General features: G+C 69.5%; 97 protein-coding genes, 2 tRNA genes and 1 riboswitch (1 of these 100 cut by a window edge). Of the genes, 62 read left to right on the top strand and 37 right to left on the bottom strand.

Going from position 1 to position 115,343, the window contains the following annotated elements; all coding sequences use genetic code 11:
- Window positions 1–937, bottom strand: partial view of a lysylphosphatidylglycerol synthase domain-containing protein gene (locus tag RV986_RS18045; RefSeq protein WP_475918385.1) — the 5' end (the start) only. 1,862 nt of this gene lie to the left of the window's left edge; the window shows 937 of its 2,799 coding nt (coding positions 1–937); its start codon is at window positions 935–937; its stop codon lies off the left edge, out of view.
- 186 nt (window positions 938–1,123) lie between these two features.
- On the opposite strand from RV986_RS18045, the gene RV986_RS18040 reads away from it, so the two are divergent.
- The 7 genes from RV986_RS18040 (at window position 1,124) to RV986_RS18010 (ending at window position 12,909) form a co-directional block, all read left to right on the top strand.
- The gene (locus RV986_RS18040) at window positions 1,124–1,489 is read left to right on the top strand and encodes an MGMT family protein (protein ID WP_475918384.1); all 366 of its coding nucleotides are present in this window, start codon (window positions 1,124–1,126) and stop codon (window positions 1,487–1,489) included.
- A 302-nt stretch (window positions 1,490–1,791) separates the two neighbouring features.
- Window positions 1,792–5,268, top strand: a complete 3,477-nt coding sequence (locus RV986_RS18035; RefSeq protein WP_475918383.1) for an ATP-dependent helicase — start codon at window positions 1,792–1,794, stop codon at window positions 5,266–5,268.
- A 136-nt stretch (window positions 5,269–5,404) separates the two neighbouring features.
- On the top strand, window positions 5,405–9,070 hold the full coding sequence (locus RV986_RS18030) for an ATP-dependent helicase (RefSeq protein WP_475918382.1): 3,666 nt from the start codon (window positions 5,405–5,407) through the stop codon (window positions 9,068–9,070).
- A 2-nt stretch (window positions 9,071–9,072) separates the two neighbouring features.
- Window positions 9,073–10,485, top strand: coding sequence for a dipeptidase (locus RV986_RS18025; protein WP_475918381.1), 1,413 nt, complete (start codon window positions 9,073–9,075; stop codon window positions 10,483–10,485).
- A 167-nt stretch (window positions 10,486–10,652) separates the two neighbouring features.
- On the top strand, window positions 10,653–11,603 hold the full coding sequence (gene nudC, locus RV986_RS18020; RefSeq protein ID WP_475918380.1) for an NAD(+) diphosphatase: 951 nt from the start codon (window positions 10,653–10,655) through the stop codon (window positions 11,601–11,603).
- Window positions 11,604–11,860: 257 nt separating this feature from the next.
- A complete protein-coding gene (locus RV986_RS18015; protein ID WP_475918379.1) occupies window positions 11,861–12,199 on the top strand; it encodes an ArsR/SmtB family transcription factor in 339 nt (112 codons plus the stop codon).
- Complete coding sequence (locus RV986_RS18010; protein ID WP_475918378.1) at window positions 12,196–12,909, top strand: cation efflux transmembrane domain-containing protein; 714 nt, start codon at window positions 12,196–12,198, stop codon at window positions 12,907–12,909. Before RV986_RS18015 ends, RV986_RS18010 begins: the two co-directional genes overlap by 4 nt.
- A 359-nt stretch (window positions 12,910–13,268) precedes the next feature.
- Here the strand turns inward: RV986_RS18010 and RV986_RS18005 are convergent, their stop codons facing one another.
- A complete protein-coding gene (locus RV986_RS18005) occupies window positions 13,269–13,526 on the bottom strand; it encodes a mycoredoxin (protein WP_475918377.1) in 258 nt (85 codons plus the stop codon).
- Between the two features lie 287 nt (window positions 13,527–13,813).
- Between RV986_RS18005 and RV986_RS18000 the strand changes: the two genes are divergently transcribed.
- From RV986_RS18000 to RV986_RS17980, 5 genes are all read left to right on the top strand, one after another.
- Window positions 13,814–16,009 (top strand): ATP-dependent DNA helicase UvrD2, encoded by a 2,196-nt coding sequence (locus RV986_RS18000; protein WP_475918376.1) that lies wholly within the window; start codon window positions 13,814–13,816, stop codon window positions 16,007–16,009.
- 164 nt (window positions 16,010–16,173) lie between these two features.
- Window positions 16,174–16,503 carry a hypothetical protein gene (locus tag RV986_RS17995; RefSeq protein WP_475918375.1) on the top strand — a complete coding sequence of 110 codons (330 nt, stop codon included), beginning with the start codon at window positions 16,174–16,176 and terminating at the stop codon, window positions 16,501–16,503.
- A gap of 175 nt (window positions 16,504–16,678) precedes the next feature.
- Window positions 16,679–17,047: a WhiB family transcriptional regulator gene (locus RV986_RS17990; protein ID WP_054228178.1), complete on the top strand. Its 369-nt coding sequence runs from the start codon at window positions 16,679–16,681 to the stop codon at window positions 17,045–17,047.
- Window positions 17,044–17,367 (top strand): hypothetical protein, encoded by a 324-nt coding sequence (locus tag RV986_RS17985; RefSeq protein ID WP_475918374.1) that lies wholly within the window; start codon window positions 17,044–17,046, stop codon window positions 17,365–17,367. Before RV986_RS17990 ends, RV986_RS17985 begins: the two co-directional genes overlap by 4 nt.
- A gap of 109 nt (window positions 17,368–17,476) precedes the next feature.
- Window positions 17,477–17,701, top strand: coding sequence for a hypothetical protein (locus tag RV986_RS17980; RefSeq protein ID WP_475918373.1), 225 nt, complete (start codon window positions 17,477–17,479; stop codon window positions 17,699–17,701).
- An 86-nt stretch (window positions 17,702–17,787) separates the two neighbouring features.
- Here the strand turns inward: RV986_RS17980 and RV986_RS17975 are convergent, their stop codons facing one another.
- Window positions 17,788–19,164: an ABC1 kinase family protein gene (locus tag RV986_RS17975; RefSeq protein ID WP_475918372.1), complete on the bottom strand. Its 1,377-nt coding sequence runs from the start codon at window positions 19,162–19,164 to the stop codon at window positions 17,788–17,790.
- On the bottom strand, window positions 19,157–20,338 hold the full coding sequence (locus RV986_RS17970; protein ID WP_475918371.1) for a TOMM precursor leader peptide-binding protein: 1,182 nt from the start codon (window positions 20,336–20,338) through the stop codon (window positions 19,157–19,159). Before RV986_RS17970 ends, RV986_RS17975 begins: the two co-directional genes overlap by 8 nt.
- A 227-nt stretch (window positions 20,339–20,565) precedes the next feature.
- Between RV986_RS17970 and RV986_RS17965 the strand changes: the two genes are divergently transcribed.
- From RV986_RS17965 to RV986_RS17950, 4 genes are all read left to right on the top strand, one after another.
- Entirely contained in the window at window positions 20,566–21,162 is a 597-nt protein-coding gene (locus RV986_RS17965) for a M48 metallopeptidase family protein (RefSeq protein WP_475918370.1), read from the top strand.
- Between the two features lie 135 nt (window positions 21,163–21,297).
- Complete coding sequence (locus RV986_RS17960; RefSeq protein WP_475918369.1) at window positions 21,298–22,983, top strand: TerD family protein; 1,686 nt, start codon at window positions 21,298–21,300, stop codon at window positions 22,981–22,983.
- Window positions 22,984–22,994: 11 nt separating this feature from the next.
- Window positions 22,995–23,675 carry an AIM24 family protein gene (locus RV986_RS17955; protein WP_475918368.1) on the top strand — a complete coding sequence of 227 codons (681 nt, stop codon included), beginning with the start codon at window positions 22,995–22,997 and terminating at the stop codon, window positions 23,673–23,675.
- Between the two features lie 16 nt (window positions 23,676–23,691).
- Window positions 23,692–24,447 (top strand): AIM24 family protein, encoded by a 756-nt coding sequence (locus RV986_RS17950; RefSeq protein ID WP_475918367.1) that lies wholly within the window; start codon window positions 23,692–23,694, stop codon window positions 24,445–24,447.
- 108 nt (window positions 24,448–24,555) lie between these two features.
- Here RV986_RS17950 and RV986_RS17945 read toward each other — a convergent pair whose 3' ends face one another.
- Both RV986_RS17945 and RV986_RS17940 read right to left on the bottom strand, forming a co-directional pair.
- Complete coding sequence (locus RV986_RS17945; RefSeq protein WP_475918366.1) at window positions 24,556–25,083, bottom strand: NUDIX hydrolase; 528 nt, start codon at window positions 25,081–25,083, stop codon at window positions 24,556–24,558.
- Entirely contained in the window at window positions 25,080–26,549 is a 1,470-nt protein-coding gene (locus RV986_RS17940) for a zinc-dependent metalloprotease (RefSeq protein ID WP_475918365.1), read from the bottom strand. The genes RV986_RS17945 and RV986_RS17940 overlap by 4 nt, the downstream gene beginning before the upstream one ends.
- 190 nt (window positions 26,550–26,739) lie before the next feature.
- Between RV986_RS17940 and RV986_RS17935 the strand changes: the two genes are divergently transcribed.
- The 4 genes from RV986_RS17935 to RV986_RS17920 all read left to right on the top strand — a co-directional run bounded on the left by RV986_RS17935 (window position 26,740) and on the right by RV986_RS17920 (window position 30,307).
- Window positions 26,740–27,855 carry an SDR family oxidoreductase gene (locus RV986_RS17935; protein ID WP_475918364.1) on the top strand — a complete coding sequence of 372 codons (1,116 nt, stop codon included), beginning with the start codon at window positions 26,740–26,742 and terminating at the stop codon, window positions 27,853–27,855.
- Window positions 27,856–28,309: 454 nt separating this feature from the next.
- Window positions 28,310–28,771, top strand: a complete 462-nt coding sequence (locus tag RV986_RS17930) for a molybdenum cofactor biosynthesis protein MoaE (protein ID WP_475918363.1) — start codon at window positions 28,310–28,312, stop codon at window positions 28,769–28,771.
- A gap of 145 nt (window positions 28,772–28,916) precedes the next feature.
- Complete coding sequence (locus RV986_RS17925) at window positions 28,917–29,123, top strand: hypothetical protein (protein ID WP_475918362.1); 207 nt, start codon at window positions 28,917–28,919, stop codon at window positions 29,121–29,123.
- Between the two features lie 86 nt (window positions 29,124–29,209).
- Window positions 29,210–30,307 carry a YlbL family protein gene (locus RV986_RS17920; protein ID WP_475918361.1) on the top strand — a complete coding sequence of 366 codons (1,098 nt, stop codon included), beginning with the start codon at window positions 29,210–29,212 and terminating at the stop codon, window positions 30,305–30,307.
- A 92-nt stretch (window positions 30,308–30,399) separates the two neighbouring features.
- Here RV986_RS17920 and RV986_RS17915 read toward each other — a convergent pair whose 3' ends face one another.
- Entirely contained in the window at window positions 30,400–30,942 is a 543-nt protein-coding gene (locus RV986_RS17915; protein WP_475918360.1) for a PPA1309 family protein, read from the bottom strand.
- Window positions 30,943–31,085: 143 nt separating this feature from the next.
- Between RV986_RS17915 and RV986_RS17910 the strand changes: the two genes are divergently transcribed.
- The 4 genes from RV986_RS17910 (at window position 31,086) to RV986_RS17895 (ending at window position 36,494) form a co-directional block, all read left to right on the top strand.
- Entirely contained in the window at window positions 31,086–34,100 is a 3,015-nt protein-coding gene (locus RV986_RS17910) for a UPF0182 family membrane protein (protein WP_475918359.1), read from the top strand.
- Window positions 34,101–34,167: 67 nt separating this feature from the next.
- Window positions 34,168–34,241 (top strand) — tRNA-Met (locus RV986_RS17905).
- 265 nt (window positions 34,242–34,506) lie between these two features.
- Complete coding sequence (locus RV986_RS17900; protein ID WP_475918358.1) at window positions 34,507–36,330, top strand: tetratricopeptide repeat protein; 1,824 nt, start codon at window positions 34,507–34,509, stop codon at window positions 36,328–36,330.
- A 90-nt stretch (window positions 36,331–36,420) separates the two neighbouring features.
- Window positions 36,421–36,494, top strand: a tRNA-Met gene (locus RV986_RS17895).
- A 161-nt stretch (window positions 36,495–36,655) separates the two neighbouring features.
- Here RV986_RS17895 and RV986_RS17890 read toward each other — a convergent pair.
- Window positions 36,656–37,072, bottom strand: coding sequence for a Fur family transcriptional regulator (locus tag RV986_RS17890; RefSeq protein ID WP_475918357.1), 417 nt, complete (start codon window positions 37,070–37,072; stop codon window positions 36,656–36,658).
- A gap of 146 nt (window positions 37,073–37,218) precedes the next feature.
- Between RV986_RS17890 and RV986_RS17885 the strand changes: the two genes are divergently transcribed.
- Window positions 37,219–38,688, top strand: coding sequence for a catalase (locus RV986_RS17885; RefSeq protein WP_475924319.1), 1,470 nt, complete (start codon window positions 37,219–37,221; stop codon window positions 38,686–38,688).
- A 138-nt stretch (window positions 38,689–38,826) separates the two neighbouring features.
- Here the strand turns inward: RV986_RS17885 and RV986_RS17880 are convergent, their stop codons facing one another.
- Complete coding sequence (locus tag RV986_RS17880) at window positions 38,827–39,219, bottom strand: CBS domain-containing protein (RefSeq protein WP_475918356.1); 393 nt, start codon at window positions 39,217–39,219, stop codon at window positions 38,827–38,829.
- 366 nt (window positions 39,220–39,585) lie between these two features.
- Between RV986_RS17880 and RV986_RS17875 the strand changes: the two genes are divergently transcribed.
- The 3 genes from RV986_RS17875 (at window position 39,586) to RV986_RS17865 (ending at window position 43,102) form a co-directional block, all read left to right on the top strand.
- Window positions 39,586–39,819 carry a hypothetical protein gene (locus RV986_RS17875; protein ID WP_475918355.1) on the top strand — a complete coding sequence of 78 codons (234 nt, stop codon included), beginning with the start codon at window positions 39,586–39,588 and terminating at the stop codon, window positions 39,817–39,819.
- A 905-nt stretch (window positions 39,820–40,724) separates the two neighbouring features.
- Window positions 40,725–42,374, top strand: coding sequence for an N-6 DNA methylase family protein (locus tag RV986_RS17870; RefSeq protein WP_475918354.1), 1,650 nt, complete (start codon window positions 40,725–40,727; stop codon window positions 42,372–42,374).
- A complete protein-coding gene (locus RV986_RS17865) occupies window positions 42,374–43,102 on the top strand; it encodes a PaeR7I family type II restriction endonuclease (protein WP_475918353.1) in 729 nt (242 codons plus the stop codon). Before RV986_RS17870 ends, RV986_RS17865 begins: the two co-directional genes overlap by 1 nt.
- 212 nt (window positions 43,103–43,314) lie before the next feature.
- Here the strand turns inward: RV986_RS17865 and RV986_RS17860 are convergent, their stop codons facing one another.
- Together RV986_RS17860 and RV986_RS17855 are read right to left on the bottom strand one after the other, a co-directional pair.
- Complete coding sequence (locus tag RV986_RS17860) at window positions 43,315–43,884, bottom strand: GNAT family N-acetyltransferase (RefSeq protein ID WP_475918352.1); 570 nt, start codon at window positions 43,882–43,884, stop codon at window positions 43,315–43,317.
- Window positions 43,881–44,648: a GntR family transcriptional regulator gene (locus RV986_RS17855; RefSeq protein ID WP_475918351.1), complete on the bottom strand. Its 768-nt coding sequence runs from the start codon at window positions 44,646–44,648 to the stop codon at window positions 43,881–43,883. The genes RV986_RS17860 and RV986_RS17855 overlap by 4 nt, the downstream gene beginning before the upstream one ends.
- A 531-nt stretch (window positions 44,649–45,179) precedes the next feature.
- Here RV986_RS17855 and RV986_RS17850 point away from each other — a divergent pair.
- The 7 genes from RV986_RS17850 (at window position 45,180) to RV986_RS17820 (ending at window position 50,102) form a co-directional block, all read left to right on the top strand.
- Entirely contained in the window at window positions 45,180–45,365 is a 186-nt protein-coding gene (locus tag RV986_RS17850) for a hypothetical protein (protein ID WP_475918350.1), read from the top strand.
- Between the two features lie 94 nt (window positions 45,366–45,459).
- Complete coding sequence (locus RV986_RS17845; RefSeq protein WP_475918349.1) at window positions 45,460–45,726, top strand: DUF6284 family protein; 267 nt, start codon at window positions 45,460–45,462, stop codon at window positions 45,724–45,726.
- A complete protein-coding gene (locus tag RV986_RS17840; RefSeq protein ID WP_475918348.1) occupies window positions 45,723–46,574 on the top strand; it encodes a protein spdB in 852 nt (283 codons plus the stop codon). Before RV986_RS17845 ends, RV986_RS17840 begins: the two co-directional genes overlap by 4 nt.
- Entirely contained in the window at window positions 46,574–46,924 is a 351-nt protein-coding gene (locus RV986_RS17835) for an RRQRL motif-containing zinc-binding protein (RefSeq protein WP_475918347.1), read from the top strand. The genes RV986_RS17840 and RV986_RS17835 overlap by 1 nt, the downstream gene beginning before the upstream one ends.
- A 2-nt stretch (window positions 46,925–46,926) precedes the next feature.
- A complete protein-coding gene (locus RV986_RS17830) occupies window positions 46,927–47,244 on the top strand; it encodes a hypothetical protein (RefSeq protein ID WP_475918346.1) in 318 nt (105 codons plus the stop codon).
- An 83-nt stretch (window positions 47,245–47,327) separates the two neighbouring features.
- A complete protein-coding gene (locus RV986_RS17825) occupies window positions 47,328–49,433 on the top strand; it encodes an ATP-binding protein (RefSeq protein WP_475918345.1) in 2,106 nt (701 codons plus the stop codon).
- Window positions 49,434–49,637: 204 nt separating this feature from the next.
- Entirely contained in the window at window positions 49,638–50,102 is a 465-nt protein-coding gene (locus RV986_RS17820; RefSeq protein ID WP_475918344.1) for a hypothetical protein, read from the top strand.
- Window positions 50,103–50,153: 51 nt separating this feature from the next.
- On the opposite strand, the gene RV986_RS17815 is transcribed toward RV986_RS17820, so the two are convergent.
- A complete protein-coding gene (locus RV986_RS17815; protein WP_475918343.1) occupies window positions 50,154–50,345 on the bottom strand; it encodes a hypothetical protein in 192 nt (63 codons plus the stop codon).
- Window positions 50,346–50,494: 149 nt separating this feature from the next.
- Here RV986_RS17815 and RV986_RS17810 point away from each other — a divergent pair, with 149 nt between their 5' ends.
- From RV986_RS17810 to RV986_RS17780, 7 genes are all read left to right on the top strand, one after another.
- Window positions 50,495–51,250 (top strand): DNA methylase, encoded by a 756-nt coding sequence (locus RV986_RS17810; RefSeq protein ID WP_475918342.1) that lies wholly within the window; start codon window positions 50,495–50,497, stop codon window positions 51,248–51,250.
- The gene (locus tag RV986_RS17805; protein WP_475918341.1) at window positions 51,247–52,092 is read left to right on the top strand and encodes a bifunctional DNA primase/polymerase; all 846 of its coding nucleotides are present in this window, start codon (window positions 51,247–51,249) and stop codon (window positions 52,090–52,092) included. The genes RV986_RS17810 and RV986_RS17805 overlap by 4 nt, the downstream gene beginning before the upstream one ends.
- Before the next feature lie 2 nt (window positions 52,093–52,094).
- Window positions 52,095–53,570, top strand: a complete 1,476-nt coding sequence (locus RV986_RS17800; protein WP_475918340.1) for an ATP-binding protein — start codon at window positions 52,095–52,097, stop codon at window positions 53,568–53,570.
- Between the two features lie 653 nt (window positions 53,571–54,223).
- Window positions 54,224–54,670, top strand: a complete 447-nt coding sequence (locus tag RV986_RS17795) for a hypothetical protein (protein ID WP_475924197.1) — start codon at window positions 54,224–54,226, stop codon at window positions 54,668–54,670.
- A gap of 52 nt (window positions 54,671–54,722) precedes the next feature.
- Window positions 54,723–55,562: a transposase family protein gene (locus RV986_RS17790; RefSeq protein WP_475916468.1), complete on the top strand. Its 840-nt coding sequence runs from the start codon at window positions 54,723–54,725 to the stop codon at window positions 55,560–55,562.
- A gap of 103 nt (window positions 55,563–55,665) precedes the next feature.
- The gene (locus RV986_RS17785; RefSeq protein ID WP_475918339.1) at window positions 55,666–55,911 is read left to right on the top strand and encodes a helix-turn-helix transcriptional regulator; all 246 of its coding nucleotides are present in this window, start codon (window positions 55,666–55,668) and stop codon (window positions 55,909–55,911) included.
- A gap of 82 nt (window positions 55,912–55,993) precedes the next feature.
- Entirely contained in the window at window positions 55,994–57,229 is a 1,236-nt protein-coding gene (locus RV986_RS17780) for a tyrosine-type recombinase/integrase (RefSeq protein WP_475918338.1), read from the top strand.
- 37 nt (window positions 57,230–57,266) lie between these two features.
- On the opposite strand, the gene hisN is transcribed toward RV986_RS17780, so the two are convergent.
- Window positions 57,267–58,067 carry a histidinol-phosphatase gene (hisN, locus tag RV986_RS17775; protein WP_475918337.1) on the bottom strand — a complete coding sequence of 267 codons (801 nt, stop codon included), beginning with the start codon at window positions 58,065–58,067 and terminating at the stop codon, window positions 57,267–57,269.
- Window positions 58,068–58,302: 235 nt separating this feature from the next.
- Between hisN and RV986_RS17770 the strand changes: the two genes are divergently transcribed.
- Window positions 58,303–58,908 (top strand): TetR/AcrR family transcriptional regulator, encoded by a 606-nt coding sequence (locus RV986_RS17770; RefSeq protein WP_475918336.1) that lies wholly within the window; start codon window positions 58,303–58,305, stop codon window positions 58,906–58,908.
- A 16-nt stretch (window positions 58,909–58,924) separates the two neighbouring features.
- Here the strand turns inward: RV986_RS17770 and RV986_RS17765 are convergent, their stop codons facing one another.
- From RV986_RS17765 to RV986_RS17735, 7 genes are all read right to left on the bottom strand, one after another.
- Window positions 58,925–59,248 carry a DMT family transporter gene (locus RV986_RS17765; protein ID WP_475918335.1) on the bottom strand — a complete coding sequence of 108 codons (324 nt, stop codon included), beginning with the start codon at window positions 59,246–59,248 and terminating at the stop codon, window positions 58,925–58,927.
- A 202-nt stretch (window positions 59,249–59,450) separates the two neighbouring features.
- Complete coding sequence (gene rsgA, locus RV986_RS17760; RefSeq protein ID WP_475918334.1) at window positions 59,451–60,461, bottom strand: ribosome small subunit-dependent GTPase A; 1,011 nt, start codon at window positions 60,459–60,461, stop codon at window positions 59,451–59,453.
- 16 nt (window positions 60,462–60,477) lie between these two features.
- On the bottom strand, window positions 60,478–61,818 hold the full coding sequence (gene aroA, locus RV986_RS17755) for a 3-phosphoshikimate 1-carboxyvinyltransferase (RefSeq protein WP_475918333.1): 1,341 nt from the start codon (window positions 61,816–61,818) through the stop codon (window positions 60,478–60,480).
- Between the two features lie 104 nt (window positions 61,819–61,922).
- A complete protein-coding gene (locus tag RV986_RS17750) occupies window positions 61,923–62,645 on the bottom strand; it encodes a M50 family metallopeptidase (RefSeq protein WP_475918332.1) in 723 nt (240 codons plus the stop codon).
- Window positions 62,646–62,926: 281 nt separating this feature from the next.
- Window positions 62,927–63,289, bottom strand: a complete 363-nt coding sequence (locus RV986_RS17745) for a hypothetical protein (RefSeq protein ID WP_475918331.1) — start codon at window positions 63,287–63,289, stop codon at window positions 62,927–62,929.
- A gap of 144 nt (window positions 63,290–63,433) precedes the next feature.
- Window positions 63,434–69,790: an RHS repeat-associated core domain-containing protein gene (locus RV986_RS17740; RefSeq protein ID WP_475924318.1), complete on the bottom strand. Its 6,357-nt coding sequence runs from the start codon at window positions 69,788–69,790 to the stop codon at window positions 63,434–63,436.
- Between the two features lie 350 nt (window positions 69,791–70,140).
- Entirely contained in the window at window positions 70,141–73,800 is a 3,660-nt protein-coding gene (locus RV986_RS17735) for a LamG domain-containing protein (protein ID WP_475918330.1), read from the bottom strand.
- Between the two features lie 335 nt (window positions 73,801–74,135).
- Here RV986_RS17735 and RV986_RS17730 point away from each other — a divergent pair, with 335 nt between their 5' ends.
- The 10 genes from RV986_RS17730 to RV986_RS17685 all read left to right on the top strand — a co-directional run bounded on the left by RV986_RS17730 (window position 74,136) and on the right by RV986_RS17685 (window position 84,587).
- Window positions 74,136–74,951, top strand: coding sequence for an SOS response-associated peptidase (locus tag RV986_RS17730; protein ID WP_475918329.1), 816 nt, complete (start codon window positions 74,136–74,138; stop codon window positions 74,949–74,951).
- A 38-nt stretch (window positions 74,952–74,989) separates the two neighbouring features.
- Window positions 74,990–75,622, top strand: a complete 633-nt coding sequence (locus tag RV986_RS17725) for an alpha/beta hydrolase family protein (protein ID WP_475924317.1) — start codon at window positions 74,990–74,992, stop codon at window positions 75,620–75,622.
- A 255-nt stretch (window positions 75,623–75,877) separates the two neighbouring features.
- A complete protein-coding gene (sigR, locus tag RV986_RS17720; RefSeq protein ID WP_475918328.1) occupies window positions 75,878–76,570 on the top strand; it encodes an RNA polymerase sigma factor SigR in 693 nt (230 codons plus the stop codon).
- Window positions 76,567–76,869 carry a mycothiol system anti-sigma-R factor gene (rsrA, locus tag RV986_RS17715; protein ID WP_475918327.1) on the top strand — a complete coding sequence of 101 codons (303 nt, stop codon included), beginning with the start codon at window positions 76,567–76,569 and terminating at the stop codon, window positions 76,867–76,869. The genes sigR and rsrA overlap by 4 nt, the downstream gene beginning before the upstream one ends.
- Before the next feature lie 171 nt (window positions 76,870–77,040).
- Window positions 77,041–78,597, top strand: coding sequence for an HD-GYP domain-containing protein (locus tag RV986_RS17710; RefSeq protein WP_475918326.1), 1,557 nt, complete (start codon window positions 77,041–77,043; stop codon window positions 78,595–78,597).
- Complete coding sequence (locus RV986_RS17705) at window positions 78,594–79,880, top strand: HD-GYP domain-containing protein (RefSeq protein ID WP_475918325.1); 1,287 nt, start codon at window positions 78,594–78,596, stop codon at window positions 79,878–79,880. The genes RV986_RS17710 and RV986_RS17705 overlap by 4 nt, the downstream gene beginning before the upstream one ends.
- A 153-nt stretch (window positions 79,881–80,033) precedes the next feature.
- Window positions 80,034–81,014 (top strand): tetratricopeptide repeat protein, encoded by a 981-nt coding sequence (locus RV986_RS17700; protein WP_475918324.1) that lies wholly within the window; start codon window positions 80,034–80,036, stop codon window positions 81,012–81,014.
- Between the two features lie 154 nt (window positions 81,015–81,168).
- Window positions 81,169–81,819 carry a peptide deformylase gene (def, locus tag RV986_RS17695; RefSeq protein ID WP_475918323.1) on the top strand — a complete coding sequence of 217 codons (651 nt, stop codon included), beginning with the start codon at window positions 81,169–81,171 and terminating at the stop codon, window positions 81,817–81,819.
- A gap of 309 nt (window positions 81,820–82,128) precedes the next feature.
- Window positions 82,129–83,220, top strand: a complete 1,092-nt coding sequence (gene cyc1, locus RV986_RS17690) for an epi-isozizaene synthase (protein WP_475924316.1) — start codon at window positions 82,129–82,131, stop codon at window positions 83,218–83,220.
- Entirely contained in the window at window positions 83,217–84,587 is a 1,371-nt protein-coding gene (locus RV986_RS17685) for a bifunctional albaflavenone monooxygenase/terpene synthase (RefSeq protein WP_475918322.1), read from the top strand. The genes cyc1 and RV986_RS17685 overlap by 4 nt, the downstream gene beginning before the upstream one ends.
- 47 nt (window positions 84,588–84,634) lie before the next feature.
- On the opposite strand, the gene RV986_RS17680 is transcribed toward RV986_RS17685, so the two are convergent.
- The 7 genes from RV986_RS17680 to RV986_RS17650 all read right to left on the bottom strand — a co-directional run bounded on the left by RV986_RS17680 (window position 84,635) and on the right by RV986_RS17650 (window position 91,849).
- A complete protein-coding gene (locus RV986_RS17680) occupies window positions 84,635–85,597 on the bottom strand; it encodes a GlxA family transcriptional regulator (RefSeq protein WP_475924315.1) in 963 nt (320 codons plus the stop codon).
- 217 nt (window positions 85,598–85,814) lie between these two features.
- Entirely contained in the window at window positions 85,815–86,273 is a 459-nt protein-coding gene (locus RV986_RS17675; RefSeq protein ID WP_475918321.1) for a hypothetical protein, read from the bottom strand.
- A 91-nt stretch (window positions 86,274–86,364) separates the two neighbouring features.
- Entirely contained in the window at window positions 86,365–88,446 is a 2,082-nt protein-coding gene (locus tag RV986_RS17670) for a putative Ig domain-containing protein (RefSeq protein ID WP_475918320.1), read from the bottom strand.
- A 451-nt stretch (window positions 88,447–88,897) separates the two neighbouring features.
- Window positions 88,898–89,335, bottom strand: coding sequence for a cytidine/deoxycytidylate deaminase family protein (locus tag RV986_RS17665; RefSeq protein WP_475918319.1), 438 nt, complete (start codon window positions 89,333–89,335; stop codon window positions 88,898–88,900).
- Between the two features lie 21 nt (window positions 89,336–89,356).
- Complete coding sequence (locus RV986_RS17660; RefSeq protein ID WP_475918318.1) at window positions 89,357–90,490, bottom strand: IS630 family transposase; 1,134 nt, start codon at window positions 90,488–90,490, stop codon at window positions 89,357–89,359.
- A 273-nt stretch (window positions 90,491–90,763) separates the two neighbouring features.
- Entirely contained in the window at window positions 90,764–90,973 is a 210-nt protein-coding gene (locus RV986_RS17655) for a DUF397 domain-containing protein (protein ID WP_475918317.1), read from the bottom strand.
- A gap of 9 nt (window positions 90,974–90,982) precedes the next feature.
- A complete protein-coding gene (locus RV986_RS17650) occupies window positions 90,983–91,849 on the bottom strand; it encodes a helix-turn-helix domain-containing protein (protein WP_475918316.1) in 867 nt (288 codons plus the stop codon).
- A gap of 228 nt (window positions 91,850–92,077) precedes the next feature.
- Here RV986_RS17650 and RV986_RS17645 point away from each other — a divergent pair, with 228 nt between their 5' ends.
- Window positions 92,078–92,509 carry an ATP-binding protein gene (locus RV986_RS17645; protein ID WP_475918315.1) on the top strand — a complete coding sequence of 144 codons (432 nt, stop codon included), beginning with the start codon at window positions 92,078–92,080 and terminating at the stop codon, window positions 92,507–92,509.
- Complete coding sequence (locus RV986_RS17640; RefSeq protein ID WP_475918314.1) at window positions 92,506–94,098, top strand: recombinase family protein; 1,593 nt, start codon at window positions 92,506–92,508, stop codon at window positions 94,096–94,098. The genes RV986_RS17645 and RV986_RS17640 overlap by 4 nt, the downstream gene beginning before the upstream one ends.
- A 57-nt stretch (window positions 94,099–94,155) precedes the next feature.
- On the opposite strand, the gene RV986_RS17635 is transcribed toward RV986_RS17640, so the two are convergent.
- From RV986_RS17635 to RV986_RS17615, 5 genes are all read right to left on the bottom strand, one after another.
- Entirely contained in the window at window positions 94,156–95,169 is a 1,014-nt protein-coding gene (locus RV986_RS17635) for a ribonucleotide-diphosphate reductase subunit beta (RefSeq protein WP_475918313.1), read from the bottom strand.
- Window positions 95,169–97,580 (bottom strand): ribonucleoside-diphosphate reductase subunit alpha, encoded by a 2,412-nt coding sequence (locus tag RV986_RS17630; protein WP_475918312.1) that lies wholly within the window; start codon window positions 97,578–97,580, stop codon window positions 95,169–95,171. Before RV986_RS17630 ends, RV986_RS17635 begins: the two co-directional genes overlap by 1 nt.
- Before the next feature lie 119 nt (window positions 97,581–97,699).
- A riboswitch (cobalamin riboswitch) is annotated at window positions 97,700–97,838 on the bottom strand.
- 225 nt (window positions 97,839–98,063) lie between these two features.
- Entirely contained in the window at window positions 98,064–99,671 is a 1,608-nt protein-coding gene (gene mctP / locus RV986_RS17625) for a monocarboxylate uptake permease MctP (protein WP_475918311.1), read from the bottom strand.
- Entirely contained in the window at window positions 99,668–99,964 is a 297-nt protein-coding gene (locus tag RV986_RS17620) for a DUF3311 domain-containing protein (RefSeq protein ID WP_475918310.1), read from the bottom strand. Before RV986_RS17620 ends, mctP begins: the two co-directional genes overlap by 4 nt.
- Window positions 99,965–100,314: 350 nt before the next feature.
- Window positions 100,315–101,079: a GntR family transcriptional regulator gene (locus RV986_RS17615; RefSeq protein WP_382260691.1), complete on the bottom strand. Its 765-nt coding sequence runs from the start codon at window positions 101,077–101,079 to the stop codon at window positions 100,315–100,317.
- Between the two features lie 460 nt (window positions 101,080–101,539).
- Between RV986_RS17615 and RV986_RS17610 the strand changes: the two genes are divergently transcribed.
- From RV986_RS17610 to RV986_RS17595, 4 genes are all read left to right on the top strand, one after another.
- Window positions 101,540–102,826 (top strand): extracellular solute-binding protein, encoded by a 1,287-nt coding sequence (locus RV986_RS17610; RefSeq protein ID WP_475918309.1) that lies wholly within the window; start codon window positions 101,540–101,542, stop codon window positions 102,824–102,826.
- Window positions 102,827–103,579: 753 nt separating this feature from the next.
- Complete coding sequence (locus RV986_RS17605) at window positions 103,580–104,569, top strand: carbohydrate ABC transporter permease (protein ID WP_475918308.1); 990 nt, start codon at window positions 103,580–103,582, stop codon at window positions 104,567–104,569.
- On the top strand, window positions 104,566–105,414 hold the full coding sequence (locus RV986_RS17600) for a carbohydrate ABC transporter permease (RefSeq protein WP_475918307.1): 849 nt from the start codon (window positions 104,566–104,568) through the stop codon (window positions 105,412–105,414). Before RV986_RS17605 ends, RV986_RS17600 begins: the two co-directional genes overlap by 4 nt.
- Window positions 105,415–105,423: 9 nt before the next feature.
- Entirely contained in the window at window positions 105,424–107,031 is a 1,608-nt protein-coding gene (locus RV986_RS17595; RefSeq protein ID WP_475918306.1) for a glycoside hydrolase family 3 protein, read from the top strand.
- A gap of 156 nt (window positions 107,032–107,187) precedes the next feature.
- Here the strand turns inward: RV986_RS17595 and nagB are convergent, their stop codons facing one another.
- A complete protein-coding gene (nagB, locus tag RV986_RS17590) occupies window positions 107,188–107,973 on the bottom strand; it encodes a glucosamine-6-phosphate deaminase (protein WP_475924314.1) in 786 nt (261 codons plus the stop codon).
- Window positions 107,974–108,403: 430 nt separating this feature from the next.
- Between nagB and RV986_RS17585 the strand changes: the two genes are divergently transcribed.
- Both RV986_RS17585 and RV986_RS17580 read left to right on the top strand, forming a co-directional pair.
- Entirely contained in the window at window positions 108,404–109,477 is a 1,074-nt protein-coding gene (locus RV986_RS17585; RefSeq protein ID WP_475918305.1) for an SIS domain-containing protein, read from the top strand.
- A 448-nt stretch (window positions 109,478–109,925) separates the two neighbouring features.
- Window positions 109,926–111,392, top strand: coding sequence for a sensor histidine kinase (locus RV986_RS17580; RefSeq protein WP_475924313.1), 1,467 nt, complete (start codon window positions 109,926–109,928; stop codon window positions 111,390–111,392).
- A gap of 161 nt (window positions 111,393–111,553) precedes the next feature.
- On the opposite strand, the gene RV986_RS17575 is transcribed toward RV986_RS17580, so the two are convergent.
- A complete protein-coding gene (locus RV986_RS17575) occupies window positions 111,554–111,811 on the bottom strand; it encodes a WhiB family transcriptional regulator (protein ID WP_006380970.1) in 258 nt (85 codons plus the stop codon).
- A gap of 319 nt (window positions 111,812–112,130) precedes the next feature.
- Window positions 112,131–113,099: a diacylglycerol/lipid kinase family protein gene (locus tag RV986_RS17570; protein WP_475918304.1), complete on the bottom strand. Its 969-nt coding sequence runs from the start codon at window positions 113,097–113,099 to the stop codon at window positions 112,131–112,133.
- A 166-nt stretch (window positions 113,100–113,265) separates the two neighbouring features.
- Here RV986_RS17570 and RV986_RS17565 point away from each other — a divergent pair, with 166 nt between their 5' ends.
- Complete coding sequence (locus RV986_RS17565; RefSeq protein ID WP_475918303.1) at window positions 113,266–113,715, top strand: hypothetical protein; 450 nt, start codon at window positions 113,266–113,268, stop codon at window positions 113,713–113,715.
- Window positions 113,716–113,717: 2 nt separating this feature from the next.
- Here RV986_RS17565 and RV986_RS17560 read toward each other — a convergent pair whose 3' ends face one another.
- Window positions 113,718–114,890, bottom strand: coding sequence for an RNA polymerase sigma factor SigF (locus RV986_RS17560; RefSeq protein WP_475918302.1), 1,173 nt, complete (start codon window positions 114,888–114,890; stop codon window positions 113,718–113,720).
- The gene (locus RV986_RS17555; protein ID WP_054228129.1) at window positions 114,887–115,300 is read right to left on the bottom strand and encodes an ATP-binding protein; all 414 of its coding nucleotides are present in this window, start codon (window positions 115,298–115,300) and stop codon (window positions 114,887–114,889) included. The genes RV986_RS17560 and RV986_RS17555 overlap by 4 nt, the downstream gene beginning before the upstream one ends.
- Window positions 115,301–115,343: the final 43 nt, after the last annotated feature.

Genomic DNA, 115,343 nt, shown 5'->3' with positions numbered 1-115,343 from the left:
TCGTGTCCGGGGTCTCCTCGCGGGCCGCGCTGACGGGATGGAAACCGACGTGTCGCAGGCCCGCCATCAGCGTCCGCCCGGTCGGGCGCACATTCGGCGAGCCGACCGCGTACAGCGTCCCGTAGGCGACGGTCCACCCGATCAGCACGGTCAGGATGATCGAGAACGGCGTGGTGTAGCCGGTGACCAGCATCGAGAAGGCGTCGAGGAGCAGCACCACCCACAGCACCGCGCGCCAGCGCGGTCTGCGGGACATGCCGACGGCCGTCATGTACGCGATGACCGGCGCCAGATAGCCGTGCACCGGGTCGGTGAGGGCGTGGATGTCACCCGGTGAGGGCTGGGTGAGCGCCTCCTGGATGGAGTTCGGCGCGGCCTTGGCGACCCACAGGTCGGTGGCGAGTGTCACTCCGTGCGCGAGGACGGCGGCGAGGACGCCGTCGGCGATGCGCAGTCCGTCCCGTTTGATCAGCCGCTCGATTGCGAAGGCGACCGGCACCAGGAGGATCGCGATGCTCGACGCCAGACCCGCGATCTTGATCAGCAGATCGGGTGCCTGGCCGGTGCCCTTGTTGATGTCCTGTTCGAGCCCGGAGGTGGTGCCGTGCGCGAACGCGGCGATGGCGAGCAGCACCACGATCGCGAGGAAGCCGACCATGAGCCGCATCAGGTCCGACGGGCGGTGCACGCGCGCGGGAAGCAGCGGCTCATCGCCCTCGACCTCGTCGTTGTGCACCTCGTCGCCGCAGTCGTCGTCCGGACCTGCCTGCAGCTTCTCGTTCTCGGACGACTCAGGAGCGGGCGTTTCGCCCCCCTTGGGGGTGGGCTTCGTCGACGCCTCGCCCGCGTCCTGCTGGGCGGAGTCGCCGGTGTCCGGGCGCGACGAGGCGGCGGAGGTGCTCTCCGCGTCTTCGGGGTGCACGCCCTGCTGCCTCATCGTCTCTTCTTGATCTCGTATCACCAGTCACCGCCCGCACGATGGTGGCATGCCCGACCGACACACGGGGGCATCAGGGTGCAAATGCGGGGGCGCACAGTCTGCCCGAAGCGCGCCTGCGGGGCGAGGGCCACCCACAGTCGCCACCGCGTCACACTGTCGGTGGAGTGGGGCAGGATGGTACGGATGAGCGAGGAGAGCCTTCAGGCGGACGCCCTGCCGGAGTACGCGGAACGGGTCCTTGAGGTCGCCGAACTGATCCCGCCCGGGCGCGTGATGACCTACGGGGATGTCGCCGAGTGGCTGGAGCAGGGCGGGCCCCGCCAGGTGGGCCGGGCGATGGCCCTCTACGGAGGAGGGGTCCCGTGGTGGCGGGTCGTCCGCGCGGACGGCGCGCTGCTCCCGGGCCACGAACTCGAGGCGCTGGGCCACTACCGCGACGAGGGCACACCCCTGAAGGAGGCGAGCAGGGCCTCCGAGGGGCATCTGCCGCGCATCGACATGAGACGAGCACGATGGGACGGCGACGAACGCGCGCAGGATCACACCTGACAGCTTCCGGCATCGCAGGGGCGCAGGGGGAACCTGTGGCCCGTACGGGGGAAACGAGGCACGTCCGTGACATGCCGTACGTTCGAGGACCGGGGGACGCACGTGGTGTGAGAGAAGAAGGGGAACCCCTCCTTCCACTGCACTCACCGGCGTAGCGTCGACGGCGCGCATCCCCCTCACCCCGCGGCCACCGGCCCGAACGCGCGGCGCTCCTCCCACCCGTCGCCCGACCACCACCCCTCAACGACGGCGCTCCGCGCCGGCAGTGATATCCCGCACAACCTCCAGGACCGGCGAACCACGTGAGCTCCTCTTCTTCCACCAGGCGCCTGCCGCACCCCCGGGTGCGGCAGGGGACCCGCGGCGCGTACCGACTGGTGCGTACCGCGCCGGTCCGGGTGGGTCCCCCTCGTCTGGACGCAGGGCAGCGCTCGGTGGTTGACCATGCCCAGGGCCCGCTCCTCGTCCTGGCGGGCCCCGGCACCGGCAAGACGACCACGCTCGTCGAGTCCGTGGCCGCCCGGATCGCCCGCGGCGGCGACCCCGAGCGGATCCTCGTCCTGACATTCAGCCGGAAGGCAGCCGTCGAACTGCGCGACCGCATGGCGCTGCGCATAGGAGCCGCCCGCGCCCCCCGGGCCACCACCTTCCACTCGTTCTGCTACGCCCTGGTCCGCGCCCACCAGGACAGCGACCTGTTCGTGGAACCCCTGCGACTGCTGTCCGGACCCGAACAGGACGTCGCGGTGCGCGAGCTGCTCGCGGGCCAGCCCGACCTGGAGCGGCTCGGCCTCGCCCACGTCCGCTGGCCGGACGAACTGCGCGCCTGCCTGACCACGCGCGGCTTCGCCGACGAGGTCCGCGCCGTACTCGCGCGCAGCCGCGAACTGGGGCTCGGCCCGGACGCCCTGACCGCCTTCGCCCGGCGCATCGGCCGCCCCGACTGGGGCGCCGCCGCGACCTTCCTCGCCGAGTACCTCGACGTTCTCGACCTGCAAGGAGTGCTCGACTACGCGGAGCTCGTCCACCGGGCGGTCCTCCTCGCCGGGCGTGCGGGCGTCGCCGAACGCCTCGCCGCGCAGTACGACGCCGTCTACGTGGACGAATACCAGGACACCGACCCCGCCCAGGTACGGCTGCTGCACGCCCTCGCCGGCCACGGCCGCACCCTCGTCGCCTTCGGAGACCCCGACCAGTCGATCTACGCCTTCAGAGGCGCGGATGTGAACGGCATCCTGGACTTCCCCGACGCCTTCCCGCGCACGGACGGCCGACCGGCACCGGTCGAGGTGCTGCGCACCTCCCGCCGATCGGGCGCCACCCTGCTCACCGCCACCCGTCGGCTCACCCAGCGCATGCCACTGACCCGCCTTCCGGCGGAGAAGGTACGCGCCCACCGCGAACTGTCCCCGGTACGCGACGGCGGCGGCGTCGAGGTCTACACGTACCCGACGGCCGGCACGGAACTCGACAACATCGCGGACATCCTGCGCCGCGCCCACCTGGAGGACGGCGTCCCCTGGGGCGACATGGCCGTCCTGGTGCGCGCCGGCTCCCGCACGATCCCGACGATCAGGCGGGCGCTCACCGCAGCGGGCGTACCGCTCGACATCGACGGCGACGACCTGCCGCTGCGGCACGAACCGGCGGTGACGCCGTTGCTGACGGCACTGCGGGCGGTGGCACGGGCGGAGTCGGGCGCGGACTCCGCCCCCGGCGGCGACAGCGACGTACCTGTCGACGCCCTTGAAGACACCGAGGCGACCGAGGTACCTGAAGACACCCCCGGCACAACCGAAGACGCCGACGCGCCCGAAGACGCCGGCAGGCCCGAAGGCGCCGACGTAACCGGGCAGGCCGACGACGCACCCGAAGACGCCGACACACAAGACGCGCCCTGGCTCGACACCGAGACCGCGCTCACCCTGCTCGCCTCGCCCCTCGCGAGCATGGACGCCGCCGACCTGCGGCGCCTGGGGCGTGCGCTGCGCGAGGAGGAGCGCACCGCCGGAAATCACCTACCGCCCCCGTCCGACGACCTGCTCGCCCGCGCACTGGCCGAGCCGGAGCGGCTCGTCGCACACGACCCGGCGTACGCCCGAGGAGCCCAGCGCCTCGGCGCACTGCTGCGCAAGGCACGGGAGCGCCTGGCGGGCGGCGGCACGGCCGAGGAGGCGCTCTGGGACCTCTGGGAGGGCACACCCTGGCCCCAGCGCCTGGAGCGGGCCGCCCGGCGCGGCGGCGCGGCCGGGCGCAACGCCGACCGCGACCTCGACGCCGTCTGCGCGCTCTTCGCGACCGCGGCCCGTGCCGAGGAGCGCACCGGCGGGCGCGGCGCCCTCAACTTCCTGGAGGAGATCGAGGCCCAGGACATCGCCGCCGACACACTCACCCGCAGAGCCGTACGCCCCGACGCCGTACGCCTCATGACCGCGCACCGCTCCAAGGGCCTGGAATGGCGCCTCGTCGTCGTCGCCGGCGTCCAGGAGGGCCTGTGGCCCGACCTGCGCCGCCGCGGCTCCCTGCTGGAGGCCGACCGCATCGGCCGCGACGGCCTCGCCGAACCCCTCACCCCAGGAGCGCTCCTCTCCGAAGAACGCCGCCTGTTCTACGTGGCCGCCACGCGCGCGCGTGAACGCCTCGTCGTCACCGCCGTGAAGGCACCCGCCGACGACGGCGACCAGCCCTCCCGCTTCCTCACCGAACTCGGCGTCGAACCCAAGGACGTCACCGGCCGCCCCCGCCGCCCGCTGTCCGTCGCCGCCCTCGTCGCCGAACTGCGCGCCACCACGGTCGACCCGCGGGTCTCGGACACCCTCAGACAGGCCGCCGCCCACCGCCTCGCCGTCCTCGCCGCCCTCGGCGACGAGGACGGCCGCCCCCTCGTGCCGTCCGCACACCCCTACCGCTGGTGGGGCATGTACGAGCCGACCGAGAGCAAGGTGCCGCTACGCGACCGCGACCAGCCCGTCGTGCTCTCCGGAAGCGCCCTCGACCAGCTCGCCAACACCTGCGCCCTGCAGTGGTTCCTGGGCCGCGAGGTGAAGGCCGACGCGCCCGCGACCGCCGCCCAGGGCTTCGGCAACGTGGTCCACGTCCTCGCCGACGAGGTCGCCTCCGGACGCACCCCCGCCGACCTCGCCGTCCTCATGGAACGCCTGGACTCCGTGTGGAACGCGCTCGCCTTCGACGCACCCTGGAAGTCCGCGCAGGAGAAGGAGCACGCGCGCGTGGCGCTCGAACGCTTCCTGAAGTGGCACGTCGACTCCAACGGCGTCCGCGCGGGACGCACACCGGTGGCCAGCGAGCACGACTTCGACGTGACCCTGGAAGCGGGCGACTACGAAGTGCGCATCCGCGGCTCCATGGACCGCGTCGAGACGGACACCGAGGGCCGCGCCTACGTGGTCGACTTCAAGACCGGCAAACACGCGCCCAGCGCCGCCGACGTGGCCCACCACCCACAGCTCGCCGTCTACCAGCTCGCCGTCCGCGAGGGCGCCGTAGACGACGCCTTCGACGGCACGCACCCCGAACCGGGCGGCGCCGAACTCGTCCAGCTGCGCCAGGGCGCCGCCAAGAAGAACGGCGGCGAGACCCTCCCCAAGGTGCAGGCCCAGGAACCCCTGCAAGGCGAGTGGGTCGGCGACCTGCTGGCCACCGCCGCGGGCAAGGTCCTCGACGAACGGTTCTCGCCGACCACCGGGCAGCACTGCGCACACTGCGCGTTCCGGGCATCGTGCAGCGCGCGACCGGAAGGACGCCACGTGGTCGAGTAGGGCCGGCACGTCAAGGCGTACGTCGTCGCCGACGACCCGAGTGACGTACGGCACCACACCTGCTGACCAGCGATTCTTCCGTCCCGACGGCCGATGTGGGCCCCCGCTGTCAGTGGGCGCCGTTAGCCTCTGCGACATGCCCGCCCGCATCACCGACCCCGAGCAGCTCAAGGAGCTCCTCGGCATCCCCTTCACCCCGGAGCAGACGGCCTGCATCACCGCACCGCCCGCCCCGCAGGTGATCGTGGCCGGAGCCGGCTCCGGCAAGACCACGGTGATGGCGGCACGCGTGGTCTGGCTGGTCGGCACCGGACAGGTAGCCCCCGAGCAGGTCCTCGGCCTGACGTTCACCAACAAGGCGGCGGGCGAACTCGCCGAACGCGTCCGCAAGGCACTGATCAAGGCCGGCGTCACCGACCCGGACGTGATCGACCCCGACAACCCGCCGGGCGAACCGGTCATCTCCACGTACCACGCCTTCGCGGGCCGCCTGCTGACCGACCACGGACTGCGCATCGGACTCGAACCGACCTCCCGCCTGCTCGCCGACGCCACCCGCTACCAGCTCGCCGCCCGCGTACTGCGCGAGGCCCCCGGACCGTACCCGGCGCTCACCCGCTCCTTCCCGGACCTCGTCGGCGACCTCCTCACACTCGACTCCGAGCTCGCCGAACACCTCGTACGGCCCGAGGACCTCCGCGCCTACGACGCCGCACTGCTGCGCTCCCTGGAAGCCGCCAAACTCACCAACGCCGACCTGCGCAAAGTCCCCGAGGCGGCCGCGGCCCGGCGTGAACTCGCCGAACTGGTGGGCCGCTACAGGACGGCCAAACGCGAGCGCGACCTCCTCGACTTCGGCGACCAGATCGCCCTCTCGGCCACCCTGGCCCGCACCCGCCCCGAAGTCGGAGAGATCCTCCGCGACGAGTTCCGGGTGGTCCTCCTCGACGAGTACCAGGACACCTCGGTGGCCCAGCGCATCCTGCTCGCCGGACTCTTCGGCAGCGGCACGGGCCACCCCGTGACCGCGGTGGGCGACCCCTGCCAGGCGATCTACGGCTGGCGCGGCGCCTCCGTCGCCAACCTCGACGACTTCCCCGAACACTTCGCGCAGGCCGACGGACGCCCCGCGGCCCGCCAGGCGCTCAGCGAGAACCGCCGCAGCGGCGGCCGCCTCCTGGACCTCGCCAACGACCTCGCGGAGCCCCTGCGCGCCATGCACGCCGGCGTGGAGGCCCTCCGCCCGGCCCCCGGAGCCGAACGCGACGGCCAGGTCCGCTGCGCACTGTTGCCCACCCACGCCGAGGAGATCGACTGGCTCGCCGACTCCCTCGCCCACCTCGTACGCACCGGAAAGGCACCCGGCGAGATCGCCGTCCTGTGCCGCACGGCGAGCGACTTCGCCGAGATCCAGGGCGCGCTCGTCGCCCGTGACATCCCCGTCGAGGTGGTCGGCCTCTCCGGGCTGCTGCACCTGCCCGAGGTCGCTGACCTCGTCGCCGTCTGCGAAGTCCTCCAGGACCCCGGGGCGAACGCCTCCCTGGTCCGTCTGCTCACCGGACCGCGCTGGCGCATCGGCCCCCGCGACCTCGCCCTCCTGGGCCGGCGCGCCCGCCTTCTCGTGTCCCACACGCGCGTGGGAGCCGACGGCGACCCGGACCGCCGGCTCGCCGCGGCCGTCGAGGGGGTCGACCCGGCCGAGGTGATATCGCTCGCCGACGCCCTGGACACCTTCCTGGAGATGCCCATCGAGGCCCGGGGGGACGACGACGGGCTGCCCTTCTCGCCGGACGCACGGGTACGGTTCGCGCGGCTCGCCGCCGAGCTGCGCGATCTGCGCCGTTCACTCGCCGACCCGCTGATGGACGTCCTGCACCGGGTGCTCGCCGTCACCGGACTGGAGGTCGAGCTCTCCGCGTCCCCGCACGCGCTGGCCGCCCGCCGCCGCGAGACCCTGTCGAACTTCCTCGACGTCGCCGCGTCCTTCGCCGCGGGCGACGGCGAGGCCGGCGTGCTGGCCTTCCTCGGCTTCCTGCGCACCGCCGCGCAGTACGAGAAGGGCCTCGACAACGCCCTCCCCGGCGGCGAGAACACCGTCAAGGTCCTCACCGCACACAAATCCAAGGGCCTGGAGTGGGACGTCGTCGCGGTCCCCGGCCTCGTCAACGGCACCTTCCCCAGCAGCCAGGGCCGCGAGAAATGGACCGCCCAGGGCAAGGTCCTGCCGCACGAACTGCGCGGCGACGCCGACACCCTCCCCGACATCGAAACCTGGGACGCGAAGGGCATCAAGGCCTTCCACGAGGCCATGAAGGACCACCAGCACACCGAAGAGCTCCGCCTCGGCTACGTCACCTTCACCCGCCCCCGCTCACTCCTGCTCGGCTCCGGCCACTGGTGGGGGCCCTCCCAGAAGCGGCCCCGCGGCCCCTCGGCCTTCCTGAACGCCCTCTACGAACACTGCGCAGCCGGACACGGCGAGATCGAGGTCTGGGCCGACGAGCCCGGAGAGGACGACGAGAACCCCGCCCTGCACGAGGCGGCCGCGGACCACGCATGGCCGCTCCCGCTCGACGACGCGGCACTGGGGCGCCGCCGCGCCGCCGCCGAGACCGTACTCGCCCACCTGGAGCGAGTGGCATCCCACCAGGAGGCCCACCCAGCGGCCCACGGAGGCAGGCCCGCCGCCGACCACGACCCGACCGCGCACGACGATCCGGACTGGCCGCCCCCACCGCAGGACGGCGCATCCACGTACGACGAGACCCTCTACGAAGAGCCTTCTTACGAAGAGCCTTCTTACGAAGAGCCCTCCTACGAAGAGGACGACTTCCCCTACGTTCCCGACGCCTCCGGCTTTCCCGACGCCTCCGGCTTCCCCGACGAGGACGCCTCCGACTGGGACTCCTGGGCGCCCGACCGACCGACGGCCCGTCCGCCCGCCCGCCCGACGAGCCACTCGGACGACCGCCCGACGGTTCCCCACCAGGCACCGGCACCCGAGGCCCGTCCCCATCCCCAGGACCCGGCACACCTCACCCCGGAAGAGGTCCGCACCCTCGCCTCCTGGGACCGCGACCTCGACGCACTGACCGGAGAGCTCCTGCGCGCCCGCGCGAGCGTCACCGACGTACCCCTGCCGGCCTCGCTCACCGCCTCACAGCTGCTGCACCTGGCCGCCGACCCGGACGGCTTCGCACAGGAACTCGCGCGCCCCATGCCGCGCCCCCCACAGCCCGCCGCGCGCCGCGGAACGCGCTTCCACGCCTGGGTGGAGTCCCGCTTCGAAGAGCTGCGGCTGCCGATGCTGGAACCGGAGGAGCTGCCCGGCAGCGACGCCGAGATCGCCGACGAGCGCGACCTGGAGGCCCTCAAGGAAGCCTTCGAACACACTCCGTACGCACACCGCACCCCCCACCGCGTCGAGGCCCCCTTCCAGCTCGACCTCGCCGGACGCGTCATCCGGGGCCGTATCGACGCCGTCTACAGAGCTGACGACGGCGCCGGCACGACGTACGAGATCGTCGACTGGAAGACCAGCCACACCCGCACCGCCGACCCCCTCCAGCTCGCGGTCTACCGCCTCGCCTGGGCCGAGCAGCAGGGCGTGCCCCTGGAGTCCGTCAAGGCCGCGTTCGTCTACGTCCGCAGCGGTGAGGTGGCCCGCCTGGACGACCTGCCGGACCGTGCCGCACTGGAACGGCTGCTCACACAGGACCCGACGGACTCGGCAGACCCACAAGAAGCGTCTCCCGGGGAACCGCCCGGACGAACACGCCCCCGCGGGCGGATAGGCTCGTGAGCATGAGCAAGCCCGTTGACAACGCCGTCAGCACAGTCCGTGCATACATCCAGAACCACCGCACGGCCTTCCTCGACGACCTCGCCGAGTGGCTGCGCATCCCCTCCGTGTCGGCCCAGCCCGACCACGCGGCGGACGTGAGGCGCAGCGCCGACTGGCTTGCCGCCAAGCTCCAGGAGACCGGCTTCCCCACCACGGAGGTCTGGGCGACCGAGGGCGCCCCCACCGTCTTCGCCGAGTGGCCCTCCGAGGACCCCGAGGCCCCCACGGTCCTCGTCTACGGACACCACGACGTACAGCCCGCCGCCCGCGAGGACGGCTGGGACACCGACCCCTTCGAGCCGGTGATCCGCGGAAACCGCCTCCACGCGCGCGGTGCCGCCGACGACAAGGGCCAGGTGTTCTTCCACACACTCGGCGTCCGCGCCCACCTCGCCGCCACCGGACGCCCCGCACCGGCCGTGAACCTCAAGCTCCTGATCGAGGGCGAGGAGGAATCCGGCTCCCCGCACTTCCGCGATCTCGTCGAAACCCACGCCGACCGGCTCGCCGCCGACGCGGTCATCGTCACCGACACCGGCATGTGGTCCGAGGACACCCCCACCGTGTGCACCGGCATGCGCGGTCTCGCCGAGTGCGAGATCGAGCTGTACGGGCCGCAGCAGGACATCCACTCCGGCTCCTTCGGCGGCGCCGTGCCCAACCCCGCCACCGCCGCCGCCCGCCTGGTCGCCGCCCTGCACGACGAGCACGCACGCGTGACCGTCCCCGGCTTCTACGAAGGCATCACCGAACTCACCGAACGTGAACGCGAACTCTTCGCCGAGCTGCCCTTCGACGAAGAGAGCTGGCTGCGCACAGCCAAGTCGACGGCCCCCCACGGAGAGGCCGGACACACCACCCTGGAGCGCATCTGGGCCCGCCCCACCGCCGAGGTCAACGGCATCGGCGGCGGCTACCAAGGCCCCGGCAGCAAGACGATCATCCCGTCCTCGGCCACGGTCAAGCTCTCCTTCCGGTTGGTCTCCGGCCAGGACCCCGACCACATCGAGAAGGCCGTCCGCGCCTGGGCCGCCGACCAACTGCCCGCGGGCATCCGCCACGAGATCACGTTCGGCGCGGCCACCCGCCCCTGCCTCACACCGCTCGACCACCCCGCCCTGCAGTCCGTCGTACGCGCCATGGGCCGCGCCTTCGAACAGCCGATCCGCTACACCCGCGAAGGCGGCTCCGGACCCGCGGCGGACCTCCAGGAAGTCCTCGGCGCCCCCGTGCTCTTCCTGGGCATCTCCGTCCCCTCCGACGGCTGGCACGCCCCCAACGAGAAGGTCGAACTCGACCTCCTCCTGAAAGGCGTCGAAACCAGCGCCCACCTGTGGGGCGACCTGGCCGAGAACTGGCGAGAGGCACACTGAAAGAGCCCGGCACCGCCCCGCCCGAACCACTCGTCCCCGCCCCGCCCGAATCGCCCGTCACCATCCCGACCGAACCACCCGCCACCACCCCGAACAGCGCCCTCCGCACCCGCCCAGCCGAACAGTCCGCCGAAATAACCGTTCCACCGGGGGAGTTGGAAGCACCCGTGACCACCTGGACCGACCGCACCGCCGACCGTCCCATCTCGCTCACCGCGCCGAGCGGCATCGACCGGGCCGCCCACCACCGGCTCGACGAGGCCTGGCTCGCGGCGGCCTGGAGTCACCCCACGACCCGCGCCTTCGTGGTCTCCGGCGGTCAGGTACTCATCGACGAGAACGCGGACGGCACCACCGAACTCGTCATGACCCCCTCCTTCGAGGCCCCGCTCACCGAGGCACACCGCTACTTCCTGGGCACCGACGACGACGGTGTGAGCTATTTCGCACTCCAGAAGGACGCGCTGCCCGGCCGCATCGACCAGTCGGCCCGCTCGGCGGGCCTGCGCGAGGCGGGACTCCTGCTGTCACCCCGGGACGCCGGCCTGATGGTGCACGCCGTCGCCCTGGAGAACTGGCAACGACTGCACCGCTTCTGCTCACGCTGCGGCGAGCGCACGGTGATCGCGGCGGCCGGACACATCCGCCGCTGCCCCGCCTGCGGCGCCGAGCACTACCCGCGCACCGACCCGGCCGTGATCATGGCCGTGACGGACGACGAGGACCGCATCCTGCTCGGCCGCCAGGTGCACTGGCCCGAAGGCCGCTTCTCCACGCTCGCCGGCTTCGTCGAACCTGGCGAGTCCATCGAGCAGTCCGTACGCCGCGAGGTCTTCGAGGAAGCGGGCGTCACGGTCGGCGAGGTCGAGTACGTCGCCAGCCAGCCCTGGCCGTTCCCCTCCAGCCTCATGCTGGGCTTCATGGCCCGCGCCACCTCGTCCGAGATCAACGTCGACGGCGAGGAGATCCACGAGGCCCGCTGGTTCTCCCGCGAGGACCTGCGCACCGCCTTCGAGACCGGCGAGGTGCTGCCTCCGTACGGCATCTCCATCGCGGCCCGCCTCATCGAACTCTGGTACGGCAAGCCCCTGCCGCGCCCCGGAATGGCAGCCGCCTGACCGACCCACGCCACCACCTCGTACTGGTGGCGCACGTCACACAGCAGGGGCGGTCCTTGAGTTCGATTCTCAGACTCGGGGACCGCCCCTGTGACCACCCGCGACAACCGCCCGGGGAGCGCGCCGATGGCGTACGACGTGTATCGCTTACGGGGTGTACCGCTTCGGCGCCGACCGGGTGGCAATCAGGCCGCTTGTTGAGGCTCCTTGAGCAATCCACGGTTTCGTGAATTCAGGATCGCGTGTACTGTCGTGCGGTGCTGACTGTCGCCTCTGACATCGAGGTTCTGGCCCGGTTCGGCCGCGCCCTCGCCGACCCGATTCGATGCCGCATCCTGCTCGCCCTGGGCGAGGCCCCCGCCTACCCCGCCGACCTCGCCGACGCCCTCGCCATCTCCCGCACCCGGCTGTCGAACCACCTGGCATGCCTGCGCGACTGCGGCCTTGTCGTCACAGTCCCCGACGGACGCCGCACCCGCTACGAGCTCGCCGACGAACGCCTCGGCCACGCGCTCGACGACCTGCGCACCGCAGTGGTGGCCGTCGAGACCGACCGCACATGTGTCGACGCTGACGACAAGGGGTGCCGCGGATGACCGCGATTTCCCTCAGCTCCTCCCCGGCCCGCCGCGATGCGCTCGCCCGGCGAATACGTCTGCTCGTCGCGGCCACCATCACCTACAACGTCATCGAAGCGATCGTTGCCATCACGGCCGGCACGCTCGCATCCTCCACCGCTCTGATCGGCTTCGGCCTGGACTCGGTCATCGAGGTCTCCTCGGCCGCCGCCGTCGCCTGGCAGTTCTCCGCCACCGACCACGCCGTACGCGAGGCTCGGGAGAGGACCACGCTGCGGATCATCGCCGTCTCGTTCTTCGTGCTGGCCGTCTACCTGACCGTCGACGCCGCCCGAGCACTCGCCGGCTCCGGGGAAGCCGAGCGTTCGATCCCCGGCATCATGCTGGCGGCGCTCTCCGTTGTGGTGATGCCGTTCCTGTCCGCCGCCCAGCGCCGCGCAGGGCGAGAACTCGGCTCCGCCTCGGCGGTCGCGGACTCCAGGCAGACCCTGCTGTGCACGTACCTGTCCGCCGTGCTGCTCGTCGGCCTGGCCCTCAACGCAACCCTCGGGTGGTCGTGGGCCGACCCGATCGCAGCCCTGGCCATCGCCGCCATCGCAGTCAAGGAAGGCCGCGATGCCTGGCAGGGCAAAGGCTGCTGCGCCCCCTCCGCCGCATCGATCCCGGCTGCTGACACCGCTGCGGACGACACCTGCGGCTGCCGTTCCGGCTGCGACTGCTGCGACTGACCGCCCGCCCGCCGACGCTGGATGGGGAACAAGAGCAGGTCTGAAGCCTGATCATGACTCCATTTCTTGCACTCTTACGCCTGGTACTCCGTGAGCCGTTCGGCAGGCAGGAGTTCACCGCCGATGAACCGGCCCCGGGGGGTGAAGTGCATGCGATTCACGGCGCGGTCGTCGAAGAGGCCGACAACTCGTAGCTCAAGGAGTCGGTCAGAGGGGAGCGCAGGGCATGAACGCGGACACCCTCTTGCCCTTGCCGGTCACCGAGCGCACCCATGGGTTGTCGTCGGTCCGCACACAAAAGTCCGCACACAAAACCCCCGATCAGCGTCAGGCCGGTCGGGGGTTGCGTCTCGCGAGGGTCAGGCGCCCAGCGCCTGCTTGACCTGGGCAAGGCTCGGGTTCGTCATGACGACCTCAGAGCCTCCCCGGGCGGAAACCACCCGAACCGTCGGAACCGTCTGATTTCCGCCATTCGCCTTCTCCACGTACGCCGCGGACTCCGGGTCGTGCTCGATGTTGATCTCGTTGTACGTGATGCCCTCGCGGTCCATCTGGCTCTTCAGCCGCGTGCAGTAGCCGCACCACGTGGTGCTGTACATCGTCACAGTGCCCGGCATGTCTCTCGCGCTCCTCTGCTGCTGGGGGTGCGTCGTCGCAGAGGGGGAACGTACGTGAGTGGGCCGTCATTCCCGCACACGGGTACCCCGGCCCCGTAACACGAGCAGCGCCCCGACACCCGCCGTACCGGTCCGTACCGCCTGCCTTAGCGGCCCGTACCGCCTACCGTGCCGACCAGTGATGTCCACCGCATAGGCCCGTGACGCCTGCCGCATTAGTACGACTGCGAGGGCCTCCCTGTGGACAACCGGCTCACCCGTCCCCGGCGACCTGGCAGCATGGCGGGGTGACAGCAGCAACGCACTCCACCCTCTTCCCGCAGGCACCGGACACGGCCGACGCGGTGCTCGACGGGCTCGACCCCGAGCAGCGCGAGGTCGCCACCGCCCTGCACGGTCCGGTGTGCGTGCTGGCAGGCGCCGGCACGGGCAAGACGCGAGCGATCACCCACCGCATCGCCTACGGTGTCCGCGCCGGGATCCTCCAGCCCTCCAGCGTGCTGGCCGTCACCTTCACCAACCGCGCCGCGGGAGAGATGCGCGGCCGCCTCCGCCAGCTCGGCGCAGGCGGCGTCCAGGCCCGCACCTTCCACTCCGCCGCGCTGCGCCAACTCCAGTACTTCTGGCCGAAAGCAGTCGGCGGCGGCCTGCCCCGGCTCATCGACCGCAAGATCCAGCTCGTCGCCGACGCGGCCGCCGCCTGCCGCATCCGCCTCGACCGGGGCGAATTGCGCGACGTCACCGCCGAGATCGAATGGTCCAAGGTCACCCAGACCATCCCCGCCGACTACGCGGCCGCCGCGGCCAAGACCGGCCGCGAATCCCCCCGCGACCCGGCCGAGATCGCCCAGCTCTACGCCGCATACGAGGACCTCAAGCGCGATCGCTCGGTCATCGACTTCGAAGACGTCCTGCTGCTGACCGTCGCCATCCTCCAGGACAGGCACGACATCGCCGAACAGGTCCGCTCCCAGTACCAGCACTTCGTGGTCGACGAGTACCAGGACGTCAGCCCCCTCCAGCAGCGCCTCCTCGAACTGTGGCTAGGCGAGCGCGACAGCCTCTGCGTCGTCGGCGACGCCAGCCAGACGATCTACTCGTTCACCGGTGCAACTCCCGACCACCTGCTCGACTTCCGCACCCGCCACCCCGGAGCCACCGTCGTCAAGCTCGTCCGCGACTACCGCTCCTCGCCCCAGGTCGTGCACCTCGCCAACGGCCTGCTCGCCCAGGCCCGTGGCCGCGCCGCCGACCACCGCCTGGAACTGATCTCCCAGCGTGCCCGGGGCCCCGAGCCCGTCTACGCCGAATACACGGACGAACCCGCCGAGGCCGAGGGCGCCGCCCGCCGCATCCGCGACCTCATCGCCTCCGGCATCGCCGCGGGCGAAATCGCGATCCTCTTCCGCACGAACTCCCAGTCCGAGATCTACGAACAGGCCCTCGCCGACGCGGGAGTGCCCTACCAGCTGCGCGGAGCCGAACGGTTCTTCGACCGCCCCGAGGTGCGCAAAGCAGGTTCGGCCCTGCGCGCCGCCGCCCGCTTCGGCGCCAACGACTCCCTCCTCGACGACATCGTCGACCTGCCCTCCCAGGTCCGCGCGGTGCTGTCCGGCGAGGGCTGGACCACCACACCCCCCGCCGGCTCCGGCGCGGTCCGAGAGCGCTGGGAATCACTGGCCGCCCTCGTCCACCTCGCCCACGACTTCGCCGCAGCCAAACAGGGCGCCACACTCGGCGACCTGGTGGCCGAACTCGACGAGCGCGCAAGCGCCCAGCACGCCCCGACCGTCCAAGGAGTCACCCTCGCCTCCCTCCACTCCGCCAAAGGACTGGAGTGGGACGTCGTCTTCCTGGTCGGCGTAGCCGAGGGCATGATGCCGATCACCTACGCAAAGACCGACGAGCAGATCGAGGAGGAGCGCCGCCTTCTGTACGTCGGAGTCACCCGCGCCAGAGAGCACCTCCTTGTCTCCTGGGCCCTGTCCCGCTCACCCGGCGGCAGATCCAACCGCCGGCCCAGCCGCTTCCTCGACGGACTGCGCCCCGGCTCCGTCGCCACCACGGTCCGCAGCAACGGCGGCGGTCCAGGAGGCATCGAGCGCGGCATCGGAAGCAGCGGAGGCACCGTCGTACGGCGCACGAGCCGCACCCCGGCCCGCTGCCGGGTCTGCGGCCGCACCCTGACCGACGCCGGCGAGATGAAACTGATGCGCTGTGAGGACTGCCCCTCCGACATGGACGAGGGTCTCTACGAGCGACTGCGCGAGTGGCGGGCGGTGCAGGCACAACGCAGTGGCCAGCCCGCGTTCTGCGTCTTCACCGACAAGACACTGATGGCGATCGCCGAGACCGTGCCGGACGACGAGGGCGAGCTGGCGCGGATCCCCGGGGTCGGCGTGCGCAAGCTCAATCGGTTCGGAGCCGATGTTCTGGCCATCTGTGCAGGTCAAGAGCTCAAAGAGGGCGATGACGGTGCCTGATGCGAACTCGTCGAAAAAATAGTTTGCGCATGCCCCGGCAATCCCCATAGGTTCTTAACCACGGCAGCAGCGGCCTTCTCCGAGGCCCTGGTTCCGTGCTGTACTTAATAGCCGTCGGACTGGCTCACCCCAGTCCCCTAAGACGCCGAGAGGAGGCGATTCCAGTGATCAGCATCAACGCCAGCTCCATCAACACCGTCAAAATGACCGATCGCTTGGTCGTCTCCACGTGCCTGCTCGGCGTCTCGAACCTGGGCACCGGTCTGTCCGGCGTTCCTGCCGTCCGGCCGGCGTCCTCCGTGTCTCTCGCGGGTCTCCCCATCCGTGAGCGCAATGAGCGACCGATGAAGGCACTGGAAGCGGCAGCAGTAGTGGCAGAGGCCCAGGCCTATGCCTTTGCAGCAGCCAGTGCCGGATCCCTGAAGCAGACGACGCAGCACCACCACACGATGTGGGCCTTCCGTGGGCCTGAACCCTGGAGTGATCCAGCCTGATCCTCGATCAGGCCGGCGCCTTCAGGGCCGCGGAACCCCACCCGGGATCCGCGGCCCTTCTGTTTGTCCCCGACCGGGGACGGCAGAGCGAAGGGGCCTCGGGACAAGAAAAGAACCCGGTACCAGCCGCCAACCGGCCAACCCGGCCGGCACGACCAGACGAGGAAGACGAACCGTGCAACTCGAAGCGCACGCCCCGTCCGTACCGCCTTCCGAAACGATCCCCCCGCCCGGCCTCACGGAGGACTCCACCTTGATCCCGCTCACTGCGCTCACCGCGCTCGACGACGCCATCGAGAACCTCGGCGTACCCGTCCCCTGCCGCTCCTACGACCCGGAAGTCTTCTTCGCCGAGTCGCCGGCCGATGTCGAGTACGCCAAGTCCCTCTGCCGCACCTGCCCGCTGATCGAGGCCTGCCTCGCCGGAGCGAAGGAGCGGCGTGAGCCCTGGGGCGTCTGGGGCGGCGAGCTCTTCGTCCAGGGTGTTGTCGTAGCCCGCAAGCGGCCGCGTGGCCGCCCGCGCAAGAACCCGGTTGCGGCATGAACATCACAGGAACGATCGATCGCCCCCTGACGCACGACCCCAAGAAACAGGCCCCGATGAAGCCGTCCACCAGCGAGCCCGCCGGCTCCGCCATCCCAGAATTCACCACCACCGGCGCGAACGACTCGCGTCAGAACAGGACCCGAGAGATGCAACTCATCCCAGAAGCCCTGGCTCGTGCGCATATGCACGAGCGACTGCAGGACGCTGAGCGTGAACGCCGGGCCCTGCGCCTGGCCACCGCCCGCCGGATGCAGCGCCGGGCCGAGCGCGCCTCCATGCGTGCCCGGCGCGCGCTGGCCATGGCGGTCATGCAGTAGCCGAAAGCAGTCGCGGCAATAACTCCTTCGCGGGGGTCGGTCCCTTCGGGCCGGCCCCCGTGGTGCGTGGTGCCGAGCGAACCGCCGACCGCGGCGATATCGTCGCCGAGTGACGAGTCTTCCCGGGGACAGTGACAGCACCGGCTCCATGTGGCGGCCCGACGTGGCCGCGGCCCAGCACATCGTCTGTGCCCGCTGCGGCACCCCGGCCGACGGCCCCCAGCCGACCTGGACCTGCTCCGTGGAGAACGGCACCCGCCACTACTTCTGCGACAGATGCGCCCGGGACCATCTCAGGGCGATCGAGGGGCGGCTGGATTCGGCCTGGTGGTAGCCCGCGCGCTCCTCTGGGGGCCTCCCCCCCGCCCCCTCCCCCCACCCCACCCCAGCCCCCAGAGGCAGCCCGAAGGCAGCCCGGAATCATGCCTCGGCTGCCGACTCCTCCTCGTTCAGCTGTTCTTCCGGGGACTCGTCCGTCGGCACGAACCCCGGTAGCCACTCCTCCAGTTCGTCGCGCAGTCGGACCGTCGCGCCCAGCTGGCACAGGACGCCGATGGTGCTCAAGGTCACCCGGTGTATCAGGAGGTACGACGGGGGCAGGTTGAGGAGCCTGCCCAACTGGTGGGCGGGGGAGCGGGGGTCGGCGATCCGGGCGGCCTGGCTGCGCATCCAGCCGCGGGTGAAGGTGAACTCGTCGACCTGGGCCGGTTCGATGATCGGCAGGAGGTAGTCCAGGACCGCGTCGGGTTCGAGCTCTATCGACTCCTTGACGAAGCCCTCCTCGCGCAGCAGCTCGTAGACCGCCTCGGCCTCGCCGTCGAGGGTCATCCGGAGGGAGTCGCCGATGGTTGAGGGCAGGCCGCCCGGGAGCCGGTCGACCGTGCCGAAGTCCAGGACGCCCAGCCGCCAGCCGCTTTTCTCGTCCGGCAGGAGACGGAAGTTGCCCGGGTGCGGATCGGCGTGCAGCAGTCCGGTGCGGGCGGGGCCCGAGAAGAGGAAACGGGCCAGCAGTTGACCCGCACGGTCCCGCTGTTCCCGGGTACCGTCGGCGATCACCTCGGACAGAGGCGTCCCGTCGATCCATTCGGTCACGAGCACCTGGTCGCACTGGTGGACCACCGCCGGTACGAGGACATCGGGGTCGCCGGCGAACTCGGTGGCATGCGCTTCCTGGGCCTGTGCCTCCAGTCCGTAGTCGAGCTCCTCGGACACCCGGTCGCGCAGTTCCGCGATGAGCGGCTTGATGTCCATGCCGGGGATGAGGGGCCCCAGGAGCCTGGCGAATCGGCTGAGCTGGGTCAGATCGGACAGCAGGGCCTCGCCCGCCCCCGGGTACTGGACCTTGACGGCGACCTCGCGTCCGTCGTGCCACACCGCCCGGTGCACCTGGCCGATCGAGGCCGCCGCGGACGGCTTGTCCTCGAACTCCAGGAACAGCTCGGACCAGTCCTCGCCGAGCCGCTCCCGCAGAACCGAGTGCACCGTACGCGTCGGCATCGGCGGCGCCGACTCCTGGAGCTTCGTCAGCGCGGCCCGATACGGTCCCGCGACCTCCTCGGGCAGCGCAGACTCGAAGACGGACAGGGCCTGCCCGAACTTCATCGCGCCGCCCTTCAGCTCACCGAGCACCTTGAACAGTTGCTCGGCCGTGCGCTGCTGAAGCTCGCGGCCCACGATCTCCGCCGACTTCCCGCCGATCCGCTTGCCCAGCCCCCAGGTCGCTCGCCCGGCGAAGCCGAGCGGTAGCGCGGCGAGTTTGGCCGTACGGGTGACGGCCTTCCGGGGAAGATCAGACATGCGCCCTCCAAGTCCCAGACAGCCGTGCCGCGTACGACTGTTGCACCGCCATTGTCTCGTGCGGCTCCCCGCTCTCGGCGGCGCGTTCCCCCTTATTACTTTTCTCCGCGGCGCCGCACGGGCATGCGGGGTGCGACCACACCGGCTTTGCATGCCAGTCGAGACCCGGCACGGAGGATTCCCAGCGTGCTCCCGCGCTGGAGGGCATCCGGCCGTCGAGGAAGGCGAGCGCGTGCCCAGCGGCCAGTCCGGCGACACCGGTCGCCAGGGTCAGGTCGCACGGTGGTACATGGCGTGACGAGCCGGAGCGCCACTGGGCGATCAGGCGCGGCCAGGTCGGATCCCGGTCGACGCGCCCCTGGTCGAGGCAGCCCGCGCAGCCCGTGTCGCCGGGCAGCACCAGGGGGCCGACGATGCCTGTGCCCTCCACGACTCCCGCATACAGATGAGGTGTGCCGGAAGTGATCAGGGGCTCGGCGGCGACCGGATCGGGGGCGTGCACGGCCAGGCCGTCGCGGGGCGCGAGGATCACCAGGGACAGTCCGAGTTCCTCGCCTTCGGTGGCGGGGCGTGGTGGTCGGTCCGGTGCTGCCTGCCGCACCGCCCGCCGGGCGGCCTCCTCCCGGCGCTCGCCGATGGCCTGCGCGGGCAGTCCACCCGGCGCCACGTCCCACGGCTCGACGAGGCCGACGTCACGCACTTCCACCTCGCCCACACCCGCGCCGGCCAGCAAGGAGGCCAGCACGACTCCCACCCGGCCCGCGCCCCGCACCTGCACGCGCAGGGAGCGGCGGGCGGCCAGGTGTTTCATGGCGTCGCCCGGTGCGGGGGCGACGAGAGAGAGGGAAGCGAGGTCGGGGCGCAGCCGGTCCAGCACCGCCTTCTTCTTGCGGAGGGCTTCCGCGGCCGGGCCGCCGCCCGTCGCGTCGTCCAGCAGGCCGGAGCGGGCCAGCCGCTCCACGAGCGCGTCGACGTGACCGTCGGGCAGGCCCATGCCGCGTCCCTGTTCGCGCAGGAGCGGCAGCCCGCGGGTGCCGTCGAGCAGGTCGAGGAAGCTGCCTGTCGCCGTGTCCATGGGGCCGAGCACCATCGCGTGCGCGGGTGCCATCCCGAACTGCACGGTGTTGAGATCCCGCCAGCCGCGCCGCAGCGCGGGCTTCACCATCGGATGCATGACCGACCCCCGTACCTGTAGAGCATCCCCGTGTGACGACGGGCCGTGTGGGGCCGCCGATCGAATGCCAGCATGCCTGGCCCGGCTGATCGGTGCGGAAAGTTGTCCACAGGCGGTGGTGCTCGTCGTACAAATCGGTCGTATTAATCCAACGCGTGGGGTGCGGATCGGTACCGAACCGTCCAGGGGACGGGACTTCCCCCGTGTGCAGCGGGTAACGTCGGGGCGTGCCCGCCGACCCACTGCACCGCGCCGGAAAACCACAGCGCAGCACGACGAGCCTGCCGCCAAGCGGCTCGGGGGCGAGCGCGATCGAGGTTCGCAGGAGCGCGCGTCGGCGCAGAACGGTCTCCGCGTACCGCGAGGGCGATCGCACCGTCGTGCTCATCCCCGCCCGGATGTCCGAGGCGGAGGAGCAGCGCTGGGTCACTGTCATGCTCGACAAGCTGGCCGCCCAGGAGAGCAAACGGGTGCTCGGTGACGCCGAGCTGACCGAGCGTGCCGCGCGGTTGTCGGGCCAGTACTTCGACGGTCGGGCGCGGCCCACCTCGGTCCGCTGGGTCACCAATCAGAACACGCGCTGGGGCTCGTGCACCCCGGCCGAGGGCAGTATCCGTCTTTCGCACCGGCTGCAGGGCATGCCCGAGTACGTCGTCGACTACGTCCTCGTCCATGAACTCGCGCACCTGCTGGTGCCCGGACACGGGCCGGGCTTCTGGCGGCTGCTGGAGGCGTATCCCCGGACGGAGCGTGCGCGCGGCTACCTCGAAGGGGTGGTGGCGGCCGATCGGCTGCCGCATCTGTCGGCCGGGCACGACGAATAGCGGCCGGACGGCTGCGGTGGGTCCCCGGCGAGGGGTGATTGTGTACCGGGTCTGTACCGGCGGCGTTCACTCCCAGAGTTTCCCGTTAGCCTGACGCGACGCAATCGCATTCGGGATGGGGGACGGTCGTTACGCATGGCCAGGGAATTCCAACGCGGCCACAAGGCCAGGATCAGTGACCTCACCGCGGGCACCGATCTGTACGTGGGTGTGCAGATCACCGGCCCGGGGCTGACCTTCGACATCAGCTGCTTCGGTCTGGACGCCGACGAACGGCTTTCGGACGACCGGTTCTTCGTCTTCTTCAACCAGCCGAAGACCCCCGAAGAATCCATCCAGCTCCTTGGCGCCCAGTCGGGCGACACGGAGTCCTTCCGCGTCACGCTCGACCGGATCCCGGCGCAGATCCAGAAGCTGGCGTTCACGGCGACGATCGACGGCACGGGCCAGATGTCGCAGATCGCCCCCGGGTATCTCCGTGTCGTCGCGGGCGGCGAGGAGGTGGCCCGGTACTCGTTCAGCGGCGCGGAGTTCTCCACGGAGCGTGCCGTGATGCTGGGTGACTTCTATCTGAAGGACGTCTGGCGGTTCGCCGCCGTGGGACAGGGCTTCGACGGCGGCCTTGATGCGCTGCTGAAGAACTTCGGTGGTGAGGTCGCGGAGGAGCAGCCCGCCGCGCAGCAGCCGCAGGCAGCCGGGGCACCGTCCTTCGCGCCGCCCGCCCAGGCCGCCGCGCCACCCGCCTTCGGCGCTCCGGCCGCACCCGCTCCTGCGCCTCCCGCGCCGCAGCCCGCCGCGCAGGGGTTCGTGCCGCCTCCCGCTCCGGCGCCCACCGTGCCCTCGGTGCACGCCGCGCCGACCATCATCGCGCCACTGCACGCCCCGCCGGGCGGCAGCGTGCCACCGCCGGGTCCGGCGCCGTACGCCCAGCCCCCCGGTCCCCCCGGTCCGCCTGGTCCGCCGCCCGGATACGGTCAGCAGCCTCCCGGCCAGACGGCTCCCATGCCGCCCGGCTACGGCCAGCAGGCCCCGCCGGCACCTCCCGGCTACGGGCAGCAGCCGCCGTTCGGGCAGGCCCCGGGCCAGCCGCCCGGTCAGTACCCGGGCCAGCCCGGCGCGCCCTCCCCGTACGGCGTTCCCCAGGGCGCCCCGCAGGGCGGCGCGGGTGTGACCGCCGCGCTGGGTGCCTTCAAGGAGACGCCCACCGGTCAGCGGTGGACCCAGCAGAACAAGAAGCTCATCCGGGTCGACCTCGGCATCGGCGGTCAGCCCGTGCTGGCGCGCCAGGGCAGCATGGTGCTCTACCAGGGCAAGGTCGACTTCAGCTACAAGGGCGCCGGCTTCGCCGGGCGGATCGTGGGCAACGCGACCGGCCAGGAGATGCAGCTGATGCGCTGCACGGGACAGGGGCAGGTCTTCCTCGCGGAGAACGCCACTCACGTGCACCCCATCGAACTCCAGGGCGACGCGATCTGTGTCTCCGCGGAGAGCGTGCTCGCCTTCGACGAGTCCCTGCAGTACGAGGTCCGCCGCATCGAGGGGCACGGCATTCCCGGCGGCGCGCTGTTCACCATGCAGTTCCAGGGGACCGGCACGATCGTCGTGAAGACGCACGGCGCCCCCGTCGTGCTGCCCGTGACACCGACGACCTTCGCCGACTGCAACGCCGTCGTCGCCTGGTCCGCGGCCTCCCAGGTGATCGTCTCCAGCCAGGTGCGGATGCGCCGCAACGCCTACCCGGGCGACACCGGGGAGAGCGTGAACCTCCAGTTCCGCGGCGCGCCCGGCAATTTCATCGTCGTCCAGCCGTACGAGGTCTGAGGGAGCCCGTCATGAACCAGCCACTCGCGGGCTTTGCCCCGGCACCCGTCACCGCCCGCATGGAGAACCACGGCAACCACATGCTGAAGGTCGCCATGCAGACCGGAAACGACCTCTTCGCGCGCGTGGGCTCGATGGTCGCCTACGAAGGGTTCGTCCAGTACGAGCCCAACCCGCCCGCCGTCCGCCAGATCGCGCGGGACTGGATGACCGGTGAGGGCGCGCCCCTCATGAAGTGCACCGGTGACGGCCTGCTCTACCTCGCCGACTACGGGGCGAACGTCGTCGTCATCAACCTCAACGGGGACGCGATCTCCGTCAACGCCACCAACCTGCTCGCCTTCGACGCGCACCTCACCTGGGGCGTCGAGCGCGTCAAGGGGCTCGCCAAGTTCGCCGGACAGGGCCTGTGGAACACCAAGATCTCCGGCCAGGGCTGGGTCGCGCTGACCTCCCGGGGCAAGCCGATCGTGGTCGACTGCGGCGGCGGTGAGGACGAGACGTACGTCGACCCGGACGCGCTCGTCGCCTGGTCCCCGAACCTCAAGGTGAAGGGCAAGCGCAGCTTCAAGGCGCAGTCGCTGATCGGACGCGGCAGCGGCGAGGCGTACCAGATGGCGTTCTCCGGGCAGGGCATCGTGGTCGTCCAGCCCAGCGAGGACAGCACCGACCGCCTCCGGATCCGGGGCTGAGGGGGAGCACGACATCATGCAGAGCCCGCTTTTCGGCTACAACGAGCAGCAGACCCAGGAGCGCTACAGCCTGCAGAACTCGCAGATGCTGCGGGTCGTCCTGGAAGGCCACGACGACATCCTCGCCCGTAAGGGCACCATGGTCGCCTACCAGGGGCTCGTCGAGTTCGACGCCGAGTACCAGAACAACAGCCAGCACCGTGCGCGTGCGTACACCGGTGAGGGACTCGACCTGATGCGCTGCCACGGGCAGGGCACGGTCTACCTCGCGAACCTCGCCCAGCACGTCCACGTCGTCGACGTGGACCAGGACGGTCTCACCGTCGACAGCAGCTACGTCCTGGCGATGGACTCCGCACTGCACCACGAGGTCATCGCCGTGGACAGCCAGTACGGCATCTCCGGCTCCGGCAAGTACCAGCTCAACATCACCGGCCGCGGCAAGGTCGCCCTGATGACCTCCGGAACGCCGCTGATGATGCAGGTCACGCCGGACAAGTACGTCAACTGCGACGCCGACGCGATCGTCGCCTGGTCCACCAGCCTGCGCGTCCAGATGCAGGCCCAGACGCACTCCTCGGGAGTGTGGCGGCGCCGCGGCAACACCGGTGAGGGCTGGGAGCTCAGCTTCCTCGGCCAGGGCTTCGCGCTCGTCCAGCCGAGCGAGCTGCTGCCGCCGCAGAACACGCAGATCGGCTCCGGGCTGCGCGCCCAGTACGGGATGGGGCAGCAGGGGGCCCGGGCGCAGAACCAGGGCAACGTCTGGAGCTGACCGGCGACGGTCGGCCGACCGGATGACGGTCCGGGAAACAAACGTAAGGGGCGACCGCCCAGGCGGTCGCCCCTTACACATTGCTCGGGCCCGAGCCGCGCGCGTGACTCAGGCCGAGAGCCGCGCCCGGGTCGCCTCCAACAGGCGTACGACCGAGGCGTCCGCCACGTCCGCGACGTTCTCGTAGGAGAACCAGCGCAGGTCCAGGGACTCGTCGCTGATCGCCGCCACGGCCTCGGCCGGGGCGAGCGCGGCGTACTGGACGTCCAGGTGCCAGTTGCACGGCGCCGGGATGGCGTGCCGGTCCAGGGCCACCGGACCGCCCGGCAGCAGAGTCAGCCCCTCGATGCCCGATTCCTCGGTCGCCTCGCGCAGCGCGGCCGCCGCCAGTGCCGGGTCGCCGGGCTCGCAGTGGCCGCCCATCTGCAGCCACATCCGCAGCTTGCGGTGCAGTGTCAGCAGGACACGGCCGCGAGCAGGGTCGATGACCAGCGCGCTCGCCGTGACATGCCCCGCCGTGCAGGACTTCCACATGCCGTCGGGGTGCTCGGACAGATGGTCCAGATAGGTCTGGCGCAGCTCTTCCTGCTCCTCGTACTGCTTCAGTACGAGGACCGCGTCGTCGTACAGGCTCACTCGGTGCCGTCGCCCTTGTCGTTGCCCTTGTCGTCGTTCTTGTCTTCGTTCTTGTCTTCTTCGTTCTTGGAGGTGTCGTCCTTCTTCAGGCTCGGCTTCTCGGCGGAGTCGCCGGCCGCCTCGCCGAGCATCTTGTCGATCTCGGAGAAGTCCAGCTGCTCGCGGTGCACGAAGCCGTCCGGGTCGTCCAGGTCGGACGCCGTGGGCAGCATGTCCGGGTGGGCCCACAGGCCGTCGCGGCCGTCGACCCCGCGTGCGTCGGTGAGCGAGGCCCACAGGCGCGAGGCGTCCCGCAGCCGGCGCGGGCGCAGCTCCAGGCCGATCAGCGTGGCGAAGGTCTGCTCGGCGGGACCGCCCGTGGCACGGCGGCGGCGCAGCGTCTCGCGCAGCGCGTCCGCGGACGACAGGCGCGGCTTCGCGGCCGAGTGCACGACCGCGTCCACCCAGCCCTCGACGAGTGCGAGTGCCGTCTCCAGACGGGCCAGCGCGGCCTTCTGCTCGGGCGTGTCCTCGGGCTGGAACATGCCCTGCTGGAGGGCGTCCTGCAACTGTTCCGGGTTCTGCGGGTCGAGCTGGCCGACCACGTCCTCCAGTTTGGCGGTGTCGACCTTGATCCCGCGCGCATAGCCCTCGACCGCGCCGAACAGGTGCGAGCGCAGCCACGGCACATGCGCGAAGAGACGCTGGTGGGCGGCCTCGCGCAGGGCGAGGTAGAGCCGCACCTCCTCCTGGGGGATGCCCAGGTCCTTGCCGAACGACTCGATGTTCAACGGCAGCAGCGCGGCCTTGCCGACCGGGCCGAGCGGCAACCCGATGTCGGTCGAGCCGACCACCTCGCCCGCCAGCACCCCGACGGCCTGCCCGATCTGCGTACCGAACATCGCGCCGCCCATGGAGCGCATCATGCCGATGAGCGGGCCCGCCATGGCCTGCATCTCCTCCGGCAGGACCTCGCCCATGGCTGCGCCGACGCGCTCGGCGACCGGGTCGACGAGCTCCTTCCACACGGGCAGGGTCGCCTCGACCCACTCCGCGCGGCTCCAGGCCACGGCGGAACCGGCGCCGGACGGCAGGGACGTCGCGTCGTCCAGCCACAGGTCGGCCAGGCGCACGGCGTCCTGGACGGCGGTGCGCTCGGCGGGACCGACGCTCGCGTCCTTGGTGCCGTCGGAGGTGCCCTGGGAGACCGTCTGGCGGGCGATCTGCTTGGCCATGTCCCAGTTCACCGGGCCGCCCTCGTACGAGAGCATCTGGCCCAGCTGCTGGAACGCGGCCCCCAGGTCGTTGGGGTTCATGGAACCGAACATCGCTGCGAGCGGATTGTCGGCGCCGGGGCCGCCGGCTCCGGGCAGCCCGAAACCGAACGGTCCCTGACCACCGCCGCTCTCCTGGTCCTTCTTCTTGCCCTCGTCGCCGTTCTCCGGCTCCTCCGGCGGAAGGCCGAATCCGAATGGGGTGTCACTCACGGGATTCCTCGGCTGGTAAGGCCGCCGGTTCGTTCCGACGGCGGCTGCCCGACAACACACCCAGCGTAGACACCAGAGCCCGATCGGGCCTCGGTGCTTCGCCGACTCTCCGCCTGCGGCAGGATGGATGCCACCTGGTACGGACGCGTCACGCGTGTCCGTTACTGAAGACAACCGCTGGAGACGCCCGGTGAGTTCCCCAGATCCACAGGTTCGCGCAGCGCGAAACCACTCAACCAGTCCGCCCTTGCGCGGGCCCGTCGTCGCGGTCACCGGCGCCGCGTCCGGTGTGGGCGCCATGCTCACCGAGCGGCTCGCCGCCAGCGAGGAGATCAAGCAGGTCATCGCCATCGACGAGCGCCGTGGCGAGTGCGCGGGAGCGCAGTGGCAGATCCTCGACGTCCGGGACCCCGCGATCGCCGAGAAGCTGCGCGGGGCGGACGTCGTGGTGCATCTCGCGCTCGACCTCGATCTGGAGACGGACGCGGCGGCGCGCACGGCGTACAACGTCCGGGGGACGCAGACCGTGCTCACGGCCGCCGCCGCGGCCGGGGTGCACCGGGTCGTGCTGTGCACGTCCGCGATGGTCTACGGGGCGCTGCCCGACAACGAACTGCCCCTCTCCGAAGACGCCGAATTGCGGGCGACCGCCGAGGCCACGGGAGTCGGGGACCTGCTGGAGATCGAGCGGCTCGCGCGCCGCGCGCCGCGGGCGCATCCGGGGCTCAACGTCACCGTCGTACGGCCGGGCGTGTTGGTCGGTGGCGGTACGGACACCGCGCTGACCAGGTACTTCGAGTCTCCTCGGCTGCTCGTGGTGGCCGGGTCGCGGCCCGCCTGGCAGTTCTGCCACGTCGAGGATCTGTGCAGTGCTCTGGAGTACGCCGTCCTGGAGAAGGTCGACGGGGAGCTGACCGTCGGGTGCGACGGGTGGCTGGAGCAGGAGGAGGTCGAGGAGCTGAGCGGGATCCGGCGGATGGAGTTGCCGTCCGCCGTCGCGCTGGGGGCCGCCGCGCGACTTCACCGGATCGGGCTCACTCCTTCGCCCGCCGGGGACCTCGCGTACACGATGTATCCCTGGGTGGTGAGCGGGAGCCGGCTGCATGACGCCGGGTGGCGGCCGCAGTGGACCAACGAGGAGGTTCTCGCGGAGCTGCTGGAGGAGGTCGCCGGGCGGCACACCGTGGTGGGGCGGCGGCTGGGGCGGAAGGATGCGACGGCGGCGGGGGCGGCGGGGGCGACGGTTGCGTTGCTGGGTACGGCTGCGTTGGTTCGGCGGGCCCGGAAGGCTCGGCGGCGGATCTGAACCCGTGCCGGGTTCCGGGCACGTGTTTTCGGGTGCGGGTGCGGGTGCGGGTGTGTTGTGGCTGGGGCCAGGGTTTCGCCCCCGCCGCCCCTACCCTCCCCCAAGCTCTCGGCTTCGCTCGAGCAGGGCGGACCCCCATCATCCCCAACCCGGGGGCTGCCGCCCCCAGACCCCCGCATCGGCCTGAACGGCCTCGTCCCCAATCGCCGGACGGGCTGGGTGGCGCGGGCGGGGGAGGGGGTGCGGCCTTCGGTCTCGTCCTCAAGCGCCGGACCCGCTGACTGGTGGGGGTGGGCGGGGGCACGGCTGTCTTCGGTCTTGCTCTTGAACGCCGGACCGGCTGAAGGCCTCCGTCCTCCTGCGTGGGTTTGTAGGAGGCTCCAAAAGGGGTACGCGGGCGTGCCGGGGGAATGCGGTATTTCTCGGTGTCGGTGGGGTACGGCACGATGGGCTCATGGCACCTACCTTTGACCATCCCGGTGAGCGGGCCGCGCAGGATCCGATACGGCTGCTGGCGATCCGGGAGGAACCGCTCTCCGTGGACGAGGTCTTCCGGGCCGTCGGGGACGACGCGGCCGGAGGGACCGCGCTGTTCGTGGGGACGGTGCGCAATCACGACGGGGGTGCCGACGTCGACGAGCTGGGGTATTCGTGCCACCCCAGTGCCGAGACCGAGATGCGACGGGTCGCCGAGAAGGTGGTCGCCGAGTATCCGGTGCGGGCGCTGGCCGCCGTGCACCGTATCGGTGACCTGGCCGTCGGCGATCTCGCGGTCGTCGTCGCCGTGTCGTGTCCGCACCGCGGTGAGGCCTTCGAGGCGTGTCGCAAGCTGATCGACGATCTGAAGCACGAAGTGCCCATCTGGAAGCACCAGAAGTTCTCCGACGGTACGGAGGAGTGGGTCGGCGCCTGCTGAGGGAGGCGGACGGGTGAGGGAGACTCACCGATCTCTCACCCGGCCTCCGGTTGCGTAACCGACCCCCTGGCGTGAGCGTTAACAAGGCAGATGGTTAATCTGCTGATCAGTCAGTTGCGGTGGCTCATGGGGTTGGGAGGTCGGCATGGCGTCGCTCGCCTGGTTGCTGATTCCGCTTTTGGCCGCGATCGGTGCCGGACTGTGGGGAACGTGGGCCGGCCGGAACCGCAAGACGGCCGGAGACGGCATCGAGCTTGAGGGATACGCACGCTTCCGCGCGGCCATGGAACGCTCCGACGCCGTCACGGAACGGCCCGGGACCCCGGAGAAGTCCCACTCCGACGCGGTCTGAGGGCGGCGCGGCCGCTCCAGAGGATCCGGGCCCCGTACGGACGGCCCCGACAGTGCGCTGACAGCACCGTCCCGTACTGTCGTGGCATGCCACGCCGCACCGCGACGATGCTCGCCTCCACCCTGATCCTGATCGCGCTCCTGTGCGCGGGAGTGTTCATCAATGTGCCGTACTCGGAGATGTCACCGGGACCGACGGTGAACACCCTGGGCGAGCACGACGGCGAGCCGGTGCTGCAGATCTCCGGGCACAAGACATATCCGACGACCGGGCATCTGAACATGACCACTGTCCGGGTCACCAGCGCCGACTACAAGATGAACCTGGTGGAAGCCGTCTACGGATGGCTCGCTCATGACAACAAGGTCGTGCCGCACGACACGCTGTACCCGGACGGCAAGACCGAGCAGCAGTCGACGCAGGAGAACGCCGAGGAGTTCAGCCAGTCCCAGGAGAGCGCCAAGGTGGCCGCCCTGAAGGAACTGGGCATCCCGGTGACGTCCTGGGTGATCGTCTCCACCGTCGTCAAGGGCTCCCCGGCCGAGGGGCGGCTGCACGCCGGTGACGCCATCAAGAGCGTCGACGGTACGGCCGTCAAGGCGCCCGACGACGTCGCCAAGCTGGTCACCAAGCACAAGCCCGGCGAGAAGGTCGTCTTCACCGTCGTGCCCGCCAAGGAGCAGGCCACCGCCGAGAAGGCGGGCAAGACGGCCACCGCGACCACGGATGTGACCATCACCACGGCGAAGTCCAGCGACAGCGGCGCGTCCCGCGCCATCGTCGGCATCTCGGCCGGCACCGATCACACGTTCCCGTTCAGCATCGACATCAAGCTCGCCGACGTCGGCGGCCCGAGCGCCGGACTGATGTTCGCGCTCGGCATCGTGGACAAGCTGACCCCGGGCAACCTCACCGGCGGCAGGTTCGTGGCCGGCACCGGCACCATCGACGACGCCGGAACCGTCGGCCCGATCGGCGGCATCGAGCTGAAGACCGTCGGCGCGCGCGAGAAGGGCGCCCAGTACTTCCTGACGCCCAAGGACAACTGCGCGGCCGCCGCCAAGGACACCCCCAAGGGCCTCACCCTCGTCAAGGTCAACACCATCGACGACGCGATGAACGCCCTCAAGGACATCAGCTCCGGCAAGACCGCCGACCTGCCGAAGTGCACCACCAAGAGCTGAGGGACGGACAGGCGCCGGAAGGCGTGGGCCGTACGTCGTGACGGGGGCGCCCTCGAAGTCCGAGGGCGCCCCCGTCCGCGTACACCGGGACGTCAGTCCGCGAACGTCGCCGACAGCGCCTCCGCCAGGCCCGGCACCAGGCCCGCCCCCGTCAGGACCTCGGTCGGCGCGTCCTTCTCGCGCAGCCGCAGTGCCGAGTCGCGGGTGCCGTCGCGCAGGACACCGACCGTCATGCGGACCTCCTGCCGGTCCGGATGCTCGGCGACCCACCGCGCGAGCTTCTTGTCGCTCAGGCCCTCCGGAACCGAGGCCTCCGCGGACGGCGGGAGCATCAGCCGCTCCACGGTGAGCGCGCAGCCGACCACGGCGTCCGGCCAGGCGATGGTGCCGAGGAACTCGTCCAGCGGCTTGCCGGCAGGGATCTCGTCCTGCTCGATGGGGGTGAGACCGGTGGTCTCGGGCTCGTCCTGCAGGCCGAGCTGGGCCGCGAGGTCGGGTTCCTGGGCCCGCAGTCGCGCGGTGTCTACGAGGGCGAAGAGGCGAGCGGGCTGGTCCCAGCCGAGGCCGGAAGCGTACTCGTCGATCTCGAGTACGGCCCGGGTGAGCGGGCTCGCTGCCATGGGAGTGTTGGACATGGTCACAATCCTGCCTCGTTCGTACCCGGAACCGGGAACCGAGTAAAGCGTGAGTAAGTTGCATAGATGAGGCTCCTCGATCTCGGAGCCTGACGGATGGTCCGCGTACACGAGGACCTGACGGATCAACAGCGAACTTCGAGGTGCGCACCTTGGCTTTCCAGATGCCGGACCGCGGCGGAGGCCCGACGGGGCCACGGATCAGAGTGGGCCGACCCTCCCGGCGTGTCCGGACCCTGCTCATGACACTGGGCGTGCTGGCCGTACTGGCCATGGCGTTCGTCATGTTCGCGGGATTCTGGACGGACTGGCTCTGGTACCGGTCGGTTCACTACTCGTCCGTCTTCACGACCACCCTGTGGACCAAGATCGGGCTCTTCTTCGTCTTCGGCCTGATCATGGCGGCCTGCGTCGGCGTGAACATCTGGCTGGCGCACCGGCTGCGACCGCCGCTGAGCGCGATGTCGATGGAGCAGCAGAGCCTCGACCGGTACCGGATGGGCATCGCCCCCTACAAGAGGTGGCTGCTGCTCGCCATCACCTCCCTGGTGGGGCTGATCGCCGGCGCGTCGGCCTCGGGCCAGTGGCGCACGTGGCTGATGTGGGTGAACGGGGTCCCCTTCCACCAGAAGGACCCCCAGTTCCACCTCGACGTCTCCTTCTACGCCTTCGACCTGCCCTGGTACCGCTTCCTGCTCGGCTTCGGCTTCGCCGCCGCCGTGCTCTCGCTGGTCGCCGCGGCCCTCACGCACTACCTGTACGGAGGGCTCAGGATCACCTCCCCGGGGGCGCGCGCCACGGCCGCGGCCACCGGGCACCTGTCGGTGCTGCTGGGCATCTTCGTCGCCCTGAAGGCGGTCGCCTACTGGCTCGACCGGTACGGGCTCGCCGTCAAGTCCAGCGACTTCAAGGCGACCGGCAACTGGACCGGCCTCAGGTACGTCGACGCCAACGCCTATCTGCCGGCCAAGACGATCCTCTTCTGCATCGCCGTCATCTGCGCCCTGCTGTTCTTCGCCACCCTGTGGCGGCGCACCTGGCAGCTGCCCGTCATCGGCTTCGGCCTGATGGTGCTCTCGGCGATCCTCATCGGCGGTCTGTACCCGGCGATCGTGCAGAAGTTCCAGGTCCAGCCGAACGAGCAGGCCAAGGAAGCGCCGTACGTCGAGAAGAACCTCAAGGCGACACGTGAGGCGTACGGCATCGACGGCGCCCAGGTCACCGAGTACGAGGGCAAGAGCACCACCAAGGACAAGACCAAGCTGCGGGACGACGTCGACAGCGCGGCGAGCATCCGGATCATGGACCCGAACATCGTCTCGCCGACGTTCCAGCAGCTGCAGCAGATGAAGAACTACTACGCGTTCCCGACCAACCTGGACGTCGACCGGTACCGCGAGGACGGTAAGGACCAGGACACGGTCATCGGTCTGCGTGAGCTGAACCTCAACGGCATTCCGAAGAACAACTGGATCAACGACCACTTCCGCTACACCCACGGCTACGGAGTGGTCGCGGCCAAGGGCACCGAGGCCGACTCCGAGGGCCGCCCGGTCTTCACCGAGTCCGACCTGCCGTCCACGGGCGACCTCGGCACGTACGAGCAGCAGATCTACTACGGCGAGAAGACCAACGCCTACTCGATCGTCGGCGGTCCCCAGAAGGAGATCGACTACTCCGACGACAGCGGTGAGAAGACCACCAGCTACAAGGGCAAGAGCGGCGTCAGCCTCTCCAGCCCGATCAACCGGGCCGCCTACGCGGTGGCGCTCGGCGAGCCGCAGATCCTCTACTCGGGCGCGATCGGCGAGGGTTCCCGGATCCTCTACAACCGCACCCCCAAGGACCGCGTCGAGGCCGTGGCGCCGTGGCTGACCATCGACGGCGACGCCTACCCGGCCGTGGTCGACAAAAAGATCCAGTGGATCGTCGACGCCTACACCACGACCAACGGCTACCCGTACGCCTCCCGCACCACCCTCGGCGACACGACGGCCGACTCGCTGACGGCGACCAACAACCAGCGCGCGGTGATGGCCCAGCAGAACCAGGTCAACTACATCCGCAACTCGGTGAAGGCGACCGTCGACGCGTACACCGGCGAGGTCAAGCTCTACCAGTGGGACACCAAGGACCCGGTCCTGAAGACCTGGATGAAGGCGTTCCCGAACACGGTGAAGCCGAAGGGCGACATCTCGGCCTCGCTCATGGCCCATCTCCGGTACCCGCAGGACCTGTTCAAGGTCCAGCGGGAGCTGCTCACCCGCTACCACGTGAAGGACGCACAGACGTTCCTCAGCGGCAGCGAGGTGTGGCAGGTCCCCGACGAGCCGACCAACAAGTCGGGCGACGCGGTCCCGCCGTACTACCTGAGCATGAAGATGCCCGACCAGTCCGCGCAGGCGTTCTCACTGACGACGACCTTCACGCCCAACGGCCGGGACAACCTCAGCGCGTTCATGGCGGTCGACTCCGAGGCGGGCACACCCGACTACGGCAAGATCAGACTCCTGAAACTACCGACGGACACCACCGTCAACGGGCCCAAACAGGTCCAGAGCCAGTTCAACTCCGAACAGGACATCGCCGAGACCATCAGCCTGCTCAGCCGAGGTCATTCGGACGTCGAGTACGGCAACCTGCTCGCGGTCCCGCTCGACGGAGGACTGCTCTACGTGGAACCCGTCTACGTACGCGGTGGCGGACTCAAATACCCGCTGCTGCGGAAGGTGCTGGTGAGCTACGGCACCAGCTACGCCTTCGAGGACACGCTCGACCAGGCGCTCGACAAGGTCTTCGGATCGGACGGTTCGACCACCACACCACCGGAGACCGGCACCACCAACCCGCCCACGTCCACCGATCCAACGGTCCAACAGGCCCTGAAGGACGCCCAGAAGGCCTTCGACGCCGGCCAGGAAGCCCTGAAGAAGAACGACTGGACGGCGTACGGACAGGCGCAGAAGGATCTCCAGGACGCCCTGAAGCGGGCCGAGGACGCACAGGCCACGGCCGACAAGACCACCGGCGGCAGCAAGAGCAGCGACCAGAGCGCGAGCCCGAGCCCGAGCGGCAGTCCCAGCGGCAGCCCCAGCAGTAGTGCGAGCGGCAGTCCCAGCAGTAGCCCCAGCAGTAGCCCCAGCAGCGGTACGAGCTAGCGCAGCGGCCGATCAAGCCGCTGGTCAGAGCCCACCCCGCGCCCGTGGTACGGTTGCAACACAACGGCGCGGGGTGGAGCAGCTCGGTAGCTCGCTGGGCTCATAACCCAGAGGTCGCAGGTTCAAATCCTGTCCCCGCTACTGAAAAGCGAAGGCCCGGATCCTCAAGGATCCGGGCCTTCGCCGTGTGCGGACACACGTACTGCGCCTGTATGACGACACGCGGACGACGCGTACGCGCACTACGCACGGGGGCGATCGGCGACTCGCCCGAAGACTGCTCCATCCGTGGGGAGTTGGAAAAACTGTGTTTGACTTGTCTCTCTGTGGGCATGTCGACAAAACGCTGAAGTGACCTCACTGACTGCGGTATACCAGGTGTACCCAGGTTGCAGGTGGTGCGACGATGGACGTTATGGGGGACAAGGCAACTCTGTTGGAGACAGGGCGTTTTGTGCAGCCTTCAGACCGGGACGAAACCGGCGAGGCTGCGGAGGAAGCACGTCAGCGGCTCGCCGCCGAAGCCGGCGAAGTCGAGGCGATGAGTGTCCTCGGAGCGATGCTGCTGCGCCGCGGTGATCTCGACGGAGCCGAGCCTCAGCTGCGCGCGGCCACCGCCGCCGGTGACCGCGCCGCCGCCAACAACCTGGGTGTCCTCCTGCACCAGCGCGGGTACACCGACGAGGCCGCCGGATGGTGGCGGATCGCCGCCGTCGCCGGTTCCGCGGCCGCCGCGCACGCGCTCGGGCGCTACCACCGGGAGCGGGGCGACGAGCCCGCCGCCGAGTACTGGCTGCGCCAGTCCGCCGAGCAGGGCCACGCCCTCGGGGCGTACGCGCTCGCCGATCTGCTGGAGCACCGCAGCGACGTCGGCGCGCAGCAGTGGATGCGGGCCGCCGCCGAGCGGGGCCACCGCGAGGCCGCCTACCGGCTGGCACGCACACTCGACCGCAAAGCGGCGGACGCGGGCGAGGGCAGGGCCGACAACGGCGTCCTCGGGGTCATAGGAGCCGCCGGCGAAGAGGCCGAGCAGTGGTACCGGCAGGCCGCCGCGCGCGGGCACCGCCGCGCCGCACTGCACCTCGGGGCGATCCTGGAGAAGCGCGGCCACCTCAAGGAGGCCGGGCGCTGGTATCTGACGTCCGCCAAGGACGGCGAGGCGCGGGCCGCCTGCGCACTCGGCTTCCTGCTGCGCGACGCCGGAGACACGGAGAGCGCCGCCGTGTGGTGGCTGCGGGCCGCCCAGGACGGGGACGGGAACGCCGCCAACGCGCTGGGAGCGCTGCACGCCGAGCGCGGCGAGACACAGACCGCCGAGCGGTGGTACCGGGCCGCCATGGATGCCGGTGACGTCAACGGCGCCTACAACCTCGGGCTGCTCTGCGCCGAGCAGGGGCGGACCGCGCAGGCCGAGCAGTGGTACCGGCGGGCCGCGTACGCGGGACACCGCGAGGCCGCGAACGCGCTGGCCATTCTGCTGCTGCAGGTCGGGGACTCGGCCGGGGCCGAGCCGTGGTTCTCCAAGGCCGCGGAGGCCGGCAGCGTGGACGCCGCGTTCAACCTCGGGATCCTGCACGCCGGGCGGGGAACCGAGGACGACGAGGAGGCGGCGCTGCGGTGGTACGAGCGGGCGGCCGCCGCCGGACACACCGAGGCGGCGCTGCAGGTCGGAATCGCGCGACTGCGGGACGGGGACGAGCAGGAGGCGGAACGGCACCTGAGGTGCGCGGCGGGAGGCGGCAGCGCGGAGGCCGCGTACCGGCTCGCCACCGTCCTCGACGCCCGGCGGCCGCCGGCACCCGCGCACGAGCTCGGGGAGCCGGCGCACGAGAAGACCGAGTGCGAGGAGTGGTACGAGCGGGCTGCCTCCCAGGGGCACCGGCGGGCACAGGTGCGGGTCGGGATGCTCGCCGCCGCGCGCGGTGACGTGGTGGAGGCGGCACGGTGGTACCGGTCGGCCGCGGAGGCCGGCTCGCGGAACGGGGCCTTCAATCTCGGGCTGCTGCTGGCCCGGGAGGGGAGCGAGCCGGAGGCCGCGCTGTGGTGGACCCGGGCGGCGGACGCGGGACACGGACGGGCCGCGCTGCGGCTCGCGCTCGTCTACGCGCGGCGGGGGGAACTGGCGGAGGGACAGCGGTGGGCCGACCGAGCCGTTTCGCTGGGGCCCGCGGAGGTGGCCGAGCGGGCGGCCCGGCTGCGGGACGCGTTGCGGCAGGAGCTGTCCGCGTGACGGTGGTGGTTGTCGCGCGGCAGTCGACGGGGCTTTCGTCATCGCGATTTGCACTGCTCCACCCGGTTGACGTAATGTTCAGTTCAACGACGCGGGGTGGAGCAGCTCGGTAGCTCGCTGGGCTCATAACCCAGAGGTCGCAGGTTCAAATCCTGTCCCCGCTACTGAAACCGAAGGGCCCGGATCTTTGAGATCCGGGCCCTTCGGCATTCCTTGACATTCCTTGGCACTCGTGGGTTTTTATGGGTGTTTCTGGGCTTTCGGTTAGGGAGAAGCCCCGGCGCTGGTTCGCGGGCCGGGGCTTCCGGGAAGTGGGTCGGGCGGTTCAGGCGGAGGCGCAGTTCGGGCACACGCCCCGGTATGTCACCTCTACGTCCGAGACCGTGAAGCCGAAGCGCTCCGTGTCCGGGAGGTCGGCGAGCGGGTTGCCGCTCGGGTGGACGTCGCGGATCGCGCCGCACCGGGCGCAGACCAGGTGGTGGTGCGGACGGTGCGCGTTCGGGTCGTAGCGCTTGGCACGCTTGTCCGTCGCGACTTCCAGCACCTCGCCGAGCGAGACCAGCTCACCCAAGGTGTTGTAGACCGTCGCCCGGGAGATCTCGGGCAGCTTGGCGACGGCGCGCGCATGCACCTCGTCGGCCGTCAGATGGACGTGCTCGCCGTCGAGGACCTCGGCCACGACACGCCGCTGCGCGGTCATTCGCCAGCCGCGTCCGCGCAGTCGTTCCAACAGGTCACTCATACAGGCCAGCTTAACAGCAAGGAGACCAGATCCCGAATGGGTGTGACTTTGGAAGCTCACTTGACTTAGACAATGTCCATTGTAGGATCAAGTTCGGAATTGGCCAAGGAGTTTCGGCATTGGCCAAGGGACAGGACTGGCCTGGAATGACGCAGGAGGCGCACGTGACGCAGGGACCGCTTACGACGGAGGCCGGCGCGCCGGTGGCCGACAATCAGAACAGCGAGACCGCGGGTGTCGGCGGCCCGGTGCTCGTTCAGGACCAACTGCTGCTGGAGAAGCTCGCCCACTTCAACCGTGAGCGCATCCCGGAGCGCATCGTGCACGCCCGCGGCGCCGCCGCGTACGGCACCTTCACACTGACCCGTGACGTCTCGCGGTGGACGCGGGCGAAGTTCCTCTCCGAGGTCGGCAAGCAGACCGAGACCTTCCTGCGGTTCTCCACGGTGGCCGGCAACCTCGGCTCCGCGGACGCGGTCCGTGACCCCCGCGGCTTCGCGCTGAAGTTCTACACCGAAGAGGGCAACTACGACCTCGTCGGCAACAACACCCCGGTGTTCTTCATCAAGGACGCCATCAAGTTCCCCGACTTCATCCACACCCAGAAGCGCGACCCGTACACCGGTTCGCAGGAAGCCGACAACGTGTGGGACTTCTGGGGGCTGAGTCCGGAGAGCACCCATCAGGTGACCTGGCTCTTCGGCGACCGGGGGATCCCCGCCTCCTACCGGCACCTCAACGGGTACGGCTCGCACACGTACCAGTGGAACAACGAGGCCGGCGAGGTCTTCTGGGTCAAGTACCACTTCAAGACCGACCAGGGCATCAAGAACCTCACCCAGGACGAGGCGAACAAGCTCGCCGGTGAGGACCCCGACTCCCACCAGCGCGACCTGCGTGAGGCCATCGAGCGCGGCGAGTTCCCGTCCTGGACCGTGCAGGTGCAGATCATGCCGGCGGCCGAGGCGGCGAACTACCGCTTCAACCCGTTCGACCTCACCAAGGTGTGGCCGCACGAGGACTACCCGCCGGTCGAGATCGGCAGGCTGGAGCTCAACCGCAACCCGGAGAACATCTTCGCCGAGGTCGAGCAGAGCATCTTCTCGCCCGCGCACTTCGTGCCGGGTATCGGGCCCTCGCCCGACAAGATGCTCCAGGGGCGTCTGTTCGCCTACGGCGACGCGCACCGCTACCGCGTCGGCATCAACGCCGACCACCTGCCGGTGAACCGCCCGCACGCCGCCGAGGCGCGCACCAACTCGCGCGACGGCTCCCTGTACGACGGCCGCCACAAGGGTGCGAAGAACTACGAACCGAACAGCTTCGGCGGCCCGTTCCAGACGGACCGGCCGCTGTGGCAGCCGATCGCGGTGACCGGCCGCACCGGCGACACCGAGGCCCCCTCCCATGCCGAGGACGACGACTTCGTACAGGCGGGCACCCTCTACCGCCTGATGTCCGAGGACGAGCGGGGCCGTCTGATCGAGAACCTCGCGGGCTTCATCGCCAAGGTCTCCCGTGACGACATCGCCGAGCGCGCGATTCTCAACTTCCGTCAGGCGGACGAAGACTTCGGCAAGCGGCTGGAGGCCGCGGTCCAGGCCCTGCGCGGCTGACAACCAGCACTGGATCGCTTGTCGTGGACGGTGGGCCGGATCTCCTCGGTGTACGAGGGATCCGGCCCGTCGGCGTGCGCGCAGCCGCCGCCCGAGGTGCCTGCGCGACCCGGGCGCGACGGTACGCGCGTGCGTGGCTCAGGCCGGTACGCGCTGTCGTGCCGGTGCCCAGCAGCGGATGATGTCGCGGACCGAGACGATGCCGACGGGTCCGGTGCCGTCGAGCACGATCAGGTGGCGGAAGCCGCCGTGGGCCATCGCGGCCGCGGCGTCCTCCAGCGTCCAGCCGGGGGCGGCGAAGACGACGTCGGTCGTGGTGTGGGTGCCCGCGGTCTCGACGTCCGGGCTCTGGCCGAGGGCGAGCGAGTTGAGGATGTCGCGTTCGGTGAGGATGCCGAGGCCGGAGGAGTCCTCGTCGTGGACGACGGCCGCGCCCACGCGGCGGGAGGACATCAGGCAGGCCGCCTGGCGGAGTGTGTGTGCCGGGCCGATGGTCAGGACCACCGTGCTCATGGCGTCGCGGACGAGCATGGGCTGGAGCCACCTCCTTGGTGAAGCGCCAAGAGAAGCGATTCACAAGTTCACAAGTGGGGGGACTCTTAGAGTCGCAGTTAAAGGGAGGGTCAACAAGAGGGCGTGCGATGGTTTCGGGGGCGCCCATGGATCACAGGGGCGCGCTCCGTGCTCTTCGGTACCGCGTGCTCCTCGGTGTCGCCGGCGGTGAAGACCCCCGCTCGTGCCCCTTCCGTCTGCACAGAAGCGCAAGAAGGCGGTGTGACCTGGGCATATGCGGAAACCGGGTATACGATTGGATGGTGCACGGAGAGCAGGGCCAGAACCTATGGGCCCGTTCCGTGGGGGACCTCGGCTCTGCCGGGCTCCGTGCGAGGAGTTCTCATGACCAGTCCACACGGGATCGATCCACGCGCACTGGAAGACCCGCGCAACGTCTACCTCACCGACGAAGAGTTCTACGCGCGCGGCCGCCCGGCCCACCCTGTGCTGCCGGAGGACCGGCCGCGTGGAGGCGGGCCCGCCACGCCGGCGAAGCACCGGGGGACCTGGGCGACCGTCGGGCTCGTCGTCGGCATCATCCTGCTGATCCTCGTCGGGATCGCACTGTTCCCGTGAGTGTCGGGAGGGATCAAGAAGACCTCAGCAGCACCTCAGTAGCACCTCAGCAGCACATCAGTAGTACGTGAGCATTACGTGAGTAGCCACATCAGTGGCACTCCAGCACCGCCTCGGCACCGCTTCGGTGCCGACTTCAGTACCGCTGGTTTTGATCCCCCCGTCGGGCAGGGTGCGGCATTGCCCTGCACCCTGCCGCGGAGCTGCGCGGTTGTGGTCGTCGCTGGTCGTTGCCGGTCGCTGGGGGCCGCCCTCCGACGGCCCACAGACGGCCCGGCCTAGGTCACCACGGCAGATTTACAGCAGGCCCGTTCTATGCCGCCTGATCAGGCGTTTTACTCTGCGCCGAGCGGTTCGAGGGATGCATGGGGGAATAGTCCCCTCTGCCCCGAGTCGCCGAGCCGACCGGTTCGGGCGGGAACTACATCTACTTCTGGCCCCTGTACACCGGGCCGGCGATCCCGATCGACGACTGGCGCTCCCGGATGTGGCTGGACACCTGGGTCTAGTGGGGCGGACACACCAGGAGGGCGCGACCGTCGGTCGCGCCCTCCTGGTCGTTGTTGGTCGTTAACGACTGTCGTCGGTCGCCCTCGCACAGCCCGAGGACGGCCCAGCCGTGGCCAGCATGAAAGTCGCACACGGCCCACGAGGTTGTCCCGAGCTGCAGTTCAGCAAGACGTTCATGGCGCCAGCGGCCGACCGAGAGCGGCGCCCCGCGCAGCCTCCTGCCATGTCGCTACCTATGTTTCGATCCCATCAACTGAGGGGCCACGTCCATGCCTCAGACACGTCCGCATCAGCGGAAGACCGCGGATGCCAAAGTGATTACCGCGCAGAACGACCCCGGTGCTACCGCCGGGGCACAGCCGCCTGCCCTCTCTCATGGGACTAGGCTCACCCTCGTGCCCCATCTTGTGCCTTCGAACTCCGCAGTAGCACCCATCTCGCAGGAAGCTGTTGAGAACGGTGAGGTTTATACCCGCCGATGGGTCGTCGACATGATCCTCGACCTGGTGGAGTACACGGCAGACCGTGACCTTGCTCAAATGACGATTACAGATCCTGCCTGTGGCACTGGAGCTTTCCTGCTTGGCATCGTCGAACGTCTCAGTGCGGCGTGCCGAAAGCAGGGCGTACCCCTGCCAGAGGAAGCAATTCGAGCATTCGATCTACTCGATCGAAACGTGCACGCCAGTCGGAAGTCGCTAGCAGACCTCCTTACCGCGGACGGTTGGGGCAGGGCTGAAATCGAAAACCTGGTCTGTAAGTGGATTAGGCAAGGCGACTACCTCCTCGAACCGGACCAGCCAAGCGACTTTGTGGTTGGGAATCCTCCATACATTCGACTGGAAGACGTTCCGGACGAGCGTATGCGCGTGTATCGGAGGAACCAGCAGACAATGATCGGACGCTCCGACATCTACGTTGGGTTCTTCGAGAAAGCCTTGAAATCATTGCCGCCAGGCGGCGTGCTCGGCTTCATCTGTGCAGACCGATGGATGCGCAATCAGTACGGTCGGGAGCTACGGAAACTGGTCTCAGACCACTACAGCATGAGAGCCGCAATAATCATGCATGACGTGGATGCCTTCGAGACTCAAGTGTCGGCCTATCCGGCGATCACCGTCCTGTGTAACGAACCACAGGGATCCGTGGTAGCAGCGAATACCACTGGCCGGTTCGGGCCAGAAGAGGCACAGGAACTTCTTTCGTGGGTGCGCATGAAGGAAACACACGAAAAGAGCGACAAAGGCTTTCAAGTAGATCGGTTGCCGCACTGGTTTTCAGGCGACGAGTCTTGGCCTAGCGGCAGTCCTTCACGGCTCGCCATGCTGGAATACCTGAATGACCGCTTCCCCACTCTGGAGGAAACTGCCACTCGTGTGAGCATTGGTGTAGCTACGGGAGCAGACGAGGTCTTCATCACGACAGACTCTTCGGTTGTAGAAAGCGATCGGCTGCTACCCATGGCCATGGTCAAAGATGCGAAGAGCGGCCACTTCGAGTGGCATGGCACCTACCTCGTAAACCCCTGGGAACCTTCAGGTGACCTTGTTGACCTCGACAAATATCCGAAGTTGAAGCGGTTCTTTGGTCAGCATCAAGAGCTCTTGAAGAGGCGCTACATCGCCAAGCGGAACCCGGAACGTTGGTACAAGACCATCGACAAAGTGGACCACAAGCTCACCAACCGACCCAAGCTGCTGCTACCAGACATGAAGATGACCATTCATCCAGTGCTGGATAAGGGCGGCTATTACCCTCATCACAATCTATATTATGTGATCTCGGACTCCTGGGACATAAGGGTTCTCGGCGGCCTCCTGCTTTCCAATGTCGCTCAGGCTTTCGTAGAGGCATACGCGGTTCGCATGCGTGGAGGAACCTTGCGATTTCAAGCGCAGTACCTGCGGCGCATCCGAGTTCCCGATCCCGGCTCACTCTCCCCGGCGGATGCACTAGCGTTGGCGGACGCGTTCGATCAACGAGACGTACAAGCCGCCACTGCGGCGGCTCTCCGCGCCTACGGAATCGATCGCATCCCGGACTGATGCGGCAATTGGGGGCAGAGTTGGGCACTGTAGCGCGCTGGACCGAGGAACTGTTGAAGCGGGCCGTTCAAGAAATGTGGGCGGCCCGCGCCGTCAGTACTCGTAGCGGCAAGCACATGCAGGAGATCGAAAGCCTGATCGTCAGTCATGTTCGTGAAGCGAGCGGCTCCGTCCCGCTACAAATCTTGCAGGGCACCAAAGCGACAATTCCCGGCTTTTATCGTCCGCGCAAAAACTGGGACATTATCGGCGTGCACGACAAGCGCCTCGTATTCGCCATTGAGATCAAGTCTCAAGACGCTAAAAAGCTGAGCAACAACGCGAACAATAGAAACGAAGAAGCGGTGGGCAGCGCCACAGATTTGCGCCAGGTCTACTCAGAAGGAATCCTCGGCAAGGGAGATAGATGGTTCCCATGGCTGGGGTACATCCTCCTACTTGAGGATGACGAGCACGGTGCCGCGACACGGGATGCGTCTCAGAAGTTGGAGGCTGCATTTCCCATCGATTCGATCTACGGCGACCGCCCGTCGTACGCCCGTCGCTATCACGTCATGTGCGAACGCCTACTGGAAACCGGCCTATACGACGGCGTCAGTTTCATGATTAGCCCACCAAGCACTGACGGCACGATTGTTCATCCTGCCGAAGGAACGGGAATACGGTTCGAGGATTTCATGCGATCACTGGATAAGCGACTGTATGAATACCAGACACTGGTGAGCTAGGCGTCAAGCCTCCGGACTAATTTATGCGAGCCTTCACATAGAAGCACGCGAGTAGACCTCGGGCCCGAATTTCATGCCCGAGGTCACTAGGGATGGACGCAATGCGAGAGTCGCCGGAAATCACTCCGCCCAAGGATACTTGTACTACTACCGCGTCTTCGTCAGCTCGTTTTGGTTCATATCGGCAGGTTTCCTGAAGAGCGTTGCCTGAATCAAGCCGCAAGTGGAAGCCGCGCGGGAGCTGGGGTGTGATCTGTGAATGCATGATCTGCCGACCGCGCAGCACGCTGGGCGAGCCAGCCGGAAACGCGTGGGCCGCCGTTCACTGCCACACCCTCTCGAACCGTACGAACGTGCGTGAAGCCTTGCCCCAGGTAGTAGCCCTGGAGTCCCTGATTCGTCGTCCAAGCGTCCAGGCGAAGCCAGCGAGCACCCGCACGGTGCGCTCGATCGCCGGCCCAGTCGAGCAACCTGCCCCCGAGGTCTTGCCCGGCGTACTCACGGGCGATCGTGAGCTTGTTGACGAACATCGATGGTTCGGTCAGTTCGTCGTCCGTCCACAGTCCTTCCTCCGCGTCCGGCGTGAGCGTGATCGTGCCAGCCGTCGTATGCCCATCCCGAAGCATGAACACAGTTCCTGTTTCGATCGTGGTCAGCAGTTTGTCGGCGGGATACGGGCGACTCCACTGATCAGACCCAAGGGTTCGCAACCAGGCAGCCGCTTCCTCGCGAAAGGCAAGCAGTTTGGTGACGTCGTGAGGTTCCGCAGGGGTGATGATCACGCGTTCTCGCTTCGGGCGGACATTTCGCCGATCTCGTAGTTCATGCGGTTCAGGTCCCCTCGGAACGTCGTGATCGTGCACCGGATCGGACGGTCTGCCGAGTAGCCGGTTCGGGTCCAGATCATCACCGGCACGCCGGCGCCGATCTCGAGGCGGCGGGCTTCCTCAGGTGTAGGCATCCGGGCCGCGATCTCATCGAAGTACCCGATCTGCTCGATACCGCGTGATGCGAGGTATCGCGTCGTCCCTTCCTCTATGTCTCCCGGCTCGGCCAGCCGCGGTGACTCTTCGATCAGCCACGCCGGATAGTAGGTCGCCTGCGTGGACCACGGAACGTCGTCCACGTAGCGATGACAGAACCGCAATACGGTCTTCGTGCCCACCTCGATCTTGAGGTGCGCGGCAACGTCGCTGGACGCCGGCAACACCTCAACGCGGAACGTCTGGTGAGGCCGCCGACCAGCGTTCGTGACGTCCGTGTTGTAGGCGTCCCCGTTCTGCGGGAAGGTCAGGTTCTCGAACCGAGACGCGTTAAGTTCGAACACCTCGTGCGACTTGACCTCGTATCCGAGCCCTTGGCTGGACGCGATCAGGCCCTCGCTGACCAGCAGGCTAAGCCCGTTGCGGATCGTGTTCCTGGACGCATCGAAACGCTGCTGTAGGTCGTTCTCGGAGGGCAGCCGCGCCCCCGGCCCGTAGGTGCCGTTGTCGATCTCGCGGCGCAGGACGTCAGCGACTTGCCGGTACTTCGGCTGCTTGTTCATAAGCCCATCATGACGCACTCGCGCAACTTGTTGGTACATGTAGCCCCTAACCCCTTGACGGCCATCCGCTCGCGGGTGCAGCATCATCGTCGTCAGCTTGTACCAACAAGCTGAGCAGGTGGTGCAACACCTTCAAGGGTGCCCGTCTGCGCTGACACAACTCCACAGCGTGATCCACCACAGATACGACGGTCGTGACGAGTCCGGCTGAGGTGAGTGGAGACCAGTCGGTCATCTCCCGTCAGGGACACGTGCCGACTCAAAAGACCGGATCTGCCCAAGGGCACACACGCCGCGCGAAGAGACCGAGACACGATTCCTCGGGAGAGCGGGACTGAGGCACAGATCCATATCGCGTACGACGGGCCGTCACCTCCCGCAAAAGGTGTCCGGCGCGGCTCACGGCCGCGCATTCACCGCTCAGATCTCCGCTGCCTCGCGCAGCGGCGGTTGCCTCCCCCGCCCGTCCGGCCCCTTTTCGCGGTGGCGTACGGGCGGGAGTGCGGGGAGCCGCGACGAGAGGAGCAGGTCTTGCGCAGGATCACCAACCCCAAGCACCCGAACGCCGGCCAGGTCGGCACGGAGGTGCAGTACCGGGGTGAGACGCACCGGATCACGGATGTCGGCGGCAGTCAGTTCACGCTCGTCCGCCTCCGCGACGGCTACCCGGACAACGTCGACATCGACGAGGTCAGCGGCCGCGACAACCGCGGCTGACCCACTCACTTTCCTTCAATGGCGCGCGGTCCCCGGGGGGGCAACCCGGGGACCGCTTTCGTGCCGTCCCACCGACCAGGGAGACCACGACCCAATGAACAACATCGTGACTGTTCAGGAGGCTGTTACCGCGTTCGAGCCCTGGATGGAGCCGACGGATGCGGAGCTGGACGCGATCGAGCGGGAGATGCCGCTGATTCTGGCGGGCGTCGACCTGATCGACGCGCAGATCATCGCCATAGACCACGCCGCGAACGAGCTGGACACCTGCCGGGCGCGCCGGGCCCTGGCCCGGGTCCTCGCGGAGTGGCGCACCCTCGCCAACCGCACCACCGGCAGCACGGTCGGGGGTGCGGCGTGAAGGCCAAGACCGTGCTGCCGGCCGTCGCGATGACGGCGGTGTCCATGGTGCTCACCCTCGCCGTCGTCGTGATGTGGCTGGGTACGGCGATGCCGTGGCCCGTCGCGCTGGTCGTCGGTCTCGGGATCGACGGCGGATGGCTGGCCACCCTCGCCTACGAGCGCCGCCTCGCCGCGCAGGGCGACCACAGCCGCGCCGTGACCGGCGTCGGCTGGTCCTTCGGCCTCATCGCCGCCGGCGTCCTCATCGCGCACGCGCTCACAGCGGAAGAGTCCGCGGGCGCGTGGCTGGCCGTGGCCTGGCTGCCGATCGCGGCCAAAGCGCTGTGGCTGGTGCATGGATTGTGGGAGCGGACCGCGCTCACTCCGAACGCCCTCGGGGCGATCCGCGGTATCCAGCAGGAGGCCCGCGACGAAGCGGCCGTGGCCCGCGCCCGCCTGCGGGCGGAAGCGGCCACCGAGGAGACGCGGCTGACGGCCGTGACCGATGCAGGGGCCCGCGTCGCACGCGTCCAGGCCAGGACCGCACAGAGCCTCTCGCGGGCATGGTCGACGCTGGAGACGGCACGCGAGGGCGAAGACACCGGACGGGCCCTGACCAGCGTGACGGCCCGCGTCACGCCCGGCGTCACACCCGCCTGGAACCTGCCGGTCTGGGGTCCCACCGAACCCCTCGCGCTGGACGCGGGACCCGCGCTCTCCGACGCAGCGCTTGACGCGCTGGTCGACGAGATCCGCCACAGCGAGACCCCGGCCCTTTCCTACCGCGAGATGGCCACCCGCTTCCGCGCGGCCGGCCACTCCGCATCCGAGGTCAGGTTGCGGGCCGCATGGAAGCGCGTTGCCTGATGGGGACGCTGCCGGTGTTCTGGTGGCGCCTGGCCGCGGACGGCTACGCCACCCGCCGCCAACTCCGGGCGCGCAACCTGCGCCCAGGTGGTCAGGACGTGGCCGCACAGCTCGAACGCCCCCGCCGCCGAGGCCGGCCGCCGCTGGTCGCCTACCTGTACCGGGTTGACCTCGCCCGGCCGGTCCGGCCGATGACGCCGGGCCGGTGGCGGGCGCACGCGGCGATGATGCGCGCCCGCCGCACCTGTCCGGCCTGCCGGCGCGACGCCGGATACGTCATCCCCACCTCACTCGGAACCTGCGTGCCCTGCGCCTACCCCGACCAGCCTGATTCGCTGAGGAGTTGCTGACCATGGGCAAGCCCGACACCCGCCGTCTGGACCGTGCGATCCGGGAGACCTCGCGCAAGCTCGAAGCGGTCCGGCAGGGCGAGATGTGGCCGCTGACCGGCCCGGAACGGCGGGCGGCGCTGCGTGCGCTGGCCAGCGGCTCCTACCGGGTCATGCGCGGCCAGAGCACCACCCGCGCGGACAAACGCCTGGAGTCCGTTTCCACCTCGGCCGAGACGCGGCTGATCGCGGAGCTGACCGCGTTGCAGATCGAGCGGCAGCGGATCGTCACCGAGACCGCCCGCGCCAAGGCCGCCAAGAAGTCGACCGGCTGGTGGTGACACTCGCCCGCACCACCCCGCACATCGCTGAACTCCCCCTTCCACTTCACCCCGCCACGGGGCAGTCAGGAGTGCTCACCACCATGAGCGAGAACGTCGTTCCCCTGCACAAGCCCACCGACCCGCCCAACATCACCACCCTGACCGTCGTCCCCGACCCGCCCGCCGCCCGGCCCGTGCCGTTGTGGGTGCGCTCCGGCCGCGCCCTCAAGACCGCCGCCACCCACGAGCGGACCACGACCACAGCCCGCGCCGTCGCCCGCCACACCCTCTACGTGGCGGGCGGGGCGCGGATCGTGGGCCGCCGGGCCTGGGACGGCCGCACCGGCGCCCGCTACGAACGCATGATCCGCGCGGCGGAGGCGACCGGGAACATCGAGGGCATGGAGGAGTGGGAGGACCGTCTCCAGCGCTTCCGCGAGGCCCGACACCGCCGCCGCATGGACCTGCTCCACTCGCCCACCGACGCGGCCAAGAGCGCCGCCGTCGGCGCCGGCATGAGCGTCGGCGTGCTGGTCGCGCTGGGGGTCGTGATGGCCATCGGCAACGGCGACGTCGCCGATGTCATCACCCCGCTCGCGGCGACGATCAACTTCATCGCCGCACTCATCCGGATCGTGCAGATCGTGTGGGGCCCGGCCCTCACGATCGGCCCGTTCCTCGCCCTGCTCGCCCTGTGGGCCGTCGGCAGCAAGCAACAGGCAGCACCCGCATGGGTCATGCCCGACCAGGTTCGATCCAGCGAGGGCGAGCCGATCACACCGTCGATCGTGGTCAAGGCCCTGCGCGACCTGGGCGTCCCGGCGCTGCGTAACGCCATCAAGGAGATGGGCGACGCCGGCGCGTCGATGCTCGGGCCGATCCGGATCGCCGGATGCGGGGTGGAAGTCGACGTCACCCTCCCGTCCGGGGTGTCGACGAACGAGGTGCAGGGCAAGCGGCGCAAGCTCGCCGAGAACCTCACCCGCCACGAACACGAAGTGTTCATCACCATCCCGGAAGCGGCCCGCACGGTCCGGCTGTGGATCGCCGACTCCGGAGCGCTGGATCAGCCGATCGGCCCGTCTCCCCTGGTCACCGACGAGACCATGACCGCCGACTACGCCAAGGGCAAGGCCCCGTGGGGGCAGGACCTGCGCGGTGACGCCGCCGGGCTGAGCGTGTTCCAGCGACACCTGCTGATCACAGGGTTGTCGAACCAGGGCAAGACCGCCGCGCTGCGCGCCCTCGCCCTCTGGCTCGCCCTCGACCGGTCGGTCGAGTTCTGGATGGGAGACCTGAAGGGCGCGGGCGACTGGCGGATGTTCGACGGCCTGGCCACCCGGCTCATCCAGGGACCGACCGACGACCACGTCATCCAGGTCACCGAAATGGTCGAGGACGCGGTCGAGGAGATGAACCGCCGCCTCCAGGCGCCGCCCGGAACGGCGTTCCCGCCGCTCCTCGTGATCGTGGACGAGGCGCAGGTCGCGTTCATGTGCCCGGTCAAGGACGAACAGAAGCGCCCCTACGGCGGGTCCAGCTCCACCTCCCGGTACTTCATGGCCGCGCGCAAGATTCACAACCAGGGTCGGGCGGTGAACGTGCTGCTGTGGCAGGGCACCCAGGACCCCACCGACCAGAACCTCCCCAAGCTCGTACGCGAGGGCGCCCACACCCGCGCCTCGCTCGCCCTGGGCACCGAAGCACAAGCCGTCATGGCGCTCGGGGAGAAGGCCGTGAACGGCGGCGCCGCACCGCACCTGCTGCGCCCCGGACTGGACAAGGGAACCCTGGTCGTCGCCTCCGACGGCATCCCAACCCCGAAGGGACAGTCGTCCCTCACCGTGCGCACGCACTACATCAGCACCGACGACGCGAAAGCCATCGCCGACCGCGCCAAGGCCCTGCGCGACGGGGTCACCACCCTGCACGTGGTCGAGCGGGGCGTACAGCGTGACCCGCTCGCCGACGTCGCCGGCGTCATCGGGGACGCCCCGCGGCTGATCACCCAGGACGTGCTCAAGCGGCTCGCCGCGCTGAGCGAGGACGCCTACGGCAAGTGGTCGTTCCTCGACCTCAAGCGCGTCCTGGACGGCACCGGAGCCGAACCGTACAAGTCCGACGGGCGCATGGTCGTCGCCCGCGAACGCGTCCTGCGCGCCCTCGCCAACCGTGACACCGAAGGTTCCGCTTCCGCCGCCGAATGACAGGGACCCGACCCCCACCGGGCCAGGGAGGCAGGGAGAACTCCCTGAACCTCTCCCTGACCCGCCTCCCTGTATCTGACCTGCATGAATGATCCATCAGGGAGGCAGGGAGGCACCCCAGGTCAGACCCCTGAAACCCCCTTCACAGCCCTCCCGGCAGGGTGTGTCGCTGCCTCCCTGACCGAGCACTGGAAGGGATTCCGCATGTACCCCGAAAACGGCCACCACGCGCCCGCAGAACGGGCCGTGACCGTCCATCAACCGACCCCGATCGCCCCCGCCGCCGTAGCGCTGGCGCCGCTCATCCCCGTCCAGCCGGGCGCGGTCCCGTCGGTGGCGAGTGTGGTCCTGCCGGACGGACGAGTCGTCACCGGCTACGCCATCAACCCCATGCAGCCCGAACCGGTTGTCGCCAAGCCGGCCGTCTCGCGCGCGGCGGTGAACGCCGCCCTCGGGGGCGTCGGATTCCTCGCCGTGTGCGGCGGACTGCTCCTGCTCACCACATTCATCGCCGCACTCACGGCACTGATCACCCAGCTCATCACCCTCGCCGCCGTCATCTTCGGCGGATGGATCGCCGTGCAGGTGTTCAACGCGAGCGGCCACAAGGGCGGAACCACCGTCAACATCCGCAAGGCCGTCATCAAGCGCAACCATTTCCACAGCTGATCCGACAGGGAAGAAAGCCCCCTCGCCGCACGCAGCAGCAACTGCGAAGTCCTATCGACGGGACCTGCGAGAACGCCGCCACTCTCGGACCGTCCCGACCACGGTGATGCCGACGAACGGGCCCATGGTGATCGGCGCCGATGACCACAACGTCCCGTCGCCGAACAGCATGACCGCCAGCGTGGCCGCCACGCCCGCGAACAAGGCGATCACCGCGCTTCCCAGCACTACTACTCGGCCCATGCCACCACCCCCGAATTCCCCAGCGCCCGCAGCCTTCACGGGACGTGAAAACCCAGCATTCACAGCCAAGGGCGGCCCCCCACTCACGCCAATGAAGCGGGGCCGCCCTTGCCGACCAGCATCCGAGCAAGGAACTGGAGACCTCCAGCATGACGCAACCCAGCGACATCCGGCGAGCCATCGCCTTACTCGCCCCGGTCGAACCCGTCCGCGTGTTGGACGCGTTCTCGTGCATCGGTGGCGGCACGAAGGGCTACCGGCGCGCGTTCGGCGCCGACTGCCACGTCACCGGCGTCGACATCCAGGCGCAGCCGGACTACTGCGGTGACGCCTTCCATCAGGGCGACGCGATCGAGTACATCCGCGCCCACGGCCACGAATACGACTTCATCCACGCCTCCCCGCCCTGCCAGGGCGAAGGAGCCCCCACCAAGGGCACCAACAAGGCGCGGAACGCGGCGATCGGCCGCACCTACCCCCGGCTCATCGCCCCGACCCGCGCCGCCCTGGAAGCCACCGGGCGCCCGTACGTGATCGAGAACGTGCCCGGGTCCAAGGTACGGAAGGACGTCCGACTGTGTGGGGAACAGTTCGGCCTCGCCGTGCTCATGCACCGCTACTTCGAGTTGGGCGGCTGGACGACCGCGCAGCCGGCGCACCCCCGGCACCGGGGCTACGTGCGCGGGTGGCGCCACGGTGTCTACCGCGACGGCCCGTACGTCGCCGCCTATGGCGACGGCGGCGGCAAGGCCACCGTGGACGAGATCCGCGAGGCGAAGGGCATCGACTGGTCCACCGACCACCTGCGCCTACGCGAAGCACTCCCGCCCGCCTACACCGAGTGGATCGGCCGCGCGTTCCTGGCCGCCCTCGCCCTCGCCCCGGCGCTGGAAGTTGCCGCGTGAGCACCGTCCCGTCCCTTCTGGAGACCGCGCTCACGCTGGCCGCGCGCTCGGTCCCGGTGCTGCCGCTACGCGCGGGAAAGGTCCCGTTCGGCAACTGCCGCACCTGCGCCCGCAACGAGTGCGGCGGACGCCCGAACATGAAACACGCGGGCCCCTGCCACTGCCCGAAGGTCTGCCATGCGTGGGCCGCGGCCACCACCGACCCGCAGACGCTCACTTCGCCCGCGTGGGCCACGGCATGGCACGAGGCGGCGGCAGTGGCTTACCACCCCGGCGGCTCCGGCCTCACCATCGTGGATCTCGACAACCCGGACGCCATCGCGTGGGCCCGCAAGATCCTGCCCACCACACGGACCGTGCCCACGACGCGGGGAGAGCACTGGATCTATCAGGGCGTCATGCAGTCCGCCAACGGCGTACGGCCCGGCGTCGACATCAAGTCCGCAATGTCCTACGCCCGTTGGCTCGGACCCGGCGCAGGCGTCACGACTGCCCTCCCGGACGCTGTGCGCGCGCTGGTAGCAAAGCCGTCCGCGGCTCGTAGGGCACCACAAGCGCTCTCAGTGCCGCTGAGCGGCCAACGAGGAGAGTGCCCCCACCGCACGCCGACCTATTTGGACCGTGGCATCGCCATGGCGGAGCAGCGCATCACCGCGGCCCGTGAGGCGGTGCACGCCACCGTCTACCGGACGTTCCTCGCGGTGCTGTCCACGCACGGGGGGTGCGGCTGCCTCACCGACGCGCACACGGCGCGGCTGTTCGCCGCTGCTCAGGCCAAGGGCGAATCGCCGCGGCACTGCACCGACGCGTGGACCAACGCCCGCACCAGGTTGGGACTGTGACCATGTCCGACGACGAGAAGAACCCCGCCCGCGAGGTCATCGCCGACTACGCGCACGCGCACTTCCGCTACTTCCGCACCGCTGACGGGACCGTGTACGCGCAGAAGAACGGCCATCCCGTCGCCCGACCGATCCGCTCCCAGGGCACCACCGGCAGCCACCGCCAAGAACTCATGGTCGGCCTGTACAGGGACGGGATCGGCGTGTTCAACGGGACCGCACTCAAGGAGGCGTTGGACTTGATCGAAGCGCTCGCGCTGACCGAGGACGTGCAGCCCGTCAGCATCCGCGTCGCTCCCGGATTCGACGGGGCGACGTGGCTGGACCTGGGTCGCAACGACGGGCAGTCCGTCCGTATCCACCCCACCGGCTGGGAGATCCGCACCCCGGACCCGCGCGAAGTGTGCTGGCGGCGCACCCAGCTCACCGGGGAACTCCCACTGCCCACCAAGGACACCGACGGCAAGGGCATCGATCTGCTGCTCCGGCTGTGCAACTTCGCCAATGCCGAGACCGAGTGCCTGGCCATCGCCTGGCTGATCGGCTGCCTCGGGCCGTCCGTGCCGGTCCCTGCGCCGTTCCTCACGGGGCCGCAGGGCGCGGGGAAGTCGACCGGTGGGCGGATGCTCGTGCGGATCATCGAGGGCATGAGCGGTGACCTGCGTCGTGCGCCGAAAGACGAGGAGAACCTGATCGCGGCCGTGGCGGCCGGATGGGTCACCGCACTGGACAACCTCTCCCACATGACGCCGGACCTGTCCGACGCGATGTGCTGCATCGTGACCGGAGCCGAGAGCGTCAAGCGCGCGCTGTTCACCGACGGGGACGTGTTCCGCGTCGGCTACCGCCGGCCCCTGCTCCTGACCGGCATCGACGTAGGCGTCATCCGGCCCGACCTCGCCGAACGGCTCCTGCCGCTGCGGTTGGAGCGGCCCCGGGTGCGGCGCACGGAGGCGGAACTGTGGGCGGAGTACGCGGAGGTTCTGCCGGTCGTTCTCGGCTCGCTCCTGGACCTCACGGTCAAGGTCCGCGCCGTTGGGGCGGAAACGCCCACCGACCTGCGGATGGCCGACTTCGCCCACCTGTGCGCGCAGTTCGACGCGGCAACCGGCTTGGGAGCGCTCACCGCCTACCGGGCCAGTCTCGACGACCTGAACGACGACGTCATCGAGGGCGACCTCCTCGCGCAGACCGTCCTGAGGCATGCCGACACGATCGAACCAGGCACGGAGCAGAGGATGACGTCCACCGAGTGGCTGCACTGCCTCAGTCGCCTCTACAGCGGCGAAGACCTGCGCGCCCTGCCCAAGGGCTGGCCGACCACCGGCAAGGTCCTGTCCGACCGGCTCAAGCGCCTCCAGCCGACGCTTGCCGCCCGCGGTGTCCTCATCGACACCGGCCGCACCAGCGAGGGCCGATACCTCGCAATGACCCGCCCGGCCGCCTCGCGCCCACACGAGCAGCCGCGGATGGTCTGACCCGCGCCCCGCCGCTCGCCCGGACAAGCAAGAGGAGCACCAGCGGCGAGGCGTGCTCCTCTTGCTGTTCGGCGCAGCGCGCCGCCCCAAGGTCGCGCCGCGAAGCGGCTCCTTCTTCACGCTCGAAGCGGCACCGCACTACAACAGACACCCCCTCTTTTGTCCTAAGAGAGAAGACGCTGCGTCATCTGCGTCATGCGGGCCGGGAAACGGCATCTGACCTGCGGCTACAGCCATGACGCAGACGGCGGACTCTGCGTCATCCTGCGTCATCTGCGTCATGCGATGACGCAGCCAATGACGCGGCAATGACGCACACCCCAGACGCTGCGTCACGCAAAACCGCAGGTCAGAAGCCTGAATGACGCTGATGACGCAATGACGCAGAAATCCGCACCTCGGACAGACACGGACCCACCGACCCCACGTGTGGAGAACCCAATGAGTGGTGTGCATCGTGAAGTCGCAGGTCACGGGTCTGGTGTGAATGGCGAGTTGGGTACTCGTGCCGGTCGGCGGCCGATGACCATGGCGTAGATCGTCGGGCAGGTCCGGCTCCGGCGGGATGCCGGGTTCGGCTGCGCCCACGACAGGCCCCCGCCTACGATCCGTCAGCAGGTCGGCACACCGTGAGAACGCGGGAGGGCGCGGGGATGCAGGAGCGGCAGTGGATCACCGCCCGCCGGAGCGAACTGGACGCCCTCGCCGAGGAGTTGGCCAAGCAGCTTCAGGAGGTCCAGGTCGAGCGGGACGAACTGGCGATCGCGGAGCGGGTGTTGAACCGCCTGGCCGAGCAGGTCCAGGCCGATGCCGAGGCTGTCGCTCCGGTATCGGCGAAGGTGGCCGGGCGGGCAGTCCTGCTCATCCCGCACCGCAGCGACGCGGCCGACGAGGGCGCGCTGCCCGGCGACTACCGCAAGATCCTGTCGATCGTGCGGGAGGCCGACGGCCCGGTGCAGGTCAGGGCGGTCGGCGAGCGGCTGGGCCTGGACGCCTCGGTGCGCGGCAAGCTGGAACCTTTGCGGGCGAAGATGACCAAGCTCGCCGACCGCGGCTGGCTGCACAAGCGGGGCGACGGCCGGTTCACGGCACGCCCGTAGTCACGCGCGGTGCGCCCGTAACTGACGGGCCCCCAACGGCAGTTGAGTTTGTGTGACGAAAAACAACAGTTCCGTCGAGGGCCCTGACGGCCTTGTCTACACCGCCCGCCTGCCGCTGTCGAGCGCCACCCTGAACCATCTCGCCGACCTGATACGCGGCCACCTCAAGAAGATCGGCTCGCGGTGGCGCGTCCTGCCCGCCGGGAAGATCGCCACCATCGTGCTGGCAGTGCTGCGCTGTGACCAGCGGCCCGGCGACCTGGCCGGCGGCAACGGAGTACACCGCACCACCGTGACCCGATGGGTGAGGGAGGTCGTCGGCCTGCTCGCCGCCCGCGCCCCACGCCTGGACCGGGCCCTGAAGAAGATCACCCGAATGGGCGGCGGCATCGTACTGCTGGACGGATCGGTGATCCGCACCCGGCGCAGAACCGGGAAGGAAAACCGGAAGAACTACTCCGGCAAGAACAAATGCCACGGCCTGCTCGTGATCGCCCTCACTGACGACCGGGGCCGACTGCTGTGGATCTCGGCGGCCCGCCCCGGGCGCACCTCGGAGATCACCGCCTGCCGGCACGACAAGCTCACCCAGAAACTGCGGGAAGCCGGGCTCGGCGCCATCGCCGACCTGGGATTCGTCGGCCTCGACGACGGCGGCCCCGACGCCGACCCGGCGGTGATCACCGGCTACAAGGCCGCCCGGAACCGGCCCCTGACCCGAGGCCAGAAGCTGTCCAACACGGCACTGGCGGCCGTCCGGGCACCCGTCGAGCACGGCTTCGCCCACCTCAAGAACTGGCGCATCCTCGGCAAGGTACGCACCGACCCCTCCTGGGCGACCGCCCTGGTCCGGGCCCTGCTGGTCCTCACGAACCGCGAAGTCGCCCGATGACCGACGATCTTCACCAAAGTCACCTGCCGGCGACCAGCACGAGCATCCCGATGCCCACGCACACCAGCCCCGTGACCAGCAACTTCAGCTTGCACACCTCTCAATGAGCGTGTCCGCCCTCCCCAAGAGCGACCCCCGCGCCACTCCCCGCGGCGGCCTCCCGGACCGGTACCTCACCCCCGACGACATCGCCGAGATCTTTGAAGTACCCCTCGAAACTGTCTACCAGTGGCGCAAGAAGCGCACCGGGCCGCCCGGATTCCGCATAGGCAAGTACGTCCGCTACGACCCCGCCGACGTCCGCGCCTACGTCATCCAGCGCAAGAACGACGACCAGGACGCCGCCTGACAGACCCCCATCGCAAGCTCAACTCCCAGGGAGGGCCGATCCGGCCCTCCCTGTCTCGTGTCCAGAAGGGACAACACCCCGTATGGCAGGCCACATTCAGGATCGCTGGTTCAAGACCGGGACCGGTGCCAACGGCCGGACCGTCCGCGTCAAGACCGACCGCCACGGCGCGGGCATGCGCTACCGGGCCCGGTACGTCGGCCCCGACGGCACCGAGAAGTCCAAGAGCTTCCCCGACGGACAGAAGCGCGTCGCCGAGAAGTGGCTGTCCCAGACTGAGGCAGACATGGCGCGCGGGCAGTACATCGATCCGCGCGCCGGCCGCCTGACCGTGCGGCAGCACGCTGAACGGTGGCTCGCTTCCCTCACGATGGACCCCGGTACCTTCGTGAGCACCGAGCAGCGCATCCGGCTGCACGTCGTGCCGCATCTCGGCAATCGGTCGCTCGATTCGCTCCGGCCGGTCCACGTTCGTGAGTGGCTGCGGAAACTCCAGGACGGGGGAGTGGCACCCGCCTATCAGCGCGTCATCTTCGCGAATCTCAACGCGATGTTGGCGGCGGCCGTCGACGACCGCCTGATCCCGCACAACCCGTGCCGTTCGGCGTCCGTGAAGGCGCCCAAGCCGGAGCCGCGCCGGATCGTGCCGTGGCGACCTGAACGCGTGCTGGCCGTGCGTTCGGCCCTGCCGGAGCGATACCGGGCCATGGCGGACCTCGCCGGCGGCTGCGGCATGCGGCAGGGCGAAGTGCTGGGCCTGGCCGTCGATGACGTCGATACTGTCGCGGGGGTCGTGCATGTCGTGCGGCAGGTCAAACTCATCGCCGGACGGCAGGTGTTCGCACTGCCCAAGGGCGGCAAGACGCGCACCGTCCCCTTGCCTGAGAGCGTGGCACGGTCGCTTGAGGACCACATCACCCAGCACGCCCCGACGCCGGTGACCCTGCCGTGGCGGTCCGTCGACGGCTCACCGGTGACCGCTTCCCTGCTTTTCTCCAACGTCGAACGGCGGGCGGTGAACCGCGTCGTCTTCAACCGCGTCGCCTGGCGGCCCGCTCTCGACGCGGCCGGCGTGCAGCGCGGCCGGGAGAACGGGATGCACGCGCTAAGGCACTTCTACGCGTCCGTTCTGCTGGACGCGGGGGAGAACATCAAGGCCGTGTCGGAGTATCTCGGGCACCACGATCCCGGCTTCACGCTGCGGACGTACACGCACTTGATGCCGAGCAGCGAGAAGCGGACGCGGGAGGCGGTGAACCGTGCCTTCGAGGACCGCCCCGAGACCGATGACGGCCCAACGACGGCCCCGGGGGCGTGAAGGCACGGGAAACGTGCAGGTCAAGCAGTAGGCAGCGTCAGTACCGCTGGTTCAGATACCCCAGCATTTCGTCGTGGAGGATGCCGTTCGAGGCGGCCGCGTTGCCGCTGTGCGGGCCGGGACGGCCGTCCAGGCCCGTGAAGGAACCGCCCGCCTCGGTCACCACGATCGCGTTCGCCGCCATGTCCCAGAGCGACAGCTCGGGCTCCGCGCAAATGTCCACCGAGCCGTCGGCGACCATCATGTACGGCCAGAAGTCGCCGTAGCCCCGGGTGCGCCAGACGGCCTTCGTCAGGTCCAGGAAGCCGTCGAGGCGGCCCTGGTCCTCCCAGCCGGACAGCGAGGAGTACGCGAAGGACGCGTCCGCCATCCGGGAGACCTGGGAGACCTGGAGGCGGGTGGCGGAGGACAGGCTGCGGCCGGAGAACGCGCCGTGGCCCTTCGCCGCCCACCAGCGGCGGCCGAGCGCGGGCGCCGAGACCACCCCGACGACCGGCTGGTAGCCGCCCTCGGCCGCCTCCATCAGGGAGATCAGCGTGGCCCAGACGGGCACCCCGCGTACGTAGTTCTTGGTGCCGTCGATCGGGTCGATCACCCAGCGGCGCGGGCCCGTGCCCTCGATGCCGTACTCCTCGCCGAGGATCGCGTCGCGCGGGCGCGCCCGCTGGAGGTGGCCGCGGATGAGTTCCTCGGCGGCCTTGTCCGCCTCGCTCACCGGCGTCATGTCGGGCTTGGTCTCGACCTTGAGGTCGAGGGCCTTGAACCGGTCCATCGTCGCCGCGTCGGCGGCGTCCGCCAGGACATGGGCCAGGCGCAGGTCATCGCGATAGTCGGGCATGACTGCACCGTATATGGCCCACTCGGGCTACAGCCATACGGCCCGGGGGATCATTGGGCCACGGTCAGGGGCCGGTCCGGGGCGCCGCGGGGCGCGGTCGTACGGCCCGGTTGATCATCTCGGCGCGCGGTGGCGGACGTACGCCCCTCGACGCCGCCGCGAACCCTTGACAGTGCCCGTGTGCGCGTCAAATCTGAGCTGCAGTGCGGCCCGCTCGCCCCAGGGAGGCGAATAGATGCCTGCAGCGCGGGAATCTCTTCTGGACGCTGCCCATACGGCGCTCGCCCGCCGTCCGTGGTCCACCGTGCGGATGGTCGACGTCGCCGCAGTGGCCGGAGTGTCCCGTCAGACGCTCTACAACGAGTTCGGCAGCAAGGAGGGGCTCGCGCGCGCCCTCGTACGGCGGGAGGCCGACGGCTATCTCGCCGGCGTCGAACGCGCGCTCGCCGCCCACGCGGACGCACGCGAGCGGTTGGTCGCGACCGCCGAGTGGACCATGTCGGCGGCGCGCGGCAACGCGCTCGTACGGGCCATGCTCACCGGGTGCTGGAGTGAGCGGCTGCCTTCACCGACGCTCTCGGCGGTGCCGTCGTCGTCCGCGGTGCCCGCGCAGCGGCGGGCCGACGGGCCGTTGCCCTCGCCGGGCGACTTCGTGGCCCTGGTGCGGGACCGGGCCGTCGCCGCGCTGGCCGGGCCGGGGGCGATGAGGGGGGACCTGGGTGAGTTGGCCGGGGCCTGCGAGCTGGTGGTGCGGTTGGCGTTGTCCTGTGTGGCCGCTCCGCCCGGCGAGGGCGGGGTGACGGAGCTGGTGCGCAGCGCGCTGCCCCGGCAGCTGAGGTGACGCCTCCGGGAGCGCCTCAGTGGGCGGAGCCCGAGAGCTGGAGGCCGATGACGCCGATGATGACGAAGCTGATGGAGACGATCTTCAGGGTGGAGACCAGGTCGCCGAGGAAGATCATGCCGTAGATGGCGGTGCCCGCGGCGCCGATGCCGGTCCATACCGCGTACGCCGGGCCGACGTCGAGCTTCCGCAGGGCGAGGGTCAGCAGACCGAAGCTGCCGAGCGCGAAGATGCAGAAGGCGACCGTCGGCCAGAGTCTGGTGAAGCCGTGCGAGAGTTTGAGACAGACGGCGAAGCCGGTTTCGAGCAGTCCCGCCACAACGACCAGCAGCCACGCCATGTCTCGTCCTCCCGTGTCCGCACGTCGACTGCTTCGTCTGGTCTGGGTCCGGTGGTCCGGGTCCGGCTTGGTGCGATTATGCATTTGCCGACCGGCTAAGCACTTACCGACGGGCCGCCCACGCAAACAACGCGGAGGTCACGAGCGGGGCACAAGGAACCGCGAGGGACCGCGAGGGACCGCGTGGGGGCACAGAGAGGACTCAGTCGCCTTCCCTGCGCTCGCGCGTCGCCAGCAGCCGGCGCAGTGAGTAGAGCCGCGCCGGGTCCGCGTGGCCGTCCGCCACCCACTGGTCCAGCGCGCAGTCCGGCTCGTCGTGACTGCACGCGCGCGGACAGCCCTCGGTGCCGGGTTCCAGGTCGGGGAAGGCGTGGATGACCCGGGACGGATCCACGTGGTGCAGTCCGAAGGAGCGGACGCCGGGGGTGTCGATGACCCAGCCCTCGCTGCCGGGCAGCGGAATCGCGCGCGCCGAGGTCGTGGTGTGCCGGCCACGGCCCGTGACGGCGTTCACATGGCCGGTGCTGCGCCGCCGCTCCTGCGAGACCAGCGCGTTGACCAGGGTCGTCTTGCCGACGCCGGAGTGCCCGACGAACGCCGTGATCTTGCCGTCGAGCTGCTTGCGCACCCGGTCCACCGCCGCGCCGCTCTCCAGCTCCTCCCGGCTCGTCACGACGTAGGGGACGCCCAAGGCCCCGTACAGCTCCAGGAGTTCGTCGGGCGGGGCGAGGTCCGACTTGGTCAGCACCAGCAGGGGCTCCAGGCCCGCGTCGTACGCCGCCACCAGGCAGCGGTCGATCAGCCGCGGGCGCGGCTCGGGGTCGGCCAGGGCGGTGACGATGGCGAGCTGGTCGGCGTTGGCGACGACGACGCGCTCGTACGGATCGTCGTCGTCGGCCGTGCGGCGCAGCACCGAGCTGCGCGGCTCGATGCGGACGATGCGGGCGAGGGTGTCCTTCTCGCCGGACAGGTCACCGACGATCGCGACGTGGTCCCCGACGACGGCGGCCTTGCGGCCCAGCTCGCGGGCCTTCATCGCCATCACGAGGCGGTCCTCGACGAGGCAGGTCAGCCGGCCCCGGTCGACGGTGAGGACCATGCCCTCGACCGCCTCCTCGTGCTTGGGGCGGATGTTCGTACGCGGACGGTTGCCCTTGCGGTTGGGGCGCTGGCGGATGTCGTCCTCGTCGGTGTTCTTGCCGTAGCGGCGCATGATCCCGGTCCGCCCGTCAGTTCCCGAGCATTCCGGTCCACAGATCGGGGAAGTCCGGCAGGGTCTTCGCCGTCGTGGCCACGTTCTCGACCTGAACCCCCTCCACCGCCAGGCCGATGATCGCACCGGCGGTGGCCATGCGGTGGTCGTCGTACGTGTGGAAGACGCCGCCGTGCAGCCGGCGCGGGCGGATGTGGAGGCCGTCGGCGGTCTCCGTGACATCACCGCCGAGCTCGTTGATCTCCTTGGTGAGCGCGGCCAGCCGGTCCGTCTCGTGCAGGCGCAGGTGCGCCACGCCGCGCAGGGTCGAGGGGGAGTCGGCGAGGGCGGCCACCGCGGCGATGCCCGGCGTCAGTTCGCCGACCTCGCCCAGGTCCACATCGATACCGTGGATCGCACCCGAACCGGTGAACTCCAGGCCGTTGTCGGTCAGTTCGCAGGAACCGCCCATCGCGGTGAAGATCTCCCGCAGCCGGTCACCGGGCTGGGTGGTGCGCGCCGGCCAGTCGGGCACGACGACCGTGCCGCCGGTCACCAGGGCGGCCGCCAGGAACGGCTGCGCGTTCGACAGGTCCGGCTCGATGATCAGATCGCGGCCGAGCAGCGCGCCCGGTGTGACCCGCCAGACGTTGGGCTCGCCGCCCGCTTCCGGGGTGTCCACCTGGGCGCCGACCGCGCGCAGCATGTCGACCGTCATCCGGATGTGCGGCATGGAGGGCAGCGTCGAGCCGATGTGCCGGACCTCCACGCCCTGGTTGAAGCGCGGGCCGGACAGGAGGAGGGCGCTCACGAACTGGGAGGACGAGGACGCGTCGATCTCCACCGGGCCGCCGTCCAGGGCGCCGCCGCCGTGCACGGTCAGCGGCAGCGCGCCACGGCCGTCGTCGTCGATGCGGGCGCCGAGCAGGCGCAGCGCGTCGATCACCCCGTTCAGGGGGCGCTCGTAGGACCGGGGGTCGCCGTCGAAGCGGATGGGGCCGTCCGCGAGGGCGGCGACCGGGGGCAGGAAGCGCATCACGGTGCCCGCGTTGCCGACGTCGACCGTGGCCGGGCCCTGCAGGCCCGAGGGGATGACCCGCCAGGCCTCGCCGGAGGCGTCCGGGCCCGCGGCGACCGTGGAGCTGGAGGCGACGGTCTCCTCGATGCCGACGCCCATCGCGCGCAGCGCGCCCGCCATCAGCAGGGTGTCGCGGGAGCGCAGCGGGCGGCGCAGCCAGCCCGGTTCCGAGGCGAGCGCGGCGAGGACCAGGGCGCGGTTGGTGACCGACTTGGACCCCGGCACGTGGACCGTCGCGTCGACGGCTCCGCTCGCGTGCGGGGCGGGCCAGAGGGCGGTGTGGGCGGGGTTCGCGGTCATGCGGCCCACTTTAGTGGGGGTTCGCTCCGCGGCTCGCTCCGCGGCGTCGGGCCGGGGAATGCGGTCGTTCGACGGCTGCGGGTGCGTTGGGGGGTCTCGAAAGGTCAGACCCCCAGCAGCCAGCGCCCCCCGCCCAGCAGGGAGCACAGGGACACCGTGTGGAACAGGAACAGCCACAGGCCCGCCGGGACGTGGGTGAGGCGGGAGAGCTGGTCGGCGTCGGAGTCGCCGGCACCGCCCCGGCTGCGCTTGGCCTGGAGTTCGAAGGCCGGACGGACGCCGCCGAGCAGCAGGAACCACACCACGGCGTACGCGAACGCCGCCTGCACCTGGGGTCCGGCGAGCCAGGACACCACCAGGAACATGCCGCCGGTGAGGATCACGGTGAGCGCCCCATAGGCGTTGCGGATCATCACCAGCATCGCGACGAGCAGGGCCGTGGCCAGCCACAGCAGCAACGTGATGCGGCCGGCGCCGAGCAGCGCGGCGCCGCCGAGGCCGAGCAGCGGGGGAGCGGTGTAGCCCGCGGCCGCGGTGAGGATCATGCCGAGGCCGGAGGGCTTGCCCCGGCTGACGGTGAGGCCGCTGGTGTCGGAGTGCAGCCGTATACCGCTGAGACTGCGGCCGGTCAGCAGCGCGACCAGCCCGTGGCCGCCCTCGTGCGCGATGGTGATGGCGTTGCGGGAGACGCGCCAGACACCGTGCGGGACGACCACCGCGAGGGCGGCGACCAGGGTGGCGATCACCACCCACAGATCGGGGTCCGGCTGGCTGCCGGAGACCTGGTCCCAGAGTGAGGCCAGCGAGGCGGATGCGGTGCTGTCCATTGTCTGCGGGGGCTCCCTCTGATGTCGCGGAATCTGGCAGTGTGGCACGTACGTGCGGACGGTAGCGGACGGTATCTGAGACGCCGGACCAGCAGCGATCGTTCCTGACGGCAAACACGCAGCTCACGGGGTTGGAGCCGTGGAGTAATCCGGGGCTCTTGATCTACCCGTGCTGACTGTGTGCCGACCTGGAGGAACCTGTGACCGCCCCAGGAAACCTGTCCCGTTGCGTCCGGTTCCGTCCCGTCCCGGGCCGGCGCATCCGCAGGCTGTCGCGTGCCTCAGAACCCCGGCGTCGGGAGGAAGCCCGGCCACCACGGGGGTACGCCGCTGGGGCAGTCGTAGGTGGTGCCGCCCCAGAAGAGCGAGAGGGCGCACCAGGAAACGGCGAGGAGCGTCACCGCGAGGGCGAGGGCGTGGAGAAGGGGACGGTTCCCGAGGAGGGCGCCCACCGCTACCCAGCCCAGCAGCAGGACCACCCAGAGGCCCGGGATGAAGAGGAAGAGCAGGAAGCTGCTGTTGGCCGCGTTGTTCACTCCCGTGTCGCAGGCGTTCCATGCCCTGCCCAGAAGCATGGCCACGAGCACCGCGAGAGCCAGCCCCACCACCGTGCCGAGACATCCATGCAGCCGTCGGTTCCCCATACGCCCTTTCCGTTCGTCGTCCGCTCCGGAAAGCACCGGAGCCGCACCGCGCGTCACTGTATTCACCCGCTCCGCAAGCCCTGACCAGCGGGGGACCGGCCCGTCCCTGGACGGACGGGCCGGTCCCCGGCGGGAGGGCCCGGGCTACTTCTTCTTCACCTGGTCCACTCCCTTCGCGTACATCTGCCCGATCGTGTCGATCACCGCGGTGTGGAACTGTTCCCTGGTCAGGTCGAGACCGTGCTTGTCGAAGAGGTCGACCCCGGCCTGCATCGTCATGTGGTCGCCCGGGTCGTCCTGTCCGACGAGGAGGGGATCGGCGACCGAGGCCCCTTCGATGAGCGTCTTGGAGTCGAAGCCGGCGGCCCGGCCGACGTAGCCGTAGTGGACGTTCGACCACATGTCGTAGAAGACCTTGTAGTCGGTGCCCGGAACATCGATGAAGTAGCCCTCCTTGGAGAGGTTGAACTTCTTGTCGAGCTTGGGCTTGTGGTCCCACTCGCAGATCTTGGGGCAGACCTTGGCGGTCCACATGGCCAGCGCCGCGGTCGTGTCCCTGCCCTGGTCGCGTCCGGCCAGTCCGTCGTACCAGGCCCACGGGCGCAGCAGCCCCTGCATGCTCTTCACCTCGTCGGACCGGGCGTTGTGCGTGAGTTCGTCGTACATGTAGCTCTCCATCTCGGAGAACAGGTCCTCCCCCTTCTTCAGGTCGGGCTTGGGCTCGGGGCCCTTCTTGTAGGTGACCTTGTGAGAGATCTTCCCGCCGTCGTTCTTGACGGTGATGGTGAAGACGCCGCTGACGGGGCTGAAGCCGCCGAGGTACACGGGCACCGTGTAGGTCTGCGTGGAGTGGTAGACCCAGCCGCCGTTCGAACCCATCGTCATGTAGGACCGGTAGGAGCCGCCCTTGCCGTCGCTGCACCCGTTCTCGCAGTCCGTGATCGGGCGCTCGCCGCTCGGGTCGGACTTGGTGACGGGGGTGTTGTTGGCGTAGGCGTAGCCGTTGAGGGACTCGTGGTCGTCGGGGGCGACGACGGGGTCCACGGAGAGGAAGCGTCCGGTGACCGGGTCGTACTCGCGGGCTCCGACGTGGACGAGGCCGGTGCCCGGGTCGGCGGCCTTGCCGAGGAAGCCCTTGTCGTCGGGCCAGGCGGACGGCGCCGCACCGCGGGCTTCGCCGAAGGGCTTCGTGTAGCGACGGGTGACGACCTGGGTGACGGCGTCGACGGCCATCGAGGCCGTTCCGTGGTGGTCGTCGATCATCCAGCTCAGGCCGGACTCGGTGCGCACCGCCGTGACGTCACCGGCCGAGTAGTAGCGCTCGGCGGTGAACTTCTTGGTGGCGCTGTCGTAGTGGAGTTCCTGGCCGGCCAGGTAGAGGACGGTCGTGCCCTGGTCGCGGCGGATCAGGAGATCGCCGTCGGCGTCGTAGAGGTAGTCGGTGGCCTTGGTGCCTTCGGTGAGGCGGGTGAGCTCTCCTTCGATGTCCCAGGTGAGGCTCTGCGCGATGCCGGTGGGGCTGTAGCGCTTGGTGGTGTTGCCCTGCTCGTCGTACGTAAGGCTCTTGGCGGTGCCGCCGTCGACGGTGAGCGAGGTCAGGGTGTGGGGCTGGCCGGTGCCGGAGGCGTTGACGGCGGGGTAGCCGTAGACGGTCCTGGTGTCGGTGGTGGCCTTGTGCTCGACCTGGGTGTCGCGCAGACCCCCGGGCTTGTAGGTCCAGCTCGTCCAGTACGGGGCCGGGCCGCCGAGGGCGGACGCCGACCGGGTGGTGGCGCAGTCGTCGGAGGACGGGGTCCAGGCGTCGGTCAGCCGCCGGTAGCCGTCGTAGGCGAAGCACTGGGTGTCCTTGCCGTTCGCCTTGTCGGTGACCGACTTGACGTTGGCGCTGGCGTCGTAGGCGTAGTCGACGTCGCTGGTGTACCCGGCATTGGTCTGGTCGACCGTGTGGGTGTTGGCGAGACGGCGGGTGCCGTCCTCGTAGCGGTTGAGGACCTGGAGCTGCTTGGCACCGGTGGAGGTGCCGAGGCGGGTCTCCTCGATGTCCCCGTACGGCGAGTAGCCGATGTTCTGGACGTAGTCGGTCATGCCGTCGGTGCCGGTGAGCATGCCGAGGCCGTTGTAGCTGTTGGTGACGGTCTCGGCGGGCAGGCCGGCGAGCGCCGGCATCGACGCGGACTGGACGGTGCCGTCGATGTTGTAGGTCGTGGACTGGGTGAACGTCTGCGGCGCGCCGGCCACGACCAGGGGGTCACTGGCGGCGAGGACCGTCTTGGTGCCCTTGGCGCGGCCGAGGGCGTCGTAGCCGGTGACGACCTGCGAGTAGATCTTGCCGGTGGTGCCGCCGACGTACCGGATCGAGGCGGTCGGCTGTCCCTTGGCGAGGGAGTCGTAGGTGAACTTGGTCAGTTGGTGCGCGTTGTCCTGCACACCGTCCCACGTGCCGGTCTTGCGGCCGAGCTCGTCGTAGGCGGTGATCAGGGTGCGCGGGACGCCGTTGAGGGTGGTGGTCACCGTCAACGGCTGGTCCGCGTCGTTGTACGTGGTGTCGGTGCGGCCCTTGTCGGGGTCGATCGCGTACTCCTGCCGTCCGCGCAGGTCGTAGCCGTACGACCACATCGCCGCGTCCGGGCCCTTCATCGTGCTGATCTGGCCGCCGGGGGTGTACGTGAAGAGCGTGCGGGTGTAGTCGTCGCCACTCGGGACGGGGCCGGCGTACTCGCGGCGCTCGGTGACGCGGCCCCGGGCGTCGGTGAAGGTCAGCGTGCCGGTGCCGCCCGCGGCGGCCGTGACGGCGGTGCGGTCGCCCTGCTCCTCGGCCTTGGTGCGCCACTTCTCCTGGTCGTAGACCCGGAAGATCGACGCGGTGGCGCGCCCGGCGGCGTCGAAGACCGTCTCGGTGGAGGCGGGGACGGAGCCGGGGAAGGTGTTGGCCAGGGTGCCCGAGGGCGCGTTGGTGTCGTGGACCTGCTCGTTCTTGAGGTAGGCGAGGCCCCGGTCGTCGTAGAGGGTCTCGGAGATCACCCGGCCTCCGTTCGGCGCGGGGACCTGCTTCTGGCGGGACCGCAGCAGGCTGTCGAAGATCTCGTAGGAGCTGTTGTAGGTCTGTCCGTCGGCCTTGAGGGCGTCGGTGCGGACCCAGGTCTCCTTGTCGTTGTTGACGCTGTAGGCGTAGACGATGCCGGCCGCGTCGCCGAGCGCGCGGGAGCGGTCCGGCTTCCAGACCGACCGCAGGCGGCCGAGCGCGTCCAGGGACCACTCGGTGACGTTGCCGTTGGCGTCGGTGGTCCTGGTGGCCGTGCCCCAGGCGGGATCCACCTCGGTGGTGGTGGTGTACAGCTTGGGGTCGATGGAGGTCTTGGACGTCAGCGGGCCGTAGCCGGTGTCGTCGGGGACGTAGGTGGTCCTGACCGTGCCGTTGACGGCGTTGGTCGCGGTGGACGCGCGGCCCAGCTTGTCGTAGGTGGAGCTGGAGACCTTCTGGTAGACGGGCTTCTTGTCGGCGTCGTAGCGCGCCACCCGGTAGGAGGCGGTGGGGTCGCCCTTGGTGGGCGCCACGCCGACGGCCTGCTGGTCGTAGGCCGTGGTGACGTCGGAGACCACGTCCCCGGGGACCGACGGGGTGCTCGCGCAGGGGACGCTGTAGACCTCGACGTGGGAGGCGAGGGAGACCAGCCAGTCCGAGGTGTTGCGGGCGTAGGTCTTGCGCGTGCAGGTCTCGTCGCCGCTCTTGGCGGTGTCGCCGCTGTCCTCCAGGGTGAGCGGCATGCCGTACGTGGGGTCGTACGTGGTCTTCTGCCGGACCGTACGGGAGCCGCCGGGGGTCGTGGTGCGGGTGCTCACCTCTCCGGGCTGGACGATCCACGCCTCGGTGGTGCCCCAGTCGTAGGTGTGGCTGCCGGTCCTGTACGACCAGGGGGTGTTGATGGTGCCGCTGACTTCGTCGGTGCCGTTGTGGACGATGGTCTCGCGGACGAAACCGGCGTACTGGCGGGAGTCGTCGAGGACGGTGCCGGTGGAGTCGGTGACCTTCTCCACCCGGGCGGTGCCGTCGAGTTCCTTCTCGCCGTTCAGACCGCGCAGGTAGAGCGTGGACTTCTTGGAGCGCGGGCCCTCGGAGTCGCCGGAGGTCTCCACGACCTTGCCGTAGCCGCGCCACTGCGACCAGGTGCGGTTGGACGGCTTGGTCAGGCCCTCGTCGTCGGCGTAGGCCCAGCCGGCGCCGCCCTGGTAGTCGTAGTACTTCTCGCCGGTGTCGCCGTGGCCGTAGGGGTCGTCCTGGAAGACGGAGGTGACCACGTACTTGTGGAACCAGTCGGTGACCGGACTCGCCCCGGACTGCGACCACTTGACCGGGAAGCAGCGGCGGGTGTTCTTGTCCACGTCCGCCGGCATGCCGGTGCCCCAGATGCAGTCGGGGTCGGAGTAGTTGGCGGTGAGGGTCGAGCCGGTCTCGGACTTGATGGTGCGCACCCGCCACTTGATGTAGCGCAGGGTGTCCGGGCCGCTGCCCTCGACGTGGTTGGGCAACTGGATGCCGCCGAAGACGACCGGCGGCATGGCGGCCGCGGTGGAGTTGGCCTTGCCGGTGTTCTGGATGGACTTCAGCCACAGGCTCGCCGAGGAGGCGTCACCGGTGTCGGGGAAGCTCTGGTCCAAGTGCCAGGTGTCCACGTCCCGCTGCGTGGTGCCGCTGCCGGTCCAGACGGAGGTGGTGATGTCGGTGAGGCGCTTGCGGGTGAAGAAGGCCGGGCCGATCTGGGTGGCGCACTTGGTGTCCGAGGCGCAGATCATGTCGAAGGGCACATCGGGCCAATTGGCCTTGGTGTCCTTGGTGAGGCTGTCGCAGCCGCCGGAGGTGACGCAGCGTTCGGCGTAGGCGAAGCGGACCTGCTGGGCGGCCGGCTTGGCGTACAGCAGGTCGGAGCGCAGCCCGTAGTCGATGCGGTTGAGGTAGCCGCCGCGGGTGTAGGCGGTGCCGTTGACGGTGGTGTCGGCGGCCTTGGAGTAGTAGTTCGTCTCCCGGCCGTACCAGTACGTGGAGGCGTTGCCGTGGGTGTCCACGACGTAGTCCAGGTTCCAGCGCCAGGCCTGGGAGCAGTACGAGTCCGCGAAACCGCTGGACTTGTAGCAGGGCTCGCCGGAGTCGTCGCCGAAGACCGGGACGGTCCACACGGAGTTGGTGACCGGGTCGTCGTCGGCGGTGGAGGTGGTGCCCTTGTCGCTCCAGCCGGGCAGCCGGTGCTTGCCGAAGAAGTACTGGACGCCGTCGGGGCCGGTCACCTTCCAGTACTCCGAGTTGTCGTCACCGTTGCCGGTCGCGCCGGTGACGTGCTCGACGCGCGTGCCGTCCTCGTTCTTCGGCTTCCACGAGCCGCCCGACGCCTGCGAGAGGGCGGCGGAGTCGCAGGCTGCCTTGTCGGCACAGGTGTTGACGAGCTCCACGGCCTTGCCGTTGAGGACCAGGGTGGCGTTGGCGTACGACCAGCACAGGTCGCCCTTGCCGGACTGGCCGTCGTCCTTGCAGGAGCCGTAGGTGCGCTCGATGTAGGACTCGGTGAGCGAGAAGCCCTCGCCGATGACCGAGGTCTGGTTGTTCTCCCCGGCCGTACGGCCGTCCACCGAGGCGGAGTCGTAGGAGATGGAGAGGTTCGGGGCCGGTCCCGCGGTCGCCGGGGGGACGCGCAGCGGGTAGTTCCAGGTGAAGTCGCCCGTGTTGCCGCCGGCCTCCCAGGTCGCGGTCGGGGACAGCGGGGTGGCGGCGTAGTCCCCGCCGCTGCCGGAGCCGTCCGCCGCCGCCGCGAGCAGCACCGGGGCCCCGGCCGCGAGGGCGCGGGCGGAGACGGTGCCGGTCAGGGTCTGGGACCGGGTGTCGTTCTCGGCGCCCGGCACCGGGGTCCGGGTACGGCAGGACTGCTTCTCCGGGGTGGTGAGCGCGCACGCCGGAAGGGTCACGAGGTGCAGCCGGGGGCCGAAGTTGCCGCCGTAGACATCGCTGAAGGAGGAGTAGTCGAGGGAGACCTTGAGACCGTCGGTGTCGCCGGTGGGCCGCGCTGCCGCGCCGGACGGATCGACGCTCAGCAGGACGCCGTTGATCCCGGCCTTCTTCGCGGCGGCGGGGGAGTGGAGGCGCAGCGCGATCCTCTCGGCCGGGCCGGTGGCCTCGGCACCGGCGCCGCTCGGGGTCGCTCCGGTCCTCGCCTTCCCGTGCCGCGCGGCAGCGGTGGGTTCCTGGGCCAGCTCGACATCCAGGCCGCCGACGGTGACGGTGGCCCGGGAGGACGGTGCGACCTCGGCCGTGGCGCTCCCGGCCTTGGGCCAGGCAGCCTTCCCGATCCGTTCACGGGTCTCGCGGGAGGCGGGGGCGGCCTTGTCCTTCGGGGCCTTGGTGGTGCCGGGCTTGAGCACCCCCACCTTGTCGATCTTCGCGTCGGGCCGGTCCTCCAGTTTCCCGGAGCCTCCGGACTGGGCGTGGGCCGCGAGGTCCTGGCCCGACGCGACCATGACCTGGGGCAGGAGTGAGAGGGAGACGACCAGTGCGCCACGGCCGAGCCAGCGGCGTATGAGCGCCCCTGGCACGCGTCTGCGCGGGAATGTCGAAGGCACGGTGATGTGATGTCCCGGTTCTCGGAAGTGGACGGAAAACACCCGGGCGACGGCGCCCGGGAACGCTGGTACTCGGTGGCGCGTACGGCGCGTACGGCGCGTACGGCGCGCGCAAGGGAGCGCGCACGGACGGGCGTTCGCGCGCAAAGGGGCACGCCGAGGAGCGCGCGGGGGAGCGCGCGGGGGAGCGCGCGGAAGGGAGGAGCGGGGCGGGTGAGGTAACCCCGCCCCGCTGCCTTCCGCTTCTGTTACTGCTCGGTGTTGTGCCGGTCGGCGATCGTGTCGGTGGAGGTGGCCCCGGCCCAGACGCGGACGCTGTCGATCTTTCCGGGGAAGTAGCGCGTGGCAGCGCCGTTGATCTTCGCCCGGCCGATCTCGAACGCTCCGCCGCCCTGCCAGGGCGCCGGGTACGACACGCCGTCCTCGTCGCCCATCAGGGCGCTGTCGACGTAGAGCTTGAGCGCGCCGAGCTCGGAGGTGTCCTCGGGGTCGGCTGCCGCCTGGGCGTCGTGGACGACCGTCAGCATGACCGGGACGCCCAGCTGGGCCGTGGTGAAGGCGGTGGACTCGCTCTCGGTCCAGACCGCTCCGGTGCCGTCCTTGTCGGGGCGGCCGAACGTCCACCGTCCCTGGGCGCTGCCGGCCGGCTGCTCGTACCAGACACCCCAGGAGGACTGGCTCGTCCCCGACTGGCCGAACACCTGCACCGCGTACGACTTGCTGGTGTCGGCGAGCTTGGCGGGGTCCAGCGTCACCCAGGCGGTCGCGGTGAACGAACCGGAGTCGTCGACGACCGGGCCGGTGGCGCCGGCGTACGCGCTGGTGCCGTTGAGGGTCATCGTCTGCGTGGTCGTGACCTCTTCGCCGATGTCCGGGTCGCCGGTGGTGACCTGGGTGAGCGCGGCCCCGTTGAGCGTGAGGTTCCGGCCGAAGCCGCTGGTGTCCTTGACCGTGGTGCCGGTCGCGTTGGCCATGTCGGTGGCGTCCCACTTGGCGACGAGCGCCGGGACCGGGTCGCCGGCGGTGCCGTCGCCGAGGTCCTCGTCCTCCAGCCAGGCCTCGTGGGTGACCTCGGTGTCCGCGAGAGCGCGGGACCAGACCTTCACCTCGTCGATGGTTCCGGAGAAGTTCTCCTTGCCGCTCGCGTTGTGCCACAGCCGCCCGACCTGAAGGCTGCCGGACGCCTTCCACGGGGTGGCCGTGAACGGCACCGGACTGCCCTGCGGGACGCCGTTGACGTAGAGCTGGAGGGTCTGTCCGGCCGCGTCGTAGACGCCCGCCAGGTGGGTCCAGGCGTTCAGGACCGGCGGCTTGGTGCCGATCGAGCGGATGATCACGGGGTCGACGACGTCCGTCTGGTGGCGGTTGAAGATCCAGGCGTTGTAGGAGCTGGAGTAGTAGAGCTGGAACCCGGAGGCGTTCGTGCCCGCCTGGGACAGGACGGTGTAGTTGACGTCCTTCTTCGTCAGCCGCGCCCAGGCCGAGACGGTGAAGGACTTGGTGGTGTCCAGTACCGCCCCGGAGGTGGAGAGGTAGGCGCTCGTGCCGTTGAGCTTCGCCGCGCCGGAACCGCTGCGGGCCAGGGTGTCCCAGGTGGCCCCCGAGGAGGTCAGCGGGTGCTGGGTGGCGGTGGTGGCGTCGGTGAGGGTGTTGTCCAGGTGCCAGATCCCCGAGGGCTTCTCGGCGCCCTTCACCAGGAAGCTGTAGTAGCCGGTGAGCGAGCTGTGGGCGGCCGCGTCGTAGCCCCAGACCTGGACGGTGTTCTCACCGGCCTGGTTCGGCGTGATCGTCTGGGTGGTGGCGGTGCCCTTGGCGACGGTGATCGGGGCGGAGACCGCGCCGCTGTTCAGCTTCCACCTGTAGCTGACGACGTCCGACTGGATGCCGGCCGTGGTGGGGTTGGTGTCCGCGGGGGTGAAGGTGAACCTGCCCGGCGTGCCCACCCCGCCCGCGGCGGGGTCGGTCTCGGCCGGCTGGTAGACGCCGTCCGCGCTGGTCACGATCGGAGGCGGCGGCGAATCGGTGTCGACCCGGAAGTAGCACCAGGACGACCAGGCCGAGTCCAGGACACCGGTGTCGCCCCGGTCCGTCTTGTAGTACGCCTGCGTCTTGACCCGCATCCGGTAGTCCGTCTGCACGGGCAGCGCGCTGGAGGACGCGTCGCGGACGGCGTTGTCGGCCACCCAGGCGCTGTCCGGCGAGGCCGCGTACCAGGCACGGCTGGAGCCGTCGGCTTTCCACACCTCGAACAGGGCGCGCACTTGGGCGTTGGAGCCGTCCGCCGACTGCACGGTGGCCAGCATCTTCGGCGTGGTGTCGCTGGTGGCGAAGGGCAGCGTGGAGGCGTTGCAGGCCCGTCCGGTGGTGCCCTGCTGCACGCCGTACGAGGTCGGCTTGGCCGGGTAGGACACGTAGGTCACCGACAGCTTCGCGTCGTTGCGGAACCGCGCCCAGGCGGCCGCGTCGGACTCGTCGTGCGCGGTCAGCGAGAAGGTGATCTGGGGCGCCTTGTTCGCCGCGTGGGAGGCGAGGGTCGTCGTCAGGTTCTCGTTCGTCTCCTCGCCCACGTTGTCGCTGAAACGCACCCAGTTCGCCGGCTGCGACGGGCTGCACAGGCTGCCCCGCCCGTAGGCCACGTTCCGGTCGCCCATCAGGTCGTCCGCCGTGGGGCGGGAGGACCACGCGGTGCTGGAGGAGATGCCCTTGGTCACGTGGCTCAGGTCGTACCAGTGCGGATCACAGGTGAACGTCCACGTCTGGTACACCTCCAGCGTCGCGTCCAGGATCTTCTTGCCGTGGATCGACGAGAGCGGGTACTCGAAGTACATGCGCTGGGTGTACGGGCTGTCGGAGCAGAGGTAGCCGGCGTAGTTGGAGCAGCGCCCCACGCCCTTGTCCCCGTCGAACTCCCAGTACTTGGTGCCGTTGGAGGCCAGAGCCGTCCAGTCGCCCAGCGCGATGCCCTTGGTCGGCGGGTCGATGTAGAGCGGGAAGACGGTGTCCTCGCCGTGGAGCAGGGCCGGATCGGGCGTGATCTCCAGGGCGGTGCCGGTGACCTTGAGCGGCAGCTCGGCGGCCGCGTCACCGCTGCCGGGGCCCTCCGAAGGGGCCGGTTCGCCCCCGGCGGCGGGGAGCGGCGTGGTGTCCGTCGCCTCCGGCTCGCCCTCGGCCTTCGCCTCGGTCGGGGCGGCACCGCGGACGAGTTGAGTACCGACACCGGTCGTGGCAGTGTCCGGGGCGTCACCGGCCGAGTCCCACATCCGCCCCGCCGGGCTCTCGAAGACCGGGGTGCCGTCGCCGTCGCGCGCGACGAAACCGCCGTCGGCCGTCCGGGCGATGTCCAGGCCGCCGCCGGAGACGGTCATCCTGATCGTCGCGAGCGCCGGATTCCGAGCCGCCTCCGCGGTCTTGACCACGAGCACCGAGGTGTAGCCGGAACTCAGCGCGGTCAGTTTCAGGTCCACGTCCGGGAGAACCCCGGCGTAGGTGGCGGTGCTGCCGTCGAGCCGGGGCGCGGGGAGCGTCCTGGGCCAGCCGAGCCGCAGCTCATGCCCCTCGTCCCCGATCGTGACCAGCCCGTCTCCGCTGCCGCCGCCCGAGAAGGTGAGATCCGTCGTCGTGTTCCTCGCCCGCACCGAGCCGTCGGCCTCGCGCACGAGGGCGGTGTCGATGGGGGCCCAGGTGCCGTCGTCCTTCCGGGCGCGGACGGGAGCCGCGTTCATCTCCTGGGTGAAGGTGCCGTCCGGATTGGCGAACACCTGGGACGACTCCGTGGTCGCCGCGTCCACGGCCACCCGCTCGCCGGTCTTCACCGCGAGAGCGGCCGCCTGCGACTCCGCAGTCCTGTCCGCCGCTGCCGAGGAGGCACCGTCATCGGCGAGCGCCGGGGCCGCACTTCCCAGGAGCATGACAACCATCGCTCCGCATTGCATCACCCGACGCCAGTCGCGCCACCGTTCTCGCGTGAACACTCCCCCACCGCTCTCTTAAGATTTTCTTACAAAGCGATGAGGATTATGTGTTGATCTTGGACGACGGTCAATGGTCGCGTTCATCACGTTGACCTTGCTCCGTCATGGTGGGAACGCTCCGGATCCGGTTTGTCGAGAGGCGCGAGCAGGGTGGAGAGTTGGCCGACGGGGGCTTTTCGGCGCTGACCCGGTCGCCGGGCCGACTGGTGCCGACTGGTGCTGACCGAGGCCGCGTGATCTGGCGCTTTCGCAGGTCGGAGGGGTGTTTACAGATGTGTGGACGGTATGCGGCGAGTCGTGGGCCCGAGGATCTCGCAGGAGTCTTCGAGGTCGAGAAGTGGGAGCCCGAGGAGACCTTGGACCCCGACTACAACGTGGCTCCGACCAAGGAGGTGTATGCCGTCCTCGACCGCCCGCTCAAGGACGCCCAGAGCCCGAAGCCGGTTCGCCAGCTGCGCAGGCTCAAGTGGGGGCTCGTCCCGTCCTGGGCCAAGACGCCCGAGGGTGGCGCCCGGATGATCAACGCCCGCGCCGAGACCGTGCACGAGAAGCCCTCGTACCGCCGTGCCTTCGCCGCCCGGCGCTGCATCGTGCCCGCCGACGGCTACTACGAATGGGTCACCGGCGCCGCCGAGCGCGATCTGGAGGTCGAGGGCAGGAAGAAGCGGCCGCGCAAGCAGCCGTACTTCGTACTCCCCGCCGACGGCTCGGTCTTCGCGATGGCCGGGCTGTACGAGTTCTGGCGGGACCGGACGCTGCCCGACGACCACCCCCGGGCCTGGTGGGTGACCTGCTCGGTGATCACCACCGAGGCGGAGACCTCGCCCCTCGCGGTCGCGCCCGCCGAGGGGCCGTACGCCCTCGCCGACATCCACCCCCGGATGCCCCTGATGCTCACCCCGGACCGCTGGGACGCCTGGCTCGACCCGGCCCGCACGGACGCCGAGGGCCTGCGCGAGCTGCTCACGCCGCCGCCCACCGGGCTGATGCGCGCGTACCCCGTCTCCACGGCCGTCAGCAACGTCCGCAACAACGGGCCCGAGCTGCTCAAGGAGCTGGAGGGCCCCGAAGAGGGCACACTCTTCTGATGTGACGGAGATCATGGAAGTCTGACGTGACGGAGATCATGGAAGCCATCGAGACGGTCGAGACGGACGCCGGAACCGCCCGCATCACCTGGCACCGGGCGCAACGGCCGCGCCTCGTGCTCGCCGTCGGTCACGGCGCGGGCGGTGGCATCGAGGCCCGCGACCTTCAGGCACTCGCGCGGGTGCTGCCCGCCCACGGGGTGAGCGTCGCGCTCGTCGAGCAGCCCTGGCGGGTGGCCGGGAAGAAGGTCGCCCCCACGCCGAAGACGCTGGACGCGGGCTGGCGGGGCCTGTGGCCCGCGGTCGCGAAGCCCGGGCTGCCGGTGGTCGCGGGCGGCCGCAGCGCCGGAGCCCGCGTCGCCTGCCGCACGGCGACGGAACTGGGTGCCACCGCCGTCCTCGCCCTCAGCTTCCCGCTGCACCCGCCCGGCAGGCCCGAGAAGTCCCGCGCCGAGGAACTCCTCGGCGCCGGGGTCCCCACGCTCGTCGTCCAGGGCGGCAACGATCCGTTCGGCAGGCCGGAGGAGTTCCCCGAGGGCTCGTACGAGCTGATCGAGGTGCCGTACGGCGACCATGGCCTCGCCGTAGGGAAACGGGCGCCGCTCGACCAGGCCGAGGCCCTGAAGATCGTCAGCGACGGCGTCGTGACGTGGATTGCGTCACGCGGGTGACGCCCGGGAATGCCGGGCGGCGGACTGCTGTTGTGGCGAACAGCTAGCACGGAGTGTGCTGGACCGTTCGTAGGAGAGGGAGTCCGCCGCATGGGTTCGACCATCTGCCCGAGCCGCCGCAGCAGCGCTGACCTGGACTGGACGGTGCTGCCGACGGCAAAGACCGCCCCCGTTCGGGCGGCGGCGGGTGTGGATGTTCGTCTATCCTCCGATTCGAGTGGGACCGGTTTCGGTTCTGCCAAGTCGCTGGAGGAGGTGGGTCCGGTCACTGGGACCGACGCAGGGACCGATCACGGCCAGGCGGAGCAGCCCGAGGGCCAGGGCACGAGCGACGCGACGGCGGAAACGTCCGCCGAGCGCACCGCGCGCTTCGAGCGGGACGCGCTCGAATTCCTCGACCAGATGTACTCGGCCGCGCTGCGCATGACGCGCAACCCGGCCGACGCCGAGGACCTGGTGCAGGAGACCTACGCCAAGGCGTACGCGTCCTTCCACCAGTTCCGTGAGGGAACCAACCTCAAGGCATGGCTGTACCGCATTCTCACCAACACCTTCATCAACTCGTACCGCAAGAAGCAGCGCGAACCCCAGCGCAGTGCGGCGGAGGAGATCGAGGACTGGCAGCTGGCGCGTGCCGAGTCGCACATGTCGACCGGGCTGCGTTCCGCCGAGTCGCAGGCGCTCGACCACCTGCCCGACTCGGACGTGAAGTCCGCGCTGCAGGCGATCCCCGAGGAATTCCGCATCGCCGTCTATCTCGCGGACGTCGAGGGCTTTGCGTACAAGGAGATCGCGGACATCATGGGGACTCCCATCGGTACGGTGATGTCCCGGCTGCACCGGGGCCGTCGCCAGCTGCGCGGCATGCTCGAGGACTACGCCCGTGACCGCGGGCTCGTCCCGGCCGGCGCCGGAGAGTCGAACGAAGCGAAAGGCTCGGGCTCATGAGCTGCGGAGAGCCGCACGAGACGGATTGCAGTGAGGTACTCGACCACCTCTACGAGTTCCTCGACCATGAGATGCCGGACGCGGACTGCACCAAGTTCGAGGTGCACTTCGAGGAGTGCTCCCCGTGCCTGGAGAAGTACGGGCTGGAGCAGGCCGTGAAGAAGCTGGTCAAGCGGTGCTGCGGACAGGACGACGTACCGACCGATCTGCGCGCCAAGGTCATGGGCCGCATCGACCTGATCCGCTCCGGACAGACCGTGCCCGAGCACGACGTCACCGCGACGCCCCAGGAGACCTGAACTCCGGTCCAGGAGACCTGAACTCCGGTCGCGGGGCGTCCACCCGTCACCCGAACGTGCGAATCCGCGGGCTTCGAGCCCGCGGATTCCGCCGTACCCGCCCCCGTATCGGCCCCGCCGCCCTAGGCTCCGGAGCCTGAACTCGGGAGGGGACTCGGGGAGGGGACGAGGATGAGGTCGGTTCCGGCGTGGGCCCGGGTGTACGTGGCCTGTGTCGTCCTCGCCGCCCTCGCCTGTCTGACCCCCCTGCCGCGCCAGCACGTTCCCTGGTGGGCCGTCGCACTGCTCGCCGCGCTCTACGCCGGGTGCGAGCGGATCGGCCTCCCGCGCGGGCCGAGGGGCGCGGGTACGCCCGGCCGTGACGCCCGTGACATCCAGGGCGGCCCCAAGGGCATGGGCACGTTCCTCCCCGTGCTGCTCGCCGGGGCCTTCCTGCTGCCGCCGCCCGCCGCCGCGCTCGTCGCGCTGCCCGGGGCGCTGCTCGCCCGCGTGGAACAGCGGCCGCGACGGCTGCGCCGGGTCTGGCGCGCGGCCCAGCTCGCCGTGGCGGTCTGGGCGGCGTCCCGGGTGCACTGGACGCTGGGCGGCCGGGACGCGGTCGTCGCACCCCACTTCCCCTACGCGCTGGTGCCCGCCGGAGCCGCGGTGCTCACCTTCTGCCTGGTGCTGACGGTCCTCGACGGCGGGATCCTGGCGCTGGCCGAGCGGGTGCCGGTGCGGGGCGCCTGGCACGGGCTCTTCGCGCGCTCGCTCGCCTCCGTCGCCGTGCACGGCCTCGCCGGGCTGATGATGGCGGTGCTGTGGCGCAGTCCGTACGGTCCCGTCGCCGCGCTGCTCGTCCTGCTGCCGATGTACGTCTCCTGGTGGGCGTTCGCGCAGTACCACCGGGAACGGGCCGCCCATCAGGCCACCATCCGGGCCCTCGTGCAGGCCGTCGACATCAAGGACGGGTACACGCGCGGACACAGCGAGCGGGTCGGGCAGGCGTCCATGATGATCGCGCGCGAACTGGGCATGGACGACGAGCGGGTGGAAGTACTCCGCTTCGCCGGCATCCTGCACGACGTGGGGAAGCTGGGGGTTCCCACCCGGCTGCTGCGCAAGGACGGGCCGTTGACGCCGGAGGAGCGGCGGATCATCGAGCTGCACCCCGAGTACGGGCACGAGATGGTGCGCGGGATCGGATTCCTCGGGGAGGCCCGGTCGGCGATCCTGCACCACCACGAGCGGCTGGACGGGAGCGGGTATCCCTACGGGCTGGTCGGGCGGCAGATTCCCGAGTTCGCACGGGTGGTGGCCGTCGCCGACGCGTTCGACGCGATGACGTCGACCCGGTCCTACCGCCGGGCCCGGCCGGTGCCGGCGGCCGTGGCGGAGCTGGAGCGGTGCGCGGGGGCGCAGTTCGATCCCGGGATGGTACGGGCCCTGGTGCGGGCGCTGGACCGGCATGGCTGGCACCCCGCCGTGACCGCCGGTGTCCACCCGCCCACCGCACCACAGGATCCGGCGCGTCCGGCGGGTGCGGACGAGCGCCCGACGGACGAGTGCCCGGTGGGGACGGACGAGTGCCCGGTGGGGACGGACGAGTGCCCGGTGGGGACGGACGAGTGCCCGGTGGGGACGGACGAGTGCCCGGTGGGGACGGACGAGTGCCCGGTGGGGACGGACGAGTGCCCGGTGGGGACGGACCGGCCCTCCGCGGACGTCCTCGGGCGGAGGCGTCCGTGAGCGCCGCCGGTGTCGGGCTCGCCGGATACGGTCCCGCGAGCCGCCCCCGTCCCCCGCTCACCCTCGCCCTCGTGCACGCAACCGCCCTCGTCCTCACACTCGCCTCGCTGGCCGTCACCCTCTGGAACGGTCTCGACGAACGCGGCATCGCGCTCGCCTTCGGGCTCCTCATGGCCGTCGGGGAACTCACCCGCTGGAGCGGGGCCGAGGAGCGGGAGTCCGCTCCGCTCGGGGCCGCGGCGGCGCTGTCGTACGCGCTGCTCGGGGAGCAGGCCGGGCAGCCCACCCACCACGGCGCCCTCCAGGTGGTCGCCGTCGTGAGCGCCGCCGCGCTGCTGGGGTGCGTGCCGCACGTGGCCCGGGGGCGCGGGCCCACCGCCGATCACCTCACCCGGCGCGTCCTCACCGTCGCCTTCGCCGCCGTCTGCTTCCAACCCCTCTACAACCGGGGCAGGTTGATGGGCTGGGACGGGCCCTCCTACGCCCTGCTGCTGGTCGCGCTGCTGGTGCTCACCGCGCTGTGCGACGCCGTGCTCGCGGCGGCGATGGCGCACGCCCGGACCCGCTGGCCCTTCGGACCGCTGCTGCGGGACGAACTGCGGGCCATGCTCGGCATCGGGTCCGCGGTCTGCGCGACCGGGGCGGTGATGTCGCTCGCCGTGGCGGTCGTGGGGCTGTGGGCGCTGCCCGTGTTCTCGCTGCCGCTGCTGCTCACCCAGCTGTCCTTCCGGCGCTACGCCGCCGTGCGCGTCACCTATCGGCAGACCATCGCCTCACTCGCGCGGGCGACCGAGATCGCCGGGTACACCCCGGCGGGGCACGCCCGTCGGGTGGCCGCGCTCAGCCGGGCCGTCGGGCGGGAGCTCGGGCTGTCCGAGCCCGATCTGACCGTCCTGGAGTACGCGGCGCTCATGCACGACATCGGCCAGCTCAGCCTCGTCGACCCGGTGCCCGCCGGCGCCACCTGTGTGCTCCCCGCCGCCGAACAGCGGCGTATCGCCCTGCTCGGCGGGGCCGTCGTGCGCCAGACCGGGGTGGACGCGGAGGTCGCGGTGGTCGTGGAACGGCAGGCCGACCCCTACCGGGAACAGCCGGTCACCGCGCGGATCGTACGGGCCGTGAACGCATACGAGGAGCTGGCCCGGGAAGCGGGACCGCAAGGGCCCCTCGCCGCCCTGGAGAAGCTACGGCTCGGCACCGCCCACGACTATCAGCCCGAGGTGGTGGAGTCGCTGGCAAGGGTCCTGTTGCGGGGCAGCCTTACCCTGCCCCAGGCTGGGTAACCCATGGGTAATGAGCGGCCGTCCGACGGTCCGTGGTTGGATGCGAGGAAGAGGGTGTTCGGGGGCACGGGCCGACCCGGGGCCGCGCTGTCTTCAAGAAACTCTTCGAGGGACCGGCAGGCGGGAATCGCAAGGAACTGGCAGGCGGGAATCGTGAGGATCTTCGGCAAGGGACGACACCGGCCCTCCGCCTCATGGCGGCAGGCCACCGACCGTGCGTTCACGCTGATCGGCGACGGCCGGTACGAGGACGCGGGAGCGCTGCTGACGCGCGCCGCGGACCTGGAGCCGTGGCTGTCGGAGTCCTGGTTCAACCTGGCCCTGCTGCACAAGTTCCGGCACGACTGGGAGCAGGCCCGCGCGGCTGGCCTGCGGGCCGTCGCGCTCCTCGACCGGGAGACCGGCGCCCCCGACTGGTGGAACGTCGGGATCGCCGCCACCGCCCTGCAGGACTGGCCGCTGGCCCGCCGCGCCTGGCAGGCGTACGGACTGCGGGTGCCCGGCGGCGCCGCCGTCTCCGGGGAACCGGTGGGCATGGACCTCGGCAGCGCGGCCGTACGGCTCTCGCCGGAGGGTGAGGCCGAGGTCGTCTGGGGGCGGCGGCTCGATCCGGCCCGGGTCGAGGTGCTGTCCATTCCGCTGCCGTCCTCCGGGCGGCGCTGGGGCGAGGTCGTCCTGCACGACGGGGTGCCGCACGGTGAGCGGACCACCGTCGTCGGGCACGCCTACCCCGTCTTCGACGAGATCGAGCTGTGGGCGCCCTCCCCGGTGCCCACCTGGGTCGTCCTCCTGGAAGCCGCCACCGAGGACGACCGGGACGCCCTGGAGCGGCTCGCCGCCGACGCCGGATTCGCCGCGGAGGACTGGTCCTCGTCCGTACGGCTGCTGTGCCGGATGTGTTCCGAGTCGCGGATGCCGTCCGACGAGGGGGACGGAGAGCATCTCGATCCGCACGACCACAGCGAGCCCGGGCATCCCGGGCCGCTCGGTCACCGTACGGACGGGCAGTTGTGGGTGCCCGAGCGGGAGTGCGGGGTGGCTGCGCCGGCCGGTTTGGTGCGGGGGCTGCTGGACGGGTGGGTTGCCGACAGTCCGGATTCCCGGGACTGGCGGGATCTGGAAGAGGTCTGCTGAGGGCCGTGGGTTCGCCGCGGGCCGGTGGGGGTCGCTCGCGCCCACGCGGCGGAGCCGCACGGGGTCACGGTCCCGCGCCCCTGAAGGGGCGCCACCCCCGTACCCTGTATCAGCACCACACTCTCCATAGCATTCAGGAAGGCGTACGTCGGTCATGGCGCAGCAGGACACCGATCAGCAGCACGTGGGCGTGCTCCCCGTGGACGACGAGGGCTTCGTCATCGACACCGAGGACGGCGAGGAGCGGGAGGCGGCCTACCGTGAGCCCGGTACCTCGCGGCCGATCACGGTCGTCGGCAACCCGGTGCTGCACAAGGAGTGCAAGGACGTCACCGAGTTCGGGGCCGAGCTCGACCGGCTGGTCGCCGACATGTTCGCCAGCCAGCGCACCGCCGAGGGCGTGGGCCTGGCCGCCAACCAGATCGGTGTCGACCTGAAGGTCTTCGTCTACGACTGCCCGGACGACGAGGGCAAGCGGCACGTCGGTGTCGTCTGCAACCCCGTCCTGGTCGAGCTGCCCGCCGAGCAGCGCCGCCTGGACGACAGCAACGAGGGCTGTCTCTCGGTGCCGACCGCGTACGCGCCGCTGGCCCGCCCCGACTACACCGAGGTCACCGGGCAGGACGAGAAGGGCAACCCGATCAAGGTGCGCGGCACCGGCTACTTCGCGCGCTGCCTGCAGCACGAGACCGACCATCTGTACGGCTACCTCTACATCGACCGGCTCTCCAAGCGCGAGCGCAAGGACGCGCTGCGGCAGATGGCCGAGAACGAGCCCCGCTACCCGATCGTCGCGAACGACTGAGACGGAGCACGGCAGTCGGGGCTCGTGGCCACGCACGAGTCCGGCCGAGCGGCGCCTGGCCCGGGAAACACTCCCGACCAGGCGCCGTTCGCATGTGCGTCGCACGTTCGATCCCCTGCGCTCTCCTGGTGATCCATAATCAGTCACACAGGGGGAGATTCTCAGCACTGTGGGGTAGTGAGTGGAGCAAATCAGTTCCCAGAACGGTCAGTTGTGGTGCTGAATGGGAAGTGCGGGGATACGCAACGGCGCACGCCCGGCACAGCGGGAGGGGCGCAGCGTCAACTGGCGGCTGAGAGGGGTTTGTTCGTGCATGCTTTCTCACACGGCACTTCATCGACAGCGACAGCGACCGCGGTCGCGGTTCCACCGGCGCTCTCTCTCCCGGTGATCGAGACCGCGTTTCCCCGTCAACTGCACCCGTATTGGCCGAGGCTCCAGGAGAACACGCGTTCGTGGCTGCGTGAAAAGCGGCTCATGTCGGCGGACAAGGTCGAGGAATATGCCGACGGACTTTGCTATACGGACCTGATGGCGGGCTACTACATTGGCGCCCCCGACGAGGTCCTGCAGGCGATAGCGGACTACAGTGCGTGGTTCTTCGTCTGGGACGACCGGCACGACCGTGATGTCATCCACGCCAGGGCCGCCGCGTGGCGGAGGCTCAGGTTCCAGCTTCATGCGGCCCTCGACTCCCCCCGGGAGCACCTGCACCACCCGGATCCCCTGGTCGCGGGGTTCGCGGACAGCATGGCGCGGCTGTACTCGTTTTTGAGCAAGAAGTGGAACGCACGCTTCGCCCGGCACTTCCACGCGGTGATCGAGGCGTACGACCGGGAATTCCGGAATCGTACGGCGGGCACCGTCCCCACGGTCGAGGAATATCTCCGACTGCGGCGGCTCACGTTCGCCCACTGGATATGGACGGATCTCCTTGAGCCGAGTGCGGGCCGCGAACTCCCCATCGCCGTGCGGAATCATTCCGCATATCGGCGTGCGGCCCTGCTGAGTCAGGAATTCGCCGCCTGGTACAACGATCTCTGTTCGCTCCCGAAAGAAATAGCGGGCGACGAGGTCCATAATCTCGGAATCAGTCTCATCCACCATGAGGGGCTGACTCTCGAAGACGCGGTCGTAGAAGTCAGGCGGCGCGTGGAGGAATGCGTCACCGAATTCCTCGACGCGGAGGAGGAACTCAACCGGTTCGCCGACACCCTCGCGGACGGTACCGTGCACGGCAAGGAATTGAGCGTCGCCGTGAAGGCCTGTCTCTGCAATATGCGGAACTGGTTCAGCACCGTGTACTGGTTCCACCACGAGTCCGGCCGGTACACCGTCGACAGCTGGGACGACCGCTCCACACCCCCGTACGTCAACAACGAAGCGGCAGGTGAGTCATGACCGTCGAGTCCGTGAAACCCGCGCAACCCGCGGCACCGGAGCTGCCCGCCCCACCCCTGGCCGCGGGCGGCGTACCCGTCCTCGGACACGGCTGGAAACTCGTCCGCGACCCGCTGGGCTTCCTCGCCGGGCTCCGCGGCCACGGCGACGTCGTACGGCTCAAGCTCGGTCCCAAGACGGTGTACGCGCTCACCTCGCCGGCCCTCACCGGAGCGATGGCGCTGAGCCCCGACTTCAAGATAGACGGACCGCTCTGGGAATCACTGGAAGGCCTGCTCGGCAAGGAGGGCGTCGCCACCGCCAACGGGCCCCGGCACCGCCGTCAGCGCCGCACCATCCAGCCCGCGTTCCGGCTCGACATCATCCCCGAGTACGGGCCGATCATGGAGGAGGAGGCGCGGGCGCTCGCCGAGCGCATGGGCTCGGTCGAGGCCGTCGACTGCACCGCGGAATCGTTCCGCGTCGCCGTGCGCATCGCGGCCCGCTGTCTGCTGCGCGGCGAGTTCATGGACGAGCGCGCCGAGCGTCTGAGCATCGCGCTCGCCACCGTGTTCCGTGGTATGTACCGGCGCATGGTGATTCCGGCGGGGCCGCTCTATCGGCTGCCGCTTCCGGCCAACCGTAAATTCGACCGCGCATTGGCCGATTTACATCTTCTCGTCGACGAGATCATCGCCGAACGCCGGGCATCCGGTCAAAAGCCGGACGATTTGCTGACGGCATTGCTGGAGGCGAAGGACGAGAACGGCGGGCCGATCGGGGAACAGGAGATCCACGACCAAGTCGTAGCGATACTCACGCCCGGCAGTGAAACCGTCGCCTCCACGATCATGTGGCTCCTGCAAGTCCTCACCGAACACCCGGAACACGCCGCCCGGGTGGCCGAGGAGGTCAAATCCGTCGCGGGAGACCGACCTGTCGCATTCGACGACGTCCGGCAGCTGTCCTACACGAACAATGTCGTCGTCGAGTCCATGCGACTGCGCCCCGCCGTATGGATTCTGACCCGCCGGGCGGTGACCGAGACCGAGCTCGGCGGCTATCGGATTCCGGCCGGTGCCGACATCGTCTACAGCCCCTACGCGATCCAGCGTGATCCGCGCTCGTACGACGGGCATCTGGATTTCGACCCCGACCGATGGCTTCCGGAACGCGCCAAGGACATCCCGAAGTACGCCATGAGCCCCTTCAGTGTGGGCAACCGGAAGTGCCCGAGCGACCACTTCTCGATGGCGCAGCTGAGCCTGATCACGGCGACGGTGGCCTCCCGGTGGCGCTTCGAGCAGGTGCCGGAGTCCCATGACGCGACCCGCGTCGGCATCACGCTGCGACCGTACCGGCTGCTGCTGCGCGCCCTGCCGCGGTGAGCGCACGGCGCCGTCCGCGGTGACCCCGCATCCCTACCGGCGCGCGTTCAGGCAGCCTGCGGGCCCCTGAACGTGCGCCGGTACGCCTGCGGGGTCGTCCCGAGGCTGCGCACGAACTGGTGGCGCAGCGCGGCCGCGGTGCCGAAGCCGGTGCGGCCCGCGATCACGTCCATCGTCTCGTCCGTCGCCTCCAGCAACTCCTGAGCCAGCAGCACCCGTTGGCGCAGGATCCAGCGGTACGGGGTGGTGCCGGTCTCCTGCTGGAAACGGCGCGCGAAGGTGCGCGGGGACATGTGGGCCCGGGCCGCGAGCTGCTCGACGGTCACCTCCTGGTCGAGATGGCGCTCCATCCAGACCAGCACCTCGCCGACCGTGTCGCAGGTGGAGCGGGGCAGCGGGCGCTGGACGTACTGGGCCTGCCCGCCGTCCCGGTGCGGGGGCACCACCATGCGGCGGGCGATGGCGTTGGCGACCTCGGGCCCCTGCTCCTTGCGGACGATGTGCAGACAGGCGTCGATACCGGCGGCGGTGCCGGCCGAGGTGATCACCGGGTCCGCGTCCACGTACAGCACGTCCGGTTCGACGATCGCCTTCGGGTACTGCCGGGCGAGCTCGTCCGCGTGGCGCCAGTGCACGGCGCAGCGCCGCCCGTCGAGGAGCCCGGCCGCGCCGAGCACGAAGACGCCGGAGCAGACGCTGAGCACCCGGGCGCCGCGGTCCGTGGCGCGGCGCAGGGCGTCGAGCAGCTCGGGCGGATAGGACCTGGACACATACGATTTCCCGGCCGGGAGGGCGACGAGGTCGGCGCTCTCCATCCGCTCCAGGCCGTGTTCGGTGTTCAGCGAGAACCCCGCGTGGGTGCTCAGGGTCGGGCCCTCGGCGGAGGCGACCGCGAAGTCGTACACGGGCAGGCCCTCGTCGCTGCGGTCGATGCCGAACACCTCGCAGACGACGCCGAGTTCGAAGGGGTGCACACCGTCGAGCAGGACCGCGGTCACGTTTTTCAGCATGTCCGCCAGTGTGCCCGGTGACTGGCAGGAAATCGAGGGTGTGCGGCGGTCCTGCCACTGACGCTGGGGAGCGAGCCGTACGACAGTGGTGTTCATGAAGACGCTCATCGAGAACAGTGACACCGCAGCCGGAATCCTGACCGTCCTCGCGATCTTCGTGGTCCTGGCGCTGCCCGCGCTGATCGGCCTGGCCCACGAGCGGCGGATCGACCGCCGGCTAGGGCTTCGTGACCAGCACCGTGACCGTCCACTCCTGAATGCCCTTGCACGACACCTTGCCCGGGGCGGTCGCGCAGAGCGGCCGGGAGGAGGCGAGGCGGACCGTGCCCGCCGAGACCGCCTTGAAGGCGGAGCTCGCGTCGCCCGGCTGAAGGACGATGCCGCTGTTGGTGGCCTCTAGGCCGGTGCCGCTGACCTGGACGGGTGCCCAGGGCCGGGCGGTGGTGCCGTCCAGGGTGAGGCGGAGTGCACCGCCGGTGGTGAGGCAGTACGTGTGGCCGGAATCGGCGGCGCTCAGCTCCGCCGGAGGCCTGTCGCAGCTCTTGTGGGTCACCGTGGGGGACGGCGACACCGTGCCGCTGCCGCTCGCGTCGCTGCCGCCTTGTGTGCCGCAGCCCGCGAGCAGCAGGGTCAGGGCCGCGAGGGCGAGGGTCCGATGGTGGGTCGTACGGCGCATGGGGTGGCACCTCCTTGCCGCTTGGACGTGCCACCCCCGCATCAGGATCCACACAGGGCCCTGGCCGCGACGCCGGCCAGGGCCCCGCTGGTCAGCTGGTCGTGACGGCGGTGTCGTCGACGACGAAGCTGGTCTGGAGCGAGGAGTCCTCGACGCCGCTGAACTTCAGGGCGACGGTGGACCCGGCGAACGAGGACAGGTCGAAGGTCTTCTGTACGTACCCCGTGGCGCTGTTGAGGTTGGAGTACGTCGCCAGCGTGGTGGTGCCGGCGGTGACCGTCAGCTTGTCGTACGCGGTGCTGGTGCTCGTCTCCGCCGTGTCGATGTGCAGGTGGAAGGTGAAGCTGGCCTTGCAGCCGGACGGGATCGTCACCGACTGGGAGAGCGTGTCGGTGTGCGTCGAGCCGTAGCCGTCCAGCCACGCCTTGTACGAACCGGCGTGCGCGGCCTGGCTGCTGGAGTTGGTGATGACACCGGTGCTGGCGGTCCAGGTGGTGTTGCCCGACTCGAAGCCCGGGTTGCCGAGCAGCTGCGCCGAGGTGCAGGTGCCGCCGCCGGAGGAGCCGACGGTCCAGGTGAAGGAGGCCGAGCCGGAGGCGCCCGTGCTGTCGGAGGCGGAGACGGTGACGCTGTAGGTGCCGGCGGTGCTCGCGGTGCCGGAGATCAGACCGGTCGAGCTGCTGATCGACAGACCGGTGGGCAGCCCGCTCGCGCTGTAGGTGAGGGTCGCGCCCGCGCTGTCGGTCGCCGAGATCTGCAGGCTGACCGAGCCGCCGGTGGTGGTGGACTGGCTGCCCGGGTTGGTGACGGTCACCGTGTTGCCGGTGCTGGTGCCCGAGGTGAAGGCGGCGGTGCCGTTGGGGGTGCCCCAGCCGGTCGGGCCGTCGTAGCCGGTGGTCGCGGTGCAGAAGTACGACGGGGAGCAGGAGCCGTTGTTGCCGCTGGTCACGTCGTACAGGTTCGAGGTGTGGGAGTAGGGGTACTTCGCCGGGTAGTCGCTGGAGCCCGGGGTGCCCGCGAGGGCGTAGACACCCGCGATGATCGGCGAGGAGGCGCTCGTCCCGCCGTAGACCGCCCAGCCGGAGCCGCCGTAGGTGTCGTAGACGGCCACGCCGGTGGCGGGGTCGGCGACCGCGGAGACGTCGGCCTCCATGCGCCGGGAGCAGCCGGTGTCGGTCTGCCAGCTCGGCTTCGCGTCGTAGGCGGAGCAGCCGGAGCCGGTGCCCTCGCTGCTGCTGGTCTTCCACACGGACTCGGTCCAGCCGCGGGTGGAGGAGGAGGTGCTCAGCGCGGTGCCGCCGACGGCGGTCACGTACTGGGACGTGGCCGGGTACTCGGCGCCGTAGGCCTCGTCACCGGAGGAGACGGTGATGGCGACGCCCGGGTGCTTGAAGTACGAGGTGTCCTCGCTGGTCTGGGAGGAGTCCTCGGAGCCGCCCCAGCTGTTGGAGACGAACTTCGCGCCCAGTGTCACGGCCTCGTTCTCGGCGGTGCCGAGGTTGGCGTCGGTCGCGGAGGTGGCCTCGACCAGGATGATGTTGCAGTTCGGGCAGACCGCGCTGACCATGTCGATGTCGAGCGCCTCCTCGCCCGCCCAGCCGGTGTCGTTGGTCGGCAGGGAGGTGGTCGAGCCGGTCTGGCTGACCTGCTTGAAGCAGCCGTTGGCCTTGGTGCAGGCCGAGAGGCCGAACTGTGAGCGGTAGGTGGCGAGGTCCGACTCGGCGTTGGGGTCGTTGTACGCGTCGACCACGGCGACCGTCAGACCGGAGCCGCCGGTCGAGGGCAGGTTGTAGGCGCTGTGCAGGTTGGCCGGGCTGAGGCCGGAGACCGCGGCGGCGGCGTCCGGAGAGACCGCCGCGGCCAGCTTCTGCTTGATGTCGGTGCGGCGCTCGGCGAAGCAGGAGGCGTGACCGGGGGTCGGAGCGCCGCACAGGTGCGTGGTCGGCACCTTTTGGCCCGCCCTGCCCGTGGAGTGCACGGCCTGCGCGGCCGGGTCGGTCAGGGCCTGCGCGTTCTGGGTGACCCGGGAGGGCTTCGCGGCGGCGGGGGCCGGCTGCGCGTGTGCGGCGGGGGCCGCCATGAGTCCGGCGACCGTGAGGGCGAGGGCGGGAGCGGCGGCGGTCAGAAGTCTTCGCAGCCGCCGGGTGGGCCTGCTGGGGGGTGTCTCACGCATGGGGTGCTGCCTCCATCGGTTTGAGGCCGGTGCCGCGCGGGCCCGGGTGGGGCCGTACGCGGTTCCACAGCCGGAAGTGGGGTTCTCGGCGTTGCGTGGCGGGCCCGTGACGCGCGTAGCGTGAACTGTCGACCGATCTGAGTGATGTGCCATGTGTCATGGGCATGCCAATTTGGTCGTCCTGTCGCGCCGTCTGCGCGTGACATGTCAGGACGGCCAGAACCTAACCGGGGCCGATGACGCGCGGATAGCCGCGCCCGAAGAACTTTGCCGCTCCATAGGGGGTCCATGGACGGCGCATGGACGGCCCATGGACGAGACCCGGTGATGCCGGGCCGCAACACGCGGCCCGGCATCACCGGTGTCGCACCGTCAGAAGTCCTTGCCGGACGGTCCGACTCCGGTGCTAGTGCCGCATCAGGCAACGTTCGCGCTGTAACCGCCTGGGGCGTCAGCTCGTGCTGGGTGGTCCGCTCTCCTCAGCGTCGAGCTGGTGGTCCGCCCAGATGTAGCTTTCGGGAAGCAGGTCGGTGACGGGCACCATCCGGAGGCTGTCGTTTGTCCCGACGATGACCTTGAGGGCTGGGAAGTAGTCAAGAAGGACTTGGCGGCAGCGGCCACATGGAGGCACGACGCCTCGGTCGCGGTCACCCACGGCGACGATGGTGTCCAGGTCATAGGCGCCCTGGGCGGCAGCGGTGCCGATCAGGACCAGCTCCGCGCAGGGGCCTCCGGTGAAGTGATAGGCGTTCACCGCGGTGACGATCCTGCCGTCTCGGGCGCGGGCCGCAGCCGCCATGGTGTGGTTGTCGCCCTGGCAGCGTGTGGCCGCGACGTGCGTCGCTGCCCGGATCAGTTCGTGGTCGACACGGTCGGTCTGTGCGGTCATCTTCTCTGCCTCCTTGCACGGTCAGGCGACGTTGGCCCTGTCGACGACAGAGCGTAGGCGCCGGTCGTCGGCGTGGCGGTTTCGCCAGATGTTGTATCGGCGGATCATGCTGCCCTGCTGCTTGTGGCTGGCGTGGTCGGTGCCGTCGAGAGTGAAGTAGCGCAGGGCGGTGAACTGGGCTTCGATGCGGTTGAGCCAGGAGCTGTTGGTGGGGGTGTAGGCGATCTCGACGTTGTTCGCCGCGGCCCAGGTGCCCACCCGCCGGCACTTCTTCGTGGTCAGGTGCGGGGAGAAGTTGTCACAGACGATCGCGATGCGGACCCCGGGCGGGTAGAGGCTGCGCAGGTAGCGGCAGAACTCCAGGAACTGGGTGCGCTTCTTGACCGGCTTGATGTGGCCGTAGAGCTTGTCCTTGGCCAGGTCGTACGCGGCGAACAGGTGCCGTACTCCGCCGTAGCGGTTGTAGGTCGCCCGCCGCCTGCGGCGTGGTTCGCGGTCGGGGTCTTTGTGCTTGCCGGAGCGTTCGGCCCACTGCCGGCCCGGGTGGGGCATCAGGTTGAGCGGTCCGAACTCGTCCATGCAGAAGACGACTTCGGGCTCGTCCGCCTTGGGTATGACCTCGCCGTCGGCGATCGCGTAGAGGGGTTCGACGCGGGCCTTCTTGGCCGCGTAGTCGGGGTCGCGGGAGGTCTTCCAGGTCTTCAGGCGTTGAAAGCAGACGCCTTCCTCGCGGAGCAGGATGCGCAGGCCCTCGTGGCTGATGTCGTCGACCACCCCCTCAGCGACCAGGAAGTCCGCCAGCTTGGTCAGGCTCCAGGTCGAAAAGGGCAGGTCGTGTTCGGTCGGCTTGGACTTCGCGATCTTCTTGATCTCGCGGCGCTCGGGCAGGGTGAAGGTCTTGGGCCGGCCGCCCTTGTACTTCGGATACAGGGAGTCGAAGCCGTCGGTGTTGAAGTTGTGGATCACATCCCGGACCCGGTCCGCGCTGGTGAAGGTGACCTCGGCGATCTTCGCCACCGGCGTGCCCTGGGCGGACAGCAGGACCATCTGGGCACGCCGCCAGGTCACTACCGACCCGGTTCCCCGGCGGATGATCCGAAGCAGCCGTCTGCCTTCGTCATCGTCGATCTCGCGTACACGTACTCGTTCTGCCACCCGGACAGGGTGACGGCCACGCGCCGCCCGGCACAGCACCGGGACGGCGCGTCACATCACAACAGGGCAAACGTTGCCTGCTACGGCACCAGAAGTCCTCGTCGAAGCCGACCGAGTCCTCCACCGCCACCTGGTACGTCGAGGGGCGGCGCTCGAAGAAGTGGCCCAACTCATCGCTTCGCTGCTCCCGCCGACAGGCTGAGCCGGAGAGGGCCGAGGCGTCACACTGAGCGACTTGTCGCTTCGCCGTGACTGCGGGACCTAGGGGTCGGTTCAACTGCGGAGTGTTCCGGACCGGACGGCTGTTATGAACCGATGCCAAGCAGGCTGCCCGATGACGAGTGCGCCCCGGGAACGGGACTTGCTGTCGCCGAGACCGACGAGGCCGTCGTCGGTCGGCTGCGTTTCGACACACTCGTTTCCTGCCCCCTCGCTGTAGGTGGACTTCTTCCACTTGTCCGTAGGCAGGCCGTGACGCACCATCAGTGCCCCTCAATCGTTCTCGAACTTCGCCAAGATCTGTGAGACCAGATCCAAGGACTGGCGCGACGATAGGGCGGACGATCGAATCTCGTCAAAGAGCAGGCGGTAGCTCTCGACCTGCTCCGGTTCCTCCACGTACAGGCCACCGGTCCAGTGCGTCATCTCGACCGCGTCCAGGGCTGCCGGCGAGGAGTTGAACAGTGCCCGGAAGGAGCCGTAGACGCCGGGATAGACCGCCTGGTCGAGCGGCACGACTTGGATGACCACCTTCGGGCGGCGGCTCACATCGATCAGCCTCTGCAACTGCCGTGCCATGACCGCCGGTCCCCCTACAGGGCGCCGGAGCAGTGCCTCATCGAGCACGCCGATGAACTGGGGTGGATCAACGCGGTCGAGGATCTGCTGCCGCTGCACGCGGAGCTGGACGTAGAACTCCACCTGCTCGTCGGCGAGATGGGGCTCCAAGCCACCGATCAGCGCCGTTGCGTATTCCTCTGTCTGGAGGAGTCCGGGCAGGGCCATGTTGCAGTAGTGGAGGATGCGGTCGCACTCCTCTTCCAGCGAGACCATGTCGAGCGTGTCCGCTCGCAGAGCGCCGCTGTACTGGTGCCACCAGCCCTTCTTGCGGCTGTCGCGGAGCAGCGAGACCAGGGCGCCGCGCAGCTCCTGGTCCTCGACTCGGTAGAGGTCGAGAAGGGCGAGCAGCTCCAGGCGCCGGATGTTCTGGCGTCCGGTTTCGATTTTCGACAGCTTGCCCTGCCCACCGTCGATGTGCTCACCGGCGTCACGCTGCGAGACCTTCGCTCCCTCGCGAAGCCTGCGTAGCTCTGAGCCCAAGCGTCTCTGCCGGACGGTTGGTCCCGGGCGAGCGGCCATGTGGCCTCCATGAGTCGTTCCGGCGCCAGGTATCTCTGGGTTGCCGTGTGGCGGTGTCGACACGATACGCGTCCTTGGTAGGCGTATCCCTCGATCGAATGTATTCGATGAAACGAGTTGCGATGAGTAATGAATTGCACACACAGTGGAGCAGGTCGCAGTCAACTGCCCCACAGCAGCCTGGATTTGGGGAGTTCAGGGGCTGCAGGCGATTCCTGAGGAGGAGACGTGGAAAACGCGAAGGCAGACGATCAGCAGTGGATGACGCAGCGGGTCAGCATGGACTTGCAGTACGCGTCCGTGCAGCTCGCGCCGCTCCGCCGGGTCGTGTCCGCTCACTTGGAGCTGTGGGGACTCGACGGCATCGCCGATGCGTGGACACTCATCGCGAGCGAGCTGTGCAGCAATGTCCGCCACGTCGAGGATCCCGCCTACATGCTCACGCTCAGCCGCACAGGCAGTGACGTACGGATCGAGGTGCGTGACGCGTCGACAGCGTTGCCCGAACTTCCGGCTGGACCACCCGACTTCCTGGATGCCGGTGGTCGGGGACTGTTTCTGGTCGTGTCCCTGGCCGACCGTGCGGGGGTAACGCCTCTTGCGGACGGAAAGATCGTTTGGGCAGAGTGCTCGGCTTCGGAGCCGGGGGAGGTCCGGTGAGCGTCGTGTCCTACTGGGCTGTCCATCCAAGCCTTGTGGATGCTCTGGCCCTCGGCCGTGACTTCGAGGAATGGCTGGCGGGACGTACGCCTGTGGTGTCCTACGCCAGAGTCAGCCGTGACGCCGCCGGTGATGAACGAGGTGTTGGCCGACAACACCTCAACAATGACGACGCGGCGGCCAGGCTGGGCTGGGCCGTCGTCCATCGGTTCACGGACAACGCGCTTACGGCCTCCGATCCCCGTGTGGAGCGCCCCGCCTTCCTGCAGATGCTTCGCGTAATCCGCGCGCAGCAGACGGAGGAGGGATTTCGGGTCTGCGGTGTCATCGCCGTTGAAGAAGAACGGCTGGTTCGACTGGACAGTGATCACTCGCTTTTGTACCGAGCTCTGAGCTTAGGCCCGGACGGCTGCATATACCTGGTGGACAAGGATCAACTCATCGACGTACCAGGTGACGTGGAGGCCCGGAACGGCACACTGTCCGGCGGGACGGGACAGCGTGAGGCGGAACGGATGAGTAGCCGCAGACTGCGCTCAGTACGGGACCACGCGAGAGAAGGACGAGGAACGGGAGGGCAACGTCGCTTCGGCTGGTACGGGCACGACACGGCGACTGGTCGATCCACCAATACAGTTCTCGACCCGTACGAGTCGGTGTACCTGCGTGGTGCCATCGACATGGCACTGGCTGGGAAGCCGTGGACGGCGATTACCGACTGGTTGACGGACGAGCGGGTTCCGACGGTGCGAAACAGCCGGTGGGCCGTCGACACTGTCCAGTCGATGGTGACCAACCCGGCAATCTGCGGCTACCGGATCGTGGACGGCCAACTGGTTCGGGATCGGGAGTCAGGTACGCCGGTCGTGGGAGGCTGGCAGACCGTTGCCACGTCTCAGGAGTGGCGGAGACTGATTGCCCGCTGCGACCGCTGGCACTCCCCGGTGCGCGGGCAACCGACGTACAAGCAGGCCCGTGCGACACGGTCGCAAGAACAGGGGAGTCCGCGCACCTTGCGAGAGCGCAAGGCCCTGGCGGACTCGGGGCGGAAGTACCTGCTCTCCGGATTCTTGCGCTGCGGTCACATAGGCGACGACCAGGCGTTGTGCGGCTGCAAGATGGGCGGCCAGCCGCCTCGCGGCACGAACCGCCATCCTTCTTACCGTTGCGTGGCCGCAAGGTGCCGGAAGGTGGGACGTCGAGCTGACCTTGTGGACGAGCACGTCGTCGGGATCGCGATGTGTGCCCTGGAAGAGGAGTACAGCGATACACCACGCGATGAGAGCCCTTTTCCGGGTACCGGGCAACTCACGAGCCTGAAGACAGGCGGTTCACCCACGTCCCTGGCCGCCTTGCAGATCCGTGACCTCGAAGAGGACCGCCGGGAGTTCTACGCGCACCAGGAGGACCAGAACCTGCTCGCCGGATTCACACGCGAACGCTGGGCCTCGTTCGATATCCGGCAGAAGCGTTTGGCGCTTGCCGCGGTCGTCGATGAGGTGGTGATCCGGCCGATTCCGAAGGACCGGACCAGGAACGCGCCGTTCGACCCCGGCCTCATCACCGTCACCCTGAAGAGGAGGCTCTGACGGCAGCGGGCTGGTCCTCGACGCACGTCGAGGACCAGCCCGCGTGTGTACCCAGACCTAGAACTCGTCGTCGAAGGAGACCGATCCCTCTACCGCCACTTGGTACGCCGACGGTCGGCGCTCGAAGAAGTTGGTCAGCTCCTGGACGCCCTGCAACTCCATGAAGGAGAAGGGGTTTTCGGAGCCGTAGATCGGTGCCAGGCCGAGGCGTACCAGGCGCTGGTCGGCGACGCACTCGAGGTACTGGCGCATCGAATCGGTGTTCATGCCGGGCAAGCCCTCGCCGCAGAGGTCGCGACTGAACTGGAGTTCCGCTGCGACCGCTTCCTTGATCATGTCGGTGATCTGTCGGCCGAGTTCCTCGTCGAAGAGGTCGGGCTCTTCCTTCCGCGCAGTGTCGACGAACGCGAACGCCGCGTCCATGTGGCAGCTTTCATCACGGAAAACCCAGTTCGTCCCCGTTGCCAGACCGTGCAGCAACCCCCGGCTGCGGAACCAGTAGACGTACGCGAAGGCGCCGTAGAAGAACAGGCCCTCGATGCACGCGGCGAAGCAGATGAGGTTGAGCAGGAAGCGGCGGCGGTCGGCCTGTGTCTCCAGGCGGTCCAGCTTCTCCACCGAGTCCATCCACTTGAAGCAGAATTCGGCCTTCTCGCGGATGGAGGGGATGTTCTCGACGGCGGCGAACGCGGCGGCGCGGTCCTCCGGGTCGGGAAGGTAGGTGTCCAGCAGGGTCAGATAGAACTGGACGTGGACCGCTTCCTCGAAGAGCTGCCGGGAGAGATAAAGGCGCGCCTCGGGGGAGTTGATGTGCTTGTAGAGCGTCAGCACCAGGTTGTTCGCCACGATCGAGTCGCCCGTCGCGAAGAACGCGACCAGCCGTCCGATCATGTGCTGCTCGCCCGGCGAGAGCTTGGCGAGGTCGGTGACGTCCGAGTGGAGGTCGACCTCCTCCACGGTCCAGGTGTTCTTGATGGCGTCCCGGTAGCGCTCGTAGAAGTCGGGGTAGCGCATGGGGCGGAGGGTGAGTTCGAAGCCCGGGTCGAGCAGGTTCTTTTCGGTGGAGCTCATTACTGACAGGCCTCGCAGGACTCGGGGTTCTCAAGGGAGCAGGCGATGGCGTCCTCGTCGGGGATCGCCTGCAGAGGGATGATCTTCTCGGGCTGAGCCTGCGCCTGGGCGGCGCGGGCGATACGGGTCGCCGGGCGGGAGCGCAGGTAGTACGTCGTCTTCAGGCCCGACTTCCAGGCGTACGCGTACATCGAGGAGAGCTTGCCGATGGTCGGCGTCTCCAGGAAGAGGTTCAGGGACTGGGCCTGGTCCAGGTACGGGGTGCGGGCGGCGGCCATGTCGATGAGGCCGCGCTGCGGGATCTCCCAGGCGGTGCGGTACAGGGCTCGTACGTCGGCCGGGATCCAGGCGAAGTCCTGCACCGAGCCGTTCGCGTCGCGCAGCGCCTCGCGGGTGCGGGCGTCCCAGACACCCAGCTCCTTCAGGTCCTTCACCAGGTAGGAGTTGACCTGGAGGAACTCACCGGACAGCGTCTCGCGCTTGAAGAGGTTCGAGACCTGGGGCTCGATGCACTCGTACACGCCCGCGATGGACGCGATGGTGGCGGTGGGGGCGATGGCGAGGAGCAGCGAGTTGCGCATGCCGACGGCGGCGATACGTTCCCGCAGGGCCGTCCAGCGCTCCGGCCAGGTCAGCTCCACGTCGTAGTGGTCGGGGTGCAGGACGCCACGGGCCGTACGGGTCTTCTCCCAGGCCGGGAGCGGGCCGCCGCGCTCCGCGAGGTCGGCCGAGGCCTCGTACGCGGCGAGCATGATCCGCTCGGCGATGCGCGTGGAGAGGGCCTTCGCCTCGGGCGAGTCGAAGGGCAGGCGCAGCTTGAAGAAGACGTCCTGGAGGCCCATCGCGCCGAGGCCGACGGGCCGCCACTTCGCGTTCGACCGGCCGGCCTGCTCGGTCGGGTAGAAGTTGATGTCGACCACGCGGTCGAGGAAGGTGACGGCCGTGCGGACCGTCTCGTCCAGCCGCTCCCAGTCGATGTCCCCGGCCGTCGTGTCGACGAACGCGCCGAGGTTCACCGAGCCCAGGTTGCACACCGCGGTCTCGCCGTCGTCCGTGACCTCCAGGATCTCGGTGCACAGGTTCGAGGAGTGGACGGTGTGGCCCGGCTCCGCGGTCTGGTTGGCGGTGCGGTTGGCGGCGTCCTTGAAGGTCATCCAGCCGTTGCCGGTCTGCGCGAGGGTGCGCATCATGCGGCCGTAGAGGTCACGGGCCGGGATGGTCTTCTTGGCGAGCCCCTCGGCCTCCGCCCTGCGGTACGCCGCGTCGAACTCCTCGCCCCACAGGTCGACCAGTTCGGGCACGTCGGAGGGCGAGAAGAGGGACCACTGCCCGTCGGTGTCGACCCGGCGCATGAACTCGTCCGGGATCCAGTGCGCGAGGTTCAGGTTGTGGGTGCGGCGGGCGTCCTCACCGGTGTTGTCGCGCAGCTCCAGGAACTCCTCGATGTCGGAGTGCCAGGTCTCCAGGTAGACCGCGGCCGCGCCCTTGCGCCGGCCGCCCTGGTTCACGGCGGCGACCGAGGCGTCCAGCGTCTTCAGGAACGGGACGATGCCGTTGGAGTGCCCGTTCGTGCCGCGGATGAGGGAGCCGCGGGAACGGATCCGGCTGTACGACAGACCGATGCCGCCCGCGTGCTTCGACAGGCGCGCCACCTGGTGGTAGCGGTCGTAGAGGGAGTCCAGCTCGTCCAGCGGGGAGTCGAGGAGGTAGCAGGACGACATCTGCGGGTGCCGGGTGCCGGAGTTGAAGAGCGTGGGGGAGGAGGGGAGGTAGTCGAGGCGGCTCATGAGCCCGTAGAGCGCCGCGACCTCGTCCAGGGCCCGGTGCGTGTCGTCCTCGGCCAGGCCCGCGGCCACGCGGAGCATGAAGTGCTGGGGCGTCTCGATGACCTTGCGGGTGATCGGGTGCCGCAGCAGATAGCGGCTGTGCAGGGTGCGCAGGCCGAAGTAGCCGAAGCGGTCGTCGCCGTCGGTGTCGATCAGCGCGTCCAGACGGGCCGTGTGCAGCCCTGCGAACTCCGCCGTGCGGTCGGCGATCAGGCCCTCGCGGTGGCCCGTGGCGATGGACTCGGAGAAGGTCGTGACGCCCTGGGAGGCGGCCTCCGCCGCGATGCTGATCGTCAGCAGCCTGGCGGCCAGCCGGGAGTAGACGGGGTCGTCGGAGATGAGGCCGGCGGCCGCCTCGGTGGCCAGCTCGCGCAGCTCCGTGTCGTCCGCGCGGGCGGACCGGCCGCGCAGCGCGGCGGCGGCGACCCGGCCGGGGTCGGCGTCGGGGAGGTCGGCGGTGAGGTCGGTCAGGGTACGCAGCAGCGTGGTACCGGGACCGTCCGTCTCCACCGGGACCTGCCTCCGCTGCTGCTCCTGCGGTGCAAAAGCGGTAGCTGAAGCCGGGTCGGCTGGCGCGATGGTCACTTGGGGCTCTCCCTCGCTCGGCACGGGGCCTGGCGGGGCGGGGGCAGCTCACGAGCGCACACGGCGTCGCGTCCACCGGCCCATTCCGCGAGGCCCGGACGTCCTGCGCCCGGGCCGGACGGCCGGGCGCACTGTCGGCAGGTCCTCGGACTGACGCGAATACGTGCCCGCGCATGCGCGAACACGTATAAGTACACCGTTGCGGGACAGTTCCGGATTCGCACCGGATTCCCCTGCGGCGACAGCGAGCATGAGCATACATCTTGTGTCGGGCTGCGGTGGCACCCCCAGATGTTGTGTCGCGTCGGTTTCAGAGCGTCAACTTCTAGGTGAGGAGAGTGATTGGGCGAGGAGAGCGATTGGGCGAGGAGAGCGATTGGGTGCGGAAAGGGATTGGGTGAAGAGAGCGACGCGGCCGAGGCACGGGACGCGCAGGGGGCGGCGGGGGTGGTGAACCCCCGCCGCCCCTGTGGTTCCGCGTGGTCAGTGGGTCGGGGCCGTGGCGGGTGGGAGCTCCACCTCGACCCCGGGTTCGCCCGAGTCCGCCGTGTAGTCCTCCGGAGACGTCTCGTCGATGCCGTCGACGACCTTGAAGGCGCGCAGGGCGAAGGTGAGGACGACGGTCACCACGGCGTTCAGGACGAATGCCGTCAGACCGATGTAACCGATCTCCCCGATGCCGGGGATCTCCTTCGAGCTGCCGCCGAAGTGCTTCTGGGTCGGCGAGGCGACCCCGTACGCGGCGAGCGTGCCGTACAGCATGCCGACCGCCCAGCCCGCGAGCAGCGCCCAACGGTGGAACCAGCGGGTGAACAGGCCGCCGACCAGCGCCGGGAAGGTCTGCAGGATCCAGATGCCGCCGAGCAGCTGGAAGTTGATCGCGACCGTCTTGTCCATCGTCAGGACGAAGACCAGCGCGCCCACCTTCACCAGCAGCGACACCAGCTTGGAGACCCTGGTCTCCTGCTGCGGGGTCGCGTCCGGTTTGATGAAGTCCTTGTAGATGTTGCGGGTGAAGAGGTTCGCGGCCGCGATGGACATGATCGCCGCGGGCACGAGCGCGCCGATGCCGATCGCCGCGAAGGCCACCCCCGCGAACCAGTCCGGGAACATGTTCTCGAAGAGCTGCGGGATGGCGAGCTGGCCGTTGGTGACCTTCACCCCGGCGGCGATCGCCATGAAGCCGAGCAGCGCCAGCAGGCCCAGCATCAGGGAGTACAGGGGGAGGATCGTGGTGTTGCGGCGGATCACCTCACGGCTGCGGCTGGACAGCGTCGCCGTGATCGAGTGCGGGTACATGAACAGCGCGAGCGCGGAGCCCAGGGCGAGAGTGGCGTACGTCCACTGGCCCGCTTCGGCGGGGACGAGCCCGCCCGCGCCCGCCGCCGTGTACTTGTCGCCGGCCGCCTTGAAGATCTCGTCGAAGCCGCCCAGCTTGATCGGGATGTAGATGATGGCCACCGCGATCACGATGTAGATCAGGGTGTCCTTCACGAATGCGATCATGGCGGGGGCCCGCAGCCCCGAGGAGTAGGTGTACGCGGCCAGTACGCCGAACGCGATGAGCAGCGGGAGGTCCTTGACGAACCAGTTCGTGTCGTCGCCGCCGCCCACGCCCATCACGTCGAGGACGGCTTGGATGCCGACCAGCTGGAGCGCGATGTACGGCATGGTGGCGAGGATGCCGGTCACGGCCACGGCGAGGGACAGACCCTTGGAGCCGAAGCGGCCGCGTACGAAGTCCGAGGTCGTCACATATCCGTGCTTGTGGGAGACCGACCACAGGCGGGGGAGGAAGGTGAAGATCAGCGGGTAGACGATGATCGTGTACGGAACGGCGAAGAAGCCGGCCGCACCCGCCGCGTAGATCGCCGCCGGTACGGCGACGAAGGTGTACGCCGTGTAGAGGTCGCCGCCGAGCAGGAACCAGGTGATCCAGGTGCCGAACGACCGCCCGCCCAGGCCCCACTCGTCGAGGCTGTGCTCGTCGTCGGCCCGGCGCCAGCGCGCGGCCAGGAAGCCCATGACCGTGACGGCCAGGAAGAAGAAGATGAAGACGCCGAGTGCGACGCCGTTCACACCGTCGTTCATGCTCCGGCACCCCCCTCGGCGGAAGCGCGGTCGGACCGGGAGCGCTGGGCCCGCTGGTCGATCTGCCACAGCTTGTACGCGGTCATCGTGAGCACCGTGGATATGAGCACCCACAGCATCTGGTACCAGTAGAAGAACGGGATGCCGATGAAGGCGGGGTCCGGTTTGGCGTAGGAGCCGACCCACAGCATCGCGACGAAGGGTGCCAGCAGGCACACGGCGATCACTGCGCGGAGCGGTGTCACCAGCGGCGCTTTCGCCGCCGGCGGTTTCGGTTCAGGCGCGTCTGACATACGGCGGCTCCGTCTCCTGGCTGGTCACCTGTGCAATGCGCAGGCAATCTAGGCGACGGTGTCAGGCAAACGGAACCCCTCGTCCGCATCTCGATCCGGGACGGGGCGCGCGGACGTACCCGGCGCGCCGACGCAAGTGGCCGATTCCCACCGGTACTTGTGGCCTGCGGCTCCCGCGGGCGCCGGGCTCGCGGGAGCCGCAGGCGCCTCGGGCTCGCTGCTTGCGCGGGTGTTTGCAGGTGCCTACAGGTGCCCTGGGCCGGCAGCTCCCGCAGAGGTTCGTGGCGCGCTGCTCCTGCGGGCGCTCGTGGCCTGTTACGGCTGCGGGCGCCCGTGGCCTCTTGCTCCTGTTACTCCTGCGGGCGCTTGAGCCGGGCCACGAACTTGTACCGGTCGCCCCGGTACACCGACCGCACCCACTCCACCGGTTCGCCCTGCCGGTCCAGCGAGTGCCGGGAGAGCATCAGCATCGGCAGGCCGACGTCGGTGCCGAGCAGGCCGGCCTCGCGCGGGGTGGCCAGCGAGGTCTCGATGGTCTCCTCGGCCTCCGCGAGATGGATGTCGTACACCTCGGCGAGCGCGGTGTAGAGCGAGGTGTACTTCACGAGACTGCGGCGCAGCGCCGGGAAGCGCTTCGCGGACAGATGGGTCGTCTCGATCGCCATCGGCTCGCCGCTCGCGAGGCGCAGGCGTTCGATGCGCAGCACCCGGCCGCCGGCCGAGATGTCGAGCAGCTCGGCGAGGGTGTCGTCGGCGGTGATGTAGCCGATGTCCAGGAGCTGCGAGGTGGGCTCCAGACCCTGGGCGCGCATGTCCTCGGTGTACGAGGTGAGTTGGAGCGCCTGGGAGACCTTGGGCTTGGCGACGAAGGTGCCCTTGCCCTGGATGCGTTCGAGGCGGCCCTCGACGACCAGTTCCTGGAGGGCCTGGCGCACGGTCGTGCGCGAGGTGTCGAACTCGGCGGCGAGCGTGCGCTCGGGCGGTACCGGTGTACCGGGCGGCAGTGTCTCCGTCATGTCGAGCAGATGCTTCTTGAGGCGGTAGTACTTGGGCACGCGCGCGGTACGGATGGGGGCCCCACCCTCGTTCTCCGCACTGCTGACGTCGGTGCTCATGCTCTGCCTTCCCGGCTCCGGGTGCCGAAGCGACCGACATCCCGTCGGTCACGGCTCACATCGTGGCACGGCTTTGTGTGCGAGTGTCCCCCCGCATGCTCCGTGATCCCCTCTATATACCGTTGGTCTACCTGTTGGTCTAGTCCACCGCGCGCAGAAGAGCCGGATCGGCGGCACGGATCGGCGGCGGGGAGAGGTGTGGGGCGGGGCGGCCGTGGTGCATGAACGGTCCTGTTGTTTATGCCACTTACCTACTTAAAGATCCTTGCATATGTAGGTCCCATAACGGACGGTCGGCCGGGCTTACACACCCTTGACACCCCTCTAGGTCTAGGCCAAGCTCCCCGTACTGGTCTACACCATTGGTCCAGTCCCAGTCCCACGGGCCGTACTCGGCAACGCTTCGGCATGTGTCACCGCGGTGGGCAGGGGGGTTTATGGCATCCCTGAGGAGGGTGGCGTGAAGCGGAAGCTGGCAGCCGCGATCGGTATCGCGGGCATGATGGTCTCCATCGCGGCATGCGGGGACAGTGACAACAAGTCCGGGGGCTCGGACAACGGCGCGGATGCCAAGGCGCTGACCGTCTGGCTCACGGTGGACGCGCAGAACAACTGGCCGGAACTGGTCAAGGCCGCCGACGCGGTGGTGCAGAAGGCCCACCCGGGCGTCAAGATCAACCACGAGTACTACGGCTGGCCGGACAAGAACGCCAAGCTCGACGCGGTCCTCGCCACCGACAAGGCCCCCGACGTGGTCGAGATGGGCAACAGCGAGATACTCAGCTACGTGGTCAAGGGCGCCTTCGCCCCCGTGGACGCGTCGAAGTTCGAGAACTCGGCGGACTGGCTGGACGGCCTCAAGTCCTCCGTCACCTACCAGGGCAAGACCTACGGTGTGCCGTACTACGCCGGTGGCCGCGTCGGTAACTGGCGCAAGGACGTGGCGGCTTCGGTCGGCATCAAGACGCCCCCGAAGACGTACAAGGAGCTCATCTCCGACCTGGACAAGATCCAGAAGAAGGAGGGGAGCAAGTACAGCGCCTGGTACCAGCCCACCCGTGACTGGTACGCCGCGATGTCCTTCGTCTACGACGCCGGCGGCTCCATCGCCGAGGACGAGGGCGGTCAGTGGAAGGCCAACCTGTCGTCGCCCGAGTCCCTGAAGGGGCTCGACGACTGGAAGGCCATCGTCGACAAGTACATGCACGGCGACAAGACCAAGGACGAGGCCGACCGGTACATCGTCTACGCCCAGGGCAAGTCCGCCATGATCTTCGGCGCCGCCTGGGAGGGCGCGACCGCCGAGGCCCCGGAGACCGACAAGACCGGGAAGCTCAAGGGCAACCTGGAGAACTTCGTGATGCCCGGCCCGTCCGGCAAGAACATCCCCGTCTTCCTCGGCGGTTCCGACCTCGTCGTCCCGACGAAGTCCAAGGCGCAGGCCCTCGCCGCCGAGTGGATCAACGCCTTCACGGGCCCCGCGGGCCAGAAGGGCCTGATGGCCAAGGGCAACCTGCCCAACAACAAGACCGACCTCGCCACGCTCAAGAACGACCCGGCGACCGTCGTCCCGGCCACCGCGGCCGAGTCCAGCTGGTTCGTGCCGATGGCGCCGGGCTGGGGCCAGGTCGAGAAGGCCCAGGTCCTGCAGACCATGCTGCAGGACATCGGCACCGGCAAGAAGTCGGTGGAGGCCGCCGCGAAGGAAGCGGATGCCGCGATCGACAAGGTCATCAACACCAAGTGACCTGAAGCGCGGGGTCCTGTGGGGCTCGGGGGTGGGTCCGGGGTGCCAGCAGGGTGTGTCCGAGGTGCGTCCTGGTGCTTCTGGGTACGTCCGAGGTGCGTGTCCTGTTACTTCCTGGTACACCCGGGAGTTTTCGGGTACGGCCGGTTACGACCGGGTACGGCCGGGTGCGTCCAGGGGCTTCCGAGGTGATCTCGGGGGTGATCTCGGGGGTGTCTTCTGGGGCCGGGTGCGACCCGGGCGGGCCCGGACCACGTACGACCCGGGAGAGTTTCGCCGGTCTACGACCAGGGTGGCTCTGGGTCGGAACCGATCCCGTGCCCGGTTCGGGCCGTGCGTGACCCGGGCCGGGTCGGGGTCGCGCAGGACCGGGCCTGCGCGTCCCGTGCACGACCGATCGCGCGAGGACCGACCGCGTACGGTCCGGGTGGCTTCCGCCCGGAGGACCGTGCGGGCCCCCGTGTTCGGCCCTGCGGGACCCGAGCCGCGTACGGCCGTGCGGGGCCTGGGCCGGTACGGCCGTGCGGGGTTTCGACCGTGTTCGGCCGTGTGGGACCGGTCCTGGGTTCGGCCGTGCGGGGTCCGGGGGCGGTACGACGGCGCGGGCCCCCGGACGTGTTCGGCCGTGCGGGACCCGAGCCGCGTACGGCCGTGTGAGGTCCGGGACGTGTACGGCCCGAGTGGGTTTTGCCGGTGTACGACCGTGTGGGGCTTGCCCCGCGTACGACCTGAGGGATCGCTGAGGAGCGCGCGATGAGTGCCGCAGACACGACCACCCCCGCCAAGGTGCCGCCACCGCGGCAGGCACCGCCACCGCCCGCGCCGCAGCGACGACCAAGGAGCAGGCGGGTTTCCGGTGGCGCCGCCGTCCCGTGGACCCTGCTCGCCCCCTGTCTGCTGATCCTCGCGCTGGTCATGGGCTATCCCCTGGTCCGGCTGGTCACCCTCTCCTTCCAGAAGTTCGGGCAGTCCCAGCTCTGGGGCTTCCAGCCGGCCGAGTCGGTCGGCTTCGACAACTTCGGCAAGGTGCTGGGCGACAGCGAGTTCTGGACGGTCGTCGTCCGCACGATCGTCTTCGCCGCCGGGTCCGTCGTCTTCACGATCGTCCTCGGCATGCTGATCGCGCTGCTCCTCCAGCGCGTCTCGGGCTGGATGAAGACGCTGATCAACGTCGCGCTCGTGGCCGGCTGGGGCATGCCCATCGTCGTGGCCACCACCGTCTTCAAGTGGCTCTTCGACTCCGACTACGGAGTCTTCAACGCGCTGCTGAGCAAGCTGCCCGGCGTCGACATGGTCGGCCACAACTGGTTCGCCAGCGGTCCCCAGGGACTGGCCGTGATCATGCTCCTGGTGGTGTGGGGCGCGGTGCCGTTCGTGGTCATCACGCTCAGCGCGGGGCTGACCCAGGTGCCGAGCGAACTGGAGGAGGCGGCCCGGCTGGACGGCGCGGGCGCGTGGGGCGTCTTCCGCTACGTCACGCTCCCGATCCTCAAGCCCATCCTCGTGATGCTCACGACGCTCTCCGTCATCTGGGACATGGGCGTCTTCCCGCAGGTCTTCGTGATGCGGGGCGGCCACCCGGAGGCGGAGTTCCAGCTCCTCACCACCTACTCCTACGACCGTGCCTTCGTCGTCAACGACTACGCGCAGGGTTCGGCGATCGCCCTGCTGACCGTGCTGTTGCTGCTGGGCGTGGTCGCCGTGTATATGCGTCAGATGCTGAAGATCGGAGAGGTCGAATGAGCACCGTCGCCACGGCCGGCCGGCGCCGCGGGAAGCCCAGGCTCGGCTGGAACCTCCTCGGTCTCCTCGTCCTCGTCACCGTGGGCTTCCCGGTCTACTGGATGCTGAACACGGCGTTCAAGCCGGCCAAGGACGCCATCGACCCGGATCCGAGCCTGTTCCCCACCGGGATCACACTCGACAACTTCCGCCGCGCGCTGGACATCGCGGACTTCTGGGGCTCGGTCGGCCGCAGCCTCGTCGTGTCCCTGACGGTGGTCGTGATCGGCGTGGTGGTCGGCATGCTCGCGGCGCTCGCCATCTCCCGGTTCGCCTTCCGCGGCCGCAAGATCGTGATCGTCGGCATCCTGGCGGTCCAGATGGTCCCGCTGGTCGCCATGATCATCCCGGTCTTTCTGCTGCTGAACGACCTGGATCAGTACGACAAGCTGTCCGGCCTGATCATCACGTATCTGACCTTCGTCCTCCCCTTCACCGTGTGGACGCTGCGAGGCTTCATCGTCAACATCCCGAAGGAGCTGGAGGAGGCGGCCATGGTCGACGGCTGCTCGCGCACGGGCGCCTTCATCCGGGTGGTCTTCCCGCTCCTCGCCCCCGGCATGGTCGCCACCTCGGTGTACGCGTTCATCCAGGCCTGGAACGAATACATCTACGCCCTGATGCTCATGAGCCAGAAGCATCAGACCGCCACCGTCTGGCTCGGCAACTTCACCACCAAGCACGGCACCGAGTACGCCCCGATGATGGCCGGTTCCACGATGATGGCCGTGCCGATCGTCGTCCTCTTCCTCTTTGTCCAGCGCAAGATGGCCGCGGGACTGACCGCGGGCGCCGTGAAGGGATAACGCCACCCGATGACGACACTCGCCAGTGGTACGACAGCCTCCCCTTCAGGGAACGACGGTCTGACGCGCGACGCGCTCACCGTCCTGCAGCCCGGCTTCACGGGAACGACGGCCCCCGACTGGCTGCTGCGCCGCCTCGGAGAAGGGCTCGCCTCCGTCGGCCTGTTCGGCCGCAACATCACCTCGCCCCCACAACTGGCGGCCCTGACCGCCCAGTTGCGCGCGGAGCGCGACGACCTCCTGGTCGCCATCGACGAGGAGGGCGGCGACGTCACCCGCCTGGAGGTCCACACCGGCTCCTCCTACCCCGGCAACCACGCGCTGGGCGCGGTGGACGACGTGGACCTGACCCGGGAGGTGGCCTCGGCGCTCGGCCGGCGCCTCGCGGCCTGCGGGGTGAACCTCAACTGGGCCCCGTCCGCGGACGTGAATTCCAATCCCAGGAACCCGGTCATCGGCGTACGGTCCTTCGGCGCCGACACCGACCTGGTGGCCCGGCACACCGCCGCCTATGTCACCGGCCTGCAGTCGGCGGGCGTCGCGGCCTGCACCAAGCACTTCCCCGGACACGGCGACACGGCGGTCGACTCGCACCACGCGCTGCCACGCATCGACGCCGGTCTGCAGGTCCTCCAGAACCGCGAACTCGCCCCGTTCCGGGCCGCGATCGCCGCGGGCACCCGTGCCGTGATGAGCGCGCACATCCTGGTGCCGGCCCTGGACCCGGACCACCCGGCCACCCTCTCCCGGCGCGTCCTCACCGGTCTGCTCCGCGAGGAACTCGGCTACGACGGCCTCATCGTCACCGACGGCATGGAGATGCGGGCCATCGCCGCCACGTACGGCATCGAGCGGGGCAGCGTCCTCGCCATCGCGGCCGGCGCGGACGCGATCTGCGTGGGCGGCGGCCTCGCGGACGAGGAGACGGTACGGCGCCTGTGCGACGCCCTCGTCATGGCGGTGCGCACCGGGGAACTCCCCGAGGAGCGGCTCGCGGACGCGGCGGAGCGGGTACGGGCACTGGCCCGCTGGACCGCGGCGGCGTCCGCCGCTCACCCGGACGCGGGCCGGCCGGGGACCGAGGTGGAGCGCGAGCGGACCGACGTGGGACTCGTCGCCGCCCGGCGCGCGCTGACGGTGACGTACGCGGAGCCGTACGAGCCGGTGACCGAACCCCCGTACGTCGCCGCCTTCACCCCGGTGGCGAACGTCGCCGTCGGCGACGAGACCCCCTGGGGCGTGGCCGCGGAGCTGGCCCGCCTGCTGCCCGGCACGGAGACGGGCAGCTTCACGGGGGAGGACGCGGGGACGAGGGCCCTGGCCGCCGCGGGCACCCGCCGTGTCGTCGCCGTCGTCCGCGACGAACACCGGCACCCCTGGATGGCGACGGCCCTCGACACACTGCTGCGGGAACGGCCCGACACGATCGTGGTCGAGATGGGAGTACCCCAGGCCGCACCCCGGGGCGCCCCGCACATCGCGACGCACGGCGCGGCCCGCGTCTGCGGCCGCGCAGCGGCGGAGGTCATCGCGGGCGAGGCCGACGAGCCGCAGGCCGGCGAGCCGCAGGTCAGCGAGGGGAAGGCCGACGCGGGGAAGGCCGACGCGGGGGAGTAGGAGCCCCGTACGGGTGAAGGCGCCGGATCCGTCGGGGATCCGGCGCCTCGGCACGCGCGTCACGGACTCCTCGTGCGGGGCCATGAGGCTCGGCGGCCGCGCACGTCGAGGCCGAAGATCGCTTTCGGCGGAGTCGTTCGTTCCCTGTCGCGGCGGCTAAATGCCCTGCCAGTCCGGCTTGTCGGCGAAGGTGTGCCGGAAGTAGTCCGCGAGCTTCAGCCTGGACGCGGCGGCCTCGTCGACGACGACGGTCGCGTGCCGGTGGAGCTGCAGCGCGGAGGCCGGGCACACCGCGGCCACCGGTCCCTCCACGGTCGCGGCGACCGCGTCCGCCTTGCCCTCGCCGGTCGCGAGCAGCACCAGGTGCCGTGCCTCCAGAATCGTCCCGATGCCCTGCGTGAGGACGTGATGCGGCACCTGCTCGATGTCGCCCTCGAAGAACCGCGCGTTGTCGACCCGGGTCTGCTCGGTGAGGGTCTTGATCCGGGTGCGCGAGGCCAGCGAGGAGCACGGCTCGTTGAACCCGATGTGCCCGTCCGTCCCGATCCCCAGCAGCTGGAGGTCGACCCCGCCGGCCTCGGCCAGCGCCTCGTCGTACGCCTCGCAGGCGGCCGTTATGTCCTCGGCGGTGCCGTCCGGTCCCATGAACGCGGCCATGCCCAGCCCCAGCGGTTCGAGGACCTCCCGTCGCAGCACCGAACGGTACGACTCGGGGTGCTCGGCCGGCAGCCCCACATACTCGTCGAGCTGCGCGATCCGCGCCCGCGAGGCGTCCACGGCACCGGAGCGCACCTTCGCCGCCAGCGCCTGGTAGATGGGCAGCGGGGTCGAGCCGGTGGCCACGCCGAGCAGGGCGCCGGGCTTGCGCCGGAGCAGCTCCGCCATGGCCTCGGCGATGAGCTCGCCGCCCGTCTCGGCGTCCGGAACGATGACAACTTCCACGCTGGGCCTGCCGATCTGGAGAGGGGCTCGCCGGAAACCGAAGGAGACGAGTGTGGTGTAGACCAATCTAGCAAAGGTGCCCGGTCTCCGGTCCCTCGGCAGCCCTCTGCCGCCCTTCGGCCCCACCCTTCGACAACTGCGCGCGACTGTACGACTTCGGCTTCAGCGCCGACAGCCGGGCCATCGTCCGTTCGGGCGCCATCCCGTGCACGCGCACCGTGAGGGAGCCCCACTGAGCCGCCTCTCCCCGACCGGCCCGGGAGCGCTCCTCGATGAACTCACGCCACCGGCGCCCCCGTGACGGCGGGCCGCTTCCCGGAGCAACGGCACACCCGGCAAACCCGTCCCCAGCGGCGATGAGATGCTGAACACACCACACCGCACCGGCCCACGGTCGACGCTCACGACCGGCACGTCCTCAGGAGGCTCCATGACCGGCCCCACTCCGGACCCCCGGACCGACGACCGCCCGGGCCGGATCATGGCGCGGGAGATGGCCGAACAGCCCGCCGTGCTGCGACGGATCATCGAGACCGGCATGCCGCGCATTCAGGAAGTGGCCCGGCAGGTCTCGGCCCGGGGGCCCCGTTTCGTGCTGCTCACCGCCCGCGGCACCTCCGACAACGCCGCCCTGTACGCGAAGTACCTGCTGGAGATCCGGTTGGGCCTGCCGTGCGGGCTCACCTCGATGTCGACGACCACGGCGTACGGGGCGCAGCCCGATCTCACCGACGTCCTCGTCATCACCGTCAGCCAGTCCGGCGGCTCACCGGACCTGGTCGCCTCGACCCGGGCCGCCCGTGAGGCCGGTGCGATCACGCTCGCGGTGACCAACAACCCGGACTCGCCGCTGGCCGCCGTCTCCGAGTACCACCTCGACATCATGGCCGGGCCCGAGAAGGCCCTGCCCGCCACCAAGACCTATACGGCCTCCCTCCTCACCCTCTATCTCTTCGTCGAAGGGCTGCGCGGCGGCGACGGCGCCGCCGCCAAGGTGCTGCCCGATCTCGCCGCGGACCTCCTCACCCGTCAGGACGAGATCCGGACCCTCGCCTCCCGCTACCGCTTCGCCGAGCGCATGGTGATCACCTCGCGCGGCTACGGCTACCCCACCGCCAAGGAAGCGGCCCTGAAGCTGATGGAGACGAGCTACATCCCCGCCCTCTCCTACTCCGGTGCCGACCTCCTGCACGGACCCCTCGCCATGGTCGACAACATCTCCCCGGTCATCGCGGTGGTCACCGACGGCAGGGGCGGCGAGGCGCTCCAGCCCGTGCTCGACCGGCTGCGCGGGCGCGGCGCCGACCTCGTCGTCATCGGCCCCCGGGCCCAGGTCGAACAGGCCTCGGCCGGGTTCGTGCTGCCCACCGACGGCGTGGCCGAGGAGCTCCAGCCGATCCTGGAGATCCTTCCGCTGCAACTTCTGGCCTACGAGGTCACCATCGCCCGTGGCCAGGACCCGGACGCGCCGCGCGCCCTGGCGAAGGTGACGGAGACCCGCTGACCGACGCACGAGTGCCCCGAATCGACCCCACTCATGAGCCGATCCGGCCCCCACGGGGGGCCGAAGCGGGCTAGTCTGCATGGTGGATGCTGTGGGAAGTTCGATAAAGAGACAACAACAAACATCCGACAGCACATGGACGTGACACGTGGTCTAGTCCACAATGTTCGTGTTCCACGATGTTCGTGCACAGCATTGAATCGACCACGGCGTTGATTCGAACAAGCCTCCGCCTTCCCCGCACAGGAAGGCGGACCGAGGAACCGGCGCTCTCTGCCCTGACTGCTCCGGCTCCTCTCCTTCGGCCGATCGGGACCGCACACCCCGTGGCCGTTGCTGCTCCGGGCTGCGGTGCCGGGAGGGTTGAGGGTCCCTCCCAGGCGCCGCGGCCCGCGGGTGTTTTCGAGCCGGGACCAAACTCCCAGGTACGCTCGCACATGTGCCCTCCATGAACGACCTCGTACGCCAGCACACCGCTCTCGGTACCTCCGACCTGGAGTGGCTGCATCTGCTGGTCTCGGAGTGGCAGTTGCTCTCCGACCTCTCCTTCGCCGACCTCGTCCTGTGGGTTCCCACGCGCGACGGCACCCGGTATGTCTCCGTGGCGCAGATGCGGCCCAACACCGGGCCCACCTCGTATCAGGACGACATGGTCGGCCACCTCGTCCCGCGCGGGCGCCGCCCTCTGCTGGACGCCGCGCTCGACGAGGGCCGGATCGTGCGCGAGGGCGACCCCGAGTGGCGGGAGGAGGTTCCGGTACGGGTCGAGTCCATTCCGGTACGGCGGGAGGGGCGTGTCCTCGGGGTCATCGCCCGCAACACCAATCTCCTCACCGTGCGCACCCCGAGCCGGCTGGAGCTGACGTATCTCCAGAGCGCCTCCGACCTCGCCCAGATGATCGCCGCCGGCTCCTTCCCGTTCTCCGGCCAGCAGGTCGACATGGACGCCTCCCCGCGGGTGGGCGACGGACTGATCCGCCTCGACGCCGACGGCATCGTCCAGTACGCCTCCCCGAACGCGCTGTCCGCGTACCACCGCCTCGGCCTCGCCTCCGACCTGGTGGGCCACCACCTCGGCGTGACCACCGCGGAACTCGCCCCGTCCCGCGGCCCGGTGGACGAGGCGCTGTCCAAGGTCGCCAGTGGATGGGCGCCCCGGGAGTTCGAGATCGAGAGCGGCGACGGGGTGATCCAGCTGCGCGCGATCCCGCTCAAGCCGAAGGGCACCCGCGTCGGTTCACTCGTCCTCCTGCGCGATGTCACCGAACTGCGACGCCGTGAGCGCGAGTTGATCACCAAGGACGCGACCATCCGGGAGATCCACCACCGGGTCAAGAACAACCTCCAGACGGTGGCGGCGCTGCTGCGGCTGCAGGCCAGGCGCATCGAGTCGGAGCGCGGCAGGGAGGCACTGGAGGAGGCCGTACGGCGGGTCGGTTCGATCGCGATCGTGCATGAGACGCTGTCTCAGAACCTGGATGAGCGGGTGGAGTTCGACGAGATCGCCGACCGGGTGCTCGCCATGGTCGCCGAGATCTCGCCGGGCAAGGTGACCGGGCGCCGCACCGGCCGCTTCGGCATATTGGACGCCGAGGTCGCCACCCCGCTCTCCATGGTCCTCACCGAAATCCTGCAGAACGCGCTGGAGCACGGCTTCCGCGAGGGCGACCGGGGCACGGTCGAGGTCTCGGCGGTCCGTGGCGGCACCAGCAAGGAGGCCCGTCTGCTGGTCACCGTCCAGGACGACGGGGTCGGACTCCCGGAGGGCTTCGACCCGCACCGCTCGGGCAACCTCGGTCTGCAGATCGTACGGACCCTGGTGGAAGGCGAGTTGGGGGGCACGTTCGACATGGTGGCGGCGCCGGAGCGCGGTACGCGGGTCATCCTGGACATTCCGGTACGGGCGAACAAGTAGGAGTATCTGACGCACCCGCAGGTCGTGCATGACAGTGGCCCCGGACCAGAAGGTCCGGGGCCACTATGCGCATCGGGGGTACTGCGCGCTGCGGCTCGGGGGCGGGAGATGCGTACTCGCTGTACGCGCCGCCGGGCTCAGGCTCGTTGCGGGGTGGGGTGTCAGGCGGTGGCCTGACGGGCCCGGTTGCGGGCGGCGCGACGCTTCATTGCACGGCGCTCGTCCTCGCTGAGGCCACCCCAGACGCCTGAGTCCTGGCCGGACTCAAGCGCCCACTGCAGGCACTGCTCCATGACGGGGCAGCGGCGGCAGACGGCCTTGGCTTCCTCGATCTGCAGCAGCGCAGGACCGGTGTTGCCGATGGGGAAGAAGAGCTCGGGGTCTTCCTCGCGGCAAACGGCGTTGTGACGCCAGTCCATGGCTGCTACCTCTCCTTGGTATTACATGCACGTTGCTTGTGAATGTGAACGCTTTCACGAATCCCTCAACAAGTGAAGGGCCGACTGCCAGGCTTCCCTGACGTGGTCCTGTGATGTGAGGAGGGGTTCTGGCTCTCTGTGGGGCCGATGTTGCGGGCCGTCCCGATCGCCAGGTAGAGACTCGCAAACCTCAGCGGCGGATACAACCCCTTCCGGAAAGTTTTTTTTGATTCCTCGGTGTCGACTAGGTCACAGCCGTACTTCCATGGGGTGGACCCTGGCCTAAACGTTCGAGTGAAAGGACTTTGGCCCCTTCCGCTCACACAATCACACGCAGTGCACGGCGTACGCCTGTGAACGTCACGCTGGTACGCAGTCCGAGGTGGTCGCCGTCCATCTGGAGGGGGAGTGGCACCTTCGAATGCAAGGTGAAGTCGGTCAGGTCATGCAGGGACAGGGCGTGCTTGCCATGGGGGCCGCGCTCGGGGGACGAAGTGAGCAACTGGGTGGCATACCGGGCAGCCGAGGTCGTCGACATGCGGCTGAGGGCGAGTATGTCGAGCCCGGTATCGAACGAAGCCTTAGGCGACGCGTACACCGGACGATTGCCGAGAAACGTCCAGGGTGCGGTATTGCAGATTATGGACAGGACGAGATCGGTGACCGGGTCCTGGCCGGGCCGCTCCAGGGTGATCATTCCGTGTTTGCGGTGAGGTTCGTCCAAAAACTGACGTGCGGCTTGGCGCAAATACAGCGCATGCGTGGAGCGCTTGCCGCGCTCGCGCTGCTGTTCGACCCGGCCGATCACCCCCGCGTCGAAGCCGAGTCCCGCGCAGAACGTGAACCATCGGGAGGGGACGGCTTCGTCCTCGGTTCCCGGGGTGCCCGCGGCGAGGCCGAGGCCGATCGCGCGTTCGCGGTCCTCTCTGAGTGCGTCCAGCAGGGCGCCGGTGGCCTCCACCGCGTCGTTCGGCAGGCCCAGGGCGCGGGCGAAGACATTGGTGGAGCCGCCGGGGACCACCGCGAGGCGGGGCAGTCGCTCCAGGTCGGGGCCGTTGTGCAGCAGGCCGTTCACGACCTCGTTGACGGTGCCGTCGCCGCCGAGTGCGACCACCAGTTCTATGTCGTCGCTCTCCGCGGCCTGCCGGCCGAGGTCCCTGGCGTGCCCGCGGTACTCGGTGGTGACCACTTCGAGCTTCATCTCGCTCGCCAGCGCGTGGATCAAGACGTCGCGTGTACGCGCACTTGTGGTGGTTGCTGCCGGATTGACCACGAGAAGTGCACGCATGCGATGCAGCGTACCTACCGTGGGGTACTGGTCCCAGACCGAGTTGGGGATCCGGTAAGAGATCGGGGCGTGAGTCTCGACACGGTGCGGCGCGGGGGCGGCCGGGATCGGCCGGGGAGGGCCGGGGGCCGCCGGTGTGTTCGTGGGTGCGGGCTACCCTTCAGGAGTGAGCGCTGAGCAGACCCCCGCCCCCGACGCCCCCACCACGGAGCCCCGCCCCGGGCGGCTGACCGCCGCGGCGGCGCTGGCCGCGCTGGAGGGGCTCGCGCTCGCCGTGGGGGGTGTCTGGATGCTCGTACTGGGTATCACGGGTGACCCGGACGACCGGCAGCAGGCCGTCACCGGGGGCGTGACGCTGATCGTGCTCGCGCTGCTGCCCCTGCTGGCCGCCCGTGGCCTGCTGCTGCGACGCGGCTGGAGCCGGGGCCCCGCGGTCGTCACCCAGATCATGGCCCTGCCCGTCGCCTACAACCTGCTGCGGGCGGACAGCGTCGCCATCCCCGGGGGGATCGCCCTCGCGGTGGTCGCGATCGTGGCACTGGTCCTGCTCGTGAATCCCGCGACCACACAGGCGCTCGGCATCCGAGGCCCCGGCGGCGCACAGGAACCCAAGTAGGACTACTCCTCCACCAGCAGCTTTTCGCGCAGCTGTGCGAGGGTGCGGGCCAGCAGTCGGGAGACATGCATCTGGGAGATGCCGACTTCCTGAGCGATCTGGGACTGCGTCATGTTGCCGAAGAAGCGAAGGAGCAGAATCCGCTTCTCGCGGGGCGGGAGGTCCTCAAGGAGCGGCTTGAGGGACTCGCGGTACTCGACGCCCTCCAGCGCCTCGTCCTCCGCACCCAGGGTGTCCGCGACGGCCGGCGACTCGTCGTCCGTGTCGGGAACGTCCAGAGACAGCGTGGAGTACGCGTTGGCGGACTCCAGGCCCTCCAGGACCTCCTCCTCCGAGATGGCCAGCTTCTCGGCCAGCTCGTGGACCGTGGGCGACCGGCCGTGCTGTTGCGAGAGCTCGGCCGTCGCCGTGGTCAGGGCCAGGCGAAGCTCCTGCAGGCGCCGCGGCACCCGTACCGCCCAGCCCTTGTCGCGGAAGTGCCGCTTGATCTCGCCTACGACCGTCGGAGTCGCGTACGTCGAGAACTCGACGCCACGCTCCGGGTCGAAGCGGTCGACCGACTTGATCAGGCCGATGGTGGCGACCTGGGTGAGGTCGTCCAGCGGCTCGCCGCGATTGCGGAAGCGGCGCGCGAGGTGCTCGACGAGCGGAAGGTGCATACGGACCAGCTGGTTGCGCAGCTCCGCGTACTCCGCGCTGCCGTCCTGCAGCTTGCGCAGCTCGATGAACATCGCCCGCGCTCCGCTGCGGTCCTGCGGGTCGTGCTGGATGTGCTGGGCGCTCGGCCCGTGCTGCGTGCCCTGCACGCTCTGCGCCCCTGGCTTGTCGTGTCGCTCGTGCTCGCTCATAGTCCCGCCCGTCACCAGCCGCCGCCCTTCCGAGGACGTGCTCCGCGCGGCAGCCTCCGGATCCCGTTGCCCGTCGTCCTGGCCGGAGAGCTTCTCCTGTCCGTCCTCGTCGGCCGGGGCCTCCCCCAGGTTCGCGACCTCGCTCGAACCGGGGGGACCCCCGTGCCCGGACGCTGCGCCGTCCTCCGGGTGCGGCCGGGCCTGCTCGGGGATGCCGTCGACACCTTCCGCCACACGCCGCGGCCCGTCGAGGCCGTCGGCGCATTCGGCGGAAAGCTCCCGTGTGCCGCGCTCTTCGTCCCGCACCGGCCCGTCCCCGTTCCTCACGCCGGCCCGGGTCCCGCGCCGCGCTGTTTGTAGAGGCTGATCGAAACGGTCTTGTCCTCGGCGACGGTGGAGTCGACCTTGCCCGCGAGCGCCGAGAGGACGGTCCAGGCGAAGGTGTCTCGTGACGGAGCGTGACCGTCCGTGGTCGGGGCGGAGACCGTCACCTCGAGCGAGTCGTCGATGAGCCGGAAGACACAGCTGAGCACCGAGCCGGGGACGGCCTGCTGCAGCAGGATCGCGCAGGCCTCGTCCACCGCGATGCGCAGGTCCTCGATCTCGTCGAGGGTGAAGTCCAAACGGGCTGCGAGGCCGGCCGTGGCCGTACGCAGCACCGACAGGTAGGCACCCGCGGCCGGCAGCCGGACTTCCACGAAGTCCTTCGTCGCGGGCTCGCCTGCGATCTGGGACACCCTCACCTCCAAGGTGGTACAAGCTCTTTCGAGCTCTTTCGGG

The sequence above is a fragment of the Streptomyces sp. RLA012 genome (assembly GCF_056270325.1).
This window is presented reverse-complemented; position numbering and strand designations above follow the sequence as displayed.

Excerpts from the sequence above, each read along its gene's own strand:
- RV986_RS18040 (WP_475918384.1), top strand. The coding sequence starts at position 1,124 with ATGAGCGAGGAGAGCCTTCAGGCGGACGCCCTGCCGGAGTACGCGGAA.
- RV986_RS18030 (WP_475918382.1), top strand. The coding sequence starts at position 5,405 with ATGCCCGCCCGCATCACCGACCCCGAGCAGCTCAAGGAGCTCCTCGGC.
- RV986_RS18025 (WP_475918381.1), top strand. The coding sequence starts at position 9,073 with ATGAGCAAGCCCGTTGACAACGCCGTCAGCACAGTCCGTGCATACATC.
- RV986_RS18010 (WP_475918378.1), top strand. The coding sequence starts at position 12,196 with ATGACCGCGATTTCCCTCAGCTCCTCCCCGGCCCGCCGCGATGCGCTC.
- RV986_RS18005 (WP_475918377.1), bottom strand. The coding sequence starts at position 13,526 with ATGCCGGGCACTGTGACGATGTACAGCACCACGTGGTGCGGCTACTGC.
- RV986_RS17985 (WP_475918374.1), top strand. The coding sequence starts at position 17,044 with ATGAACATCACAGGAACGATCGATCGCCCCCTGACGCACGACCCCAAG.
- RV986_RS17975 (WP_475918372.1), bottom strand. The coding sequence starts at position 19,164 with ATGTCTGATCTTCCCCGGAAGGCCGTCACCCGTACGGCCAAACTCGCC.
- RV986_RS17970 (WP_475918371.1), bottom strand. The coding sequence starts at position 20,338 with ATGCATCCGATGGTGAAGCCCGCGCTGCGGCGCGGCTGGCGGGATCTC.
- RV986_RS17960 (WP_475918369.1), top strand. The coding sequence starts at position 21,298 with ATGGCCAGGGAATTCCAACGCGGCCACAAGGCCAGGATCAGTGACCTC.
- RV986_RS17955 (WP_475918368.1), top strand. The coding sequence starts at position 22,995 with ATGAACCAGCCACTCGCGGGCTTTGCCCCGGCACCCGTCACCGCCCGC.
- RV986_RS17950 (WP_475918367.1), top strand. The coding sequence starts at position 23,692 with ATGCAGAGCCCGCTTTTCGGCTACAACGAGCAGCAGACCCAGGAGCGC.
- RV986_RS17930 (WP_475918363.1), top strand. The coding sequence starts at position 28,310 with ATGGCACCTACCTTTGACCATCCCGGTGAGCGGGCCGCGCAGGATCCG.
- RV986_RS17925 (WP_475918362.1), top strand. The coding sequence starts at position 28,917 with ATGGCGTCGCTCGCCTGGTTGCTGATTCCGCTTTTGGCCGCGATCGGT.
- RV986_RS17920 (WP_475918361.1), top strand. The coding sequence starts at position 29,210 with ATGCCACGCCGCACCGCGACGATGCTCGCCTCCACCCTGATCCTGATC.
- RV986_RS17915 (WP_475918360.1), bottom strand. The coding sequence starts at position 30,942 with ATGTCCAACACTCCCATGGCAGCGAGCCCGCTCACCCGGGCCGTACTC.
- RV986_RS17900 (WP_475918358.1), top strand. The coding sequence starts at position 34,507 with ATGGACGTTATGGGGGACAAGGCAACTCTGTTGGAGACAGGGCGTTTT.
- RV986_RS17890 (WP_475918357.1), bottom strand. The coding sequence starts at position 37,072 with ATGAGTGACCTGTTGGAACGACTGCGCGGACGCGGCTGGCGAATGACC.
- RV986_RS17885 (WP_475924319.1), top strand. The coding sequence starts at position 37,219 with ATGACGCAGGAGGCGCACGTGACGCAGGGACCGCTTACGACGGAGGCC.
- RV986_RS17880 (WP_475918356.1), bottom strand. The coding sequence starts at position 39,219 with ATGCTCGTCCGCGACGCCATGAGCACGGTGGTCCTGACCATCGGCCCG.
- RV986_RS17875 (WP_475918355.1), top strand. The coding sequence starts at position 39,586 with ATGACCAGTCCACACGGGATCGATCCACGCGCACTGGAAGACCCGCGC.
- RV986_RS17865 (WP_475918353.1), top strand. The coding sequence starts at position 42,374 with ATGCGGCAATTGGGGGCAGAGTTGGGCACTGTAGCGCGCTGGACCGAG.
- RV986_RS17855 (WP_475918351.1), bottom strand. The coding sequence starts at position 44,648 with ATGAACAAGCAGCCGAAGTACCGGCAAGTCGCTGACGTCCTGCGCCGC.
- RV986_RS17845 (WP_475918349.1), top strand. The coding sequence starts at position 45,460 with ATGAACAACATCGTGACTGTTCAGGAGGCTGTTACCGCGTTCGAGCCC.
- RV986_RS17835 (WP_475918347.1), top strand. The coding sequence starts at position 46,574 with ATGGGGACGCTGCCGGTGTTCTGGTGGCGCCTGGCCGCGGACGGCTAC.
- RV986_RS17830 (WP_475918346.1), top strand. The coding sequence starts at position 46,927 with ATGGGCAAGCCCGACACCCGCCGTCTGGACCGTGCGATCCGGGAGACC.
- RV986_RS17825 (WP_475918345.1), top strand. The coding sequence starts at position 47,328 with ATGAGCGAGAACGTCGTTCCCCTGCACAAGCCCACCGACCCGCCCAAC.
- RV986_RS17820 (WP_475918344.1), top strand. The coding sequence starts at position 49,638 with ATGTACCCCGAAAACGGCCACCACGCGCCCGCAGAACGGGCCGTGACC.
- RV986_RS17815 (WP_475918343.1), bottom strand. The coding sequence starts at position 50,345 with ATGGGCCGAGTAGTAGTGCTGGGAAGCGCGGTGATCGCCTTGTTCGCG.
- RV986_RS17810 (WP_475918342.1), top strand. The coding sequence starts at position 50,495 with ATGACGCAACCCAGCGACATCCGGCGAGCCATCGCCTTACTCGCCCCG.
- RV986_RS17800 (WP_475918340.1), top strand. The coding sequence starts at position 52,095 with ATGTCCGACGACGAGAAGAACCCCGCCCGCGAGGTCATCGCCGACTAC.
- RV986_RS17795 (WP_475924197.1), top strand. The coding sequence starts at position 54,224 with ATGCAGGAGCGGCAGTGGATCACCGCCCGCCGGAGCGAACTGGACGCC.
- RV986_RS17785 (WP_475918339.1), top strand. The coding sequence starts at position 55,666 with ATGAGCGTGTCCGCCCTCCCCAAGAGCGACCCCCGCGCCACTCCCCGC.
- RV986_RS17780 (WP_475918338.1), top strand. The coding sequence starts at position 55,994 with ATGGCAGGCCACATTCAGGATCGCTGGTTCAAGACCGGGACCGGTGCC.
- hisN (WP_475918337.1), bottom strand. The coding sequence starts at position 58,067 with ATGCCCGACTATCGCGATGACCTGCGCCTGGCCCATGTCCTGGCGGAC.
- RV986_RS17770 (WP_475918336.1), top strand. The coding sequence starts at position 58,303 with ATGCCTGCAGCGCGGGAATCTCTTCTGGACGCTGCCCATACGGCGCTC.
- RV986_RS17765 (WP_475918335.1), bottom strand. The coding sequence starts at position 59,248 with ATGGCGTGGCTGCTGGTCGTTGTGGCGGGACTGCTCGAAACCGGCTTC.
- rsgA (WP_475918334.1), bottom strand. The coding sequence starts at position 60,461 with ATGCGCCGCTACGGCAAGAACACCGACGAGGACGACATCCGCCAGCGC.
- aroA (WP_475918333.1), bottom strand. The coding sequence starts at position 61,818 with ATGACCGCGAACCCCGCCCACACCGCCCTCTGGCCCGCCCCGCACGCG.
- RV986_RS17750 (WP_475918332.1), bottom strand. The coding sequence starts at position 62,645 with ATGGACAGCACCGCATCCGCCTCGCTGGCCTCACTCTGGGACCAGGTC.
- RV986_RS17745 (WP_475918331.1), bottom strand. The coding sequence starts at position 63,289 with ATGGGGAACCGACGGCTGCATGGATGTCTCGGCACGGTGGTGGGGCTG.
- RV986_RS17740 (WP_475924318.1), bottom strand. The coding sequence starts at position 69,790 with ATGGTCGCGTCGGGCCAGGACCTCGCGGCCCACGCCCAGTCCGGAGGC.
- RV986_RS17735 (WP_475918330.1), bottom strand. The coding sequence starts at position 73,800 with ATGCTCCTGGGAAGTGCGGCCCCGGCGCTCGCCGATGACGGTGCCTCC.
- RV986_RS17730 (WP_475918329.1), top strand. The coding sequence starts at position 74,136 with ATGTGTGGACGGTATGCGGCGAGTCGTGGGCCCGAGGATCTCGCAGGA.
- RV986_RS17725 (WP_475924317.1), top strand. The coding sequence starts at position 74,990 with ATGGAAGCCATCGAGACGGTCGAGACGGACGCCGGAACCGCCCGCATC.
- rsrA (WP_475918327.1), top strand. The coding sequence starts at position 76,567 with ATGAGCTGCGGAGAGCCGCACGAGACGGATTGCAGTGAGGTACTCGAC.
- RV986_RS17710 (WP_475918326.1), top strand. The coding sequence starts at position 77,041 with ATGAGGTCGGTTCCGGCGTGGGCCCGGGTGTACGTGGCCTGTGTCGTC.
- def (WP_475918323.1), top strand. The coding sequence starts at position 81,169 with ATGGCGCAGCAGGACACCGATCAGCAGCACGTGGGCGTGCTCCCCGTG.
- RV986_RS17685 (WP_475918322.1), top strand. The coding sequence starts at position 83,217 with ATGACCGTCGAGTCCGTGAAACCCGCGCAACCCGCGGCACCGGAGCTG.
- RV986_RS17680 (WP_475924315.1), bottom strand. The coding sequence starts at position 85,597 with ATGCTGAAAAACGTGACCGCGGTCCTGCTCGACGGTGTGCACCCCTTC.
- RV986_RS17675 (WP_475918321.1), bottom strand. The coding sequence starts at position 86,273 with ATGCGCCGTACGACCCACCATCGGACCCTCGCCCTCGCGGCCCTGACC.
- RV986_RS17670 (WP_475918320.1), bottom strand. The coding sequence starts at position 88,446 with ATGCGTGAGACACCCCCCAGCAGGCCCACCCGGCGGCTGCGAAGACTT.
- RV986_RS17665 (WP_475918319.1), bottom strand. The coding sequence starts at position 89,335 with ATGACCGCACAGACCGACCGTGTCGACCACGAACTGATCCGGGCAGCG.
- RV986_RS17655 (WP_475918317.1), bottom strand. The coding sequence starts at position 90,973 with ATGGTGCGTCACGGCCTGCCTACGGACAAGTGGAAGAAGTCCACCTAC.
- RV986_RS17650 (WP_475918316.1), bottom strand. The coding sequence starts at position 91,849 with ATGGCCGCTCGCCCGGGACCAACCGTCCGGCAGAGACGCTTGGGCTCA.
- RV986_RS17635 (WP_475918313.1), bottom strand. The coding sequence starts at position 95,169 with ATGAGCTCCACCGAAAAGAACCTGCTCGACCCGGGCTTCGAACTCACC.
- mctP (WP_475918311.1), bottom strand. The coding sequence starts at position 99,671 with ATGAACGACGGTGTGAACGGCGTCGCACTCGGCGTCTTCATCTTCTTC.
- RV986_RS17620 (WP_475918310.1), bottom strand. The coding sequence starts at position 99,964 with ATGTCAGACGCGCCTGAACCGAAACCGCCGGCGGCGAAAGCGCCGCTG.
- RV986_RS17615 (WP_382260691.1), bottom strand. The coding sequence starts at position 101,079 with ATGAGCACCGACGTCAGCAGTGCGGAGAACGAGGGTGGGGCCCCCATC.
- RV986_RS17605 (WP_475918308.1), top strand. The coding sequence starts at position 103,580 with ATGAGTGCCGCAGACACGACCACCCCCGCCAAGGTGCCGCCACCGCGG.
- RV986_RS17600 (WP_475918307.1), top strand. The coding sequence starts at position 104,566 with ATGAGCACCGTCGCCACGGCCGGCCGGCGCCGCGGGAAGCCCAGGCTC.
- RV986_RS17595 (WP_475918306.1), top strand. The coding sequence starts at position 105,424 with ATGACGACACTCGCCAGTGGTACGACAGCCTCCCCTTCAGGGAACGAC.
- RV986_RS17585 (WP_475918305.1), top strand. The coding sequence starts at position 108,404 with ATGACCGGCCCCACTCCGGACCCCCGGACCGACGACCGCCCGGGCCGG.
- RV986_RS17580 (WP_475924313.1), top strand. The coding sequence starts at position 109,926 with ATGAACGACCTCGTACGCCAGCACACCGCTCTCGGTACCTCCGACCTG.
- RV986_RS17575 (WP_006380970.1), bottom strand. The coding sequence starts at position 111,811 with ATGGACTGGCGTCACAACGCCGTTTGCCGCGAGGAAGACCCCGAGCTC.
- RV986_RS17570 (WP_475918304.1), bottom strand. The coding sequence starts at position 113,099 with ATGCGTGCACTTCTCGTGGTCAATCCGGCAGCAACCACCACAAGTGCG.